The sequence below is a fragment of the Anoxybacillus sp. PDR2 genome (assembly GCF_009834045.1).
GTDB lineage: Bacteria > Bacillota > Bacilli > Bacillales > Anoxybacillaceae > Anoxybacteroides > Anoxybacteroides rupiense.
Genome location: NZ_CP047158.1, coordinates 3408186 through 3523528, shown reverse-complemented (window position 1 = coordinate 3523528; position 115343 = coordinate 3408186). Strand labels below are relative to the sequence as shown.

Annotated in this window: 106 protein-coding genes and 3 pseudogenes (2 of these 109 cut by a window edge); 87 read left to right on the top strand and 22 right to left on the bottom strand. The window is 42.1% G+C overall.

Annotated features, from left to right (window positions below):
* Positions 1-396, bottom strand: partial view of a LysR family transcriptional regulator gene (locus GRQ40_RS16985; protein WP_044744366.1) — the 5' end (the start) only. Its footprint begins 513 nt before the window's first position; the window shows 396 of its 909 coding nt (coding positions 1-396); the start codon lies at positions 394-396; its stop codon lies beyond the left edge, outside the window.
* Between the two features lie 142 nt (positions 397-538).
* Here GRQ40_RS16985 and GRQ40_RS16980 point away from each other — a divergent pair, with 142 nt between their 5' ends.
* The 8 genes from GRQ40_RS16980 to GRQ40_RS19095 all read left to right on the top strand — a co-directional run bounded on the left by GRQ40_RS16980 (position 539) and on the right by GRQ40_RS19095 (position 7810).
* On the top strand, positions 539-1429 hold the full coding sequence (locus GRQ40_RS16980) for an aspartyl/asparaginyl beta-hydroxylase domain-containing protein (protein ID WP_159720469.1): 891 nt from the start codon (positions 539-541) through the stop codon (positions 1427-1429).
* Between the two features lie 63 nt (positions 1430-1492).
* The gene (locus GRQ40_RS16975) at positions 1493-2404 is read left to right on the top strand and encodes a DMT family transporter (protein ID WP_159720468.1); all 912 of its coding nucleotides are present in this window, start codon (positions 1493-1495) and stop codon (positions 2402-2404) included.
* 546 nt (positions 2405-2950) lie between these two features.
* Entirely contained in the window at positions 2951-3646 is a 696-nt protein-coding gene (locus GRQ40_RS16970; protein ID WP_159720467.1) for a response regulator transcription factor, read from the top strand.
* A complete protein-coding gene (locus GRQ40_RS16965) occupies positions 3639-4643 on the top strand; it encodes a sensor histidine kinase (RefSeq protein ID WP_159720466.1) in 1005 nt (334 codons plus the stop codon). Before GRQ40_RS16970 ends, GRQ40_RS16965 begins: the two co-directional genes overlap by 8 nt.
* 92 nt (positions 4644-4735) lie before the next feature.
* Positions 4736-5497: an ABC transporter ATP-binding protein gene (locus tag GRQ40_RS16960; protein WP_080860040.1), complete on the top strand. Its 762-nt coding sequence runs from the start codon at positions 4736-4738 to the stop codon at positions 5495-5497.
* Entirely contained in the window at positions 5487-7421 is a 1935-nt protein-coding gene (locus GRQ40_RS16955; RefSeq protein ID WP_159720465.1) for an FtsX-like permease family protein, read from the top strand. Before GRQ40_RS16960 ends, GRQ40_RS16955 begins: the two co-directional genes overlap by 11 nt.
* 1 nt (position 7422) lies before the next feature.
* Entirely contained in the window at positions 7423-7593 is a 171-nt protein-coding gene (locus GRQ40_RS16950) for a hypothetical protein (RefSeq protein ID WP_159720464.1), read from the top strand.
* A 61-nt stretch (positions 7594-7654) separates the two neighbouring features.
* On the top strand, positions 7655-7810 hold the full coding sequence (locus GRQ40_RS19095; protein WP_369818729.1) for an antibiotic biosynthesis monooxygenase family protein: 156 nt from the start codon (positions 7655-7657) through the stop codon (positions 7808-7810).
* A 397-nt stretch (positions 7811-8207) separates the two neighbouring features.
* Here GRQ40_RS19095 and GRQ40_RS16940 read toward each other — a convergent pair whose 3' ends face one another.
* Positions 8208-8309 carry a transposase gene (locus GRQ40_RS16940; RefSeq protein ID WP_255357527.1) on the bottom strand — a complete coding sequence of 34 codons (102 nt, stop codon included), beginning with the start codon at positions 8307-8309 and terminating at the stop codon, positions 8208-8210.
* A 451-nt stretch (positions 8310-8760) separates the two neighbouring features.
* Here GRQ40_RS16940 and GRQ40_RS16935 point away from each other — a divergent pair, with 451 nt between their 5' ends.
* Complete coding sequence (locus GRQ40_RS16935) at positions 8761-8943, top strand: hypothetical protein (protein WP_159720463.1); 183 nt, start codon at positions 8761-8763, stop codon at positions 8941-8943.
* 503 nt (positions 8944-9446) lie between these two features.
* A complete protein-coding gene (locus GRQ40_RS16930; protein WP_044744359.1) occupies positions 9447-10436 on the top strand; it encodes a lipoate--protein ligase in 990 nt (329 codons plus the stop codon).
* A gap of 214 nt (positions 10437-10650) precedes the next feature.
* On the opposite strand, the gene GRQ40_RS16925 is transcribed toward GRQ40_RS16930, so the two are convergent.
* Entirely contained in the window at positions 10651-11013 is a 363-nt protein-coding gene (locus GRQ40_RS16925) for a DUF3221 domain-containing protein (protein WP_159720462.1), read from the bottom strand.
* Positions 11014-11297: 284 nt separating this feature from the next.
* Between GRQ40_RS16925 and GRQ40_RS16920 the strand changes: the two genes are divergently transcribed.
* On the top strand, positions 11298-11798 hold the full coding sequence (locus tag GRQ40_RS16920) for an LURP-one-related/scramblase family protein (RefSeq protein WP_159720461.1): 501 nt from the start codon (positions 11298-11300) through the stop codon (positions 11796-11798).
* A 467-nt stretch (positions 11799-12265) separates the two neighbouring features.
* Here the strand turns inward: GRQ40_RS16920 and GRQ40_RS16915 are convergent, their stop codons facing one another.
* Positions 12266-12616: a Fic family protein gene (locus tag GRQ40_RS16915; protein WP_236546360.1), complete on the bottom strand. Its 351-nt coding sequence runs from the start codon at positions 12614-12616 to the stop codon at positions 12266-12268.
* Positions 12617-12965: 349 nt separating this feature from the next.
* On the opposite strand from GRQ40_RS16915, the gene GRQ40_RS16910 reads away from it, so the two are divergent.
* The 6 genes from GRQ40_RS16910 to GRQ40_RS16885 all read left to right on the top strand — a co-directional run bounded on the left by GRQ40_RS16910 (position 12966) and on the right by GRQ40_RS16885 (position 20031).
* The gene (locus GRQ40_RS16910) at positions 12966-14366 is read left to right on the top strand and encodes a cytochrome ubiquinol oxidase subunit I (RefSeq protein ID WP_159720460.1); all 1401 of its coding nucleotides are present in this window, start codon (positions 12966-12968) and stop codon (positions 14364-14366) included.
* Positions 14363-15373 (top strand): cytochrome d ubiquinol oxidase subunit II, encoded by a 1011-nt coding sequence (gene cydB, locus GRQ40_RS16905; protein ID WP_159720458.1) that lies wholly within the window; start codon positions 14363-14365, stop codon positions 15371-15373. Before GRQ40_RS16910 ends, cydB begins: the two co-directional genes overlap by 4 nt.
* Positions 15373-17094 (top strand): thiol reductant ABC exporter subunit CydD, encoded by a 1722-nt coding sequence (gene cydD / locus GRQ40_RS16900; RefSeq protein WP_159720456.1) that lies wholly within the window; start codon positions 15373-15375, stop codon positions 17092-17094. The genes cydB and cydD overlap by 1 nt, the downstream gene beginning before the upstream one ends.
* Positions 17091-18815 (top strand): thiol reductant ABC exporter subunit CydC, encoded by a 1725-nt coding sequence (cydC, locus tag GRQ40_RS16895; RefSeq protein ID WP_159720454.1) that lies wholly within the window; start codon positions 17091-17093, stop codon positions 18813-18815. The genes cydD and cydC overlap by 4 nt, the downstream gene beginning before the upstream one ends.
* Before the next feature lie 337 nt (positions 18816-19152).
* Positions 19153-19404, top strand: coding sequence for a lipoprotein (locus GRQ40_RS16890; RefSeq protein ID WP_159720452.1), 252 nt, complete (start codon positions 19153-19155; stop codon positions 19402-19404).
* A gap of 330 nt (positions 19405-19734) precedes the next feature.
* The gene (locus GRQ40_RS16885) at positions 19735-20031 is read left to right on the top strand and encodes a hypothetical protein (protein WP_159720451.1); all 297 of its coding nucleotides are present in this window, start codon (positions 19735-19737) and stop codon (positions 20029-20031) included.
* Between the two features lie 235 nt (positions 20032-20266).
* Here the strand turns inward: GRQ40_RS16885 and GRQ40_RS16880 are convergent, their stop codons facing one another.
* From GRQ40_RS16880 to GRQ40_RS16860, 5 genes are all read right to left on the bottom strand, one after another.
* A complete protein-coding gene (locus GRQ40_RS16880; RefSeq protein ID WP_159720449.1) occupies positions 20267-20641 on the bottom strand; it encodes a DMT family transporter in 375 nt (124 codons plus the stop codon).
* A gap of 193 nt (positions 20642-20834) precedes the next feature.
* Positions 20835-21767, bottom strand: a complete 933-nt coding sequence (locus tag GRQ40_RS16875; protein WP_159720447.1) for a TauD/TfdA dioxygenase family protein — start codon at positions 21765-21767, stop codon at positions 20835-20837.
* A gap of 254 nt (positions 21768-22021) precedes the next feature.
* Positions 22022-22870 carry an ABC transporter ATP-binding protein gene (locus GRQ40_RS16870; protein WP_159720445.1) on the bottom strand — a complete coding sequence of 283 codons (849 nt, stop codon included), beginning with the start codon at positions 22868-22870 and terminating at the stop codon, positions 22022-22024.
* A gap of 18 nt (positions 22871-22888) precedes the next feature.
* Positions 22889-23938, bottom strand: coding sequence for a taurine ABC transporter substrate-binding protein (locus tag GRQ40_RS16865; protein ID WP_159720443.1), 1050 nt, complete (start codon positions 23936-23938; stop codon positions 22889-22891).
* Between the two features lie 95 nt (positions 23939-24033).
* Positions 24034-24831 carry an ABC transporter permease gene (locus GRQ40_RS16860; RefSeq protein ID WP_159720441.1) on the bottom strand — a complete coding sequence of 266 codons (798 nt, stop codon included), beginning with the start codon at positions 24829-24831 and terminating at the stop codon, positions 24034-24036.
* A gap of 410 nt (positions 24832-25241) precedes the next feature.
* On the opposite strand from GRQ40_RS16860, the gene GRQ40_RS16855 reads away from it, so the two are divergent.
* Positions 25242-26480, top strand: coding sequence for an MFS transporter (locus GRQ40_RS16855; RefSeq protein WP_159720440.1), 1239 nt, complete (start codon positions 25242-25244; stop codon positions 26478-26480).
* A gap of 201 nt (positions 26481-26681) precedes the next feature.
* Here GRQ40_RS16855 and GRQ40_RS16850 read toward each other — a convergent pair whose 3' ends face one another.
* Complete coding sequence (locus GRQ40_RS16850; RefSeq protein ID WP_159720439.1) at positions 26682-27278, bottom strand: class D sortase; 597 nt, start codon at positions 27276-27278, stop codon at positions 26682-26684.
* Position 27279: 1 nt separating this feature from the next.
* Positions 27280-28593 carry a processed acidic surface protein gene (locus tag GRQ40_RS16845; RefSeq protein ID WP_159720438.1) on the bottom strand — a complete coding sequence of 438 codons (1314 nt, stop codon included), beginning with the start codon at positions 28591-28593 and terminating at the stop codon, positions 27280-27282.
* A 754-nt stretch (positions 28594-29347) separates the two neighbouring features.
* On the opposite strand from GRQ40_RS16845, the gene GRQ40_RS16840 reads away from it, so the two are divergent.
* On the top strand, positions 29348-31279 hold the full coding sequence (locus tag GRQ40_RS16840) for an S-layer homology domain-containing protein (RefSeq protein WP_159720437.1): 1932 nt from the start codon (positions 29348-29350) through the stop codon (positions 31277-31279).
* 81 nt (positions 31280-31360) lie between these two features.
* Here GRQ40_RS16840 and GRQ40_RS16835 read toward each other — a convergent pair whose 3' ends face one another.
* On the bottom strand, positions 31361-32278 hold the full coding sequence (locus GRQ40_RS16835; RefSeq protein ID WP_044745031.1) for an S-layer homology domain-containing protein: 918 nt from the start codon (positions 32276-32278) through the stop codon (positions 31361-31363).
* 239 nt (positions 32279-32517) lie between these two features.
* Positions 32518-33459 (bottom strand): ABC transporter substrate-binding protein, encoded by a 942-nt coding sequence (locus GRQ40_RS16830; RefSeq protein WP_159720436.1) that lies wholly within the window; start codon positions 33457-33459, stop codon positions 32518-32520.
* 1343 nt (positions 33460-34802) lie between these two features.
* Between GRQ40_RS16830 and tnpA the strand changes: the two are divergent.
* Together tnpA and GRQ40_RS16820 are read left to right on the top strand one after the other, a co-directional pair.
* A pseudogene (gene tnpA, locus GRQ40_RS16825) lies at positions 34803-35192 on the top strand (IS200/IS605 family transposase); the annotation flags it as partial.
* Positions 35193-35204: 12 nt separating this feature from the next.
* Positions 35205-36314, top strand: coding sequence for an RNA-guided endonuclease InsQ/TnpB family protein (locus GRQ40_RS16820; protein WP_066145232.1), 1110 nt, complete (start codon positions 35205-35207; stop codon positions 36312-36314).
* An 83-nt stretch (positions 36315-36397) separates the two neighbouring features.
* Here the strand turns inward: GRQ40_RS16820 and GRQ40_RS16815 are convergent, their stop codons facing one another.
* A complete protein-coding gene (locus GRQ40_RS16815) occupies positions 36398-36964 on the bottom strand; it encodes an SH3 domain-containing protein (protein ID WP_159720435.1) in 567 nt (188 codons plus the stop codon).
* Positions 36965-37301: 337 nt separating this feature from the next.
* The gene (locus GRQ40_RS16810) at positions 37302-40256 is read right to left on the bottom strand and encodes an SH3 domain-containing protein (RefSeq protein WP_236546359.1); all 2955 of its coding nucleotides are present in this window, start codon (positions 40254-40256) and stop codon (positions 37302-37304) included.
* 588 nt (positions 40257-40844) lie between these two features.
* On the opposite strand from GRQ40_RS16810, the gene GRQ40_RS16805 reads away from it, so the two are divergent.
* The 8 genes from GRQ40_RS16805 (at position 40845) to GRQ40_RS16770 (ending at position 51043) form a co-directional block, all read left to right on the top strand.
* Positions 40845-43133 carry a S8 family peptidase gene (locus GRQ40_RS16805; RefSeq protein WP_236546358.1) on the top strand — a complete coding sequence of 763 codons (2289 nt, stop codon included), beginning with the start codon at positions 40845-40847 and terminating at the stop codon, positions 43131-43133.
* Positions 43134-43313: 180 nt separating this feature from the next.
* Complete coding sequence (locus GRQ40_RS16800) at positions 43314-44816, top strand: N-acetylmuramoyl-L-alanine amidase (RefSeq protein WP_236546357.1); 1503 nt, start codon at positions 43314-43316, stop codon at positions 44814-44816.
* A gap of 149 nt (positions 44817-44965) precedes the next feature.
* Positions 44966-46120 (top strand): polysaccharide pyruvyl transferase family protein, encoded by a 1155-nt coding sequence (locus tag GRQ40_RS16795; RefSeq protein ID WP_159720434.1) that lies wholly within the window; start codon positions 44966-44968, stop codon positions 46118-46120.
* Complete coding sequence (locus GRQ40_RS16790; RefSeq protein ID WP_236546356.1) at positions 46113-47225, top strand: glycosyltransferase; 1113 nt, start codon at positions 46113-46115, stop codon at positions 47223-47225. Before GRQ40_RS16795 ends, GRQ40_RS16790 begins: the two co-directional genes overlap by 8 nt.
* Positions 47218-47703 (top strand): PssD/Cps14F family polysaccharide biosynthesis glycosyltransferase, encoded by a 486-nt coding sequence (pssD, locus tag GRQ40_RS16785; protein WP_044745027.1) that lies wholly within the window; start codon positions 47218-47220, stop codon positions 47701-47703. Before GRQ40_RS16790 ends, pssD begins: the two co-directional genes overlap by 8 nt.
* Entirely contained in the window at positions 47700-48182 is a 483-nt protein-coding gene (gene pssE / locus GRQ40_RS16780; protein ID WP_159720433.1) for a PssE/Cps14G family polysaccharide biosynthesis glycosyltransferase, read from the top strand. The genes pssD and pssE overlap by 4 nt, the downstream gene beginning before the upstream one ends.
* 29 nt (positions 48183-48211) lie before the next feature.
* Positions 48212-49699 (top strand): murein biosynthesis integral membrane protein MurJ, encoded by a 1488-nt coding sequence (gene murJ, locus GRQ40_RS16775; RefSeq protein WP_159720432.1) that lies wholly within the window; start codon positions 48212-48214, stop codon positions 49697-49699.
* A gap of 276 nt (positions 49700-49975) precedes the next feature.
* A complete protein-coding gene (locus GRQ40_RS16770; protein WP_080860302.1) occupies positions 49976-51043 on the top strand; it encodes a glycosyltransferase family 4 protein in 1068 nt (355 codons plus the stop codon).
* A 43-nt stretch (positions 51044-51086) separates the two neighbouring features.
* On the opposite strand, the gene GRQ40_RS16765 is transcribed toward GRQ40_RS16770, so the two are convergent.
* Together GRQ40_RS16765 and GRQ40_RS16760 are read right to left on the bottom strand one after the other, a co-directional pair.
* Positions 51087-52136, bottom strand: coding sequence for an LCP family protein (locus GRQ40_RS16765; protein WP_159720431.1), 1050 nt, complete (start codon positions 52134-52136; stop codon positions 51087-51089).
* A gap of 44 nt (positions 52137-52180) precedes the next feature.
* On the bottom strand, positions 52181-52816 hold the full coding sequence (locus GRQ40_RS16760; protein ID WP_044745022.1) for a YigZ family protein: 636 nt from the start codon (positions 52814-52816) through the stop codon (positions 52181-52183).
* Positions 52817-53075: 259 nt separating this feature from the next.
* Between GRQ40_RS16760 and GRQ40_RS16755 the strand changes: the two genes are divergently transcribed.
* The 48 genes and pseudogenes from GRQ40_RS16755 (at position 53076) to GRQ40_RS16520 (ending at position 101114) form a co-directional block, all read left to right on the top strand.
* Entirely contained in the window at positions 53076-54254 is a 1179-nt protein-coding gene (locus GRQ40_RS16755; protein WP_159720430.1) for a sensor histidine kinase, read from the top strand.
* Positions 54251-54931, top strand: coding sequence for a response regulator (locus GRQ40_RS16750; RefSeq protein ID WP_044746297.1), 681 nt, complete (start codon positions 54251-54253; stop codon positions 54929-54931). The genes GRQ40_RS16755 and GRQ40_RS16750 overlap by 4 nt, the downstream gene beginning before the upstream one ends.
* 253 nt (positions 54932-55184) lie before the next feature.
* The gene (locus GRQ40_RS16745; protein WP_159720966.1) at positions 55185-56027 is read left to right on the top strand and encodes a DegV family protein; all 843 of its coding nucleotides are present in this window, start codon (positions 55185-55187) and stop codon (positions 56025-56027) included.
* Between the two features lie 62 nt (positions 56028-56089).
* Entirely contained in the window at positions 56090-56263 is a 174-nt protein-coding gene (locus GRQ40_RS16740) for a hypothetical protein (RefSeq protein WP_159720429.1), read from the top strand.
* A 156-nt stretch (positions 56264-56419) separates the two neighbouring features.
* Complete coding sequence (locus tag GRQ40_RS16735; RefSeq protein WP_159720428.1) at positions 56420-57922, top strand: ATP-dependent helicase ComFA; 1503 nt, start codon at positions 56420-56422, stop codon at positions 57920-57922.
* The gene (locus tag GRQ40_RS16730; RefSeq protein WP_159720427.1) at positions 57919-58635 is read left to right on the top strand and encodes a ComF family protein; all 717 of its coding nucleotides are present in this window, start codon (positions 57919-57921) and stop codon (positions 58633-58635) included. The genes GRQ40_RS16735 and GRQ40_RS16730 overlap by 4 nt, the downstream gene beginning before the upstream one ends.
* A gap of 255 nt (positions 58636-58890) precedes the next feature.
* Positions 58891-60687 (top strand): hypothetical protein, encoded by a 1797-nt coding sequence (locus tag GRQ40_RS16725; RefSeq protein ID WP_159720426.1) that lies wholly within the window; start codon positions 58891-58893, stop codon positions 60685-60687.
* Positions 60684-60941 carry a flagellar biosynthesis protein FlhB gene (locus GRQ40_RS16720; protein ID WP_044746293.1) on the top strand — a complete coding sequence of 86 codons (258 nt, stop codon included), beginning with the start codon at positions 60684-60686 and terminating at the stop codon, positions 60939-60941. The genes GRQ40_RS16725 and GRQ40_RS16720 overlap by 4 nt, the downstream gene beginning before the upstream one ends.
* A gap of 12 nt (positions 60942-60953) precedes the next feature.
* Entirely contained in the window at positions 60954-61394 is a 441-nt protein-coding gene (locus tag GRQ40_RS16715) for a YaaR family protein (RefSeq protein ID WP_159720964.1), read from the top strand.
* Positions 61395-61422: 28 nt separating this feature from the next.
* Positions 61423-61842, top strand: coding sequence for a TIGR03826 family flagellar region protein (locus tag GRQ40_RS16710; protein WP_159720962.1), 420 nt, complete (start codon positions 61423-61425; stop codon positions 61840-61842).
* Positions 61843-62081: 239 nt separating this feature from the next.
* Positions 62082-62351 (top strand): flagellar biosynthesis anti-sigma factor FlgM, encoded by a 270-nt coding sequence (gene flgM, locus GRQ40_RS16705; protein ID WP_044746292.1) that lies wholly within the window; start codon positions 62082-62084, stop codon positions 62349-62351.
* A gap of 54 nt (positions 62352-62405) precedes the next feature.
* A complete protein-coding gene (locus tag GRQ40_RS16700; protein ID WP_159720425.1) occupies positions 62406-62900 on the top strand; it encodes a flagellar protein FlgN in 495 nt (164 codons plus the stop codon).
* Between the two features lie 102 nt (positions 62901-63002).
* The gene (flgK, locus tag GRQ40_RS16695) at positions 63003-64607 is read left to right on the top strand and encodes a flagellar hook-associated protein FlgK (RefSeq protein ID WP_159720424.1); all 1605 of its coding nucleotides are present in this window, start codon (positions 63003-63005) and stop codon (positions 64605-64607) included.
* Between the two features lie 10 nt (positions 64608-64617).
* Entirely contained in the window at positions 64618-65532 is a 915-nt protein-coding gene (flgL, locus tag GRQ40_RS16690) for a flagellar hook-associated protein FlgL (protein WP_080860287.1), read from the top strand.
* Between the two features lie 46 nt (positions 65533-65578).
* Entirely contained in the window at positions 65579-66172 is a 594-nt protein-coding gene (locus GRQ40_RS16685; protein WP_159720423.1) for a DUF6470 family protein, read from the top strand.
* Positions 66173-66187: 15 nt separating this feature from the next.
* A complete protein-coding gene (gene fliW, locus GRQ40_RS16680) occupies positions 66188-66625 on the top strand; it encodes a flagellar assembly protein FliW (RefSeq protein ID WP_159720422.1) in 438 nt (145 codons plus the stop codon).
* Positions 66626-66638: 13 nt separating this feature from the next.
* A complete protein-coding gene (csrA, locus tag GRQ40_RS16675) occupies positions 66639-66887 on the top strand; it encodes a carbon storage regulator CsrA (RefSeq protein WP_080860281.1) in 249 nt (82 codons plus the stop codon).
* Complete coding sequence (locus GRQ40_RS16670; protein WP_080860279.1) at positions 66884-67069, top strand: hypothetical protein; 186 nt, start codon at positions 66884-66886, stop codon at positions 67067-67069. Before csrA ends, GRQ40_RS16670 begins: the two co-directional genes overlap by 4 nt.
* Before the next feature lie 146 nt (positions 67070-67215).
* Positions 67216-68025 (top strand): flagellin Hag, encoded by an 810-nt coding sequence (gene hag / locus GRQ40_RS16665; protein WP_080860277.1) that lies wholly within the window; start codon positions 67216-67218, stop codon positions 68023-68025.
* A 125-nt stretch (positions 68026-68150) separates the two neighbouring features.
* Positions 68151-70079, top strand: a complete 1929-nt coding sequence (locus GRQ40_RS16660; protein ID WP_236546354.1) for a glycosyltransferase — start codon at positions 68151-68153, stop codon at positions 70077-70079.
* A gap of 13 nt (positions 70080-70092) precedes the next feature.
* Positions 70093-71163, top strand: a pseudogene (locus GRQ40_RS19090) (glycosyltransferase); the annotation flags it as partial.
* Between the two features lie 998 nt (positions 71164-72161).
* On the top strand, positions 72162-74312 hold the full coding sequence (locus tag GRQ40_RS16650; protein ID WP_159720420.1) for a glycosyltransferase: 2151 nt from the start codon (positions 72162-72164) through the stop codon (positions 74310-74312).
* 27 nt (positions 74313-74339) lie between these two features.
* Complete coding sequence (locus tag GRQ40_RS16645; RefSeq protein ID WP_159720419.1) at positions 74340-74918, top strand: PglD-related sugar-binding protein; 579 nt, start codon at positions 74340-74342, stop codon at positions 74916-74918.
* Positions 74919-74923: 5 nt separating this feature from the next.
* Positions 74924-75619: a WbqC family protein gene (locus GRQ40_RS16640; protein WP_159720418.1), complete on the top strand. Its 696-nt coding sequence runs from the start codon at positions 74924-74926 to the stop codon at positions 75617-75619.
* Between the two features lie 221 nt (positions 75620-75840).
* A complete protein-coding gene (gene rffA, locus GRQ40_RS16635; RefSeq protein WP_159720417.1) occupies positions 75841-76974 on the top strand; it encodes a dTDP-4-amino-4,6-dideoxygalactose transaminase in 1134 nt (377 codons plus the stop codon).
* Positions 76975-76981: 7 nt separating this feature from the next.
* Positions 76982-77728: a sugar phosphate nucleotidyltransferase gene (locus tag GRQ40_RS16630; protein WP_159720416.1), complete on the top strand. Its 747-nt coding sequence runs from the start codon at positions 76982-76984 to the stop codon at positions 77726-77728.
* 12 nt (positions 77729-77740) lie between these two features.
* Positions 77741-78304: a dTDP-4-dehydrorhamnose 3,5-epimerase gene (gene rfbC / locus GRQ40_RS16625; RefSeq protein WP_159720415.1), complete on the top strand. Its 564-nt coding sequence runs from the start codon at positions 77741-77743 to the stop codon at positions 78302-78304.
* The gene (gene rfbB, locus GRQ40_RS16620; protein ID WP_159720414.1) at positions 78301-79314 is read left to right on the top strand and encodes a dTDP-glucose 4,6-dehydratase; all 1014 of its coding nucleotides are present in this window, start codon (positions 78301-78303) and stop codon (positions 79312-79314) included. Before rfbC ends, rfbB begins: the two co-directional genes overlap by 4 nt.
* A complete protein-coding gene (rfbD, locus tag GRQ40_RS16615) occupies positions 79311-80171 on the top strand; it encodes a dTDP-4-dehydrorhamnose reductase (RefSeq protein ID WP_159720413.1) in 861 nt (286 codons plus the stop codon). Before rfbB ends, rfbD begins: the two co-directional genes overlap by 4 nt.
* On the top strand, positions 80168-81241 hold the full coding sequence (locus GRQ40_RS16610; RefSeq protein WP_236546353.1) for a glycosyltransferase: 1074 nt from the start codon (positions 80168-80170) through the stop codon (positions 81239-81241). The genes rfbD and GRQ40_RS16610 overlap by 4 nt, the downstream gene beginning before the upstream one ends.
* 340 nt (positions 81242-81581) lie before the next feature.
* Positions 81582-81944, top strand: a complete 363-nt coding sequence (gene flaG / locus GRQ40_RS16605) for a flagellar protein FlaG (protein ID WP_159720412.1) — start codon at positions 81582-81584, stop codon at positions 81942-81944.
* Between the two features lie 17 nt (positions 81945-81961).
* Positions 81962-83437: a flagellar hook-associated protein 2 gene (locus GRQ40_RS16600; RefSeq protein ID WP_159720411.1), complete on the top strand. Its 1476-nt coding sequence runs from the start codon at positions 81962-81964 to the stop codon at positions 83435-83437.
* Positions 83438-83458: 21 nt separating this feature from the next.
* On the top strand, positions 83459-83860 hold the full coding sequence (fliS, locus tag GRQ40_RS16595) for a flagellar export chaperone FliS (protein ID WP_080860246.1): 402 nt from the start codon (positions 83459-83461) through the stop codon (positions 83858-83860).
* Positions 83860-84210, top strand: a complete 351-nt coding sequence (locus GRQ40_RS16590; RefSeq protein ID WP_080860244.1) for a flagellar protein FliT — start codon at positions 83860-83862, stop codon at positions 84208-84210. Before fliS ends, GRQ40_RS16590 begins: the two co-directional genes overlap by 1 nt.
* 10 nt (positions 84211-84220) lie before the next feature.
* Positions 84221-84610 (top strand): DUF8042 domain-containing protein, encoded by a 390-nt coding sequence (locus GRQ40_RS16585; RefSeq protein WP_159720410.1) that lies wholly within the window; start codon positions 84221-84223, stop codon positions 84608-84610.
* A gap of 357 nt (positions 84611-84967) precedes the next feature.
* Positions 84968-85522, top strand: coding sequence for a ribosome hibernation-promoting factor, HPF/YfiA family (gene hpf, locus GRQ40_RS16580; RefSeq protein WP_159720409.1), 555 nt, complete (start codon positions 84968-84970; stop codon positions 85520-85522).
* A 68-nt stretch (positions 85523-85590) separates the two neighbouring features.
* Positions 85591-86064, top strand: coding sequence for a hypothetical protein (locus GRQ40_RS16575; RefSeq protein WP_159720408.1), 474 nt, complete (start codon positions 85591-85593; stop codon positions 86062-86064).
* 140 nt (positions 86065-86204) lie between these two features.
* Positions 86205-88718: a preprotein translocase subunit SecA gene (gene secA, locus GRQ40_RS16570; protein ID WP_159720407.1), complete on the top strand. Its 2514-nt coding sequence runs from the start codon at positions 86205-86207 to the stop codon at positions 88716-88718.
* A gap of 90 nt (positions 88719-88808) precedes the next feature.
* Positions 88809-89913 (top strand): peptide chain release factor 2 gene (gene prfB, locus GRQ40_RS16565; protein ID WP_249218602.1). Its coding sequence is split into 2 segments (ribosomal slippage): positions 88809-88883 and positions 88885-89913, totalling 1104 coding nucleotides; the frame shifts between segments, so codons are not numbered across the junction.
* A gap of 325 nt (positions 89914-90238) precedes the next feature.
* A complete protein-coding gene (locus GRQ40_RS16560) occupies positions 90239-91108 on the top strand; it encodes a YitT family protein (RefSeq protein WP_304505686.1) in 870 nt (289 codons plus the stop codon).
* A gap of 60 nt (positions 91109-91168) precedes the next feature.
* A complete protein-coding gene (cccB, locus tag GRQ40_RS16555; RefSeq protein WP_159720406.1) occupies positions 91169-91498 on the top strand; it encodes a cytochrome c551 in 330 nt (109 codons plus the stop codon).
* 191 nt (positions 91499-91689) lie between these two features.
* Positions 91690-92376: a cell division ATP-binding protein FtsE gene (ftsE, locus tag GRQ40_RS16550; RefSeq protein ID WP_044746263.1), complete on the top strand. Its 687-nt coding sequence runs from the start codon at positions 91690-91692 to the stop codon at positions 92374-92376.
* The gene (gene ftsX, locus GRQ40_RS16545) at positions 92366-93259 is read left to right on the top strand and encodes a permease-like cell division protein FtsX (protein ID WP_159720405.1); all 894 of its coding nucleotides are present in this window, start codon (positions 92366-92368) and stop codon (positions 93257-93259) included. Before ftsE ends, ftsX begins: the two co-directional genes overlap by 11 nt.
* A 41-nt stretch (positions 93260-93300) precedes the next feature.
* Complete coding sequence (locus GRQ40_RS16540; RefSeq protein WP_159720404.1) at positions 93301-94590, top strand: murein hydrolase activator EnvC family protein; 1290 nt, start codon at positions 93301-93303, stop codon at positions 94588-94590.
* A 193-nt stretch (positions 94591-94783) separates the two neighbouring features.
* Positions 94784-95593 (top strand): TnsA endonuclease N-terminal domain-containing protein, encoded by an 810-nt coding sequence (locus GRQ40_RS16535; RefSeq protein WP_159720403.1) that lies wholly within the window; start codon positions 94784-94786, stop codon positions 95591-95593.
* Positions 95590-97695 carry a Mu transposase C-terminal domain-containing protein gene (locus GRQ40_RS16530; RefSeq protein ID WP_159720402.1) on the top strand — a complete coding sequence of 702 codons (2106 nt, stop codon included), beginning with the start codon at positions 95590-95592 and terminating at the stop codon, positions 97693-97695. Before GRQ40_RS16535 ends, GRQ40_RS16530 begins: the two co-directional genes overlap by 4 nt.
* Complete coding sequence (locus GRQ40_RS16525; RefSeq protein ID WP_159720401.1) at positions 97685-99256, top strand: ATP-binding protein; 1572 nt, start codon at positions 97685-97687, stop codon at positions 99254-99256. The genes GRQ40_RS16530 and GRQ40_RS16525 overlap by 11 nt, the downstream gene beginning before the upstream one ends.
* Positions 99222-101114, top strand: coding sequence for a TnsD family Tn7-like transposition protein (locus GRQ40_RS16520; RefSeq protein ID WP_159720400.1), 1893 nt, complete (start codon positions 99222-99224; stop codon positions 101112-101114). The genes GRQ40_RS16525 and GRQ40_RS16520 overlap by 35 nt, the downstream gene beginning before the upstream one ends.
* A gap of 245 nt (positions 101115-101359) precedes the next feature.
* On the opposite strand, the gene GRQ40_RS16515 is transcribed toward GRQ40_RS16520, so the two are convergent.
* Complete coding sequence (locus tag GRQ40_RS16515) at positions 101360-102400, bottom strand: YaaC family protein (protein WP_159720399.1); 1041 nt, start codon at positions 102398-102400, stop codon at positions 101360-101362.
* Positions 102401-102688: 288 nt separating this feature from the next.
* Here GRQ40_RS16515 and GRQ40_RS16510 point away from each other — a divergent pair, with 288 nt between their 5' ends.
* From GRQ40_RS16510 to arsC, 7 genes are all read left to right on the top strand, one after another.
* Positions 102689-103135, top strand: coding sequence for a MarR family winged helix-turn-helix transcriptional regulator (locus tag GRQ40_RS16510; protein WP_159720398.1), 447 nt, complete (start codon positions 102689-102691; stop codon positions 103133-103135).
* 81 nt (positions 103136-103216) lie between these two features.
* Positions 103217-104083 (top strand): permease, encoded by an 867-nt coding sequence (locus tag GRQ40_RS16505; RefSeq protein ID WP_159720397.1) that lies wholly within the window; start codon positions 103217-103219, stop codon positions 104081-104083.
* 13 nt (positions 104084-104096) lie between these two features.
* The gene (locus GRQ40_RS16500; protein WP_159720396.1) at positions 104097-104252 is read left to right on the top strand and encodes a hypothetical protein; all 156 of its coding nucleotides are present in this window, start codon (positions 104097-104099) and stop codon (positions 104250-104252) included.
* Between the two features lie 80 nt (positions 104253-104332).
* On the top strand, positions 104333-104824 hold the full coding sequence (locus tag GRQ40_RS16495) for a GNAT family N-acetyltransferase (protein WP_159720395.1): 492 nt from the start codon (positions 104333-104335) through the stop codon (positions 104822-104824).
* 744 nt (positions 104825-105568) lie between these two features.
* The gene (locus GRQ40_RS16490) at positions 105569-105916 is read left to right on the top strand and encodes an ArsR/SmtB family transcription factor (RefSeq protein WP_159720394.1); all 348 of its coding nucleotides are present in this window, start codon (positions 105569-105571) and stop codon (positions 105914-105916) included.
* A 27-nt stretch (positions 105917-105943) separates the two neighbouring features.
* A complete protein-coding gene (arsB, locus tag GRQ40_RS16485) occupies positions 105944-107005 on the top strand; it encodes an ACR3 family arsenite efflux transporter (RefSeq protein WP_159720393.1) in 1062 nt (353 codons plus the stop codon).
* 20 nt (positions 107006-107025) lie between these two features.
* Positions 107026-107448, top strand: a complete 423-nt coding sequence (gene arsC / locus GRQ40_RS16480) for an arsenate reductase (thioredoxin) (RefSeq protein ID WP_159720392.1) — start codon at positions 107026-107028, stop codon at positions 107446-107448.
* Positions 107449-107460: 12 nt separating this feature from the next.
* Here arsC and GRQ40_RS16475 read toward each other — a convergent pair.
* The 4 genes and pseudogenes from GRQ40_RS16475 to GRQ40_RS16460 form a co-directional block, all read right to left on the bottom strand.
* Positions 107461-109200 (bottom strand): annotated as a pseudogene (locus tag GRQ40_RS16475) (IS1182 family transposase); the annotation flags it as partial.
* Between the two features lie 184 nt (positions 109201-109384).
* Positions 109385-110554, bottom strand: coding sequence for an ISL3 family transposase (locus GRQ40_RS16470; RefSeq protein WP_159720391.1), 1170 nt, complete (start codon positions 110552-110554; stop codon positions 109385-109387).
* 185 nt (positions 110555-110739) lie between these two features.
* Positions 110740-111828, bottom strand: a complete 1089-nt coding sequence (locus GRQ40_RS16465; protein ID WP_090950961.1) for a copper resistance D family protein — start codon at positions 111826-111828, stop codon at positions 110740-110742.
* Positions 111825-112370, bottom strand: coding sequence for a copper resistance CopC family protein (locus tag GRQ40_RS16460; RefSeq protein WP_159720390.1), 546 nt, complete (start codon positions 112368-112370; stop codon positions 111825-111827). Before GRQ40_RS16460 ends, GRQ40_RS16465 begins: the two co-directional genes overlap by 4 nt.
* 162 nt (positions 112371-112532) lie before the next feature.
* Here GRQ40_RS16460 and GRQ40_RS16455 point away from each other — a divergent pair, with 162 nt between their 5' ends.
* The 3 genes from GRQ40_RS16455 to GRQ40_RS16445 form a co-directional block, all read left to right on the top strand.
* Positions 112533-113006, top strand: a complete 474-nt coding sequence (locus GRQ40_RS16455) for a PCYCGC domain-containing protein (RefSeq protein ID WP_159720389.1) — start codon at positions 112533-112535, stop codon at positions 113004-113006.
* A 134-nt stretch (positions 113007-113140) separates the two neighbouring features.
* A complete protein-coding gene (locus tag GRQ40_RS16450) occupies positions 113141-113461 on the top strand; it encodes an ArsR/SmtB family transcription factor (protein WP_159720388.1) in 321 nt (106 codons plus the stop codon).
* Positions 113462-113474: 13 nt separating this feature from the next.
* Positions 113475-115343: the 5' portion of a heavy metal translocating P-type ATPase gene (locus GRQ40_RS16445; protein WP_159720387.1), read on the top strand. Its footprint extends 678 nt past the window's final position; 1869 of the gene's 2547 nt are visible here — the first part of the coding sequence; its start codon is at positions 113475-113477; its stop codon lies beyond the right edge, outside the window.

Here is a 115343-nt window from a genome sequence, read left to right as displayed (position 1 = left end):
TCGCCAATTGATTGGGTCCAAATGTTGCAATTGAATTTCAATGCCTGGAAAGTCCTCTTTCAGCTCTTTTAAAAGCGGAGGTAATCTATAGATTAAAAGAGCTTCAGGTGCTGTAATCCTTAATTGACCTCTTATTTCCCCCTGCTCTCCTACAGCTTCTTTTAAATTTCCGAAAGCATTTAGTATCTGAATGGCATAGGGCAATAGCTTTTTACCTGCTTCCGTTAATAACACCTTTTTGCCTATCCTATCAAAAATGGGGGCCCCTAGTTCATCTTCTATTGCTTTTATATGAAAAGTTACAGTTGATTGGGAATAATTAAGAAGCTCTGCGGCTTTGGAAAAATTCCCTGTTTGGATAATGGCTTTAAAGGTATTCAGATGTCTAATTTCCATAAACCCTCACACCTCTTATTGAAAAATTCGATAATTATATTTTAAATAACTAAATTTACTAATTCATGAAAAATTTATAAAATTGTATTGGAAATTTGTTCTTTTAAAAATAGTATATCTTTTATTTGAAGGAGGAAGTACTATGGCTTCTTATATTTTAGGCAAGATTAATATTGATGATGAAAAATTAAAAAGAGATTTAGAAATTCACAATGAATTTCCTAAGATTGCTGAAGAGTATGACGAATTTGGTACAGGATTTTGGCAAAATTGCACCTTGTGGAGTTGGACTAGTGATGAATTAAATACAATGTATAAAGACTATGATTACCCAATTCAACAAACACGATATGGTAAGGCTCTAACATATATTGACGAATTAATTAGAGGAAATTTCACATTCAATAATCTGAAAATGGTTAGAACGAGAAACCTAATTGATGGTATGGTTATTCCGCATAAAGACTTTGTAGAATTAGAGAGATCAAAAGATCAATATTTTAGAGTTTTTATACCATTAGAAGATAATGAGTATGCTTTTCACTCAGATGAAGAAAATGTATTTCAAATGAAAAAAGGAGAAGTTTGGTTTTTAGATGCCGCGATTGTCCATGCTGCTATTAATTTTTCCAATAAGAGCAGAATTTTCCTATGTTTAGATTATGCTTTTCCCGGCCCCTTTAGTCCTAAGGATGTCTTTATAAATGATAGTGTATACAATCCAAATCTTGATCCAACAATTATTAAGAGAGAAGAGGTATCCAGTGATTTTAAGGAATCGCTTGTAACGTCTTTATCTAAAGTGATTTCTAAATACAACTTTAGGGATATTGTTTTTCTTCTTTCAAAAATTCACTTCTATAAGAATATATCCGTTTCAGACTGCTATGACTGGTTAGTAGAAATAACAGAAAAATCTGGTGATTCTTCTGTTTATAATAAGGCTATCAATTTGCGAAGATTTTTAGTTGAAGAACGTAAACTTGGTGAAAGATTTTCATTTAACTTCTCAGAATCTGAACAATTAGTCTGAAAAAGTAAAGAGCTTTGGATTTATTTCCAAAGCTCTTTATTTAAAAAATAAGAGGGATGAAAAATGAATGAATCATTCAAAATTTTAGTGAATGCACGAATGAAAAAATCTACAAAGGGTACAAGTTCGTTAGGGAAGAATGCTATCCCTTGGTTATTTGTTTTTATGTGGAGTAGTGGGGCAATTTTTGTAGAATTTGGTTTACATGATGCCGATCCATTTATTTTCCTTTTTTTCCGATTATTCATCTCATCACTTCTTTTTTGGATAACAATGTTTATATTACGAACTCCTTTACCAACAACTTCAACAGAGTGGCTATATATGATGTTTACTGGGTTATGCATGCAAGCAGGTTATCAAACATTTTACTTTTTAGCTTTGGATTACAAGGTTTCTCCTGGGCTTCTCACCATAATACTTGGTGCACAACCTATTCTTACTACATTTATTTCAAAAGAAAAAAGTAATATCACTCAATGGCTTGGGCTTTTTATTGGAATAATGGGTCTTGTTCTTGTAGTAATCGATCATACAGCGATCAACAGCTTTTCCAAGATAGGCTTGGTTAGTTCATTTCTTTCACTTATTTGTATTACAGGTGGAACCATATTACAAAAATCTATACAAGCTAATCAAATATCCAATATGGCTATCCAATATACATCTGGAACCATTTTTTTATCCATTTTATTGTACTTTTTTGATCAAAAAATTAATTGGACCCCTATGTTTGTATTCTCTCTATTTTGGATGGTGTTCGTTATTTCTGTCGGGGCAACCCTGTTGCTTTATCAGATGATAAAAAAGGGAAATCTCACAAATGTAACAAGCTTATTTTACTGTGTGCCACCTATAACAGTGATATTTGATTTTTTTGTATTCAAAAATAGTTTAACCATGTTGAGTATAAGTGGCATGCTTTTAATTGTGTTAGGAATGATTCTTGTTAACAGGAAGGGAAAGTGGTTGTAGCCCACTCGACCAGCCTAAATCAAGAAAATCTTTTTAGCAATCCACTGAGAAGTCTCCTACCTTTAAACGGGGTGAAGAGGGGGCATTGATTTCGGAGGCCAATCCATTTGTGAATGATCTAGATCCAACGAGAAGATGGAGCATAGGGCTTATTCAAAAGCGGCTTCTGCTTTTGTAGCGGCTATCCGTTCTATCTTCTCGTGGTATCGATATAAACAAGCTTGTCAGTCGACTAAAAAACGATAAAAAGGCTGGCTTCTATCGAAAAAATTCCTCTGTATGATAAGGGGGGTTTCATTCGGCACTTTATGTGAAGAGTTCTCACAGAACCTTGATTTGATCCTGTCATCAGTTTCCCCTCCTTCTTTCAATAAGAGTGATTTGATGATCGGCTTTAGCAATCGCTCACTCCATACGAAACCCATTTCATGTCCATTGAAAAATCAGGTATAATAAGAACAAATGTGATGAATCCGGCAGATCATCCAATGAATAGGAAACATGGTGCTGGAATGTCGAAGATCGGCGGAAAAGCGTGGTGAAAACATGTTTAAAATTTTGCTTATTGAAGACGATCTCACCCTCTTTCAAGAAATAAAAGAACGGTTGACGCAATGGTCATACGAGGTGCGGGGCATTCGCGATTTTGGAAAAGTGATGGAGGAATGTTCCGCTTTTAAACCGGATTTAGTCATCATTGATATTCAGCTGCCCAAATTTGATGGGTTTCACTGGTGCCGCATGATCCGTTCCCATTCGAATGTGCCGATTTTGTTTTTATCGTCACGGGACCATCCGACCGATATGGTGATGTCGATGCGGCTTGGGGCGGATGATTTTATCCAAAAGCCGTTTCATTTTGATGTGCTGATTGCGAAAATACAAGCGATCCTTCGCAGAGTATATAATTATAGCACCGATCAAATGAAGTTGAAAACGTGGTGCGGCGCGACGATCGACTATGAAAAGAATACCGTTACCAACGATCAAGGCACGATGGAATTAACTAAAAATGAAATATTGATCCTTAAACATTTGCTTCATAAGAAAAACAAAATTGTCACCCGGACCGAATTGATTAAGCAGCTATGGGAAGACGAGCGTTTTGTCAGCGACAATACATTAACGGTGAATGTCAACCGTTTGCGGAAAAAGCTGGATGAACTTGGCTTGGGCCGCTTGATTGAAACGAAAGTCGGACAGGGCTATATGGCAAAGGAAGAGGCCGCTATCGATGATTAAAAAATATATCATGGAAAGAAAAAGCTGGATCTTTTTCTTTTTATTTATGCAGCTATTTATCCTTTTTGTCTCTTATCTTGATGCCGCGATCTCATTGCAGTCTGCCTTTTATATAGTCTTTTTATTGACGATCATGTTGATCCTTTTTGTGATCGTCCGCTATAAAAAAGAAACCAAGTTTTATAAAAGCTTAGAAGAATGGGAAAGCGATCTTGACCTCTCAAACGTTCTCCATGCCGAAAGCCCTTTTGAAAAAATGGTGGAATCCACGCTCGTCAACCAAACGAACTTGCTGAAGCAGGCCGCTTGGGAGAATCGGGTCTCCTTAGAAGAGGAGAAGGATGAGCTGCTATCATGGATCCATGAAGTAAAAACCCCGCTGACGGCGATGCATTTAATCATTGAACGGGTAGAGGAGGAGAAAATCAAATCGCAGCTGTCATACGAGTGGCTGCGCATTCATATGCTGCTTGACCAGCAGCTCCATCAGAAGCGGATTCTTTTTATGGAAAACGATTTATACATCGAGCATGTCGAGCTGGAACCGCTTATTTTTAAAGAGATTAAAGCGCTGCAATCATGGTGTATGCAAAAAGGAATCGGCTTTGACATCGAGCTGGAGGTTTCTTCCGTTCTGAGCGATGCGAAATGGCTTTCTTTTATCATTCGGCAAATCTTAACCAACGCCGTGAAATACAGCGAATCATCCGATATCGTCATCAAAAGCTCGATGCAGAAGGGCCATGTCCAATTAGAAATTCGGGATTTTGGCCGCGGCATTGATCCGAAAGATTTGCCGCGCATTTTCGATAAAGGCTTCACATCGACGACGGCGCATCAAGATCAAGCGGCCACGGGCATGGGGTTATATTTGGCGAAAAAAGCCGCCGAACCATTGCTCATCGATATCGACGTCCAATCGCAGCTCCATGAGGGGACGACTTTCACGATCACGTTCCCGGAAAAAAATGAATTTGTCCGCATCACAGGCATGTGACAAAATTGTCACATGCTTTTTCGATTTGTTCGGCCAATCGAAGGAAAAAAACAACCAGGTGGATTAACATAGAAAACGAGGAGGGAAGCAACATGATCATTTTAGAAGCATCCAACATTTACAAAAGCTATGGAAATAAATTTAATAAACAAGAGGTGTTAAAAGGACTCGATATTCGCGTAGAAAAAGGGGAATTTCTCAGCATTATGGGACCTTCGGGCTCCGGAAAAACAACGCTGCTCAATGTTCTTTCTTCCATTGATCGGGTCAGTCAAGGAATGATTAAAATTGAAGGCAAAGATATTGTCGGCATGAAGGAAAAACAGCTGGCGGAATTCCGCAAAAACCATTTAGGATTCATTTTTCAGGAATACAACTTGCTGGATACCTTGACCGTAAAGGAAAATGTTCTACTGCCTCTATCGATTACGAAAACGCCCAAAAAAGAGGCGGAGCAAAAATTTGCTGAACTGGCGACAGAGCTGGGCATTTATGAGATCAAAGATAAATATCCAAACGAAATTTCCGGCGGGCAAAAGCAGCGCACTTCAGCGGCGCGGGCCTTTATTCATGAACCGAGCATTATTTTTGCCGATGAACCGACAGGCGCTCTCGATTCCAAATCGGCATCCGATTTGTTAAATAAGCTGCAGCGTTTAAATCGGAAGCGAAAAGCCACGATTGTGATGGTCACTCATGATCCGGTCGCCGCCAGCTTCTCAAGCAGGGTCATTTTTATCAAAGACGGCCAGGTGTATACGCAATTAAACAAAGGAAATGAAACGCGGCAAGCCTTCTTTCACGACATTATGAAAACCCAAGGCGTGTTAGGCGGGGTGCAGCATGAGCATTAATCAAATCATCTTCCGCAGCTTGAGAAAAAACTTGAAAAATTACTATTTGTACGTGTTTGCTTTAATTTTTGCCGTTGCGCTTTATTTCTCTTTTGTGACATTGCAATATGATCCGGCCTTGAATGAGATGAAAGGAACGGTAAAAGGAGCCGCTGCCATTCGGGCCGCTTCCGTGCTGCTTATTGCCATTGTCGGTGTTTTTCTCTTCTATGCTAATGCCATTTTCATCAAGCGGCGGAGCAAAGAAATCGGTTTATTTCAGTTAATCGGCATGACGAAGGGAAAAATTTCCCGCATGTTGACGGCTGAAAACTTTATCCTTTATTACAGTTCTCTCATCATTGGCATTTTTATTGGATTTGCCAGTTCCAAGCTTTTGCTGATGATTTTGTTTAAAGTGACGAATATCGAAGCCATCGCCACTTTGTCTTTTTCCGAAAAAGCGTTGGTGCAAACGCTGGTTGTGTTTAGTGTGATTTATCTGTTCATTATGCTGATGAACCGCTGGTTTATCCAAAAGCAGACCATTTTGTCTTTATTTCGCGTAACATCCACGACAGAAGTAAAAAAAGTATCGGTTTTGGAAATGCTCATCGGAATTTTTGGTCTCGCATTGATACTGACAGGCTATTATGTGTCATCCAAATTATTTGACGGCGATTTTGCCACGATCAATGAGCTTTTCCTAGCGATGGCCTTTATATTAGGATCTGTCATTATCGGCACCTACTTCTTTTTCAAGGGAACGGTCAGCTTTCTTTTTTATCTCCTTCGCAAAAGAAGAGGAGGATACTTAAATATTGGCGAAGTATTGTCGCTTTCGTCTTTAATGTTCCGCATGAAATCCAATGCTTTGCTGCTGACGATTATTACAACGGTGTCCGCCCTTGCCATTGGGCTGCTGTCCTTAAGTTATATTTCCTACTATTCAGCAGGACAGACGGCGCGAAATACCGTGGCTGCCGATTTTTCTTTTATGAATCAAGAAGATGCCAAACGCTTCACGGAGGCTCTCAAGGAGAAAGGCATTCCGTATAAAGAAAAAGTGATCGACGTGATTCAGGTGAAGGCGGATCTCACCTCCATTCTCGAGAATGTGGATTCGAGCATCTTAAATGTGGATCTAGCAGCCATGCCGGTGCCGGTCATTCGCGACAGCGATGTGGAAACGATCGATTTGCCGCCGGATCAAACGCTGTTTACCGGTTATCAAGATTATCTCGCTCAATTTATGCCGTTTAAAAAATCGGGACAGATCCAGTTAAAAGGAAAGCACGAAGGGATCAAGCTGCGTTATTTGGGACTGGAAAAAACCTATTATATTTCTTATCGTTTCACATACGGCTTTCCGACGGCCATTGTGGATAAAACGATTTTCGAACGGCTAAAAAAGGACATCGATCCGAAAATCCAAAAGGAGTCCACGGTTTATATCGGAATTCATATTTCCGATGAAGAAAAAGTAGAAAAAGCGGACGACATGTTTCAAACGATGAATTTCCATGCTCCAGCCGATTCCCGGCTCGCCATCATCAGCAACCAGAAGTATCAATTTGGGCTGATCATGTTTATTGTCGCCTTTTTAGGATTAACCTTCCTGATCACATCAGGCTGCATTCTTTATTTTAAACAAATGGATGAAGGTCAAGACGAGCAACCGAATTATACGATTTTGAGAAAGCTTGGTTTTACGCAAGGCGATTTGCTTTTGGGCATTCAAGGAAAGCAGTTATTCAACTTTGGCATTCCTTTAATCTTGGGATTGTCCCACAGCTATTTCGCCGTCCGCTCCGGCTGGTTCTTTTTTGGCACCGAGCTTTGGATGCCGATGCTGACCGTCATGCTCGTCTATACGGCGTTATACTCGATTTTCGGCATCCTGTCCGTTCTTTATTATAAAAAGATCATTAAAGAAGCGTTGTAAGATGAACAAACAGGCGTTCGCCATCTTCGGAGGGCCAACGCCTGTTGTTGGTTTTCGGATCATCTTTTCGAAAGAGGTGAACGAACGAATTGAAAAAATCCCTCATCAACCCATTATAGCTGTTGGAGACAGCAAAGGCCCTCGGAAGGATGAGACAACGGCGGAATCGTGAACGTCTGCGACTGTGCGATTTCTGCTCATGCAATAAAGGAATAAAAGGAGTGAGTAAAAAGATGTTTATTCAAATAAGACGAATCACAGTGGCAGAAGGATATACAGAACAGGTTGTGAACCAATTCAGCCAGCCGGGAATGATTGAACAGCAAGAAGGATTGGTAGATTTGAAAATATTAGTGAAAAAAGGCGGCGAGGTGATGCTGGTTGCCTAGGAGTCAGAGGAGCATTGGAAAATGTGAGAGAAAAGCGATGCCCATATTGCCGCACATCAAGCAAGCAGAAATCAGCCCAAACCGGATTTTATCCTCCATATGGAAGTCAGTCACTACGAAGTAAAATCCATCAGAAAAAGGGGCGTAACAGTGATGGATCCTCTATGGTCTTATAAAGCTCAGCTTTTATAGGGCTTTTTTGTTTTGGGCGCATAAACATAATCCAATATGGCCTAAAAATGGGCTATGTATTGGAGTGGAAAGGCTGTCATTTTTTTAAGAGTTTTTAGGAATAAATATACTATTTGAGTTAAATGTGGTTCATCACCAAAAGATGTGCTTGCGTCTACCATTGAATTGCGGTAGACGTTTCTAACCGAATACACAATGCCAATCGTTAGATATTTCTGTATCCATACCCCTGACGTTTGAGCCACTTGATTTTGTTATTCATCCCTTCCGTTCTTCCATTCGAATAAGGCAACAAAATACACGAAATGATTTCTTCTCAAAAAATCCCGATTTTTTGGGCATCGCCATGCATCCATTGCTTCTTTTTTCGAGCCATTCTTGTCGTGCGTTGCAAGCAGATCAGACATAAAAAACATGGTTCGGGAAGAGAAAGTTCAAACATCCAGCGTTCTCTTTCGTTTCGCTCATTTTAAATCGAAAAATCTGGTCAATCGATGAGTTCTTTGATGAACGGAGAACACATGCAAATTTTCCTCCAATGGTTTGGACCTGCTTACCATACAGGAACATTCGCTTTTTAGTACCATCTATTTTCTTCACACACGCCTCCCCAAAAATATCAAGCGAAATTCGAGGTGATTAATCCAAATTTTATATATTATAAGATGTAAAATATGTGGATTTTTTGATTATTAAAATCAATAGTTTTTAGGCATCGGCACTGTCCTTGAATCAAATACGTGAGAGGGGAAGAGAAGGTGAAGGGAGCGAAGAAATACATGATTATGTTCATTTTAATTTTGCTTATAAACGTAATTACGGTCATCATGTTATATTTTCAAAACGAGCAATTAACAGAAAACCAGAGAGAGTTAAAAGAGTTACAGGTTCAATTGAAGGATGTAAATGATGGTGTGAAGCAACTGTTAGAACAACAGTAGGGGAGTGGAACGGGTGCCTGTCACTTGTCGAAAAGGTAAAGTAAAAAGCACCATATCAATGGCGATTTCGTATATAAGTTTTACTTCCTATTTGTTAGTTGGATATTTGGGAGATATGATCAATATACGTTTTATTTATCTTGCTTTATCCATTATTATTATCTTAGGTGGAACGTTCTCAATGATTTCTATTTATTTACTAAAAATATATAATAGGCAGAACTTAAACATGACGATCAAGTAGTGGTATCGTGTTGTACGATATGGCCAGAAACCGGGGTTTGTCCAAGAATGGTCATCCCCGTAAGCCCGTCATATCCCTTTAGCATAAGGATCACCATCGTGTGAGCAGGGCCTATTCTGCCCCATGTTTCACATCATCCGCCGAGAAGCCTTCCACCTCTAAACGGAGCAGAGGAGGGGAGTGTTGTCGAAGAAATTTTTTGTCCCCTGAAAAGCTAGGGAACCTTGATATCACCATATTTCTAGAGGGAGGATGTCCCATGTTATTTATAGATAATAAAGGAATCACAGATCCAACCGTTAACTTGGCTATTGAAGAATACGCTTTAAAACATTTAGATATTAATGAAACGTATTTATTATTCTACATAAACGAGCCGTCGATCATTATTGGCAAAAATCAAAATACGATTGAAGAAATTAATACGGAGTATGTGGAGAAAAACAACATTAAAGTGGTTAGAAGACTTTCAGGTGGCGGAGCGGTTTATCATGATTTCGGAAATTTGAACTTTAGTTTTATTACCAAAGATGATGGAGAAAGTTTTCATAACTTCAGAAAATTTACGGAACCGGTGATCCGCGCTTTAAAAAAGCTTGGGGTCAATGCTGAACTCAGTGGCCGTAACGATATTGTCGTAGATGGAAGGAAAATTTCCGGAAATGCGCAATTTTCGACGAGAGGACGAATGTTTAGCCACGGAACATTAATGCTTCATTCAGAGATTGACCATGTGGTATCTGCACTCAAAGTGAAAAAAGAGAAAATCGAATCGAAAGGAATTAAATCCATTCGAAGCCGTGTGGCCAACATTTCTGAATTTCTTGATCAAAAAATAACGATGGATGAGTTTAAAACATTATTGCTGCAATATATTTTTGAGGGGAAAGAGCCAATTCCCGAATATCAGTTGACAGAAAAAGATTGGGAAGAAATTCATCGCCTTTCGGAGAGAAGATACAAAAATTGGGATTGGAACTATGGGAAATCGCCGAAATTTAATTTGCAGCATTCACAAAGATTCCCGATTGGCTCCATTGATGTTCGTCTTGAAGTGAATAAAGGAATGATTGAAAACTGCAAAATTTATGGAGACTTCTTTGGTGTTGGGGATGTCAAAGAGATTGAAGAACGATTAACAGGAATAAAATATGAAAAAGCTGAAATTGAAAAAGCGCTCAATGGGATAGATGTTAAACATTATTTTGGCAACATATCATTGGAGGATTTTTTACAAATTGTATATTGATTTGCTGTTTAAGGGGCTGGCCAAAAAGTGGACAGCCCCGCTGATAAGGTAGAGCGTGGGATGTTCGTAATGATCCTTTAGCAAACTATGCCCAAAACCGCAAAGCAGAAGTATAAGTATGACTGATAAAAGTACAGCCCTCCATTTCTTTTTCAAAATGGCTCTCCCTCCGTTGCAACAAGCGGCTATCATCCCTTGATTCCTTTACAATAGTTCACTTGTCTATCACCTGAATCTTTTCTGCCCCAACCTGCAAAATTTTCGACTCTTTTACAGGCGGGGCATACCAAACTCTAATTTTTTGACCAACATTTATCTTCTGATAATCTTTCTCATGAACATAAAATAAAAAACTATCGTGATGAGCTGCATATGTCAATATTTCGTCCTCAGACATACGGCGTATATCTTCTTTTGTCATATCTTGAATAACCAATAGCCTTTTACCGTTATGCTCTTTCTTTAGCGCTACATACCCCTCAAATAAAACAAAATCAGACCGTTTTCTTCCTGTTTCCTCATTATAACAAGAAATGAATAATAATGGTATGAAAAAACAAATAATTAATTTTTTCACAGTTACCTCCTAACCAAGAACGAAGGTGTCATTTTGTATGTTTGTGAACCTTTTTAGCCGGGAATCATTGGCTACAGTGCTGGTAGAAATCAAACTGCTTCTATTTTATAATAAAAATTTTATATGATTAAAGATGATTCTGTGAAATATGGAAATGTTGTAAAATAAAAGTATGTTTCTCTTTGTTTTTGAACTTACAATGAGTATGAAATGAGCCGAAGACAGCGTTTGGACCATGTTCTTGATGAAGGCAATAGCGAATGGTCTATTTGGGGGGATGGATAATGAAACGACTTTTTATCAAGCAGAAGCTATTTAGTATGGGTGAAAAATTTACAGTCAAAGATCATACGGAAAAAGATGTTTATTACGTGGAAGGCAGTTTTATGAAGATTCCTAAAACGTTTTCAATCCGGAATGCAAGTGGAGAAGAAGTGGCTCTTATTACGAAAAAAACGTTCAGTTTTTTACCGAAGTTTTTGGTAGAGGTGAATGGGCAAGAAGTCTTAATGATCAGAAAAGATTTTTCTATTTTGAAACCGCGCTATACGATTGATGCAGCCAATATTGAAGTTCGTGGTAATTGGTGGGAAATGGACTTTCAAGTTTTGCGGCAGGGGAAGGTTGTCGGCTATGTTAGTAAGAAGTGGTTCACTTGGGGGGATCGTTACGAAGTTCAAATATTGGATGAAGAGATGGAAAAGATCATCGTCGCCATTGTCATTGCTATTGATTGTGTAAAAGCTGACCAAGCTAATGCTTCCACCATTCATACTAGTTCGTAATAAGGAAAGCCTGCTATGTGGGAACGGGGTGCCAGTCACTTATCGAAAATCATTTAGAACCCCTCCAGCTGCTTAAAATATGGCTGGAGGGGGGGATAGGAGGGGACTGTTGCGTAGAAAGAACTTGAACTCAATGCAACATCAGTCAAATCGGAATTTTTCTACCTGATCAAAATGAATCATAGGGCTGACTCATCATCTTAAAATATTTTTAACAACTGGTAGATCCGCTGCCCTCGTTGTTTACAACGAAGCGGCTTTGTTTTTTGATATGTCTGAAGTGTGATGGTGTTTTTCGTTAGGCTGAAATCGCCTGCGCCTTTTCCTGCAAATAATCGACGAATGCAGGCCCTGTCCCTTTCCTCTCGTTTTTATTTATTCTTCTATTCCTAAAGCCTGGAGGTAATGTGTCAAACTTTCCTCTGCACATTTGGTCACCAGTTCGGTAAAAGGCTCCAATTTCCCTTCTACACTTGCTTTTTTAACGCTTCATAATACTTTAAGCGATGTTCAGGGCTTGCCTTAATAATCGCAGGAGGGTATCCATGGTGCATGAGTATAAAGTTCATCATCAAACGTGCGGTTCGTCCGTTCCCATCCGCAAAAGGATGGATATAGACAAGCCGAAAGTGAAGCTCTGCAGCTAATGGGACGGGATGAAGCGCGGTCTTATTTTGTTCATACCAAGAAAATAAATGATTCATTTCCTCTTGGACATTTAAAAAATGAACAGGGTGATGAACGCTTCCTGAGATGCCTACATGATGTGTTTCGTGTTTCCCTGCATTTTCATTGTCAATATTTTTTAATTCATTCATTTTTACATGCCTTTCACCTCTTGATAGGAATCGCAATGGCGAATATGGTGATATACCGCTTTAATTCTACTTTATGTTGATTGAGTAAAATATTAAAGTATATTTTGCATTTTAATAGTTAACATCAAAAAACAGAGGGTGAATGCCCTGTCACTTGTCGAGAGTGGAAAAAAGATGGGCAACGAAATATTTGTTCACTATGTCACAAATTCTCTACATATTTGTCACAAATCAGTCAACGTCCTTTAACAAAAGGCACATCGTTTTTCATTACAATAGTATGTGAAAGGTTGAACAATATTTTCACCGTATGATTAGGGGTAACATGCATCGAGGAGGGAAAGCTACGATGTCTGAACTGTTTTTAGCTCGGCTTCAATTTGGCGCAACCACGATTTTTCACTTTTTGTTTGTTCCGCTATCCATCGGTTTAGCTTTTATGGTTGCACTGATGGAAACATTTTATGTGGTGAAAAATCAAGAGATTTATAAGAAAATGGCGAAGTTTTGGGGGCATTTGTTTTTGATTAATTTCGCGGTTGGGGTGGTAACGGGAATTATTCAAGAGTTTCAGTTTGGAATGAACTGGTCAGAGTATTCGCGCTTTGTTGGGGATGTGTTCGGCGCTCCTTTGGCCATTGAAGGGCTGCTCGCTTTCTTTATGGAGTCGACGTTTATCGGTTTATGGATTTTTGGTTGGGGGCGTCTATCCAAGAAAATCCATTTATTGTGCATTTGGCTTGTTTCCATTGGAACGATGCTTTCGGCTCTTTGGATTTTGGCCGCAAACTCGTTTATGCAGGAACCTGTTGGCATCGTCATTCGGAATGGACGAGCTGAAATGAACGATTTCTTTGCTTTATTACGAAATCCACAATTATTAGTGGAATATCCGCACGTGATTTTTGGATCATTGACGACAGGCGCTTTCTTCATTGGCGGCGTGAGCGCGTATAAATTATTGAAGCGGCAAGAAGTAGAGTTTTTCCAGAAGTCGTTTCAAATGGCGATGGTCGTTGCTTTGATTTCCGGACTCGGCGTGGCGTTTAGTGGACATGCCCAAGCGCAGCATTTAATGGAATCCCAGCCAATGAAAATGGCCGCAAGCGAAGGGCTGTGGCAGGACAGCGGCGATCCGGCTGCTTGGACGATTTTTGCCCTTATTGATGTGGAAAACCAAAAAAATAGCTTGGAGCTATCGATTCCGTATGCGTTAAGCTATCTTGCTTATGAGAAGTTTGAAGGCAAGGTGCCGGGAATGCTCACCTTGCAAAAGGAATATGAAGCAAAATACGGACCGGGCAACTATATTCCGCCGGTGAAAACGACGTTTTGGAGCTTCCGCATCATGGCGGGCGCAGGGCTGTTGATGATTGTGATGGCCGCGTTCGGCTTATGGTGGAATTTCCGGGAGACGCTAATGAAAAAATCAGCCTTTTTAAAGATCATGGTGGCCTTGATTGCCTTTCCATTTATCGCGAATACGGCGGGCTGGATTATGACAGAAATTGGCCGTCAGCCATGGACCGTTTTTGGATTGATGACGACAGCTCAATCGATTTCGCCAAATGTGTCTGTCGGCTCATTATTGTTCTCGTTCATTGCCTTTACCACGATTTATCTTATTTTGGCCATCGTGCTCATTTATCTGTTTGTGCGAGAAATTAAAAAAGGAGCCGGGCATCATGATGAACAGAAGGAAAGCGATCTTTCCGTGGATCCTTTTGAAAAGGAGGCCGTTCAAGGATGACGTTAAATGAATTATGGTTTATTTTAGTTGCTGTCTTATTTATCGGATTCTTTTTTCTGGAAGGCTTCGACTTTGGTGTGGGAATGGCTGGACGGTTTCTTGGAAAAAATGATGTCGAACGACGCATCATGATCAATACGATCGGGCCATTCTGGGATGCCAATGAAGTGTGGCTTTTAACAGGGGGAGGAGCGATTTTTGCCGCGTTCCCTCATTGGTATGCGACGATGTTTAGCGGCTATTATATTCCGTTTGTCTTTGTCCTGCTTGCGTTGATTGGCCGCGGAGTCGCCTTTGAATTCAGAGGAAAGGTCGATCATCCAAGCTGGAAACAAACGTGGGATTGGATTATTTTCTTTGGAAGCATTCTCCCACCGTTCCTCTTTGGCGTCTTATTTTCCAGCATATTAAGAGGAATGCCGATCGATCAATCGATGACCCTACACGCGGAGTTTTCCGATTATGTGAATATTTATACGGTAACGGGCGGCGTCGCGGTCACGCTTTTATGCTTCTTGCACGGACTGCTCTTTCTGACTCTCAAAACAGTGGGAGACTTACAAATGCGCGCCCGCAAGCTTGCCCAAAAAATGGTCTATGCCGTTCTTGCGGCGCTTGTGGCTTTTGTTGGCCTCTCTTATACAGAGACAGATTTATTCACGTACCGCGGCGAGGTGACCGTGCCGCTCGTAGCCCTTGTTGTTGTCTCATATGGATTGGTCATCCTATTTTCCAAAAAAGGCCGCGATGGCTGGACCTTTGCGATGAGCGGTCTTGGGATTGCTTTAACCGTCGGAGCGATCTTTGCCGGATTGTTCCCGCGCGTCATGATCAGCTCGATTTCAAGCGCCTATGATTTAACCATTTATAATGCTGCTTCCGGCGCTTATTCGTTAAAGGTGATGACGATTGTCGCGGTCACGCTGCTGCCGTTTGTTCTTGGCTATCAAATATGGAGCTATTATGTGTTTCGTAAGCGTGTAGATGGGAAGGACATGGTCTATTAATGAAAAAAGAACTGCTTGCCTTTGAGGGAATGAAACGAATCCTCGCGCTGCTTTTTGGTTTCACGGTGGTTCAAGGAGTGTCCATCATTCTGCAGGCCAAATGGCTCGCGGAGATGGTCACTCATTTGTTTCAGCAAAAGGCGTTCCATGAGGTATATGAAACGCTATTCTTATTTATTGGCGCTTTTCTTATGCGGCATTTCTTGCAGCATGTGAAGCAAAAAATGGTGTACGAGTACTCTGTAAAGCTTGGCGCCCATCTCCGAAAAGAGGTGCTTGATGCGCTGTTTCATTTAGGGCCAAAGGTAGCCAGACGGCTTGGAACAGGGAACGCCGTCACCTTGCTGCAAGAAGGAGTTTCGCAATTTAAACAGTATCTCTCTCTTTTTCTGCCGAAAATGGTGAATATGGCGATCATTCCTGCGATGGTCTGGCTTTATGTCCTGCTTCTGGACCGGACATCGGCCGTCATCTTAATGGTGACGCTGCCATTATTGGTCATTTTTATGATTTTGCTTGGTTTAGCCGCCAAGAAAAAGGCCGATAAGCAGTGGAAGGTATACCGGGTGCTCGCCAACCACTTTGTTGATTCGCTGCGGGGATTGGAAACATTAAAATATTTAGGACGCAGCCAAGCGCATACCCAAAATATTCAAAGCGTCAGCGAACGGTACCGAAAGGCGACGATGGGAACGTTAAAAATCGCTTTTCTGTCATCGTTTGCGCTCGATTTTTTTACGATGCTCTCGGTGGCGACGGTGGCCGTGTTTTTAGGACTTCGCTTAGTTGACGGGGAGATGACCCTCTGGCCTGCTTTAACCATTCTTATTTTAGCGCCGGAATACTTTCTGCCCGTTCGGGAAATTGGAGCAGATTATCACGCGACGTTAAACGGACAGGAAGCGGGAAGAAAGCTGAAGGAAATCGTGGACTTGCCTCGGTTTAGAGAAGAAGGGACCTGCAAGCTGGAGCGCTGGAATCATCAACAGGAGCTTCAATTGAACGGGATTACGGTTCGTCATGAAGAGGGCGGTCCACCGTCATTAAAAGGTGTGACGCTCTCTGTAAAAGGATTTCAAAAGATTGGCATCGTTGGTGAAAGCGGTGCGGGAAAGTCGACATTGATTGATGTAATGGGGGGATTTGTCCAGGCGCAGGAGGGGACGATTCAGATCGGCGGACAGAAAATGACGCATTTGCAAAAAAAGGACTGGCAAAGCCAGCTTCTTTATATTCCGCAGCACCCGTATATTTTTCACGATACGCTATGGAACAATGTGACCTTTTATCAGCCCCATGCGACGGCAGAAGAAGTGCGGACGGCGGTGGAGAAGGCTGGATTGGGCGAGCTTGTGCAAAGGATTCCGAACGGTCTCCATGAAAAGATTGGCGAGGGAGGCCGGGCGTTAAGCGGAGGGGAAGCGCAGCGAGTGGCTTTAGCCAGAGCTTTTTTAGGAAAGCGCCCCATTTTACTGCTTGATGAACCGACCGCCCATTTGGATGTGGAGACGGAATTGGATATCAAGGAAAAAATGCTGGAGCTGTTTTGCGGCAAGCTGGTGTTTTTGGCTACCCACCGCCTCCATTGGATGCCCCATATGGATCATATTTATTTTTTGAAGGACGGGGAAATTGTTGAAGAAGGAACGCATCAGCAATTAATGGAACGAAAAGGGCATTATTATCAAATGGCCAAGGCGCATTGGGGGGATCAGGCGTGAAAACGAAGGATTGGTTGCTCCCTTATTTGAAAGAGAATAAACGGATGCTGGGATTTGTCATTTTTTTCGGGGTGCTTACGATTTTTTCAGCCGCTTTATTAATGTTTACATCGGGATTTTTAATTTCCAAAGCAGCGACGCGCCCTGAAAATTTATTAATGATTTATGTGCCGATTGTAGCGGTTCGGACTTTTGGGATTACAAGAGCGGTTTCGCGTTATATAGAGCGATTAGTCGGCCATGATGTCGTGCTCCGTATTGTGACAAAGATGCGGCTGCGCGTGTACCAGCTCGTGGAGCCGAACGTGCTATCTTCGTTTGCGAAAAAGAAAACCGGGGAAGTGCTGGGGATTTTGGCGGAAGATATTGAACGGCTGCAAGATCTTTATTTAAAAACGATTTTTCCTATGCTTGCGACTCTTTTGATGTATGGGCTATCCATCGCGGCGCTTGGCTGGTTTTCATGGCCTTTTGCTCTCTTGATGGCCTTTTACGCTGGTGTTTTGTTGCTTCTTTTTCCGCTTGTCTCGCTTCTTGTGACGAAGGCAAAGGTGCAAGCGATGAAAGCGGGGCGCCATCGGCTATATGAACGACTGACCGATGCGGTGATGGGAATCAGCGACTGGCAGTTTAGCGGCCGCCAACATGATTTTATTCAAGAATATGAACGCGAGGAAGAAGCCCTCTCTCAAGATGAGCGGCAGCGCATGCGTTTTGTGAGATGGCGCAACACGGCGGCTCAAGGGGTGATCGCTTTGATGGTGGTGTCCATGCTGCGTTGGACGGCGGAACAAACGGCGCAGGGCGAATTGGCACCGGTGATGATCGCCGCTTTTGTCCTTGTGATTTTTCCGCTTACTGAGGCGTTTGTGCCAATATCCGATGCGCTGAGCGAGATTCCGGCTTATCAGGACTCGTTTGGGCGCCTGTCCCGTCTTGCCAAAGATCAAAAGGAACCAAAACTTTCGCTTCATCAGGATATCCCACGGATCGCTGCGGGTGGCGGGGTCACGCTCGAATTGCGCCATGTTTCGTTTCATTATGACCATACGGAGCAGACGTTAGACGATATTTCCTTTACGATTAGACCAGGGGAAAAGCTGGCGCTGCTTGGACCGAGTGGAGCGGGGAAATCGACCATCCTGAAGCTTATTGAAGGAGCGGTGTCGCCAACGGCTGGCCAGGTGGTGTTGAATGGCGTTCCTACAACCAGCTTGGGCGTTGATATCGCCAAATGGGTGGCGGTGTTAAATCAAAAGCCGCATCTATTTGATACGACCATCCGAAATAATATTCGATTAGGAAGGGAAGACGCAACGGACGAAGAGATTGTTTGGGCAGCTAAGCAGGTGAAATTGCATGATTATATTCAATCTCTCCCACTGGGATATGACACGCCGCTGCTGGAAACGGGGGTCCGTTTTTCAGGAGGGCAAAGGCAGCGGATCGCTCTTGCGAGAATTCTTTTGCAAGACGCGCCCATCGTCGTTTTAGACGAGCCGACCATCGGATTGGATCCGATGACGGAGAAAGAACTGATGCTGACCATATTTGAGGTGTTAAAAGACAAATCGGTTTTATGGATCACGCACCATCTCGCCTTTGTTCATATGGTGGATGCTGTGTTGTTTTTGGATCGTGGGAAGCTTCAGCTGCACGGCACGCACGAGCAATTATTAAAGACAAGCGAACGCTACAAGCGGCTGTATGCGATGAGATAGCTGGTGCCTCACTTCTCTAGATGCCGGAATCAGGAGTTGCAGTCCCTTTTTTGTGCTTGAGCTTGAACAAGGAGAGCAGTCCCCTTTATAGCGGCGAGCTCTTCTTTTTATTTGCGCTAACCGCTAATCGAACCGAAACATCTGAACTTTGCGGCAGAAAAAGGAGTTTATTCCATATGCCTGCTTTCTTGAACGATGAATAATCCTGAAGGATTGACAGTCCATATTTACCAAATTATACTACGTTTAGATGATTGATATGGAATTCCGATGATGGTTGAGAGGGTTTGTTCCGGCTTAGCTGTCTTGCATATCGCAGATCTATTAGGGGAACGAGATGAAAAAATGGTTCATTTTTATCACAAGCCTGCTTTTATTATCGGCCTGCAGTCAACCACCTCATTTTGACTCACCGATTTATTCTGGAGAAGCATTAACCATCGGCATCGTTGGAGAGCCACCGAACGTTCGCGAAAAAAGCATTTCCTTTATTCCCTTGTCGATGGAGGATGTGTTAAAGAAAAATTTTCAAAATGTTGATGCTGTATTGATTCATAAACGCTATGTGAACTACTCACCACTTAGCTAAAGCTTGAAGTGGGAGCTTCTCAGTTCCACGACGAAAGCCGCCTTTCGTCTCCCTGAGCGTGACTTCGGGTCGTTCCAACCCTAGATGTCCGACAATTCGGAGTTCTTTTGTACCTTGGATATTTTACGCATGGAAGGATCAGCTTGGTTTTCGCATTTTATTTTCTCCATGCAACCTCCTATATCCAGTTATGAAAGAACGACATAGGTTTATTTTACCACAGGGTCAGACAATTGAACAGGCAAAGCCTGTCCTTGTCCGAAGTCGATTCATCTCCCACTTTCATCAAGCTTCGCAAGATTTAGAAGTGGGAGACTTCTCGACTGAAGAATGTTAAAAGAAGCGGCCAAGCCGCCGTATGCTGACATTTATTTGCAATCTCCTGTTCCGTTTGTATTTATTGAATCAGAGAAAGTGTATTTGGCGTTTGTCGATCGTGAATTAAGCTATGAAAAGGCTCATCAAATGAAATCGGGCGATTACTTTATCGGCTTCTATAAAGACACCTATTTTGGTGTAGGACTTTACAATCATATAAAAAATGAGAAAATGATCCAAGATGGCTATTCAAGGCTGTTTGCGCTGCTGGAGCGCGCCAAACATACCGGAAAGATCATCGTCCAATAACTATTGGATCAAAGGGGATTTCTGCAATCTCGTGAAAATTCTCTCACGTTCTTGAGATCATTTGAGAATAGAAGCCGCTCCTTGGAGAGGGCCTCCTCCAAGGAGCTTGTTTGGGTAGGGACGAAAGTGAATAGAAAAACGCCGAACCTAATTCGATGGGGAATGAAAACGGCATGGGCATCATTGAGACATGGCGTTCTCTTTTAGCAGCGAAAAAAATGGGAAACAGCTCGTGTTATTGTTCACCATTTTTTTCTATAGGCACGTATGATGAAGCGGCTTCAGTTCCATGCGCTTCCCCGCTCATATTGAGCATCACGACTCCGATGATAATGAGAAGGATGGCTAAGAGCTTGAATAAAGAAAAAGACTCTTTGAAGAATAGGATTCCGATTGCAGCGATAATGGCTGTGCCAAGTCCAGACCAAATGGCATAAGCGATGCTGACATCAATCTTTTTGAGCGCCAGCGTTACGAAAGTCAGGCTGGTTCCGTAAAAAACAAACATGAAAATAGAAGGGATCAGTTTGGCAAATCCTTGCGACATTTTCATTGAAGTAGTACCCATTACTTCCGAGACGATTCCTAATAATAGAAAAAACCAGCTCATAAACTCTCCTTCTTTCTTTAAAGTAATGACGAAATAAAATCATACAAGCGTTTTCCATCAGACAAAGTATGTATAGGGATCATTCGTGGAAATATTATACAATAAAAAAGGTCGATAAGAAACCGCTGAATAACGGTAACTTTCATAAATAAAACGAATGGAACCAAAATGGATTCCATTCGTTTTATTTATTTTAAAATGGCCGATCGCCAACGATGGCTACGCGCTCCGCTTTGCGAGGATGCGGGTAATAATCGGAAACAGCGTAATGCTGAGTGGCGCGATTATCCCAGAAGGCGATCGAGTCTTTTTCCCAGTGGAAGCGTACTTGATACTCGGGAACGTGAGCTTGGCGGAATAAATATTGAAGCAGCTGCTCGCTTTCTTCTGGTTCCAGCCCGACGATCTGCGTTGTAAAGGAAGGATTGACAAACAATGTTTTCCGGCCTGTTTCCGGATGAGTGCGGACGACCGGATGTTCAACAGGCGGAAATTCTTGATGTTTTATCGCTAATTCCTCTGGCGTCAGCAAATGGCTAAATGCAGGAGTGAAATCATGAATCGCCGTAAGGCCATCAATACGTTCCTTTATTTCATCAGGCAGATTGTCGTATGCGGCGGCCATATCGGCCCACAGCGTGTCACCGCCAATCGGCGGAGCTTCAATAAGCCTTAATACGGCCGCTTTAGCCGGATTGATTCGGAAAGTCACATCTGCGTGCCAAATGTTTTCATATCCTCCTTGCTTATGATTTCTCGCAAAGCGAACCACTTCCTTCGATTGACCTTTTTCGACAGGATAGAACGGGTGAACTTCCAATTCGCCCCATAGCCGGGCAAAGGCTTGCTGTTGTTCGCTTGTGATGTTTTGATTGCGAAAGAAGAGAACCTTCCATTCCAAGAGGGCGCGGTTAAGTTCTGCCTGCAGCTCCGGTGTAACAGGGGTTCTTAAATCGATACCGCTGATTTCCGCGCCTATGATCGGACTTAACGGTTTGACTTCAAACAGTGTATAGGGCTGTTCTTCTACACCTTCAGGGAGACGGCGTAAAATACGCGGACCTACATGATCATCACGATTTTCAAATTTCAATGGACGGGGATAACGAGTATTTACATTAGACATTCAATATGCTCCTTTCAAATATTGATCTATGACTCTGAACATAAAGCAATCATAAAGCCTGCCGGAAACATGAATCAGATGGAACGAATCATCTTGGAAAAAGGGCGGTCGGAGGCCAATCTGTGAACTCGACTTTTTCATGTGAATGCACAATGAGAATGAGCTTATTCATAGTACTTAGGGCGGTTTGTCGTGTGAGTGTCCGACCGTCCAAAAGCTATACGAGATTAAGAGAATGGTCGAAAGCTTTTACTTTATCTCGACCAGCCCAACCTTGGACTGTTCACTTCTTTATTTCTAATTGCAGAAATTAAATAAGATCGCAGATCATGAAATTCCTTCAAATGCTTGAGTTCTTGAATAGGCTGGCGGTATGACGATAGCGGGTTTTGCAAATCGACTACCATTCTTCCGGGATTGGCGTGCATGACTAAAATTCTTCTGCCCAGCAAAAGGGCTTCCTCTACATCATGAGTAATGAAAAAGATGCATTTTTTGGTTTTTTGCCAAAGCTCAAGTAGATGAGCTTGCATATTTTCCCGTGTTAAAGCATCCAGTGCGCTAAACGGTTCATCCATTAAAATGGCCTGCGGATCGGTAGCTAGTGTTCTAGCGATCGCTGCCCGCTGCTTCATGCCTCCAGAGAGCTGATGAGGCAGCAGATGAGCGGAAGACTCTAATCCTACCAGATTCAAATAATCGGAAACGAGTTTTTTTCGTTCGGATTTTTCCACTCCTTTCATCTTTAAACCAAACTCAATATTTTTGGCGATGGTCATCCATGGAAACAAGTTGTGGTGTTGAAAGACAACCCCTACTTTGGCGCTTGGACCGGTGTGGGGTTGGTTGTCAATCATTACTTCGCCGGCGGTTGGTTTCTGAAATCCTGCCAATATATTTAATAATGAAGATTTGCCACAGCCTGATGGGCCCAGCAGGCACACAAAATCGTCGACATCCAGTTGAAGATTGATATCATCCAATATGGGCGTATCGTGATGTTCTTGCGAATAAGCTAAACGAATATTTTTTAACTCGATCAATGTCGGATTGCGGTTATGGGCCATTGACGAATGTGCGGTCGTTGGCGCACTAGTCTGCATAACATCCCTCTCCATTCTTTATTGGTAAAGCTCGCTTAATAATGCTTTTTGATAAACGTCAAGACTAGGAGAAGATGGTATGTTTTTCTGTTTAGCCATAAAATCTCCCGTGTCTTTTAATATTTTGGCTAATTTTCCTGGTTGATTTGGTTCACCAAAAAAGTCTTTTTGCTGTGAAGCGTCCAGCCAAATAATTTGCTTCATGGTTTTTAAGCTTTCATCAGGGGACAATCCCAGTTCCTTCGAAAGTACTTGAGCAGCCTGCTCCGGCTGGCTGTGATAATAATGTACCGCTTCATCTAGAACAGAAATATAACCTTTTACAATGTCAGGGTATTTTTGGGCGAACTCTTTATTGACAATTCCAAATTCTCCGGTTACCACGCCTTTTTGTGCTAGGTCATTGGAGGTGATTATTACGCGTCCGCCTTCATTGATAAGCTTTGTCTGTGTCGGCTGCCAAATATAAGCGCCGTCGATATCCCCACGTTGCCAAGCAGCGTAAATATCAGGCGGCTGCATATCAAGCAAGGTGATTCGCTCTTTTTTCGGATCAATGCTTGCTTCTTTTAAGGCTCCGAGCAAGCTAAAGTGAGAGGTGGAACTAAATGTAGTCGCAATTTTCTTTCCTTTTAAGTCATGCAATGATTGGATGCCAGAAGATTCTTTGACCACGAGCGCTTCACTTTCACCGATCATATCGTGAAGATAATACACTTTATAAGGCAGCTTGTTAGCGATGCCGATAGATCCCGGAGGGGTGCCGACAAGACCGAAATCAATGCTCCCGCTTGCCATGGCATTATTTACATCCCGGCCGGAATCAAATTTGATCCACCGAATTTGAATGTGGGGATATTTTTTTTCAAGCAGCCCTAATGCTTTGGCTAAAAGCTCCCCGTTTGGCGACACTTGGTATCCTAGCTTGATTTCCTTAGGCTCATGGCTTGATGCCGTGTTTTGGGCAGCTGTTGTCGCGGTGTCTTGCTTGGAGCAGCCGATGATGGCGCTTGTTAGCATGAGCAGAAAAATTAGCAATAACGCACTTGACTTCCATTGAAGCTTCATTTTTTCCCTCCATCCGTTGCTTATGATTGATCATTATTCGTTTCACTATTCTGTCTTTTTGTGTGAAATCAAAGTTTATCAGCGATGATGATCGCTTAAGAGTCTTGTTTCCCCACCCAAGAGAATTGCAAGTGCTGGTACAATCGGATGAGGCTATCCATAAGAATAGCGATTCCTCCCATTAGAATGATTCCGACAAAGACGATGTCGCTCCGCAAATATTTGCTAGCATCTAATACCATCCACCCGATGCCTGAAGTAGCGGCCACCATTTCAGCCGCGACCAGCGTAGCATATGTAACCCCAATGGCGGTGCGCAAACCGGTTATGATGTCTGGCAAGCAGGATGGCAAGATGATATATAAAAGGACTTTCGGTTTGGTAGCTCCTAAAGATCGTGCTGCGTTGATTCGATCTTGCGGCACCCTCTGCACACTGGCCACCGCTGCAAGAAACAGAGGAGCAAAGGCGCTTAAGAATAGCAGGGCTACTTTTGATCGATCATCAATTCCTAGCCATAAAACAAGCAAAGCATAATAAGCCAACGGCGGGAGCGGTCTGTAAAATTCGATGATGGGATCAAAAAATGCAAGGACGTATTTGGAAATCCCGCAGAAAATCCCTAACGGTACAGCTGTGAACAAGGCTAGGATTAAAGCGATAAAAAGCCGGTATAAGCTATCGAGTATATGAGAGCTTAACGAAATGCCTTTATATCCGTCTCTTAGTAATTCTAAAAACGTTTGCCATACAGATTGAGGGGATGGAAGAAATACAGGATCGACCCATTTGAAATGGGTGCTGACTGTCCAAATCATAAGTATGAAGGCGACGCTGATGAAAGAAACCCCTCTAGCAAGCACATGCTTCTTATATGTAGATCTTGGTCCCATTGGTCATCTCCCTTCTTTAAAATTTAACGTTCCTTTCGTTCAAGGAAGCAATAAAATTGTAAATTCCTATATGATTACCTGGAAATATGGTAGCAAGTGGTTTTTGCTTTGTCAATATTTTTTTGCGTTAAATTAAAGAAGGAACATGTTGCTCATTTTTAAAATTGGGAAATACGCAGCAAATTTTGCGTAGAAATAAAATGTGAACCTAATATAAAATACAACTTAAAGATGAGAATGGATTTTTTTCATTTGCAACGATCAAGATGACTGCCAGTGCGACAGCTTTTGATCCCCCAAGCTGTTGTGGGTTGGCATGATGATAAAGGAGCAAGGGTATATGGCAAGTCGTCCAATTTAAATATTCTCCCACGTTTTCTATCATTACTAAGAAAAATGGGGGATCTTATTTGAAAATAGAACGGCATTTTCTAGTGCTGATGCTGGGCCAATCATTGGCCAATATTGGTGATGTGCTTTATATTATCGGTGTGATGACGACGATTTACCGCATGACGGGATCAGCTGTGGCGGCGTCTTTCATTCCGCTGACCATTACGCTGGCGATGTTTATCTCCAGCGCTCTCTTGCCGCTGTTTATCGGCGTCAGTTCTTTAACGAACCTATTGGCCGGTTCGCAAATCGGCAAAACCGCGGTTTTGTTGGGACTCGGTGCTGTTGTTGCAAAATATGCAGACGCGGATCATGTTTATGTAATCTTCGCCATGATCAGTGTGATTGCTCTTCTTGATGGATGCGCGAATCCGCTTGGGAAGGCGCTAATTCCCCATTATGTGGAAGAAGAGCGGCTAATTCAGGCGAATGGGCTGACGGAAACGGTGACACTGCTCATTCAAATTGGCGCTTGGTTTTTTGGCAGCCTGCTATTAGCTGTATTTCAACCAAGCGGGCTGATTTGGCTTGCCGCTGCGTTGTTTACATTAGCAAGCCTGCTGTTTTGCTTATTAAAAAAGGTCAAACAGCACGAAAGGGAGCGAGGATCACGGTGGCAGCAGCTGACGCAAGGCTGGCAAACGATTGCTGCGATACCAGCATTAAGAACGATTGCGGTCATGGAAGGTTTAGAAACGGTTTCTAGCTCTGTTTGGATCGCTGCCATATTAATGGTGTACGTACAAGAGATGTTAAACGTGCAGGAAATATGGTGGGGGTATCTAAACAGCGCTTCCTTGATTGGCCTGATGCTCGGCAGCTTATTATGCGTAAAATTTCCTTTATGGGTGGACCGGCGACGGGCAGCGTTGATGGCATGGAGTTCGCTTGTGTCTGGCATGGCGACGATTGGGATAGGGATGACGCGAATTCCAGTGCTGGCGCTTATTTTATCGGCTGTCATTGGCTGCTTTAGCCAATTGAAGCAAATTCCACAACAAACACTGATTCAAACGAGTGTTCCAAAGGAACAATTGGCTGCTGTCTATACTTCAATTGGAACAATATCCACCGCTATATTTGGAATTTCCTCTTTGATTATGGGATGGCTTTCCGATACGTTCGGTGCCTCCATCGTGTTTGTTTTTTCAGGGCTATTGCTTTTGCCGGTCAGCGTCATCGCTTATGCGAAGTCATCATTATGGAGGAAGACGCAGCGGCAGGACGGACGAAGAGGCGACATGGAAAAGGAATAGGGAGTTGCCATGCGCTTGAAATAGGAGTGGATCGCATAGCAGACCGCGTTGTTTCGTGCGACCCTTCATTTAGCGCAAGCAAGAAAAAACCGGAGCAGCTGTTTCCACATGCGGAATGGCCGCTCCGGTTTTACATAGGCTAACGAAGAATAAAGCCGTTGTTTTTCCATGCGGATCGTGCTTTGTTTGTTGGCGGAACCCTCATGTTTTTTCTGTTTTCACAAGATTGGCAACAAGTACATACCGTTTTGGAGCCGCTCCAATATAGTGAAACGGATAGCACGTGGAAACGGTCAACGTAGCTTTTGGTTTTGGCACAATGACGGTCCGGTCATTGGCGTCGACAATCCGCACTTTGCGGACTTTATAAGTAAACTCACCAGCTTCGGTTTTGACAATGAGGAGATCTCCTTTTCCCACGTCACCAAGCCTGCGAAAGACGGTGTCGCGATGGCCAGCGAGCACACAGTTGTCTGGCTCACCGGGAAGGACGCTTCCAGCGTAATGGCCGACGCCCTTCTCAAGCTCGTCTTCGTTCGTGCCGTGATAGATCGGCAATGCGGCGTTTAGCTTGGGAATGAGAAGCTCCCCCATTTGCTCTCCAGTTTTTGGAGGATGACGGTAGACGACATGTGCGGCTTTGGCCGATACAGCTGGTTTTGCGTCTGCTGTTTTGGTTGGGATCGGTTTAGAGGCATGAATGCCTTTTTCCCATTTGTATCCATAGAATAAGATCAACAAAAGACCAGCCGCCATCAGGATGATACCGAAAAAGCGGGTGATGGTTCGTTTTCGCATTTTATTTGCTGTCTGCTCCTTTTCGAGTTCGGAATAAAAAGGCTCCAATGGCCACAAGAGCAACGCCAGCTAGCATGTTTGCCGCATAAGGAGCAGCCGTTTTTGGCAGCTTGGCTCCTGTTTCCGTTCTCTTGACTGGTTTTGGTTTAAGTTGTTTTTGGATTTGTACCACTTTTCCGCCTTGTTTCACATCATTTCCGACTTCTTCAAATAGATCGGAATTGAACATATCGGCTGTCAACACAAAATCAGCAAGCATTTCTCCTTGCTTGTTGTAAATTTCGATGAGAAGGTCATAGCCATTGGTCGATTCAAGAGTCAGCAATGATGATAAGCTTAATGGTTTTTTCTCGCCAGCTTTTGTTAGGTAAAATTGAACATCCAGCTCAAACAGGTCAAGCATGTCATGAAGAACATCGGCAATTTCCGCTAATTGAGCAGGAGACAATTCGGTTGCGCTTGTAAAATCGTACGCGCCAATGGCGGCTAAGCGTTCTCCGATTGCCTCCATTTTGCTTGCGAATTGTGGATCTTCAAGATTTAACGATCCAAAATGATTGTACAATTTTTCCAATTCGTCATTTGTCAGACCAAGCTCATCCAAGTCAGGCATTAGATAATCCACGACAGCCATTGCCAGCTCTTCGACAGTCGTATAATGGCTTAATGAATCACCGTGAGCGGCTAAAAGCTTCTCCAGCTGCTGCTTCGTTAAACCAAGCTCTTTTAAAAATTCATTTAACGCTTCTTCAGTAAGCGGAGTGAGGCTTTGATAATAGTCTACGGCATCTGCTAAATCCCCAATGGAGCTGTAATCTTCTAAAGATTCTCCATGGTTTTTTAACAGTGCCAGCAATTGCTCTTTTGTCATATGGCGTTCTTGCAAAAATTGGTTTAATGTTTCATCTGTAATTGGAGTCGAATAGTCATGGAAAAATTCGACATAATCAGCCAGCTCGTTGTAAAATTTAAACACATCGGTGATTGGTTGATTTGGTTCGAGTTCACCATTGTCAATCAGCATTTGTTTAAGTTCGTCTTCGGTCATTCCGTATTCGTTCAGCAATTGCGCCAAGTTCTCTTCTGTCAGCGCATCACCGAGCTCAGCGCGGAGTTCGTCGACGCTGTCAAAATCATCAAGCGTATAATCGTAAGAGTCTGCTAAGTATTCCTCCAATTCTTCGACTGTCATGCCGATTTCATTCAAATAGCTTTGCAGCTCTGGATCGCGGGAATCCATGGCAAAAGCAGAAACAGGACATGCCGCGATGGCGAGCGATGTAGCCAAAGCGAAAGGAATGAATTTTTTTCTCATGTGTAAGTAACCCCCTATGTTGTTGTAATGATTACGTGATAAGTATAAACGAACGCAAAATGTTCCGAAATCTAAAAAAATGTAACATTAATGTAATTAAATTGAAATTATGTATAACTAATCATTTTGAAGGAAGTCGACGTGAATAAAAATAGCGCAACGGTGCTTGCCAGATGGTGATGCAGATAGAAAATCGCGATCAACAAGATGCTTTCATCAATTTGAAGAATAGCCGTCATGGGGAAGAAGGCTGTGAAATCATCCTGTATGAATATCACGTACACACCGAAAGTCGGCGGGAGAGGTTCATCTGCGCGAGAAAGACAGCACAAGAACATATGTTACCATAGTGGGGATGATGAATCAATAAGAAATGGTGGGAATGCTCTGTTTTCAGGTTTTTTGACTTCGGCTTGTTGCTTTCCGAAGACGGTTCGTTCCATCCACAAGCTGCCCCCTATCATTTTTCACAAGTGTTGATGATTATTATTTTACTAAAAATATGGAATGATTGAGCTAGACACCAAGCAATGTCAATGGGCTTTTATTAGATCATCAACACACCTGATCATTTTTTGTGAAAATGAACAAATCCTTCCTTTTTCCTTTGTGGGGAATGTTTTTCTTAATAGCTGGGACATATTGATTCATATGTTTTCACTCCTATCATGAAATTGGTATGATTCGTTAAGTTTTGACAAATTTGGACGATATAAATAAATGTAAGAGAGTGTTGAAGAGGGAGGGGAATAGAATGAATAAAGGTTTGCGGCATGTTGTTTTTGTATGGTTGGCTGTCTTGATCTATATGGGATTTTGGCAGGCTGGACACGTGCACGCGGAGGAAAACGTGCGCGTCGGCCTCGTTGTTTCACAGCTCAGCGAAAGCTATGCTTTCATTGAAAGGGCGGGCGGTTATTCCAACGGGACTTATATTCAGCCAAAGCTGATCGGCTCGTCGATTAAAAATAAACGAATCAAAGCCCAGTTATTGCTTGAAGGATTAGGATATCAGGTGGAACGCGTCCATGATGCGCAGTTAAGCGATCCAAAGCAACTGGCGACATTTGATGTGCTGTTTTTCCCGAATACCGTCATGATGTCAAGACAGCAACGTCAAGCAGTGAAGGAATATATCAAAAATGGCGGCGGAGCGATTTTTGCGTTTGCCATGGCGAGGAATGACAGCGCACGTTATCCGTATAAAGAGACAGATTTGGATGTAACTCCGGTGATTTACGAGACGAAAACATGGATTTGGGAATGGGACAATTTGAGCGAGGTCTTTCAATCCGCCTTTGTGAACGATGTAGCCCTTGGCAACTTTACGATCAAAGCGGCAGGAAGCCACCCCATTGTCACAAATACGTTAAAACGATTAGGAAAGACAAGCCTGCTTCTTGAAAATCGCCGCTTCGGCAAGTACCAGCCGACATGGGTTGAAATCATAAAGCCTTATTCTAATAATAGCTATGCTACCCCCATTTTGCAGTATGAGACGATCGGTTATTCCTCTGTGCCCGAGCATACACCTCCTAAGACAGGAGCGGCTTATGCGATTGAATACGGAAAAGGGAAAGCGGTTTGGTTTGGATTTCAGCTATTGGATTATATAACGGTCGATGAGCGTCTATCTCATGAGTGGGAGGAAAAGAATCCTGCTGGACGGCTGGAGGTCAAAGGGAAAGCATGGGATGATTTGAATGGCGGTGAAGATTTAAAAACGTTGGTCAATGAGAGTGTTCGCTGGGCAGCGCAGCCATTAGCTGTATCGCACCCAATCGACCGTAAAGTAGCGATGACATTAACCGATGTCCGGGCCTATCCGCGTCAGAGCGATTATGTTGTATATGGCACAATGAAAGCCAAGAACAACGGAAATGTGATTTCGCGCGGGACGATGCGAATCGAGCTAACCGATCCTTCAGGAAAAGTGAAGGCATCTTATGAAAAGTATGTAGTGGGTCTTGTACCAAAAGGAGATAGCTATCCAGAAAAATTTGCGCTCACACTTCCGAAAAATATCCCTGTAGGGAACTATAAGTTAACGGCTTTCTATCGCGCAGGCAGAAATGCTCAAAGCGGAGTAAAAACGGTCGGCTATACGACCATGATTTCAATTAAAGATCATAAAAAGAGCGCCTCGATCCTTCCTATGGCTCCATTTAAAGATGTGCCGACGCGTTATTGGGCAAAGGCGGACATTGAGAATTTAGTAAGCTTAGGAGGCATTACAGGATATAAGGATGGAACATTTAAACCGGAAGCGCCTGTTAGCCGTCTACAAGCCGCTGCCATGATTGTCCGTTCGCTTGGATTAAGCACAAAAAATCGGCCGAATCCGCAACTGCAAGATGTCAAACCGGGACAATACGGGTATGAAATCATTGCAACTGTTATCGATGAGGGGATTTTTAGCGGCTCCAACGGGCGTTTTCATCCGGAAGCTCCTTTAACGAGAGAGCAGATGGCGAAAATTTTAGTGAATGCGTATCATCTGACCGGAGAAGATGACGTTCGCTTTCAAGATATTGACTCGACGCAATGGTCAAGGCCGTACATCGCCACATTGTTAGCGAATCAAGTGACCAAGGCTAGCGGACTTTTTCGTCCATATGAACGAACGACCCGTGCGCAGTTTGCGGCCTTTGTCAATCGTTCATTGCAGGCGGTCGACAAAGGATAAAATCGTTGGCGAGAAGGCGGCGAAAGCCTTTTGCTTCTGACGATAAAAGAGCGCCCTTGAAGGCGCTCTTTTATCGTTCGGTTATTTTTTTGTAATAGTGGTTTGAGCGTATAGAGTGATATTAGTTAAATTTGTTGCTGGATCCAACGTATCATAGAAATTGGCAGATGGGAAGTTGAGCTCGAGCTGTTTCGACTGTTTCGCATTTAAGTAAACTTCGTTTGACTCGAATTCAAACAATCCGCTAGCAATCCATTCGCCATTGCTGGTTACCAATACAAGCGAATCGTTGACTTCAACAGGATAAGAGAAGTTGTTTTTCGCTTCCACTGTAAGAGTTAAGCTACCATCTTCTTCGAAATGATAGCTGACGGCTTTTAACAATACGGCCTGCTTAAATGAGTCATCTAGTACTCTTGCCATGAATGCGGAAAACTGTGAACGCTTCAAAGGTGCATTCGGACGGTACGTATTATCGGAATATCCTGTTGTAATGTTGTTATCAACAAGGCAAGAAACATAATCGTACAACCAGCTTTCGACATCAACATCGTCAAATTCTGAGCCGAAGGCATAATCTAAATGATAGGCTTCAGCAAGGATTTTTGCCATTTGTCCTCTTGTTAGCGTGTCCCAAGGCTTGAAATAGCCGTTGCTTCCTGTCATGATGCCTTCGTCTGCAAGTGTTGCTGCATACTCATATCCGTAATCGCCTGGTTTAAGATCTTTGAAATTAGGATTTGGGCGGTTTTTTGTATCGAGCCCTAATGCTTTCACTAACATTTCAGCAGCTTGCATGCGTTTAATGGAGTCCTCCGGAAGGAATTTTCCATTTTTCCCGTTGATAATTTTTTTGCTGGCTAAATAGTTGATTTCATTATAGGCCCAGTAGCTGGAATTGACATCGGAAAATGAACCAGCTGCGGATGTGAGATTTGCCGGCAACACGAATGCCGCGGCTAGACAAAATAACAATGCGCGAAGAAATAAACGTTTCATTTTGACCCCCTGTGTAATCTTTAGATATATTTGTCGAATTTCATTATAAAGAGAAGCTGAGAGTTTGAAAAGAGTAAGAATTTATTGGAAAATAAATAGGAATGTTCATAGATTGCGATTTTTCATGCCCATTCATCGATTTATTCCAGAAAATACATAAAGACTTTGAACGTGCCATAAAGGATGTTCCCAAGACTGTTTCCAAAATTGGTCTGCATAAATCGTGTGAAAACATTCTATTATTTGCTGAGCATCGGTACAGCGGATTTTAGGAAATTCGTTTTGCTCCACGCTGTGCCGCCTTGTGCCAGCGGATCCACCACGTTGACGAACACTTTCTTATTTTTCACCGCTTTGATATTTTGCCAAATCGGATTTTTTTGCAGCTGCTTCAAGGCATCCGTCTTATTTTTGTTTTCGTCTGTCGAGAATTGAACAAAGATATAATCCGGGTTCATGGCGCTGAATTTCTCAAGAGACATCACTTCCTGAGATTTCGCCTTTTTAATCTCGCTCGGCACCGTCAATCCTAAATCTCTATACAGCGTAGGGTTGAAAAACACATCCTTATTATAAATCATAATGTTGCCATTTCTAATTCGGATCGCCACCACTTTTTTCCCTTTCAGCTTCGTGCCTAACTTTTTCTTAGCCGTTGCCAGTTGAGTTTTGTAGCTTTTGATAATGTTCTCCGCCTGTTGTTTCTTTCCCGTTAATGTAGCGAGCAGCCGTAAATTGGCTTCCCAATCTGTCGAAATATGGGAGACGGGAATGGTAGTAGAAATCTTTTGCAATTTGTTCAGTACATCTTTCGGGAATTTGGTAGAGGCTAAAATGACATCTGGTTTTAACTTGACGATGGCCTCCATGTTTGGCTGGGTTTTTTCACCAATGGATACCGTAGAACCGGTAATTTTTTTGAACATACTTGGAAATTTACCGCCAACCGTGATGCCCCCAGTCGGCTTCACGTCTAGCACAAGGGCATCTTCCATCGTTTCCATGCTTCCGGTGATCACGATTCTTTTCGCTGGCACAGGAACGGTATACGTCTTTCCAAGATATTTAATTTTGGTCGTCTTGCTGGTCGCTGCCGCCGCTGGCGATTGCACTCCGCCAATGGCTAAGAGCGCGATAAGTAGAGCAATAAAGCTACGATAAAGCCACTTCCGTTTTTTCATAAATGAGCCCCCCTGTTTTATAATGATAATGATTATCATTAATAATTATAAGTGGGTCTTTTCGCTCATCCATAGACAGGATCCAGAAGTTATTTTGGACAAACTCCATAAAACAGCGGCAACGTTACCTTTTTTGTCCTCGTCACCTTGGATGGATGTATGCGTAACAGGATGGTTGGTATGGAAGTTTTTATAGGACTTTTTGCATATTTTTCATATATAAGTGCTTAATGATTGCGGTATTGGAGCCATTGGCGAATGAGCTAGATCGAATAAGAAGATGGAACATAGGGCCGGCTCAAAAAGCAGAATTTGATTTTTTCGATGATTGGAGGCAAATCACGGGCTTGCCTCGGCCACATCTAAGCGCCGCCATACTTGCCTATTCAACTAAAGAGTCATTTCACTCCCCTATATAAGTTGAAACGTGTTGCAACACGTATAAGTACATAAAATAGTATTGATTCGTTTAATCCCAAGGGATGAACACTCACATGATTTTCATAAAATATGTAACATCATCCATCGAAAAGTCTCCACCTCTAAATGGAGTGGAGGAGGATTTGTTCCCTAAGAGCGGTTGATGATCAGTTCTTTGCTTTGTCCGACTGAAGAAGGATTCTAAAGAAGCAATGTAGAACCTATCATGTATGTAATAACATGGACAATAAAGAATAAATTTCTATTGTTATCGGATTATTGGAACAACAAAATGATTGGATTTGGCGAGCGCGCAAGCAAGACCTATGGAGCAAAGGTCTCTGCCTTGCCCCATGATGGATCGAGAGAAAGCCTTGTGATAAGCGGCTATAGCGGCAAAATGAGGTACAGTGAGTAAGAGTAATATTGATAAAAATGAGGAATAATGTTCATATGCAGGAAAGGTTATGGCGTTTTAGAAAAAATTACGACATAATTCGACAAAATATTCTTTTTTCAGTAAAATATCTAGACAAAATTCGACAAAATTTTTATAATGTAATTACGGTAAGATTTTGGTGGGTAAACCATTGATGAGGCTACCAACTGAAGTTCATGGTTACCCAACAGCTTTTCGCCAGGCGAGTATGCCTGGTCTTTTTTTATTTTTATGAATCAACGCTGACTGAATAATGATGATTTTTGTCGAAAGAAAGATGTTGACTTATATTATAGATTTATGATAAAGAGATCCGTTGCCTACCACATTTTTAACATCTTTCCGAAAGAAGTCTCCCACTTCTAAACGAAGTGAAAGTGGGAGATGAATTTCGGTTAGGCGTAGCCTAAAGTGGTCTCTTTTTTTGTGTGTTATGATATAATTAGTTTTAGAAAAATGAAAGGCCGTTGTATCAATGAAATGAGACAATAATAACCATTCAGTGTTCCTGTTGTATTATCATCTTGTTCTGGTTGTAAAATATCGCAGAAAAGTGATTGATGATACCATATCTGACTATGCAAAAGATATGTTTGTGAGATTGGGTAAAAATTACGATATTTCCTTGGTCGAATGGAATCACGATATGGACCATGTGCATATTTTGTTCAAAGCACATCCAAATAGTGAATGATCAAAGTTCATCAATACCTATAAAAGTGCAAGTTCTCGACTGATCAAAAAGCATTTTCCGAAAGTGAAGAGAAAACGGTGGAAAGAATATTTTGGGTCAAGAAGCTTTTGCCTGCTTACAACGGGTGGTGCGCCCATTGAAGTAATAAAAAAATATATAGAAAATCAAGGTATGAAGTGATGTGGTGTCGATATGGCAAACAAAGCCTATCAGTTCCGTCTATACCCAACAAAAGAACAAGAACAACTGCTCGCCAAAACTTTCGGTTGTGTCCGTTTCGTGTATAACAAAATGCTTGAAGAACGCATACAAATTTTTGAAAAGTTCAAGGACGATAAAGAATCCTTGAAACAGCAAAAATTTCCGACCCCTACCAAGTACAAAAAGGAGTTTCCTTGGCTAAAAGAAGTGGATAGCCTTGCGCTGGCAAATGCCCAATTGAATTTGCAGAAGGCGTTTCAAAACTTCTTTTCTGGCCGCGCTGGATTTCCAAAGTTCAAAAACCGCAAGGCGAAACAGTCGTACACCACAAATGTGGTGAATGGCAACATGAAGCTTTCAGATGGCTATATCAAGCTGCCCAAACTGAAATGGATCAAGCTCAAGCAACATCGGGAGATTCCTGCCCACCATATCATCAAGGCTTGTACGATCACGAAAACAAAAACAGGAAAATACTATATTTCTATTCTCACAGAGTACGAACATCAACCTGCACCAAAAGAAGTACAAACGGTTGTTGGGCTTGACTTTTCCATGAATATGCTGTATGTCGATAGCGAGGGTAAGAGAGCCAATTATCCTCGATTCTATCGCAAAGCATTGGAAAAATTAGCGAAAGAACAGCGTAAATGGTCTCGTAAAAAGGAAGGCTCTAATCGTTGGCATAAACAGCGTCTGAAAGCAGCGAAGTTGCATGAGAAAATTGCCAATCAGCGCAAGGACTTTCTGCATAAGGAATCGCACAAATTAGCGAAACGGTATGATTGCGTGGTGATTGAAGACCTCAACATGAAAGCAATGTCCCAAGCCCTCCATTTCGGTCAAAGCGTTCATGATAACGGCTGGGGCATGTTTATCACTTTCCTTCGGTACAAATTGGAAGAACAGGGGAAGAAGCTGATCAAAATCGACAAATGGTTTCCATCATCAAAAACTTGTTCGTGCTGCGGTAAAGTTAGGAAGTCTCTATCGCTTTCTGAGCGTACATTCCGCTGTGAATGTGGATTCGAGAGCGACAGGGACGTCAATGCGGCCATCAATATCAAACATGAGGGCATGAAACGATTAGCGATAGTCTAACTTGTCCTCGAACCGTGGGGCACACGGGGATCGCTCGGTCAACTTCTCATCATGAGATGGGATTACCCGAGAAGCCCCCACCTCTAAGCGAAGCGTAGGTGGTGGGAGTATGTCACGATATGATGATAGACAATAATAGGCACCGCAGTGGCTAATCCGGCTACCTGTTTTTTATGAATATAGGCGGTAGTGCCGGCAAACATGATTTGATACCAATCTCCATGGGTTGCGGTCACTTGAACAGGCGTATTTTTATAAAGGACGCCGATCGGCTGGCCGAAGCGGGGGGCTTGATAGACCCAGATGTTTTCTTTTGGACGAACCGTTTGAATCGCTTTTGGTGATGCGAGCGGTGAAAGAGTAAACGAACGATTCAGCTCTTTCACTCGCTGTTGATAAATATAGTATGGCTTGCCGCCAATTTCAGTCACATACCAATTTTTGTTGTATTGTATCGCATAAAAAGGCTGATTTTTATACAATTTCCCGGCTGGTTCAAGCCGACCGTGAACTTTACGACAAAAAAACGTACGATCGTCTGTCGCTTCGATCTTTTTCTCAAAATGCTGCGGAATCCAGCGGGCGGCTGCGACTACTATAGCAAGAAGGGCCATACAGATCGCTGCCACTATATAAGATATTCGCTTCATAGAAATCTTCTACCTCCACTTATGTGTAGCGCCATAGGAATGGGGACTCCTCCCATTTTCCTGACGCGAATGTGTTGACAAACCTCGAAATCACGTCGCTTCCAGGGTTATCGAGCGACTTTTCAATCCGTGAAAAACAGCTACATCTTGCCTGCTTTCCCCCTCCACTTTGCTTAGAGGAGAGGAATTATGAGATGCTCCTTCCCAATAAATGAAGGAGAACAGCTTCATTCAGAAAACAGGAGCGGTCTCTGCTTGCAGTTTTAGAAGCAGCAGAAAAAGCCAGTGGAGAAAATCGGCACGATTTTCTCCACTGGTTTCATTTTGGATTTCTTCTTTATTTGCTTGACTGGTATACAGGGATATCGAAAATTAATGTATAGTTATCGATCAAATCATACAAGCGGCTAATATTGGACACTTGCTTGACGGCCCAGCCGATATCGGTTGCATATTGATGGGTTCCCGGATTGGCTGGATTCCATCTCATTTTATACAGCGTGTCTTGTTTATAGGTTGGATTGCTGATATATTGGCTGGCGATGTATTGAGCGCCCCCAATAATAGCAGCTTCTGGAGTAAACCAGCCCTGTTTATAGGCGTATTCAGCCCCGCATGTATTCGGACAACTGTCATAAGCGCCAATGCCGTACATATTATAGACCGTTTTTGGAGTGACAGGCTTGCCGTCGACTTTATCGACTAAGATGCCATTCGCCAAAGCGGAAGTTCCGTTCCCTGTTTCCAATAAAGAGTGTGAGATGAGATAAATTTCATTGATATGGTACTGTTCCGCTGCATCGACAAATGCTTGGCCTTTGCCTGATAAGATGCCCTTGTTGGCTAAAATTTTGTTGTTAATATCGCTGACAGGAACACCGGCTGTTTCTGATAATACAAGAAACTGAAAATACTCCTTGCTGTCGCGACTAAAGCGGCTTGGATCGAGGTAAGAAAGCACATCCGCTTGTTTGGCATTTTTCCAAGGGCCAAAGTCGATTTCGTACCAATCGCCCACCTTCGCTTTAATGTTAACGACAGCTCCTTGCTTTAATGTTCCCACAATCCAGTAAGTTTCTCCGGCTCCTTCCCGTACGTTCAAGGTAGTGGCGGTAACCGTTCCTTTTGTTGGGAACGTTGTGGCGTTTTGTACTTGAACATAGGCGGAGTGGACATATGATTTTTGGTTTCTGTACAAATCGGTTTGCGGATTTTTCGTCATCTGAATAGCCAGCATCTCATCAAGCGTTAAGTTATACTGTGTGTAACGCAAAATTGGGCCGACTTGAATGTCATTTTTTAAAACATATCCAATTCGCCCTGACAGATCAATGACGACAGCGTCTGTTTCATCACGAATGATCGGATAGCTTTGCCCCTGCTTAAGGATGGCAAAGCGGACGAGGCTGCCGGTTGATTTGTCATACACAGGCACATCAGCGAGCGTGAAGAACGTTTGGTTTAGCGGCTGAAGTCCTTGGTTTTCATTTTTTACATTGATTTGGAATGGAGGTCTTGTCGACTCTTTCCAAACATATCCGAATTTTTGCCCGTATTTAATCTTATGCCAATTGCCTCCGTCGCTCACCCGCGGAAAGACTTGTCCCTTTTCCAAGTAAGCAACCGGCACGAGCGCTCCTGTACTGTTATCATAGACAGTCACGCGATCTTCGATCACTTCGAAATAACGGTCGGTCGTTTTGAACGGAAGCTTGACGCTGCTTTTATGGACATATCCAGCTCGTCCTGACACATCAACCATGTACCAATTGCCGCTGTCCTTCAAAATCGGATATTTCACGCCTTTTTGAATGGTCGCAAATTTCACAAGACTTCCTGACGAATTGTCATATACAGCTGTATCCGCGATGGTCGTAAAATATTGCGAAGTCGGCGCTAACGAATTTAAGTTTTTGATACTTGCGCTTGTAGCAGGCTCTGTGGATTGCTTTAACACATATCCATAGCCGCTACCATACTTGATCTGATGCCAGTTTGCGCCGTAATCTTTCACTCTTGGAAACACTTGTCCTTTTTCAAGCGTGCCCACCTGTACGAGCTGCCCAGTGCTATTGTCATAGACTGGTAGAGGGCCATTCACGACTAAGAAGTAGCGGTCGCTGCTTTTAAAATCGACATGCACGAGACTTTTATGGATATAAGCGATTCTTCCGGAAATTGAAATTTCATACCAATTGCCGTAGTCTCGAATAATCGGATAGGACAGCCCCTTCTGGATCGTAGCGATTTGAATCAGTGAGCCAGTGGAATTGTCATAGACTGGGGCATCGGCTGTTGTCGTGAAAGTGCTTGCGCCGCCCGTCTGTGTGCTAGTTTTTAAGTTTGCGGAGCTGACGGGAATGGTGCTGCTTTTTAATACATAAGCGGTTTTAGAACCGAATTGGATTTCATGCCAGTTCGCGCCGTAATCCTTTATTCTTGGAAACACTTGCCCCTTCTCCAAGGTGCCAACTTGAACGAGCTTACCCGTGCTGTTGTCGTAGACAGGCAATTTGTCGACTGTGACTTGGAAGTATTTGATGCTGGCAGTAAACGCCGTTGTTTGTACAGCGGCCGTTGCTACAGATGCACGCGGTTGACTTGTTTGTCCAGACTCTGCCGGCTGGCTTGCTGGTGTTGTTTCTGTTGGCTGGCTTGAAGGAGCTTCGTTTAAGTTGCTTGAACTTTCCGAATCTGTTGAATCGGTTGAGTTTGCCGGATCTGTTGATGTCGTGGAATCAGCTTCGGATGGCTGATGATCGCTTGGCTGCTCCGTTTTTGTAATCGAAGCGGTTTTTTGAATATAAGCTAGTTGGCTTCCGATCACGACTTGAAAGGCTTCGTCCGTTTCTTGGAAGATGGGATAGGTGTCGCCTGGAAGTAAATATCCAATCACTTCTCCGTTTTGCGAATAAACGGCCGATTTCTCCTGAATTTGCACATACGAGTCATTAGTGTTATCAGAATCGTATGAGTAGTCATCAGGCGACGGAGGGTCGATGCGTTGTGTATGCACTACATCGACATAAGCTAATTCCTTTCCCCACTGAAAATAAACGTGTTCTCCTTCTATCTTGGCAACTTTGACAATCGCTCCTTTGGCTAACTCGCCTATAGGCGGAGTGTCTTCACTTTCCTTTACAGCTGTTCCGTCTTGCACGACCTGTATGTATGGAGCGGGTAGTTCAGAACTATCTGTCGCTGCCGACGCATAAATAGAAGGTGAAGCATAGGAAATAAGCAGCAATAACACAGCAACTACACTATAAAGTTTTTTGAATTTCACAAACATCTCAATCCCCCAGTAAAATTATGTAAGATTTATAGTGATACAAAACAAATTATATCATTTTTCCCAATAAAATGACATAGTTCGATGGGGCTATCTCACGATAATTGGAATTTAATAGATAAAAAGTTACCAAAATTCCCTAGTATGATCCTACATTTACATCTTCTTGAGATTTGCGCTGATATCATAGTGAAGAATGTTTGTCGACCATCTGGGGACATGTGTTTAGAGTTCTTTGGAAAATATATGGAATTGGTTGTAGAACGGTTTTCATATACGCTATAATGAGGGGACAAATGGTGTTTTTACGTATGGAGCAGAGCATGTTTGCCAGAACGTGTAGACAACAAAGTAACGAGTGATAGAAAAATAGACGATTCAAGCTAGGTAACGAAAATCATAATTTCTTCATAAGGATGTTTATGAAGGGGATGGAATTTGCATTATAGGAGAAAAAAACGCGGTGAGCGGCTGCTTTTGTTCGAGATTTACTTGCAGAAGAGAGGCGTCTTCCATAAACCAAAAAGGAAGGGATCACTCATGGAGAATGGGCGATCCCTTATTGATCATATGAGGACGGTGAACAGTGTGAACAGAAAACTCATCCTTGGTTTTTTTGCTGTTATTCTTTTTTTTGTTTTCAATAGGTCCTATGCTCACGGCCAAGCGTTATCAGAGTGGCTGATTTATTTTCGTACGCAAGACGACTATTTGCAATTTCTTCAGACGTATCAAAGCCGAGTGGAAGATACCGGAAGCTCTTTTGTGGTCAAAGCGCGTTTTAGCAGCGATGAAATCAAAGCAGTTGAACAATTGCCTATCGTATCAAGGGTAGAGCCTAACTACCAGAAAACGCTGGCTGAAACAACGGCTTTTAATGATCCCTTCTTTTTTCAACAATGGGGACTGCGAACGGTAGGTGCAGAGGTGATTGCGCCGTCACGAGACGGGCAAAACCTTTTAGATGGTCGGGAAGTCATTGTGCAGAATCAATCATTTACATATGAGGAGCAGCCGTTATCAGCTTCAAGCTTTTCTTTTTTATTGAATGGCATGAAATTATCGCGGTTATCGCTGGAAATGGATCACGTGGAGGGAAACTGGCGGCTTGAGGTGAAAGATGGGCAAGGCAATGAGCTGGCAGCGAATGAAGGGAATACGGCTCAACTGGACGTGCTGCTGCCCCAAAATCGTACGTACGATACGATCCATATTTTGATTCAAACGAATGGCTGGTCCAAGCAGCCGATCGTGAAGAAGGCGGTCGCTGTTAACCATGTGACGGTCGCGGTGATTGATACAGGCGTTTCGGTTCACGAAGATTTTTGCGGAAATGTTCTTTATAGCTTAGGAAAAGATTATGTGGATGGAGACGGGATGGCGGTAGATGAGAACGGACATGGGACTCATGTGGCTGGAATTATTGCTGCTTGCCCGAACAACGGAAAAGGAATCGTTGGTGCAGCCGGGTCCGCTCCTGTTGATATTCTTCCTTTAAAAGTGCTCGATGCGCAAGGGACTGGCGGAGATTTTGAAATTGCCCAAGCGGCGAATGATGCGGTTGCTATGGGAGCCAATGTGATTAATTTTAGTTTAGCGGGGAAAGGGAAGACGCTTGTTTTAGAGCAAGCGATTTCTCAGGCACTTTTGAACGGCATCCCTGTTGTCGCTGCCGCGGGTAATTGGGGAACATCGCTGCAGGATATTTATCCTGCCTCCTATCCAGGCGTGATAACGGTTGCGGCTATTGATGAAAAAGGCGGCGTATTGCCTTATTCGGATTACGGATGGGAAGTGGATGTCAGTGCACCTGGGGCCAATATTATCAGTACCTTTCTAAATGATACCTATAAATCTTTAAGCGGCACTTCTATGGCAACGCCATTTGTTACAAGCGAGGTAGCTATGCTGAAAGCGGAGCATCCAGAGCTGGATGTGATCCAGATTCGTAAGATGCTCTCGGAAACAGCCTTAGATATAGGGGAAAAAGGCTACGATATCCATTCTGGATATGGAACCATTCAGATCGCTAAGGCGCTGCAGGCTTCGCCGAAAGCGGCACTAGATTGGCTCATCATCAAAAATGGACAGCAACTGAATTTCTCCCAGCCACAGCTTCTTGGCGTATCGAATGGGCTCGTCGGGAAAAATGTATATATTTGGTTGGACGATCAGTTGATTTTAAAGAAAAAGGCTGATCGCACATGGATTTCAGTGACGCTGCCGGATATTCGCTCAGGAAGGAACGAAAAAACGTTAAAGGTGATCGCGGTGGATGACACAGGTACGATTTTAGCAACTGACGAACGGTTGATAAAAACGGCGAATTCGTCTTCGGCATCGTTTTCGGATGTGCCTGCTTCATTTTGGGCTTATCAAGAAATTCAGCGAGCCTACCAACAAAAGCTTATTAACGGTTTTACAGACGGCATGTTTCGGCCAAACCAGTCGCTATCAAGACGTCATGCAGTGATGATGATGAACAGGTTGTTTCATTGGCCGCTTCATCATATTCAGCCGCCATTTGCCGATGTGCCGATCGATTTGGCAGGAGCGCTTTCGATTTATGCTGCATACGACCAGCAAGTAGTAACGGGCTATAGCAATGGAAGCTTTGCTCCTGAAAAGCTTGTGACGAGAGCGCAAATGGCGGTTATGCTGGCGCGTGCATTAAAGCTGAGCGAGCATCCATTTAGCGGGCCACCTTATCCTTTTAAAGACCTCTCTGATCCGGGTCATTTTGCTTATGATGCCGTTCAACAACTGGCGGACAAAGACATTATTTCTAAGCAAGACTATTTTCGTCCTAATGAATATTTAACTCGCGCCCAATTTGCTGCATTGCTGATAAGGGCCTCTGATTATCTACAAAAATAGAAGAATCCTATCGATTCTTCTATTATTTATTTTTCGACATTTTTGCGTCATTTATTGTCAAATGAGGGTTGAAGTTTTGGACATAGTTTCATAGAATGAAACATAGAGTGGAAAAATATAGCTGTCACATTCAGTTTGAGATGGAATATAACACCAAAAATCAGGAAGGAGAGGGATTCATTGCGTTTTTTGTTAATGGCTCTGGCGTTCATTGTTATGTCGCTGCCTTTTGCGGCAAATGCTTATGCAGCTGAGCAAAACGACGAGTTATTAAAAATTGAAGATTTTAATCAGGCTCCCCCCGATCAGACAGCTGCTCACGCTGCTTCGTTTGCAATTGCTTCCTCAGGCGCGGTTTTTTCCGATGTACCTGAAGGCTATTGGGCAAAAGAGGAAATTGAATTTTTGTATCAGCGTTCGATCATTCAAGGATATCAGCAAGGCAGCCAATTGCAGTTTCGTCCGTTGGATTCTTTGACGAGGGCGCAAGCGGCCAAAATGCTGATGCTCGCGATTGGTGAAAAAGAACCAACTACCATTCAAGTCAAGTTTAAAGATGTTCCATCAAGCCATTGGGCGGCTCGCTGGATTAGCCTTGCGGCGCAAAAAGGCATTTTCACAGGATACGACGACGGCTCCTTTCACCCTAATGATAAATTGAAACGGTCGCAAATGAGCAAAGTGCTCGCTCTTACTTTTTCACTTTCTAATCCTCCGGCCAATGCGAAAAACCCATTTACTGATGTTAGCTCAAGCTACTGGGCTTATTCCTATATAACGAAGCTTTATTACAATGGAATTTCCAATGGAAGCGGAAATAAATTTATGCCGGAATCCTATATTTCCAGAGATCAGTTTTCTGCCTTTTTGGCGCGGGCGATGAGCGATCAGTTTCGTTTGCCGGTGAGCAGCGCGGATGAAGGTACGGTCATCGCGAAAGGAAAAGTCACCGCCCAAACGTTAAATGTTCGTTCATCTGGATCGACGAACGCTTCGGTTGTAGGCCAGCTCAGCAACGGAACCATTGTCAATGTTTATAGTATTCAAGGCTATTGGGCGAAAATTTCATATGGAAACTTGCGCGGCTATGTACATAAATCATACTTAAAATTGCAGAATGTAAGCGGCAGCGTGTTGGCTGGGCGGATTATTACAGTGGATGCGGGACACGGCGGAACAGACCCGGGAACGATCGGAAATGGCGCCAAAGAAAAAGACATCGTTCTATCTGTTGCGAAAAAGCTGAAGCAGAAGTTGGAAGCGGCGGGTGCCAAGGTCATCATGACAAGAGAGAGCGATACGTATCCGACATTGGAAGAACGGGTCAATATCGCTAAGCAAAATTACGCGGAGCTGTTTATCAGCATCCATGTAAACTCTGCAAGCCCGTCAGCAAAAGGAACGGAAACGTACTATGATACTTCGACGAATCCGAACGGATATGAAAGCTATTTATTAGCGAAGGAAGTTCAGGCGCAAATTGTGGCTAATGCGAATATGGTGGACCGCAAAGTCAAGGATGAAGCCTTTTATGTCATCCGTAACAATACCGTCCCTAGCATTCTTGTTGAATTAGGGTTTATTTCGAATACCGAAGACGTCAAAAAACTCACTTCCGACCAATTTCAGAATATTTTCGCTGAATCCATTTATAATGGAATTGTGCAGTACTATAAAAAATAAGACAAATGGGGGCTTTCGATGATTAGCCCCCATTGTTTTTTGCTAGATGAAAAATTGATATAATGGAATCGTGATAAAGGCTTTTACCTATGAGTGAACGATAGTATAATGTAAAAGTTGAATAAATAATAAGTTAAAGGTGCTTTGTTATGAAAATAGGGATTATTGGTAATTACGGACATCATAATAATGGCGACGAAGCAATTTTGATGGGGATTCTCAAGCAATTGACGGAAGAATTGGCGATCAGCAAAACGGATATCGTCATTTTTAGCCATAATCCTGAAAATACAGAGGAACGGTATGGAGTCCGAGCCATTCCGCTTCTTTCGCGAAAAAAAAGCCTTCTGCTTACCATTTTAACTACCCTTAAGGCTAATTATTTGCGGATGAAGGAACTGGATGTGCTGATCATTGGCGGCGGCGGTTTATTAATGGATTTATATAAACGAGATGCACCGTTGTATGCAACGCTCGGCATGCTAGGCCATTACGCCGGATGCAAGGTCGTGATTTATGGAGTAGGCGCAGGGCCGATCCGTACAAAGGCAGGTGCTTTTTTTATTAAACAGCTGCTGAAAAAGGCCCAGCAAATTTCTGTCAGAGATGAGAGCTCAAGGAAACTGCTTCAATCGCTCCAAGTAAAAAAAGAGATTGAGGTCATTGGCGATCCAGCTCTATTTTTAGCACGTTCATCGAAAAAAATGCAGCGAGATTCGGTTCGCCAAATTGCTGTGACAGCTGTTCCGTACTACAGCTCCCAATATTGGCCGACGACAGATGAACAGAAGTATCAGCAATATATTTCAGGCATGGCGCAAAATTTAGATGAACTCATTCGTCAAAAAGGGGTTCATATTACATTTTTTTCGACAAAATATCCCCAGGATGTGCAAGTAACAAAAGACATTGCCTCTTTCATGCAATATCGCGATAAGGTCGTCATTATCGATCAAAATTTATATCCGAGTGAGATTTTATCGCTTTGTGAGTCGCATGATCTCGTGATTGGGACAAGGCTGCACTCTCTTATTTTAGGAATCGCTGCGAAAACTCCGGTGATTGGTATCGGGTATCACCCGAAGGTCCAGCATTTTCTGACCGCTATTCAGCAGCTTGATCGCTATATTGCGATCGAGAAATTATCACAAGATGATCAGTTGATGCTGCAAATGGTCAATGAAATCGAAAAGAATTGGGCGGAAGTCCAGCAGCGTATCGAGATGATATCTGAGAATATGAAAAACGAGGCCGAGAAGGGAATACAACTGTTACAGAGGATAATAGGTGAGAAGCATGTCTAATCGAAAAGTATTAGTGCTCAGCAATATGTATCCGACTGAAAAGGCAAAAGCTTTTGGGATTTTTGTAAAAAATCAAGTCGTCGCTTTACAAAAGGCGGGATTGGATGTTGATGTCATTGCTGTCACCAATCCAAGTATGAAAAAACAAGCGGTTCTGATCAAATATCTGGTTTGGCTGTTGAAAGTGCTGATTCATGCGGTGGTTCGCGGAAGACGGTATGATGTCGTTCATGTCCATTATGTTTTTCCGACAGGCATATTAGGCCTTTTATATAGAAAGCTTTGGAAAACGAGATTCATTGTGACGGCGCATGGCGGCGATATTGAACGAATGGCGCATAAAAGTAAGAGAATTTGGCAATGGACAAAATATATTCTTCAGGAAGCTGATCACGTGATTGCGGTAGGACCGAAGCTTTATGAAGAGATTTATGAGCAATTTGGCGTGGCGAAAGAGAAAATTTCGATTATTAATATGGGAGTCAATCGCCAAGTGTTTCAGCCGATGAACAAACAAGAGGCGCGCAAGCTGTGCGGAATAGCCGACGATGTGATTCCTGTTTTATATGTCGGCAACATGATTGAGCAAAAAGGGCTGCTTGAGCTTGTTGATGCATTTGCTATGCTGAAACAGGAGTATCCGAACGCCAATCTCTATATGATTGGCCAGAAAAAAGATGGAGCGTTTTATCAACGGCTTTTGCAGCGAATGGAACAAAGCGGTGCGCAGGATATTCACATGCTGGATGCGATGAATCAATTAGAGCTAGCCATATGGATGTCGGCGGCTGAAGTGTTTGTGCTGCCTTCCCATTTGGAAGGATTCGGGCTTGTTGCTTTAGAAGCGATGTCTTGCCATACGCCGGTCGTCGGTAGCGATGTCGGCGGACTTTCTTATTTATTGAGCGGCGGCGCCGGTATATTGGTCGAGCCCCGTAACAAGGAATCATTATATGAAGGAATAAAAACGGTGCTTAGCGATGCGAAAATGAGGGAACAATTAATTCAAAAAGGTGAGCTTCGCGCTCAAGAAAACGATGGAAAGCGAATCGTTGAACGAGTGATTCAACTTTATTCACCTCCGGAGGGAGTACGGGATGCGTAGAAAAAACAAAGACAGAAAAAAGGTGCTATTTATTGCTTCCCTTGGAGGGCATTTAACGCAATTGTTGCAATTAAAGCCTCTTTTTTCTGCGTACGATTATCATATTGTAACGGAAAAATCGGTCATCACGAAAGAATTGAGCAAACAGTATAAGATTTCTTTTTTAATGTATGGAGCAAGGAATTATCCGTTCCGATATATTTTTAAATTTTCCTATAATGTCATCATGTCTTTGTATTATTTTCTTCGCGAAAAGCCGGATGTTGTGGTGACAACAGGCGCTCATACGGCCGTGCCCATGTGTTATATTGCTAAGTTGTTTGGCAAAAAAGTCATTTTTATCGAGAGCTTTGCGAAAACCACGACTCCGACGATTTCAGGAAAATTGGTGTATCCAATTGCTGATTTATTCATTGTGCAGTGGGAAACAATGAAAAAACATTACCCGAAAGCGGTTTATGGAGGTTCGATCTATTGATTTTTGTTGTGTTGGGAACTCATGAGCTGCCTTTTACGAGGCTGTTGCGGGAAGTAGAAAAGCAAATTATCTCTGGAAATATTAAAGAAGAAGTGATTGTGCAGCAAGGGCATACGCCTTACGAATCGCCACATATGAACATGATGACATTTACAAGCTATGAGGAAATGGAACGGCTGTATCGGGAAGCGAGCATGATTATTACTCATGGAGGAACAGGATCCATTACGACAGGGGCAAAAATGGGCAAGAAAATGATTGCTGCCCCTCGTCTCATGAAATATGGAGAGCACAACGATGACCATCAGCTAGAAATTGTGCAGCAGTTTGAAAAGACGGGACACATTTTAGCGTGGTATGAAAATGAAGATTTCAGCGAAGTGCTGAAAAAAGCCAAGCAGTTTGAACCTGTTCCGTTTGTCAGTGGAAATGATGAAATTATCTCTATTATTCGTTCATTTATTGATAAGCATGCATAAATGAAAGCAGAGATTCGGCAGGTGAGGTTGTGAGTACAAAACGTTTTTTTCAATTGATTGGAGTAGTCACCATTGTCAATGTGCTTTCGCGTTTTTTAGGTTTTGTTCGAGAAGCCGTCATCGGTTATCAATTTGGCACGTCATCGCTTGCCGATAGCGTCATTTTAGCCTATACCATTCCTAATTTTGTCTACTCCGTGCTGGGAGGGGCTGTAGCGACTGCTTATATTAGCGTATATAGCAAAATGGATCATGACATCCATAAGCAGCGGTTTCACGATGTCATTTTCACGTATTTGCTCCTGTTTTGCGTTGGATTAACAGGCTTGTTTATGATTTTATCAAAGCAGGTGGTCCAACTCTTTTTTAATGGGCTCCATCCGTCTGAAGTGGCGATGACATCGAAATTGTTTTTCATGATGGCTCCCGCAACCCTTTTTCTTGTTTTTTCGATGTGGTTTTCCGGCATTTTGAATGTGCGCGGCCAATTTTATAGCGCCTCGTTTGCCACATTGGCCAACAATGCTTTTTTTATTTTCATCGCCGTCCTCCTTTATCCGGCCATCGGCGTATATGCTTATGGATGGGGAGCGCCGGTCAGCGCTGCGATCATGGTGGCTGTGCTCGTTTATTATATGCATAAGAGCGGCGTGTTCTGTTTCCGTCTTCGTTTTCATGTTTCGGAAAAGGAATATGTGCTTCGCATGCTTAAGATCGCTATGCCTGTTTTATTGGGCGGAGCGACTCTGCAATTTTATTTTTTTATCCAGCGCATGTTTGCTTCGCGACTGGATGACGGGTATGTCGCTGCGCTGAACTATGCCTCGAAGCTTGTTCAGCTTCCGCAAATGATTTTAATGACAGCGGCGACGACGGTGATCTATCCGCTGCTCGCTAAAAAGACGGCTGAACAGGATTATGAAGGAATTTCACAAATCTTTTTCAAAGGTCTGCGTTTGCTCATCATGTTTATTGTGCCTGTTTCTGTCTTTGTTTATGTATATGCCGAACCGATTGTAAAAATCATTTTTGAGTACGGATCGTTTACGGCGCAGTCGACGTCTATGACGGCGGAGATGCTGAAAATCTTTGTGATCGGCATGTTTGCCCATGCAGCGAATCTGTTTGTCACGCGCTTTTTTTATGCGATGGAGAAATCGTTCGCGCCAGTCGCCACAGGGATCGTGGCTGTTTTTGGCGTCAATATTGCGATCATTTCCTTTTTTATTGACCAATATGGAGCGTCCTCCATCGCCTGGGGAACGACGATTAGCGCTTTATTCCAATTCTTTTCCTTGCTCGTTCTTGGCACGCGTCAGTTAAAGCTGCGAATGGATACAGGAGCGCTATGGGGAAAATTGCTCCTGTCTCTTTTCATCGTGACGGTCGTCGTTTGGCTGAGCCGCTTATGGATTCATACCGACTATGATTTACTTGATTTATGTCTTGCGGGCTGCTTATTTGCCGTGACTGCCTATGCTCTTTTTCGAACCGCGGGCTTGCTTTCGCGAGGATAAGGCTTTTTTTAAAAAACCTTCAGCTTGTCGACTTTGTCGACAAGCTGATTTTTTTTTGCGTTATCTGTCGATTCTTGGGATTTAAATGATATATAATGGGGTTATACTCGCGAACATCCGCGAAGTCACTAGATTTTAAGAAATTTTTTGTTTATGTCATAGATTGAATATGCTATAATCGACGCTGTGGGCTTTTGTACTGAGAAATTTGGCAATGAACGGTTTTGGTTTGAATGTGACATTAATGGTTATCCTAGGACATAGGGGAGGGTTCCCATGTTATATCTATACTTAACGATGCTTATATGCTTTGCGTTATCCGTTATTTTTACTCCATTCGTGAAAAAATTGGCTTTTCTTGTAGGAGCCACAGATAAACCGAATCAACGAAAAGTGCACCAAAAAATTATGCCGCGTTTAGGAGGGCTGGCGATTTATGTCAGCGCCATGATTGGATATTTGATTTTACGGCCTTGGAACGAAGATTCGCTTTATATTTTATTAGGAAGTCTGATCATTGTGGCCGTTGGGATCTTGGATGATATCTACGAGCTGCCGGCTAAAGTGAAGTTTTTAGGCCAATTCGTTGCCGCCTTTATCGTGGTTGTCATTGCCGGTGTACAAGTGACCTTTATTAATTTGCCATTCGGCGGGCAATTGCATTTTGGAATGTTAAGCATACCGATTTCGATTTTATGGATTGTGGGAATTACGAATGCGATCAACCTTATTGACGGGCTAGATGGCTTGGCTGCCGGTGTCTCAGCGATTGCTTTAATCACGATTTCTGGAATGGCGTTGATTATGGGAGACTGGTTCGTCACTTCGATGGGATTGATTATTTTAGCGAGCACCTTGGGATTTTTGCTGTACAATTTTCATCCGGCAAAGATCTTTATGGGAGATACAGGGGCGCTCTTTTTAGGATATATGATTTCCGTATTGTCACTGTTAGGCTTTAAAAACGTTACGTTTATCTCGTTTGTCGTGCCGGTGTTAATTCTCGGTGTGCCGATTTCGGATACATTTTTTGCTATCATTCGCCGCATTGTGAAAAAGCAGCCGCTTTCGGCTCCTGATAAATCTCATTTGCATCACTGTCTGCTCCGGCTCGGATACAGCCATCGGGAGACCGTGCTGATTATTTACGGCATGAGCGCCGTTTTTGGGCTGCTGGCGATCATTTTATCGCAGGCCGCTGTTTGGGTGTCGATGATTATATTGGTTGTCGTACTGCTTGCCCTTGAGATTATTGCGGAGAAGATCGGTTTAGTGGATGCGAATTATCGCCCCATTTTGAAAATCATGCGCGTGATTCGCTACGCGAATGGAAAACAAAATTAAAAAAACCGCCTTGCTTTTATGCAAGGCGGTTTTTTGCGTTTGTTTATGGTTGTCCGTCGTCATCAGCGTGATCTGTTTGGCTGTTGGCTTCTGAATCGCTGTTGTCCGTAGAAGTAGTAGTATCCAGCCCTTGCAAATGATTTTTCAGCTCTTGAGAGATCTCTTCGACAGACTGTTCGTCGAGCTTATAATAGTAAACTCCGTCAATGTAATCATCGGTTCCTTTTAAGTGAAGGGATTCAATATTAAGCTTTCCTCCGCTGCTTGTCGCATAATAAATCAGCGATTTCATTTCATCAAACGTTAAGTTCGTTTTCATATTGTCTCCGATCGCTTCTAACAGATCATCATATTTGGTAATCGAACGGACGCTGCTTGCTTTTTTTATAATGGCTTTTAAAATTTCTTGCTGGCGCTTTCCGCGCTCGATATCGTTATCAAGCTTTCTTGTTCTCGCAAGAGCCAGCGCTTGCTCGCCATTTAATGTTTGCCATCCTTTTTTCAGAACAATCGCATTATGATGGTCTTCGGAGTCTTTTTCTTTAAGATTATATGGCACTTCTACTTCAATTCCACCTAAGGCGTCCACCACGTCCATAAAAGCATAGAAGTTCATTTTGACATAGTAGTCAATTTGAATATCAAACAGCTGCTCAACGGTTTCAATGGTTCCTTTTACACCGCCAAAGGCATGGGCGTGGGTGATTTTATCCCGTCTTTCCTCTGACGGAATATATACATACGAGTCACGCGGAATACTTACTAATTTGACAGATTTCTTTTTGGCATCGAATGTCGCTAGCATTAACGCATCTGAGCGTGTATCGCTTTTGAAGTTTCGCGAACGGCTGTCATCAATGCCGATAAACAAGATGGAGAAATTATCAATTTTCAGATTTGGGCGATCTTGGTCTCGGCCTTTGATCTCCTCATACGATTTATTGATCACAGATTCCGCCTTATGCATAAGGAATGAAGCGTAGCAAGTAGCTCCCAGCACAAGCAGCAAAATAGGCGTCAATATCCATAATAATATGCGCTTTCTGCGCTTTTTCTTTTTTTGCTTTTTACGATAGGTTCGTTTATTGGTCATTGATTGTTCTCCTCTTCTTTTTTCTAAGAGTGGTGAAAGGGAGGCTAAGAAATGGTCGTTTCCATATAGGTGACTTCCCCTTCTTGAATGTCCGCCCTTGCATTGGTTAAATCGGTGAGCCATTCGCAAAACGGCTGCTTGTTGTTTTCTTCGACAAATACCTCGATTTCGACATGATCTAGATAGTGAATGGCTTTCACATCATAAATGGAGGAGCGAAGGGCATTCTCCACTTTGCCAAGCCAATTGTAATCGATCGCAACATGCATAATGCGCATGAGGCGGCGTTCAACAATTTCCGCTGCTTTCAGCCCTTCGGATACCGCTTTGCTGTAAGCGCGGACGAGACCGCCGGCTCCAAGCTTAATGCCGCCAAAATAGCGAGTTACAACGACAACGGTGTCCTTTAGTCCTTTTTTCTTAAGCACTTCGAGCATCGGAACCCCAGCCGTGCCGCTCGGTTCACCGTCATCATTCGCTTTTTGGATGTGGTCATGCTCGCCGATTAAATAAGCAGAGCAGTTATGCGTCGCATCCCAATGCTTTTTTTTGATCGTTTGAATGAACTGAGTCGCTTCCTCTTCCGTTGTTGCCCGATTGGCATAACAAATGAATCGCGATTTTTCGATCACGATTTCACTTTCTCCATATCCTTTTACGGTATAATATTTATGCAGCAATGATGAAACACCTCACGATCATGCGGCACGCTGTTGCATATGTTTTTATTACCAATTCAATTTTTGGCGATAAGTTGCGTGAAACATGCTATACTTAAAAAAACAAGTATATGCCGTCGCCTACCGGTCGGGAACAGGTAGCGAAAAAGCATCTTTTTCTATTATAAATCGACAGCTTTTTTCCTTCAAATAAAACTTTTCGTTAGAAAAATTTGTATGATCTCTTGATACTTTTTTGTATAAGCACGGAGGATTTCGTATGTCTTTGCCAAAAAAATTAAATGCGAAGGAATTAGATAAAATTGTCGAAAAAATGGTAAAAACGGTTCATCATAGCAAAGATGAAATTTTTCAGATCGGCGAACGTTCGCGCCATGAGTACGAGCACTTGATCAAGGAGCTAGAGGAAACAAAAACGCAAGTCAGCCTGATTATCGATCAAGCAGATCGACTGGAGGTGCAGGCGCGTCTGGCCAGACAGCGCTTATCAGAGGTGAACCGCCATTTTTCACGCTATTCCGAAATGGAAATCCGCGAGGCTTATGAAATCGCGCACGAGCTGCAAATGAAGCTGACGATGATTCGCGAGCAAGAAAGGCAGCTGCGGCTGCGGCGCGATGAATTGGAACGGCGTTTAGCCGCGCTAAAAGAAACCATTGAACGCGCCGATCATTTAATTGGACAAATCACCGTTGTCCTGAATTATTTGAACAGCGACTTTCGCCAAGTGGGCGAGTTTATAGAAGGGGCCAAACAAAAACAGGAGTTCGGTTTAAGGATTATCGAAGCTCAAGAAGAGGAACGCCGCCGCTTATCGCGAGAGATTCACGACGGTCCTGCCCAAATGCTCGCCCATGTGATGATGCGCTCGGATTTAATGGAGCGGATTATTCGACAACGCAGTGTCGATGAAGCGGTTCAAGAATTGCGGGATTTTAAAAAAATGGTACGTTCTGCACTTTACGAAGTGAGAAGAATTATTTATGATTTAAGACCAATGGCGCTTGATGATCTGGGCTTAATACCTACCCTCCGTAAATATTTGCAAAATGTTGAGGAGTATAACCAGCAAACGAAAATTTCTTTTGTACATATTGGGGAGGAAAAACGATTGCCTGCCCATTTTGAGGTGGCGATTTTTCGCCTTGTCCAAGAATCGGTGCAAAACGCACTGAAGCATGCGGAGGCATCTGAGATTCAAGTGAAGGTAGAAATGAAGCAGCAGTATCTTTTCCTAATGATTAAAGATAATGGAAAAGGATTTGATGTGAAGAAAAAGAAGGAAAATTCCTTTGGATTGATTGGGATGAAGGAACGAGTAGAATTATTGGAAGGAACGATGAATATCCGTTCACAAATGGGTGTGGGAACAACCGTGTTTATTCAAATTCCGCTGTTAGAAACGACACAAACAAGAAGGGAGAGGATCGATCAATGAAAACACGCATCGTTATTATTGATGACCATCAATTATTTCGCGAAGGAGTCAAGCGGATTTTAGAATTCGAAGGACAATTTGAGGTAGTAGCTGAGGGAGCGGATGGCAGTGATGCGCTCGAGTTGGTGCAAAAGCATCAGCCGGATATCGTGATTATGGATATTAACATGCCGAATACGAATGGAGTGGAAGCGACGCGGCAGCTGGTGGAAACGTACCCTGACACAAAGGTGGTGGTCCTTTCCATTCACGATGATGAAAATTATGTGATGCATGCGCTGAAAACAGGCGCAACAGGCTATTTATTAAAGGATATGGATGCGGATACATTGATAGAAGCGGTCAAGGTCGTAGCAGAAGGCGGATCTTATTTACATCCGCGCGTGACGCATAATTTAATTCAAGAATACCGCCGCCTCGCCGCAGGAACGAGCCAGAAGGTCGAAAAAACATCGCGCGAGGTATGTCTGCCGCTGCATTTGTTAACGCGCCGGGAGTGTGAGGTGCTGCAGCTTCTTGCGGACGGCAAAAGCAACCGCGGCATTGGCGAGGCGTTGTTTATAAGTGAAAAAACGGTGAAAAATCATGTCAGCAATATTCTTCAAAAACTAAATGTAAATGACCGTACACAAGCGGTTGTTGTGGCGATCAAAAACGGATGGGTGGAGGTCCGCTGAGCGCCAAGGCTGTCGAGAATTCGGCAGCCTTTTTTTGTAATGAAATCCATCCTTTTTTCCGCTACAATGGAGGTAAGGAAGACGGGCTGATCATCCACATGCAGACCGTTTCCATTCGCTCATGCCGATGGGGACAAACTGAAAGAACAGGCTAGTCAAATGAGAAAGGTCCTGCATGAGCGAATTGGTGCAGCGTATCCGCTGTGACGATGGATCAGCAAAGGCCATAATCAAAATAAGGAAGGTATGAATGATGAGGACAGCGATTGTCACGGATAGTACGGCATATATTCCGAAAGACGTGCGCGAAGCATTGCACATTTATATGATTCCATTAAGCGTTTCCTTTGGCAATGAAGCCTATCGGGAAGAAGTGGATATTCATGCGGAGCCATTTTTCGAAGAAGTGAGGCAGCATAAACATTTGCCGACAACATCGCAGCCGTCGATCGGCGCATTTGTTGAGCTGTTTGAAACGCTGGCCAAGCAATATGACGCGGTGGTGAGCATTCATTTATCAAGCGGCATAAGCGGTACGTATCAAGGGGCGTTAACGGCAGCAGGCATGGTAGAAGGCCTTCAGGTGTACGCGTATGACTCGGAGATCAGCTGCATGGCACAAGGCTTTTATGCGATAGAGGCCGCTGAAATGGCGCTGGCGGGCAAGCATCCCCAAGAGATTATTGCCCGCCTGGACGAAATCAAAACCTCGTTGCGCGCGTATTTTATGGTGGATGACTTAATCCATTTGCAGCGCGGCGGACGGCTGAGCAGTGCCCAAGCGTTTATCGGCAGCCTTTTACAGGTGAAACCGCTGCTTCATTTTCAAAACAAAGTCATTGTACCGTTTGAAAAAATCCGTACGCGCAAAAAAGCGATTAAGCGGATCGAGGAGCTGTTCGCCGAGGATGCCAAGCTCGGAGTGCCCCTGAAAGCGGCGATTATCCATGCGAACCGCTTGGAGGAAGCGGAGGCGTGGAAGCAGGAGCTGGCGCCAACCTATCCGAATGTGGAATTTTTGATCAGCTATTTCGGCCCGGTCATTGGGACGCATCTGGGCGAAGGCGCGCTCGGGCTCACTTGGTATCGCCCATAAAGAGCTTCATCATCATGGAACGGGACATCAAGTCCCTTATCTAAACGGATGGGACCGTCCACATGCCAATCGCCAAGCCGTCGATCGGCGGCATCAGCGGGAAACCGAAAAAGCATCAATGCTGCCGAAGCAAGCAGTACGGACCGCTTCAGAATGTTGATAAACGCTTTCATCTTGCATCATCGGCTCATGAACGTTTGGGTTCGGTTCGCGTCTTTACTCGGCTGCGTTCCTGATCTGCTAAGCGTTTTGATGCAACCGACGCAATCCATAAAGGCTGTTAAAATGGTTGAAGCCAAAGTCTACTGTGGGCTTTGTCTTCAACCGAAAACCGTCAGTTCCGCTTTTTTCTTTAGGCAACGATTCGCCAAAATGAATCATGGAGGGATAAGATGCGTTTTGTGTTTGAACAGGGCAAATGGCTTCCAGAAGCGCTGGCAAAGGAAAAGCATAAAGACCGCCGGCCGATTAGCCGTCTGCCCGATCTCCCTTCTTGCGAGAAAAACCCCGAATTTCCCTTTTCTCCTACTCTTCTTGCCTTTCTTGAAGGCAGACAGCTTCTCATAGATGATCTCCCTTTTTCACTGGAACAGATTCAGGCCCATTATGAAAATGGTTATTTGCGTTATCAAAAAGGCATTACTCAAACCGAGCGCGGCGGTTATCGCTGTGAACGATGCGGAAATGAGCGCGCCCATCTTTTTGCCTCCTTTCACTGCGCCCGCTGTGAAGAGAGCTGTACGTATTGCCGGCAATGCTTGATGATGGGAAGGGTGAGCGAATGTACTCCGCTTGTCGTTTCTTGTGTGAGCCCAAAGCGAATCGCTTATGACCGTCCGCTTGTTTGGAGCGGCAAACTTTCCCATGCCCAGCAAGCGGCGGCGGAAGCGGTCAAACAAGCCATAGACCGCCATGATGAATTAACGGTCTGGGCTGTTTGTGGGGCGGGGAAGACAGAAGTGCTTTTTCCCGGCATCGCCCATGCCCTAGAGCGCGGCAGACGCGTCTGCATCGCTACCCCCAGAATGGATGTCGTATTAGAACTGGCTCCGCGCTTCAAGCAGGCGTTTCCAACGGTTCCCATCATTGCTTTATATGGCGGAAGCGAGGATCGTTTCAAACAGGCCCCGCTTGTCATGGCGACCACGCATCAGCTGCTTCGTTTTTATCGCGCGTTTGATGTCATGATCATCGACGAAGTCGATGCTTTTCCTTACTCTGTGGAGCCGATGCTGCAATATGCAGCTGCCAAAGCCCGCTGTGAACCGTCCGCTTTGATTTATTTAACAGCGACTCCCCATCCAGCATGGCAACGGGAAATTCAAAAGAACAAGCGAATGGCGGCGACGATTCCGGCGCGCTATCACGGCTATCCTCTCCCGGTCCCTGCTTTTGAATGGTGCGGACATTGGCGAAAGCAAGTGCAAAAAGGAAGGCTCCCCCGCAATGTGCTGGCCTGGGCAAATGAGAGAATCCAAGGAGGGAGACCAGCTCTGCTATTTGTTCCGCATATTGCCCTGCTGCAGCAGGTTGTGCAAATACTTAAGCGGCTGGATGCGCGGATCGCGGGGGTCCACGCCGAGGATAGCGCCCGTAAGGAAAAAGTGCACGCTTTTCGCCAAGGAGCGATTCCGCTTCTCGTCACGACGACGATTTTAGAACGCGGCGTGACGATTCCTCGCCTCGATGTGGCGGTATTAGGAGCCGAGGATGACCTATTTACAGAGGGCGCGCTTGTCCAAATTGCCGGAAGGGTGGGACGAAGCGCCCTGCATCCAAACGGAGACGTCCGCTTTTTTCATTACGGAAAAACAAAAGCGATGGTCGCCGCGAAACGGCAGATCGTTCGCATGAACCGTCTGGCTCAAGAAAGGGGGCTGTTAAAGAGTCCATGAGCGAACATTGTTTGTTGTGCCATCGGCGTTATGCGCAGCGAATGAGTTGGAGACATTTGTTGATGTTGAAACAGACAGATGTGCTTTGCCATGAATGCCGCCGCTCTTTTGCTCTTATTGCTGGCGATCTATGCGAATGCTGCGGTCGTCCATTTGACCGCGTTGACGAATCGTATCGGCAAGGGGAATTATGTGCCGATTGCGTCCGCTGGAAGCATGACAACGCATGGCGCGGTGTGTTAACGAAAAATCGATCTGTATACGTGTACGATGCTTTTATGAAAGAGGTGATTGCCCGCTGGAAGTTTCGTGGGGATTATGCGCTCGTTGAAGCGTTTCGCACTGATATGTGCCGTGAATTTTTCTGCCACTTTCCGCGCGATTCACTCCTCGTCCCGATCCCGCTAAGTTCCGCACGTTTATACGAAAGAGGCTTTAATCAGGCAAAAGCGCTTGCCGAATTGCTCGGCTGTCCGATTTTAGACGCATTAGAACGATTCGATTCCGCAAAGCAGTCAAAAAAATCAAGGCATGAGCGGCTTGAAACGGATCGTGTTTTTCACTTGCGTTCGGATGTATCGCTGCCCGCCGGTGCTTCATTTGTGCTGATCGATGATATTTATACGACAGGAACGACGGTCCGCCATGCGGCTCGAATGCTGCGGGAAGCCGGCGCTGCCGCCGTTTCCTCTTTTACCCTCGCGAGGTCGTAATTTGATTGGATTGGCTCATAAACATTCATCGTGATTTGCCGATATAAAAAGTAGCAAAAACATGAGTGTTGATGATTCGCTTTTGTATAAAAATCCTATTGCTTTGATAAGTACAATAAATGGATTGCCGCGTTGCTGCACAAGACCGCTGCTCTTTCATGGTTGGCGTTTTGCGCACGAAGAGGCGCGTTTTTATGGAATAAGACTGTTCATCAACATGCTTGAGCATAGATCAGAGAGCGGAGTGTGAAAACCATGCAAATTTATCATGATTGGATGGTGCAGACATCCATCGCTTCCCAAGATGGAACGGCCCCGCTCAAAGAAGGGGATACCGTTTTTGTGGCCATCAAGGAAAAAGTCAGCGCAAATGAGGCGATTGTGACGATCAAAGGACAGGATCGCTATGTCCGCTTTCAAGGGGACATCCCGGACAAGGAAAAGCTCGTTGTCCAAATCACGGGAATGGATCGTGATGTTCTTGAAGTTAAAGCGGTTTCGCCCTCGGCAGCCGCTCAAGCGATGGCCGGAAATTCGTTGGCTCCAATCGAACAGCTGCTAAGAAATCAAGGCTTGTTTCTGACCCAGGCAGAGCGGGCGGCTCTCAAAAGCTTCTTGGAAAAAACAAAAGGAACGATGGCTGAAAAGCTGGAAACGATTCAAGCTCTCGCCAGCAAAAAGCTTCCGTTGACGTCCCTTCATATGCAAGCGGTTCATGAAACGCTGCACGGAGAGCCGCTAGGTGATCTGTTGATGGAGCTCATGGAGGAGACGGCGGAGTCACCAGCAGTGAAAGAGACAAGCCCGGAGCCTCCAAGTGACCAGAAAAACGGAACGGCTGCCGAAAACACATCAAGCTGGATCGGAAATGAAACCGATTCAGGCACCAATATGGAAACGGTTCAATGGACGTACGGCCATGAGGAATGGTTCAGCGGAATCACGCCGCAAGCAAAGGAGCTTGTCGTGCGAACCGTCACGGAAAAAATGGCGCAAGCAACGGGCGAGTTTCAAAGCTGGCAGCGGGAGATCGGCCAAAAGCTGGAGCAAACAGCGTCCATATTGACCGCCCGTTCGACTCAGGTCCGTTCGCAAGCAAGGATGTCGATCGAAGCGGCTGTTTATACGCTTGATCGCATGATTTTGCGCGGAGAATGCATGATGTTTGCCGATATGGGAACGGAAAAACAGCTTCTTCAGGCAAGCGCAAAGCTGGCAGAAGCGAAGCAATTGATTTCAGCTGGAAAATGGAGCGATGCCGCATCCATCGTTCAGGAGGTAAGGCAGACGGTCTCCTCTCTCCGTTTTCAACCAGCGGATGTCAAGATTCAGCGCTTTATCTCGGAGATGCAGGCCTCTCCATCTGCTTCCGTGTCTAATCAGCCGCTCGCTGGGCAAATAGGACGGCTGCTTCCGGCAGCAGCGGATGACTTTTCCGCACGAGGGATATTTGAGCAGCTGCGCTTATTGGGGATGCATCATGAAAAAGAAATCGCACAGGCCGTGATGGCCCCAACCGGACCGCTGCCAAGCAAAAATATGAAGTCCCTGCTCCTCAGCGCCGGAGAGGGGGGGTACGGCACAGCTTCGCAGGCAGAGCGGGCGGTCTTAAATCTGACAGGCCAGCAGCTATTGAGCCGGTTTGAGGCAAAAAGCCACACGCAAACCATGGTATATCAGCTCCCACTGATGATGCGAGATCAAATGGAAACCGTTCACGTCTATTTGAATTCGCGCAATGAGGACGGAAAGTTAGATTGGCAAAATTGCAGCTTATATTTTTTATTGGATACGGAACAATACGGAAAAATCGGATTGCTGCTGCAAGCTGCCGAACGCAACTTAGCGATTACGGTCAAAACCGATCATGAGCAAGTGGAAAGCGCGCTCAAGCCGCTCATGGAAGCAGCTAAGGAGCATTTAAATGAAATCGGCTACCATGTAACGAAAATGACCTTTGCGAAAATGACGGAGCCAGCGGTTTCTTCCTCTTTACAAACTCCGTCCGCAAGTGAGAAACTTCAAGAGAAAGGTTATGATATAACGGTATGAAGCATCCATATGAAACATATGCTTCGGCATTAAGCCGCTACGAAGAAGAAGCCGAGCGTCTATTGGAAACTCTTGAGCCAAGCGGAAAAATGGGAAAAGAAATGATCGAGCACGCTGAAAAGCAAGGTATTCCCATTCAAAAAGATGCCACTCTTGTCGAGCATTTAGCCGACCCGCAGCAGCGTGTTCCTTCCCAGCTTTATGCGGTGATCGGAGAAATTTTGCGCGTCATAAAGAACATAGAACAGAAATAGAGGCGATGTATGGTGGAAGTCCAAAAAGTGACAAAGCCGAATATGATCAAGACAACTCAGCCAAAGGAAACGGTTCCTTCTGCCTCCGTATCCTTTGCTGAGGTGATGGCCAAAAAGCAGGATGATTTCGTATATGGGCGATTCCAGCAGCTTGTCCAGCAAATTGCCGACCAAGGAAAAGTATTGGCTGAATCGCATTCAGTTGAGGATTTGCGGAAATACAAAAAGCTAGTCAAAACCTTATTGGACGATGCAGTCAAGCATGGCTTGCAGCTGTCCGAACAGCGCAGCTTCAGCTGGAATGGGCGCCAGCGCTTATATAAGCTCGTGAAAGAGGTGGATCAAAAGCTACTCGACTTAACGAATCAAATATTGCAAAATGAAAAGGATGGGATGGGGATTTTACGCGCCATTGGCGAAATTCAAGGGCTAATTATCAATATTTACACGTAAATGAGCGAAGGATTGGGGGATGGCGACAGTGAATCTAGAAAATTGCCCGAATTGCGGCCGATTATTTGTCAAAAATCAGTTTCGTGATATTTGCGACCGATGCTATCGAGAGGAAGAAAAAGAGTTTACGAAGGTGTATAACTATATGCGAAAGCGGGAAAACCGCATGGCGACACTGTCGGAGGTAGTGGAAGCAACCGGTGTGTCCGAACGCCTGATTATTAAATTTATTAAATCGGGACGGCTCCAGCTCGCCAACTTTCCGAATTTAGGCTACCCTTGCAGCCGCTGCGGCACGATCATTCGCGAAGGCAAGCTTTGTGTTTCGTGTAAACAAGACCTCAGCCAGCAAGTGGAGCAGCTGCAAAAAGAAGAAACAAAAAAGAAAGAGAGCAGCCGGCCGACGACCGTATATTATACAAAAAAAGACGATCCAAAAGACTTCTAAATCTAGCCGCTTTTATCTAGAGAAAATCCTGTTAAGCGGACGGAGCCGATTTGGTAGCTTCAAAGCGACAGGTGCGGTTTGGTTATTGTTCAAGCCGCCCTGTAAGAGCATGAAGTTTTTTGTCTTTTCTTTGTTTGGCGGATAAGGAACTTCTCAGGCCATCTATTAAAACATTGAGAATCGTTGCCGATAATATAAGTAAGAAGCAACGAATCGGACGAAGAAAAGGAGGGTTGTCCGTGCGCATCAACCAGAACAATATCTCGTCACCGGGAGTTCATTCCTATAGACATTATGCGAACCAAGAGATTCAGAACGGTAAGACCGGCAAAAAGCGGGATCAAGTCGAGATTTCCGCAGAAGCGAAGGAATTACAGCAGCATCCCCAATGGCAGATCGAACGGGAAAATAAGGTGCGTCAGTTGAAAGAACAGGTACAGTCCGGCACCTATAAAATCGATGCCCATGCGGTGGCTAAAAGCATCTATGACTACTATGCCCGATCATGAGGCGCAGAGCCCAACAACGAACGGAAAGCGGAGTTTCAGGAGAGGAGGGGTTTCATGTCTGCCGCGCCGCTGATTCATTTATTAGAAGAGTATGTGGAGTTGCATAAGCATTTGCTGCATTCAGCCCACAAAAAAACAGACGTGTTAAAAAAAGGAGATATGGAAGCCCTAAAGACGATCATCCAGGATGAACAGAAACATATTTTTTTGATCAGCCAATTGGAAAAAAAGCGAAGCGATGTGATTGCCGCGCTTTTTCCTCGCTCCAGCACAGCGGAGGAGCCGCCGACATTGGCCGCTTGCATCGAGAGGGCCGCTGAACCGGAGCGGAGCGAGCTAAAGAAACGGCAGGAAGAGCTATCAAAGGCCGTTCGAGAGCTGAAGGAAGCGAATGAGCTCAACCAGCAGCTCGTCCAGCAATCGCTGCAATTTGTTCATATGACCTTGGATTTGCTTTTGCCGCAAACGCCCGAAATCAACTACCAGAATCCCCATTCTGCTGCTTCGGGATACGAAGGCGGACGTTCGTTGTTTGACTCAAAAGCATAAGCGGATCAGATTTCGCGTTTCTCAAGCGCTTGGCTGATTCGAATCTCAAGTATAGCCCCCGCAAAGCTTCGGAGCGGGGCTTCAAGGAGTGGAGAAAAGACAATGGGTTCAACCTTTCAAGGATTGGAAATCGCCAAACGCGGCATGTCGACGCAGCAAATGGCGTTATACGTCACAGGAAATAATATTGCCAATGCCAACACGCCAGGCTATTCGCGCCAACGCGTCAATTTTACCGAAACGGAGCCGTATCCGCCAGCCTCGATGAACCGCCCGCAAATTCCCGGACAGATGGGGACCGGGGTCGAAGCCGGCTCGATCCAGCGCGTGCGGGAAGGTTTTTTAGATATGCAATACCGCAATGAAAATAATAAGCTGGGCTACTGGGAGGCAAGAGCGGATGCCACGGCTAAAATGCAGGATATTATGAATGAGCCTTCCGATAATGGCCTGTCGAAAACAATGGATGAATTTTGGCAATCATTGCAGGATTTAAGCACAAATCCGGAAAATGAGGGGGCGCGTTCCGTCGTGCGCCAGCGCGGATTGGCGGTCGTGGAAACCTTTCATTATTTGTACGATTCATTGTCGCAAATTCAGCAGGATTTTGGCAGCCAAATCGGCGTGACGATTACACAAATCAACTCGCTGACAAAGCAAATCAGCGATATTAACAAGCAAATCAGCGAAATTGAGCCGCACGGCTATTTGCCAAATGATTTATATGACCAACGGGATCGTCTTGTGGACGAGCTTTCCAAGCTGGTGAACGTTCAGGTTGAAAAGGTGGCCAACGGTGGCAATTCCCTTAAGATCGCCGAGGGAACGTACAATATTTATTTGACAGACAGCAGCGGCAGCCCGATTTTGGACGGCAGCGGCAATAAAATTTACTTAGTTCAAGGCAGCGCCACCCATACGCTTTCACTGCCAGGTGGACAAGATCTTGATGGTGACGGAGTGAGCGAAACGCCCAATGGCCCAGTCGCTCAATTTCAAGTAGGAAGCGCCTCGATTTCAGCTACAGCGTTTTCGTCCGGAAAGCTGTTAGGATTGGTGGAATCGTTCGGCTACGAAGATTCCTCTGGGGGTACAAAAGGCATTTATCCAGAAATGATCGCACATTTGAATGATTTAGCTTACACCTTTGGAACGATTTTTAATGAAGTTCATAAAAAGGGCTATGGACTGGATGGTACAACAACGGGAGTGGAATTTTTCAGCGGATTGACCTCTACTGATGCGGCGAAACAGATTACGTTGTCATCGGATATTGATAACCTTTCAAATATTGCGGCATCAATGGACAAAACATCGGGGAACGGAAGCAACGCCATCAATTTGGCGAATGTCGGAAAAATGCTGTTGTCCTCTAGCTCCATCAGCCTAGTCGGCACAACCGACACATTAGATTTAGCAGGTCTTAGCCTTCCGTTGAAATCAGGGACAATTAAATCAAATTATGAAGGCTGGATCGGCAAGCTGGGCGTTGATGGACAGCAAGCCGAGCGAATGAAAAATAACAGCGACACTTTATTGCAATCGGTCGAAGGGAATCGTCAGTCGGTAAGCTCGGTTTCGCTTGATGAGGAAATGACAAATATGATTAAGTTCCAGCACGCGTATAACGCGGCTGCCCGGCAAATAACAGCCATTGATGAGATGCTTGATAAAATCATCAACGGCATGGGCATTGTAGGAAGGTAGGTGAACAGGGATGCGCGTAACCCAAGGAATGCTTGCTGCGAATATGTTGCGGAATTTAAGCGCCAGCTATGCGCAGCTTGGCAAATATCAGGACCAATTGGCGACGGGCAAAAAAATTAACCGTCCATCTGACGATCCGGTCGTGGCGATGAAAGGCATGGCTTATCGAACCAATTTGACGGAAGTTCAGCAATTTAAACGCAATTTTTCAGAGGCCTACAATTGGATTGAAAACTCCGATGATGCGCTCGATAAAGCAACTCAAGCATTGCAGCGCATTCGCGAGCTTGTGGTGCAGGCAAGCAATGACACATACGAGACAACACAGCGTGAATCGATCTCTCAAGAGGTGGAGCAGCTGACCGAACATCTTGTCTCGATCGCCAATACACAGGTGGGAGATAAATATATTTTTAATGGAACCGATACATTAAAGCAGCCGGTCGATTTGACGCAAACACCGCCAATCGTCTCTACGAATGCGAATCCAATCAATATTGAGCTATCGAAAGGAATTTATGTACCTGTCAATGTCGATCCGACGAAGGTGTTTGGTTATGATAGCAGTGCCACCACCGCTAATGGCAACGGCTTATTCAGCGATTTGCAGTTTTTAAGCGCTGATCTGAAGGATGCGATGAAATCAGGAGCCGATATTAGTCAATATTTAAACTATCTGGATAAACATATTAATAATTTGTTGAGTGCCCGTGCGGAATTAGGCGCGCGCATGAATCGAATCGAATTGATGGAAGAGCGCGTGGACCAGCAGGAGGTTGTGGCCAATCGGATTTTGTCAGACAATGAAGATGCCGATATTGAACGGGTGATTACGGATTTAAAAATGCAAGAAACCGTGCATCGCGCGGCGCTTGGTGTCGGCTCTCGCATTATTCAGCCAACGCTTCTTGACTTTTTACGTTAAGCTATCTGGCGAAGCCAAGATGGCTTTTCTTTTAGGAGGGAAAAAGATGCAGCTGCCGCAAATTCGTTTACAATCGACAGTTGCGAGAATTTCCATCGCAACGACACCGCCTGTGCAAGAAATCGAACAGCCGCCGGCAGAGCTTGAAATTAGACAGCCGCCGGCGCAACTTCAAATCGAAACCACCCCGGGAAAGCTGACGATTGATCAAACGAAAGCATGGGAGGATATGGACTTAAAGCATATTTTTCGCCGCATTGAAGAATTTGCGGAACAAGGCTATCAAGATTGGCTCGCGGGAATGGCCCGCCTGTCTGAACAAGGAGATGAGCTGATGCGCATTGAAGATGGCGGCAATCCCATCGCGGATCAGGCAAAGGAAAACAGCGAGCCTCCGATGTATGAGTTTAACATCGGCTGGATTCCATCTCTTTTTAGTGTCAAAACCAATTATGAACCGGCGAAGGTTCATATTGATGTGCAAGCTCGGCGTCCGATGATTCAAGCCAGACCCAATCCGCCGCTTCTTCGCTATACGCCGGGAAAAGTGGAGATTGATTTAGCGCAGCGGCCGACGCTGAAAATAGATGTGGTCAACTTAAAACTAGCGAATGCCAACCAATTTGAAACTTCCATTTAAAAAAGGTGAGAAGCCATGAAAATCGAAACAAAATACCACGGTGAATATGAATTGCAACAGCAGCAGATCATTCATTTTGCACAAGGGATTCCCGGCTTTTCTGAAGAAAAACGATTTGTTTTGCTACCGCTTGAAGATACGCCGTTTGTCATTTTACAGTCGGTCGCCACGCCCGCGCTTGGGTTTGCGATGATTGATCCCTTTCTCTATTTTCCAGATTATGATTTTGAACTTGACGATGCCTCGATCGAGCAGCTTGAATTGTCCTCGGCGAAGGAAGTCGCGGTTTATGTCATTTTGACCGTCGCCGACCCATTTGACCAAACTACGGCGAATTTGCAGGCACCGATTGTGTTAAACCAACAAAAGCGGTTCGGCAAGCAAGTCATTTTAACGAATACGCCGTATCAAACGAAGCATCGCCTATTTCCAGAAAAGACTGCGGCGAAATAAGGAGGCGAGACAGATGCTGGTACTTACACGCAAACTAAAGGAAGCGATCCAAATCGGCGATGATATTGAAATCACCATTCTTTCCATTAACGGCGACCAAGTTAAGCTTGGCATCAGCGCGCCCAAGCAGGTCGAAATCCATCGAAAGGAAGTCTATCTCGCCATCCAAGACGAAAATCAGCAAGCAACACTCGCCTCAAAAGCATCATTGGATGAGCTTTATCAGCAATTAAAGCATTTGAAAGGGGGGAAACAATCATGAGCTTGGGCATTGGCGGAGTGCCGGTTCAAGGAGTCATCGCCCGCGTAGTCGAGGACAACAAACAAATCGCGGAACAGGTGCTCAATGAAATCATCAATAAGCATAAAGAAGATCCGGCGCATGTCATTAAAGAAATTCAGCAGCCTTCGCCATTTTCACAATTTCTCGACATAAAAATATAATTTTTTACAAGCAAACTATTAAACTTTGCAAACGTTAGACCGATATTAAAAGTGGAAGCAGGGAAGAAAGGCGGCCGACTTTCTATCTATCTGCAAAAAAATGTTCCACATGGATGTGGAAACCAACATTCAAGGAGGAAAAGAATATGAGAATTAACCACAACATTGCGGCGTTAAACACATACCGCCAATTAACGGCTGGCACAAGCGCAGCTGCTAAAAACATGGAAAAATTATCTTCTGGTCTTCGCATCAACCGTGCAGGCGATGACGCTGCAGGCTTGGCGATCTCTGAAAAAATGCGCGGACAAATTCGCGGATTAGATATGGCTGCGAAAAACTCGCAAGACGCAATTTCTTTAATTCAAACAGCGGAAGGCGCATTAAACGAAACTCATGCGATTCTTCAACGCATGCGTGAGTTGGCAGTTCAAGGTGGTAACGATACAAACACAACTGCGGACCGCAACAACATTCAAGACGAGTTAAATCAATTGTTATCTGAAATTGACCGTATTTCTAACACAACACAGTTCAACACTAAAAACTTGTTAGACGGCTCATTTACTGGAACATTCCAAGTAGGCGCTAATGATGGACAAATTATTACACTATCAGTTAACTCAATGAGCACAGGCGCTCTTGCTGTTGCTGGTATTTCAGTTGGTTCTAACGCATTAGCGAGCCAAGCGATCGCATCTATCGACAACGCGATTAGCAAAGTATCTCAAGAGCGTTCTAAACTTGGTGCGTATCAAAACCGTTTAGAGCATACTATTAACAACTTGTCGACTTCGTCTGAAAACTTGACTGCTGCAGAATCTCGCATCCGCGATGTCGATATGGCGAAGGAAATGATGGAATTCACTAAGAATAATATCTTGACACAAGCATCACAAGCAATGCTTGCTCAAGCGAACCAACAGCCGCAAGGCGTTCTTCAATTACTTCGCTAATATAGTTGAGTCCCTCTTCTTAATTCAAGGAGAGGGACGTTTAAAAAAGTATCGTGTCCTTTCCAAACAAGAAAGAACGGCACGATATTTTTTTAAGCGAGTTTATTTTTAAAAGGATGTGTACCATGAGGCCATTATTATCTTTATGCATGATTGTCAAAAATGAAGAAAAGGTGTTGCAGCGCTGCCTTGATTCTGTCTATGGGATTGTAGATGAAATTATTATTGTTGACACTGGATCAACGGACTCTACAAAAAAAATAGCTTTAAATTATGTTGAAAAAATATATGAATTTGAGTGGACGAATAGTTTTGCAGATGCCCGAAATTATGCACAAAAACAAGCTAATGGAGAATGGATTTTAGTTCTTGATGCAGATGAGTATGTGGATAGAGAGAACTTAAAACAAGTAGTAGAAGAGCTAAAAAATGCAAGAGAAACTGTTGATGGTTATGATGTAACTATCTATAATTTCATGGGTTCATATGGAGAAAGAGTTCTTCAGCACAGAAGCACGAGAATATATCGGAATCGCTCTCATATCTTCTATTATCGCTCTATTCATGAGCAATTAAAGAAAAATGGAAGTGAAGCATTGACCACAGAATCCCTTCCTTTTATTGTTTATCATTCTGGATACATGACTCAAACAGTGAAAGCAAAGAATAAAAATGAACGGAATACAGAGTTAATTGAAAAAGAGCTACAATCTTCTAACAGCAAAGGATTTGATTATTTCAATTTGGCGAATGAGTATCTTTCGAAAGCTGAAGTAGAAAAAGCATTGCAATATTATTTAGAAGCTTATAGGCTAAAGCCAGACTTTAGATTTAGCTGGGTCTCAATTTGTGTTGTTCAAATTATTCTATGTTTAAAATACTTAGAGCGGTTTGCTGATGCGCTACATGTAATTAGTGATGCTGAGAATATCTACAGCGAAACGCCTGATTTTAAATATTTAAGAGGCGAAATTTACTATTTACAGCGCCGACATGATGATGCCTTAACCGTTTTAACTGAATTAGTTAATAACAAACACAAATATTCGAAATCTATTAAAAGTATTGAATATCTAGAGTATGATCCTCACGTTTTACTAGGACATATTCATAAACATAAACAAAATTTTCAAGAAGCCGTCCATCATTATACAAGCGCCTTATCTGTCAACAATAAGAGCTATGAAGCGCTATTTCATTTGTTAAGCTTATTGGCCAAATTTCATTCTGAACATGAGATTATTCATTTTCTAGAAAAAAGAAGCTGGTTTACAAATGAGCGCGATATATTACTGCTATTAAGAGTTGTTTTCACTATCAGAATGACAGGCACTGCTGAATATTATGTTTCAATGTTAGAAGAGGGAACTACTAAAAAGGGCTTTGAGATTAAACTCAAGATTTTAAAAGAAGAATATAAAGCAGCGATTGCAGAATTGTTGAATAGTTCCTTATCCTCACTTAAAGTGTATATCCAAAATGGCTCTTTAGATTTATATGATGTTTTAGTTGCATCGATGAGTATTGGCAAGCTAGATATCATTCGATTGTTAATTAATATTGTGGGGGAAGAAAAGGAAAAAGAATTTTTACGATTCATCCTTAAAGAAACAGACGATATTCCGGAGCAAAATTTCTATCTGAATATGATTGAACGGACGATTCAGCTTCAAAAATATGATCTATTTGAAGAGTTAATCAAATTACGGGATCAATTTGACAATCGAATTAATCTTTCTCTTGGACACTTGCTTCATCGCTATGAATTTATTGAAGTGGCTCTTGGCTTTTATCAGAGTATTGAAGACTTTAATGATTTGGATGCAGATGCTTTTGTTAACATCATCGAAGGTTTAGCGATGCGAGAACAATTTGCAGAAGCAATCCAGTATGGACTGTTAGGAATGAATCTTGGTCATCACGATTTCCGCTTATATAAATATGTGTTGGAACTAATGAAATTGAATGAGATGAATGAAGAACGGAGACGTATACTGGAAAGTGCCAAACAAATCTACCCTGATAGCAAATGGTTAATGGAACAGGGCAATTAAGAGGGAGACTTATATGAAAACTAGTATTATCATTCTCACTCATAATCAATTGAATTACACAAAACAGTGTATAGAAAGTATTATTAAATATACAAAAGAAGGAAGTTACGACATTATTATTGTTGACAACCATTCTACTGATGGTACGGTGGAGTGGTTAAAAGAACAAAATAACTTAAAAGTAATCTTTAATAATAAAAATCTGGGCTTTCCAAAAGGATGTAATCAAGGAATTGAAATAGCAACAGGGGACAATATTCTTCTTTTAAACAACGATACGGTTGTAACTGAAAATTGGCTTGAGAATTTGTTGGCATGTTTATATAGCTCTGATGATATAGGTGCAGTTGGACCGGTGACCAACTCGGCGACATATTATTCAACAATTCCGGTGGACTATACATCGATTGATGAAATGCATCGGTTTGCCGCGAGCTATAATGTTTCTGATCATAGTAAATGGGAAGAGCGGTTAAAATTAATTGGTTTTTGCATGCTGATTAAAAGAAAAGCGATTAATGAAATTGGTTTACTCGATGAGCGATTTACGCCAGGGAATTTCGAGGATGACGATTACTCGGTCCGCTTACGCAAAGCAGGATACCGTTTGATGCTATGCAAAGATACGTTTATTCACCATTACGGCAGTGTATCGTGGAAAAAGGATGTTAATGCCTATTCTCGCATTTTGACTGAAAATGAGAAGAAGTTTAAGGAGAAGTGGGGCACAGATTCGAATTCATATCGAGTGGATTGTGAAATGGTGGAATGCATAAAGGCGCGTAAAGACGAAGCACTTCGTGTGCTTCATATTGGCGCTGGATCGGGAGGCACTTTGTTGAAAGTGAAAAATGAGTATCCACTTGCCCAATTATATGGTGTCGAGAAAAATCCATTTTCAATTGAAGAGGCAAGCAGATTCGCGATCATGACTGACAGCTTTGAGCATCATGACATCATTGGCCGGGAGTTTGATGCCATTTTATTAAGCGGCGACACTTTTTCCCTAGACAAAAGGCTGCTTCAATTTATTGTAAGGCATCTCAAGGAGAATGGAACGTTTATTGCGAAGCTTCCTAATATCGGCCATTGCTTAGTGATACAGGATTTCTTGGGCGGCGGTAACCCTGTTGCAGATCGTAATATGTACAGTTTTTCACAAATTGACTGTCTGTTAAAAGAGGCGGGATTCCGAACCTCTATCTCTGGACTAAAGCCTTTTATTAGCGACAGCCAGCAGCACTTTATTAATCAGTTAGCGACTATATATGGAGATAGTGTTCGCCCGATGTTGGAGTCGAGCTACTTTTTAGTGGCGGCGCAGTTTGAAAATCGTCAACTCTTACCCTTACTAGATGAACTTATGTCTGGGAAAAACGTATGGGCAGAATTGCAGAATTATTTTCCAGAACAAATTATTGCAGCGATTAAAGAAAATAATCACAATTCAGTGGATATATTGAATCGGTTGGCAATTGAAAACTTTGCAGTTGGACATCATGAACATGTGCTACCTTACTTGCGCGCTGCTTTTGAAATGGAACCAGATCATGCGGATACTCTTTATAATTTAGCGTTTGTGCTGAATTCGTATGGGGAGAAGGAATTGGCTAACCGATATTTGTCGTTCATTAAAAATCCGGATTACGAGGTCCAAAAGTTGTTTGAGGAAATTAATGAAAAACCGCTAAAAAACATTCAAACGCTTACATTTTTGTTGCGTCGATTGGAGTTCGAGGTTGATTTAGAAGAAACGAAACAAGCGATTGTGCAGAAATTAATGGAAAATGAAATTGATGAAACAATTATAAAAGAAGTATTGAACACAAGCATCATCGACAAAGTTAAAGTGCTCCAGTCCCTTGCCATTATTTGTTTTGAGCACGGACTGCACGAACATGTTTTGCCTTATTTGCACGCTGCTTACGACCTTGATCCAACGAATGGAGATACTCTTTACAATTTAGGTTATGTACTGCTTTATTATGGGGAATACGAATTGGCAGAAAGATTCTTACAGCAAATTCAACAGCCTGATGCACAAGTAATCGAATTGCTCAAGGCTGCAAGAGGAGAGTCTTCATGATGAATGATAAAAAAATCGCGTTCATTTACTGTGTCAATAACCGTGATTTATATGAAGAATCGGTACGCTATGTAAAATCACTACATGTACCAGACGGTTATGAAATTGAATTTATTGCGATTGAAGGGGCACAAAGCATTACTTCAGGATATAACCAAGCGATGAAGCAGACGGATGCGAAGTATAAAGTGTATTTGCATCAGGATGTGTTTATTGTTAACAAAAGTTTCATTTATGATATTTTATCTTTATTTGAACGATACCCTAAGTTAGGACTTTTAGGAGTAGCAGGTTCAAAATATATTCCAAGTAGTGGGGTATGGTGGGAAACAGATTTAAAATATGGAAAAGTCTACGACAGCATTTCTAATATTTTGAAGCTCAATCAATTTAACGAAGTTAGAGAGGATTATGAAAGTGTTGAAGCTGTGGATGGTTTGATAATTATTACGCAGTATGATCTTCCATGGAGAGACGATTTATTTAAAGGATGGCATTTTTATGATGTTTCGCAATGTAGAGAGTTCATTAATGCCGGTTACGAAGTAGGGATCCCGAAACAGGAACTTCCGTGGTGTGTACACGATTGTGGAATATGTGATGTAGGACCGTCTTTTCAAGAGGCTAGATGGCAATTTTTAAGTGAATATTTTCCGAAATTTAACGGATTTAAAAATACTATTGAGTTTAACAGAAGTAGATTTGATGTCTTTTATCAAGCATTTAAAAATACTAAAGTTGATGATATTTCATCTATCAACAGAAAAATTATTCAGGCTAAAATGGCTGCAACGATAGCTTGGTATGCTCATCCTGGTTTTTATGTATCACCTGAATTAGAGAATGGATTGTTGGAGATTGCTAAAAAGACTGTGGATTTAAAACCCAAGGAAAAAATAGAGCTACCGATGGGAAATAAAGGCTATAAAAAAATTCTACATGTAATGACAGCAGCTTATAGAACAGGGGGACACACTAGGGCTGTTGAACGTTGGATTTTAAACAGACTCGACAAAAATGAACATCATTCAGTTATTATATTGGAACAAGATGCTCCTGATATTCCTAATATGTTATATGAAGTTAGTGAGACTTCGGGTGGAAAATGTATAGTATTAAATGATAATTTGAGTTATTTAGAAAAAGTTCTAATGCTCCGTGATATTTCGTTAAGTTGGGCTGATCTTGTAGTACTCCATACTCATCCAGATGATCCTATTCCTTCTATTGCGTACGGGATTAATTATGGTCCCCCAATTGTGTTGTATAATCATGCTGATCATGCGTTTTGGTTAGGGGCAAATATTTCAGATTTGGTTATTGATGGTAGAGGGATAGGTTTTCAGATTTCTAAAGAACGGAGATTGGCTCGAGGTTCTCATCTCATTCCTTTGCCATTAGTAGCTTCGAGACAATTTGAGAACAAGAACGAGATTCGGAGAAAATTTAATATCCCAGATGAAATGGTAATTTTACTTACTATAGCTGACTCTTATAAATTTACTCCTTACACTGGTTTAAATTATTTTGAAACGCTGTCCAAAATACTAAAAAAATCCCGTAATGTATTACTAATTATTATTGGCATGGATGAAAAACATCCTTTGGCTCAAAAAGCCAAAAGTTTAATGAATCATAATATTTGTTTTCTTGGAACATTCTCTAATATAGAAGATTTTTATAAATTAGCAGATATATATATTGAAAGTTTCCCAATTGGCTCTCCAACAGCTGCATTAGATGCTGCTATGAGAGGAATTCCTGTTGTACACTCTCTAAATAATTCATCTCCATTATTCACCGTAGAAATATTTGGTGAAACGGATAAGGGGTTTGCTAATGAAAATGAATATATAAATTACGTTGTAGAGCTTATTAATTCAAAAGATGAAAGATGTTTATTAGGAGAAATACAACGAAAAGCTGTTTTGAAAAAACATATTGGGGAAATGTGGAATAAAAGGGTAGATAGCTTATTCAGTGTAGTTCCTAATCGTCATTCGGTTAAACTATTAAATACTACTAAAAATATAAATCAAATAGAGAGTCATGATGTGGTTTGGTCGAGGGTACAATTTTTAAGTAACTATTCAGAAGTGTTAAATATTAAATTAAATTCCTTGCAGAGGAAAATGTTATCGTATTAACATTTGTTAAAAGTGAGTTGATTTAATATGCACAAAGTGATAGTGTACGGCTCTAAAGAGTTCGCGAAGCTCATAAAGCAGCTGGTCATAAATTGTGGGCATGAGTTTGTTGGATTTATTGATGATTTAGAACCGCATAAAGATGAAGTATTAGGATCTTTTGAGGATGTAAGGAAGAAGTATTCCACTAGTGAGTATTGTATAGTATATGGTATTGGTTACAATAGTCTTTCTGCTCGATGGAATATTTATAATAAGGTCCTGTCTTATGGTTATGAAACGATTAATCTAATTCACCCAACTGCTATTATTGATAAAACAAGTATTATGGGAAAAGGACTTATTGTAATGGCAGGAGTAATAGTTGATACAAACGTCAAATTAGGTGACTTAGTAGTCCTTTGGCCTGGAACTGTTGTAAGTCATGATAGTGAGATAGAGAGTAATTGTTTTTTGTCACCTAATAGTACAATATGTGGATTTACCAAAATAGGTAGTAGTAGCTTTATCGGAGCTGGGGCTACAGTAGTTAATAATACACATGTGCCGCCAAATAGTTTTATAAAAGCAGGAAGTGTTTTTTATGTTACTCATAAGGTGGATTAGTTAGTATGAAAAAAATAGCAATTATTCAATCAAATTATATTCCTTGGAAAGGCTATTTCGATATCATAAATGATTCCGATATCTTTATTTTTTTAGATGATGTACAGTATACTAATCGCGATTGGAGAAATAGAAATAAAATAAAAACAATTCACGGATTGAAATGGTTAACAATTCCAGTAGGTAGTGATACTAATCGTCTAATTTGTGATGTAAGTATCGAAAGCTCTCGTTGGCAAAAGGAGCATTGGGAAACGATAAAATATTGCTATAGTAAAGCTAAATATTTCAATTTGTATAAGGATTTCTTTGAAGATTTATATTGTTCTAGGGTTTGGACTAACTTATCTGAATTAAACCAATATATTATCACGCATATATCAAAAGATATTTTAGGTATCAATACGAAATTTTTTAACAGTAAAGATTTAAATTGTAAAGGAAAAAAACAGGAGAAACTCATTAATTTGATAAAAAAAGTAGAAGGAAATTTATATATTTCAGGTCCTTCCGCGCAAAACTATATTGATGATTTAATGTTCGTAAAAAACCAAATACAACTTGTTTATAAAGACTACTTTGGATATCCAGAATACGAACAGTTTTATCCACCTTTTGAGCATGGAGTAACGATTTTAGATCTAATCTTCCACACAGGACCAGATGCACCATACTATATTTGGGGATGGAGAAAAAAGTAATATTTCAAAAATCATCCTTTGTATGAAATAAAATGTTAAAAAACTTATCACTATACATGAAGAAATAAGGAATAGAAGCTATCTCTTGGGGTTATCAATATATAATGAAAAAACGAAATTATTATGTATTTTTTTGTTGATAATAACAAATGAATGAGTTATTTAATTAGGTTAGAGCTTATCTATTTTCATAGAAAGTATAAAAACAGGTGAGTTAGATTATGATACCTTTTAATGTACCACCAATAACAGGAAATGAGATTTATTATATTGAAAAATCTTTAAGAACCCAGAAATTAAGCGGTGGAGGACCATTCACAAAGAAATGTGAAGAGTGGTTTGAAAGAAATTTTAAATGTAAAAAAACACTACTTGTTCCCTCTTGTACACATGCATTGGAAATGGCAGCTATGTTAATTGATGTAAAAGAGGGCGATGAAATTATTATGCCTTCTTATACTTTCGTATCAACAGCAAATGCTTTTGTAATTAGAGGTGCGAAGATAGTCTTTGTAGATATACGCCCAGATACAATGAATATAGATGAGAATCGGATAGAGAGCGCTATTACCGAGAAAACTAAAGCTATTGTAGTGGTTCATTACGCAGGAGTAGCTTGTGAGATGGATCAGATAATGAAAATAGCCTCGAAATACAATCTTTATGTAATTGAAGATGCCGCCCAAGGAGTTATGAGTACTTATAAAGGAAGGGCACTCGGGACAATAGGGCACATAGGGTGTTATAGCTTTCACGAAACCAAAAATTATACGTGCGGAGAAGGGGGAGCTATTTTAATAAATGATCCTGCAATGATTGAACGGGCTGAAATTATTAGAGAAAAAGGCACTGATAGATCAAAGTTTTTCAGGGGGCAAATCGATAAGTATACATGGATTGACATCGGTTCATCCTACTTACTAAATGATATTAGCGCCGCATTTTTATATGCTCAGTTAGAAAAAGCACAGGAAATTAACCAAGACCGTTTGACTACTTGGAATTTATATTACGCTAATTTGAAGGGTCTGCAAGAAGAAGGATGTATTGAGCTTCCCTATGTTCCTGAAGAATGTAAGCATAATGGTCACCTATTTTATATCAAAACTGCATGTCTAAAGGAACAAGAAGATTTAATTAAATACTTAAAAGATAACGGCATTATGGCTGTTTTTCACTATGTACCTTTGCATAGTTCAAAGGCGGGAACTCAATATGGGAGGTTTAGTGGGATAGATTTATATACTACTTCGCATAGCGAAAGACTGATAAGATTGCCTCTTTATTATCAAATGAGTCCAAGGCATGTGACATATATATGTGATGTGATAAAAACATTTTATGAGAAAAGGTGATCAACTAATGAAAGGCATCATTCTCGCCGGTGGGACAGGCTCCCGCCTTTATCCGTTAACGAAAGTAACCAATAAACATTTGCTTCCAGTCGGTAAATATCCAATGATTTATCACGCTATTTACAAGTTAAAAGAGGCGGATATTCGCGATATTTTAATTGTAACTGGGCGCGAGCATATGGGAGATGTCGTGAATCTTTTAGGAAGCGGTTCGGAATTCGATGTCCAACTGACGTATAAAGTACAGGATCAGGCGGGAGGAATTGCACAGGCATTGGGGCTGTGCGAGGCGTTTGTCGGCAATGATTTAATGACGGTCATTTTAGGGGACAATGTTTTTTCTGATAGCATCACTTCCTATGTAAAGAATTTCATAGAGCAAGGAGCGGGAGCAAAAATTTTAATTAAGCAAGTCGAGGATCCTGAACGATTTGGGGTGCCGGAATTAGAAGGAAACCGAATCAAGAGCATTGAAGAAAAGCCGAAACAGCCGAAAAGCCGTTATGCGGTAACGGGAATTTATATGTACGATGCAAAAGTATTTGACATTATTAAAACATTAAAGCCATCAGCACGAGGGGAATTGGAAATTACTGACGTAAATAACGCCTACATTGAGAGAAATGAGTTAACGTATGACGTTTTGGATGGATGGTGGACGGACGCGGGGACGCATACATCTTATTTGCGGGCTAATGAACTGGCGAAAGATGTGGATTTCGGCAGCTGGTTTAATAAGAACATGAAATACTGAAGGATGAAAGGTATGAAAATTATCGAAACCACATTTGACAGTGCTTTTATCTTGGAACCAACCGTATATGGAGACGTGCGAGGCTTTTTTATGGAAAGCTACAATGAGAAAACGTTTCGCGAATTAGGCTTTGACTTGCGATTCGTGCAAGATAATCATTCTCTTTCTGTTAAAGCGGGAACGATTCGTGGATTGCATTATCAGTTGAATCCCCGAGCTCAAACCAAACTCGTCCGTGTTACGCGCGGCGCTATTTACGATGTGATCGTCGATATCCGCCGCGGTTCTCCGACGTTTGGAAAATGGCAAGGTTTCATTTTAAGTGCCGATAATAAAAGGCAGTTGTTAGTTCCTAAAGGATTTGCGCACGGCTTTTGTACTCTAGTTGATCATACAGAAGTTCAATACAAAGTGGATGCCTATTATTCTCCAGAGCATGACAGAGGCATTTTATGGAATGATCCTTCTTTAGGGATTGATTGGCCAATGCCGACTCCTGTTCTTTCCGAAAAGGATGCCAACCATCCATTATTGGTCGATGCAGAGATTAATTTTACGTGGGAGAGAATTGTATGAATATTTTGGTGACCGGTGGAGCTGGCTTTATCGGTAGCAATTTTGTGCGTTATATGTTAGAGAAATATCCTAAATACAAAATTGTGAACTATGATCTGTTAACATATGCAGGAAATCTAGAAAATTTGCAAGATGTTCAAAAAAACGGGCAATATGTTTTCGTCAAAGGTGATATTGGCAATTATCAGCTCGTTGATTATGTTGTGGGCACTCATCAGATCGATGTAATTGTTAATTTTGCGGCCGAGTCGCATGTAGACCGCAGCATTTCTGATCCAGGAATTTTTGTAAAAACAAATGTACTTGGAACACAGGTGTTATTAGATGTAGCCAAAACCCATGGTATTAAAAAATATGTGCAAATTTCAACTGATGAAGTATATGGGAGTTTAGGAGAAACAGGATATTTTACAGAAGAAACGCCGCTGGCGCCAAACAGCCCATATTCGGCAAGCAAAGCAGGTGCCGATTTGCTTGTGAGGGCGTATCACGAAACATATGGATTAAATGTCAATATAACGCGCTGTTCTAACAATTATGGGCCGTATCATTTTCCTGAAAAGCTGATTCCGTTAATGATTACTAATGCCTTGGAAGGCAAAGAGCTCCCGATTTACGGTGATGGTCAAAATGTTCGTGATTGGCTCCATGTGAAAGATCATTGCACAGCGATTGATTTGGTGATTCATAAAGGGATTCCTGGGGAAGTATATAATATTGGCGGACATAATGAGCGTACCAATAATGAAATCGTGCACCTCATTGTTGAAAAACTAGGGGTTTCTAAATCATTGATTAAGTATGTGCCAGATCGCCTAGGACATGATCGCCGTTATGCGATTGATCCAGCGAAAATTACAGAGGAACTCGGTTGGACGCCGCAGTACGAGTTTGACAAAGGCATTGAAGAAACGATTCAATGGTATATTCATCATCCAGATTGGTGGAAACGCGTCAAATCAGGCGAGTATATGGATTATTACAAGAAGCAGTACGGTGAAACCAAATGAATAAGGATAAAATATTAATAACAGGAGCACATGGACAGCTTGGGGTTGAACTAGTCACACTGCTAGAAAGTGCGGAATGTCAAGTATACGGCTACGGACGAAATGAAATGGATATTACCGATTTTGAGCAAGTAAACGATATTATCGATCGTGTTCGTCCTACTGTAATTATCCATGCGGCTGCCTATACAAGGGTAGACGACGCCGAGTCTGAAATCGACCAAGCTTTTCTAGTAAATGCATACGGAACAAGAAACGTTGCGGTGGCAGCACAAAAGGTAGATGCCAAGCTTGTTTATATAAGCACGGATTACGTATTTGATGGAAACAGCCATGCACCTTATAACGAGTTTGTTGCGCCAAGTCCAATCAATGTATATGGAAAAAGTAAATGGGCTGGTGAACGATTTGTAGCGGATTTACACTCAAAGTTTTTTATTGTGAGAACGTCATGGGTTTACGGAAAACATGGAAATAACTTTGTAAAAACGATGCTGAAACTCGGACAGAAACAAAAAGAGCTATTCGTTGTGGATGACCAAATCGGTTGCCCCACTTATGCTGTTGATTTAGCGGCGCAAATTTTTCAGCTGATTCAAACTGAAAAGTATGGAATCTATCATGTTTCAAACTCGGGATCTTGTTCTTGGTATGAGTTCGCGAAGGCGATTTTTGAAGAAACTGGCTTGATAGTAAGGCTAGAGCGATGTAAGACAAAAGATTATCCAAGGCCTGCCGCGCGCCCTTTGTATTCCGTATTAGAGCATATGGCTTTAAGGCTTAACGGTTTTAAGGAGCTAAGGCACTGGCGAGAAGCATTGAAAGAATTTATTGGGCTATATGAGGTGGAATCTTGACGACACTCGCATTGGTCATGATTGTCAAAAATGAAGAACGTCACTTAGGACGGTGTCTGCAAAGTGTTAAAGATATAGTGGATGAAATTATTATTGTGGACACAGGATCTACGGATCGAACGAAAGACATTGCTTCTTCTTTTGGAGCGAAAATATTTGATTTTAAATGGATCGATGATTTTTCGGCGGCCCGCAATTATGCGCTCGAACAATCTACAAGTGATTGGAATTTAGTACTGGATGCAGATGAATATGTGATAAATCAATGTGAAAGCACTATACGTCGATTTTTAGAAAAAGATGAAAAGAAAATTGGACGAATTCGGCGTATTGATGAGTTTATCCAAAATGGCGAGAAACGGTATGCGCAGTCCTATCTATCTCGATTGTTGCCGAAAGGCGTAAAATATGTTGGACGGGTGCATGAACAGATAGAGACAGATTTACCGAGAGAGGACCTTGACATAGAAGTGTATCATGATGGATATATTGCTACGGATAAAACAGATCGAAATTTAAATTTGTTGTTGCTGGAATTGGAAAAAGATCCATTTAACGATTATGTTTTATATCAAATAGGGAAGCAGTATAAGCTAAAACAACAGCTGCGACAGGCAGAGCGATATTTTGAAAAAAGCTATCAGCTTGTTCCGTTATATTCATGGTATCGTCATAACCTAGTTGTCGATTACTTGTATACCGTCAGAGGGAATCAATCGTTTGAGAAGGGCATAAAGCTTATTGAAACGGAACAAAATAGCTTAGCCGATTCTCCGGATTTTCATTTTGCCTGCGGTTTATTTTATATGGATTTGATTTTTAGCGACGTGAATCAATATATTCACTTGTTTCCGCTTATCGAGCAATCTTTTCTTCGATGTTTAGCGATAGGCGATACGGCGAAATATGATAGTGTGAAAGGAACAGGAAGCTTTTTAGCCTTATATAATCTCGGGGTTTTTCATGAAGCGCTTGGAAATGTGAATAAAGCTATTTCTTTTTATCAAAAAGCGGCTGATCTGCAATATGGACAAGCGATCAAAAGATTAGAGATGCTCAATCGCCAATGAAAAAAATAGAGCTTCGCGTGTGCGAGCTCTATTTTTATGGAATTAGAACGTATTATTCATTCGCTACATGATAAATATTGTTGGCGTTAAACATGCTCACAGCTTTGTGTGATTTTCTCATCGTTCCTAAGTTCATTGGAAAAGAGATCTAGCAGAGTTTTACATAAGCTTGAATTACTAAAATTCGCTTTATAACAGCCAACATAAAGGAATAGATGACGAAATTTATAGTATTATTCTCTTTTTTTTTGAATGGGTTTTTTCTATTTTTTCTTCACACTCCTTCATCTGTAGCCGATATAAAAAATAGGAAGCGTTTAGAGACAAAGGAGCGGGCGATATGGCGATTGAGCGTATTTTTTCCCAATCTTCTTTTTCATTGGAGAATGTAAAAAATCAGCAGGCTTTTCACATGGCTGAACGGCAGCCGACAGAGGAGCCGATTATAGCCGAGACGCCGCAGGATTCGCAGGAATGGTCGAAGGATCGGCTTTCCGATATTGTGAAAAGCATGAACACTTTTTTGCAGCCGAGCCAGACATCGTTGCGGTTTGAGCTTCATGATGAGCTAAAGGAATATTATGTGCAAGTTGTGGATGAGCGGACGAAGGAGGTCATCCGTGAAATTCCGCCGAAAAAGCTGTTAGATATGTATGCGGCGATGATGGAATTTGTCGGGCTTGTCGTGGATAAGAAAATTTAAGGAGGGAGCGTGCGGCGATGAGTACCATGCGGATAAGCGGTCTTGCCAGCGGCATGGATATCGATCAAATGGTGAAGGATTTGATGAAGGCGGAGCGCATGCCGCTTGACAAGCTGACGCAGAAGAAGCAGACGCTTGAATGGCAGCGCGATGATTATCGATCGATGAATGCGCTGCTGCAAGATTTAGATAATTATATTTTTAGTAATTTGACATTGCAAAGCAGCATGCTGAAAAAGAAAGTGACAAGCTCCAACGACAGTGTAGTCACTGCCACGGCCAGCGCTTCGGCCGCGAATGTCAGCATGAACATCAATGTCGCGAAAATAGCGACTTCCGCTACGTGGATTTCCACTGGAACGGAAAATTTCGCCCAAGGGGCGAGAACGCTTAGCTTAAATGTCACCAATGGCGATGGAAGCACGAAAGCGGTGACGCTTTCCATTGACGCTTCTGACACTCTTGATACCGTTTTGGCCAAGCTTAATAATCACAACGATTTAGGAATTACCGCGTTCTATGATTCAGTACAGGATAAAGTCGTCATCACGAAAAAAGATACGGGAGCGGCTGCGAGCTTAGTGCTCAATGACGCGGATACGGCTGCGTTTTTTCAACAGCTTGGCTTTAGCGATGCGGTGGCCGGGGCGGAGCTGACCGGAAAAACGGCGGGTCAGGATGCCCAATTTACGATTAACGGCTTGACGACGACAAGACCATCGAATACGTTTACGCTGGGCAATGTGACCTATACGCTAAAAGCGGCCGGTTCCGCCACGATTGCGACAGCCAACGATACAGATGCGATTTTTAATGCGATTAAAGGCTTTGTTGATAAATATAACGATACGATCAGCAAAATCAATGCGAAGCTGTCGGAACAGCGCTATCGTGATTATTTGCCGCTGACCGATGAGCAAAAGGAAGCGATGACGGAAAAGCAGGTCGAGCTGTGGGAAGAAAAAGCGAAAAGCGGCTTGCTTCGCGGCGATACGATTTTATCGAGCGGTTTAAATCAAATGCGGATCGGTGTCTATAGCAAAGTCAATGATCCGGCGATCAATCCTGATTATGATACACTTTCGGAGATCGGGATTACGACATCGACAAACTACCTGGAAAACGGAAAGCTGGTTCTTGATGAAACGAAGCTTCGCGCCGCAATTGAAAAGGATCCGAATTCTATTTATCAATTGTTTAATGCCAACGGTTCCACCTTTGATACAAAGGGGATTGCCCGCCGATTGCGCGATACGATCCAAGATACGATTGGCAAAATTGAGCAAAAAGCAGGAAAAACGTTGTGGACAAACGATCAATTTTCGATTGGCCGCAACTTAGATGATCTGAATAAACAAATTGCTGCGTTTAATGATCGGCTGCAGCAAATCGAAGACCGCTATTATCGCCAATTTACGGCGATGGAGGAAGCGATCAATCGGGCCAATCAGCAAAGTGCCTATTTAATGAATGCTTTTGGGGGATCGCAATAATTTTTAGGGGAGTGTTTTAACATGGCAACGAATAACCCATATCAATCGTACCAAACGAATGCCGTACAAACAGCATCGCCTGGCGAGCTCACGTTGATGTTATACAACGGCTGCTTGAAGTTCATTCAGCTTGCGCGCCGCGCGATGGAAGAAGGCCATACGGCAGAGCGCCATACCAATTTATTAAAAGCGCAAAAGATCATTCAAGAGCTGATGGTGACGCTCAATATGGACTACGACGTCGCGAAATCGATGATGACGATGTATGACTACCTTTACCGCCGCCTAGTGGAAGCGAATATTAAAAATGATCGCGCCATTCTTGATGAAGTGGAAGGCTATGTGACGGAATTCCGCGATACGTGGAAGCAAGTGATTCAATTGAATCGCCAGCGCCAATATGCGCAGGGTGGGCACGTGTAGTGAGCATTGTTGTGGAATTGTTTCAGGTTACGAAACAGCTATATGATCTATTAGATGAGCCCATTCCAAAGGAAGCGCGCGATGAAACGATTGATATGATTCGACATTTGCTTGGGAGAAGGGATGAACTGATCGAGCAGCTACAACCGCCATATAGCGATGAGGAACAGGAGTTGGGCATGGAAATCGTGATGCTCAATGAAACAATCGACCAAAGGCTTCATGGGCTGAAGCAACAAATTTACCAAGATTTAAAGGCGATGAAGCAAAAGAAGATGGCGAATCAAAATTATTTGAATCCTTATCAATCCCTTTCGGTTGATGGGATGTTTTACGATAAAAAAAGGTAGGTCTTTCTAGATGATGCATTTAACTCCTGAACAATTGGCCGTTGTCCGGCAATATGCAGCATTGCTTGATACGATGGAAGAAGGATTTGCTTATGTGGTGGAGAGCTTTCACCATTACGAACGCACACAAGGCGACGCGGTGCTAGCCGATCTTTTTACCGCGCTTGGCCGCATTCATGATGTCAACGAGCGGCTGCTCTCCCGCTTTTTTGCGGAGAATGCCGCCATCATGGCGGAGATCCGCCGGTTTTCCGCTGTTGCGGACGAGGCATGGAAGCTGGATGGAAAGCTGCAGGATGCCAATGGGAAGCAGCAGCTTGTCGAGACGTGCTTAGCTCCTGCGTTTGAAGCGTGGAAAGCCAGCATGCTGACGCATTTGCGCCCATATGTGGAGCAATAATCGCTGCTTCTGCTACGTAAAACCATCGAAGGAACGGTGGCGAAAGCGATCAGTGCGGAGTCCCGTTCTGTGATGTCAGTATGCCTTTTGGCAAGCAGGCCGCAGAAAAGATGAATCCATCTGTACAAAACCGTTCTCTAGCTGAGTGGAGGGCGGTTTTTTATTTGCATGGAATCAGAGTTCGCTTGATTTCAAACAAGGCGGGCATAAAGGGGCGAGAATAAGAGTAAATATTACCATAATATCCATTTGATTTTTCACAAAATTTTCAAAAAATATTCGACGTTTGAAGAAGGATTTTGTAGGGGATTGTAGAACTATACACATAACCCTTTATTAAAGGAGGCTTTTGCACATATGAAGTACAACATTCGCGGTGAGAATCTGGAAGTTACGCAAGCCTTAAAAGACTACGCTGAGAAAAAGCTCGGCAAATTGGAACGCTATTTTGACGCAACGGAAGAAGTGATAGTCAATGTGAACTTAAAAGTATATAACGATAAACAAGCGAAAGTAGAGGTGACGATCCCGATGCCGCAACTGGTGCTGCGCGCAGAGGAGCGGCATGAGGATATGTATGCGGCGCTTGATTTGGTGACAGACAAATTGGAGCGGCAGATTCGGAAGCACAAGACGAAAGTGAACCGAAAATGGCGCGAAAAAGAAGCGAAGCATGTGTTTGCCGGCAACGATGTTCCGGTGGCAGCTGAACCAGCAGAGGAAGAGGAATGGGATTTTGAGCTCGTGCGCACCAAACGGTTTAGCTTGAAGCCGATGGACAGCGAGGAAGCGATTTTGCAAATGAATATGCTCGGCCATAGCTTTTTCGTCTTTACCAACGCGGAGACGAACCGCACCAACATTGTCTACCGCCGCAAAGACGGAAGATACGGTTTAATTGAAGCGAATTAATCTTCATCCCCTGCCTTTTGAAGGCGGGGGATGTTATAATGTATTAGGAGGAAGGAGGTGAGTAAAAGATGGAAGAGATGTTAAAGCAAATTTTGCTTAAATTGGATAAGATGGAAGCAAATGCGGAACAATTTCAAGAAGAAGTTCGCCAGCGATTGGATCAAGTGGACAAGCGTTTTGCGCAAATGGATGAGCGGTTTGTCCAAATCGACGAACGCTTCTCCCAAATCGATGAACGCTTCGCCAATCTGGAAGCTCGTTTAGACCATCTGGAGAGTGAGATGGCAGAAGTGAAAGAGCGCCTCGGTCACCTTGAAAGCGACATGGTTGAGGTGAAACAACGGCTCGAGCAGGTCGAAGGAGAGGTAGGCGAGGTAAAAGAAGCGGTATTACGTCTAGAAGCTCAAGTCGCTGGCGATGTGTATGCGCTGTTGAAAAACATCCATAAGAAAATCGAGGAAAAAGGGTTTGAAATCTATGCGCTCAACAAACGGCTGTTGCATGTCGAAGGAGCGATTGAACAAATCCAATCGCAAACGTAACGGGCGGTTCCAGCTAGAAGGCTGGCTTTTCTTTTTTCCCCTCCTCTCTTCTCCATCGATCCCCGCGTTTGAGTTGTCACCTATTCCTGTAAATGATATCATGTAAATTAGTGATTCTATCTGAATAAGGGGCGTTATATATGCTAGGAGTATTAAAAAAGGTGTTTGATTCAAATAAACGCCAGATTCAACGCTTGGAAAAAATTGCAGAGCAGGTGGATGCGCTCAGTGCCGATATGGCCAAGCTTTCTGATGAAGAGCTGCGCCGAAAAACGGAGCAGTTTAAAGCGCGCTACCAGCAAGGCGAGTCGCTTGATGATTTGTTGGTCGAAGCTTTTGCGGTTGTGCGTGAGGGAGCGAAGCGCGTCCTTGGGCTCTATCCATATAAAGTGCAAATTATGGGCGGTGTTGTGCTTCATGAGGGCAATATCGCCGAGATGAAAACAGGGGAAGGGAAAACGCTGACGGCCACGATGCCGGTCTATTTGAACGCGTTGACAGGAAAAGGCGTTCATGTCGTGACGGTCAACGAATATTTGGCCAGCCGTGACGCGACGGAAATGGGCCGTCTGTATGAGTTTTTAGGCTTAACGGTCGGTTTGAATTTGACAGGCTTGTCACGCGAGGAGAAGCAGGCCGCGTACCAAGCGGATATTACGTATGGAACGAACAATGAATTCGGCTTTGATTATTTGCGCGATAACATGGTGCTCTACAAGGAGCATATGGTGCAGCGTCCGCTTCATTTTGCTGTGATTGACGAGGTCGACTCGATTTTAATCGATGAGGCGCGAACGCCGCTTATTATCTCTGGTACCGCGCAAAAGTCGACGAAGCTGTACATTCAGGCGAACGCGTTTGTTCGTACGCTCAAGCGGGATACGGACTACACGTATGATGAAAAAACAAAAAGCGTGCAGCTGACAGAAGAAGGGATTACGAAAGCGGAGCGCGCGTTTGGCATCGATAACTTATTTGACTTAAAGCATGTGACGCTGAACCATCACATTAATCAGGCGTTAAAAGCGCATGTGACGATGCAGCGCGATGTCGATTATGTCGTGGAAGAAGGAAAGGTCGTCATCGTTGATCCGTTCACAGGTCGTTTAATGAGAGGCCGGCGTTATAGCGATGGCTTGCATCAAGCGATCGAAGCGAAGGAAGGTCTGGAGATTCAAAACGAATCGATGACGTTGGCGACGATTACGTTCCAAAACTATTTCCGCATGTATGAAAAATTAGCGGGAATGACAGGAACAGCGAAGACAGAGGAAGAAGAATTCCGCAACATTTACAATATGCAGGTGGTTGTCATTCCAACCAATAAACCGGTCATTCGCGAAGATCGCCCGGATTTAATTTATAAAACGATGGAAGGCAAATTCCGCGCGGTCGTCGAGGATATTGCCGAGCGCCATGCGAAGGGGCAGCCGGTGCTTGTCGGTACGGTTGCGATCGAGACCTCTGAGCTGATTTCAAGCATGCTGAAGAAACGAGGCATTCCGCATAATGTGCTGAACGCGAAAAACCATGCAAAAGAGGCGGAGATTATTGCGCAAGCTGGACAAAAAGGCGCGGTGACGATCGCCACGAACATGGCAGGGCGCGGAACGGACATTAAGCTTGGCGAAGGGGTGACCGATCTTGGCGGATTGGCGGTCATCGGTACGGAACGGCACGAAAGCCGCCGGATTGATAACCAGCTGCGCGGACGTTCAGGACGTCAAGGAGATCCTGGAGTATCGCAATTTTACTTGTCATTGGAAGACGAGTTGATGCGCCGCTTCGGCTCGGAAAATTTAATGGCGATGATGGATCGCTTCGGCATGGACGATTCCCAGCCGATTCAAAGTAAAATGGTGACAAGAGCGGTTGAGTCGGCGCAGAAACGCGTGGAGGGCAATAACTTTGACGCGCGGAAGCAGCTGTTGCAATATGATGATGTATTGCGCGAGCAGCGGGAAATTATTTACCGCCAGCGCTTTGAGGTGCTGGATTCCGAAAATCTGCGCAGCATTGTTGAAAAGATGATCCAATCGGTCATTGAACGAGTGGTGACGACGCATGCGCCAAGTGAAGAGCTTCCGGAAGATTGGGATTTGAAAGGCATTCTGGATTACGTCCATGCCAATCTGCTTCCAGAGGGAGATGTGGCCGTCAGCGATTTGCGCGGCAAAGAACCGGAAGAAATGATCGAAGTGATTTGGCAAAAGGTCAAAGCGCGCTATGATGAAAAAGAACAGCAAATCGATCCGGAGCAAATGCGCGAATTTGAGCGCGTGATCGTGCTTCGCGCGGTCGATATGAAGTGGATGGATCATATTGATGCGATGGAGCAATTGCGACAAGGCATTCATCTGCGGGCATATGGACAAATCGATCCGCTTCGCGAATATCAAATGGAAGGCTATGCGATGTTTGACGCCATGATTGCTTCCATTGAAGAAGAAGTGGCAAAATATATCATGAAAGCGGAAATCCACAGCAACCTTGAGCGCCAAGAAGTGGCGAAGGGAGAAGCCGTTCATCCAAAAGAAGATGAAGGGGAAGTGAAGCGCAAGCCGGTTCGCAAAGCGGTGGACATTGGCCGCAATGATCCGTGCATTTGCGGAAGCGGCAAGAAATATAAAAACTGCTGCGGGAAAAACGCGTAAATCAAAGTGAGGGGGGCAGCCTCTCGCTTTGATTTTGCCCTGTAACAGATAGGAAATATAGCGAGTAAACTAGTAATGAGGTGAACAGCGATGATTGATTTAGTGGAAGTAAAGCAAGACTTGGAGAAAATGGCTAAGCGATTAGCGGATATTAGGGGGTCTCTTTGACCTCGAGGTGAAGGAGGCGCGCATTCGCGAATTGGAGGAGCAAATGGCTGCGCCCAATTTCTGGGATGATCAAAAGGAAGCGCAGACGGTGATTAGCGAGGCGAATGCACTGAAGGATCTCGTCGGCGCCTTTCATCAACTAGAAGAGCGGTTTGAAAATTTAGAGCTGACCTATGAGCTTGTCAAAGAAGAGCCGGATGAAGATTTGCAGCAGGAGCTTGTTGCCGAAGCGAAAAAGCTGACAAAGGATTTTAGCGAATTTGAGCTGCAGCTGTTGCTGAATGAGCCGTATGATAAAAACAATGCCATTTTGGAGCTTCATCCGGGCGCGGGCGGAACGGAGTCGCAAGACTGGGGCTCTATGCTGCTTCGCATGTATACAAGATGGGCAGAGAAAAAAGGTTTTAAAGTAGAAACGCTGGATTATTTACCTGGCGAGGAAGCTGGAATTAAAAGCGTCACTCTGTTAATTAAAGGACATAACGCTTACGGCTATTTAAAGGCGGAAAAAGGCGTGCACCGTTTAGTGCGCATTTCCCCATTTGACGCTTCGGGCCGCCGCCACACATCGTTTGTGTCCTGCGAGGTGATGCCGGAGTTTAACGACGATATTGAAATTGAGATTCGTTCGGAAGACATTAAGGTCGACACGTACCGTTCAAGCGGCGCCGGCGGCCAGCATGTCAATACGACCGACTCGGCTGTGCGCATCACCCACATTCCGACAGGGCTTGTAGTGACGTGCCAATCCGAGCGTTCGCAAATTAAAAACCGCGAAAAAGCGATGAATATGCTCAAGGCGAAGCTATATCAAAAGAAATTAGAGGAGCAGCAGGCGGAGCTGGCGGAGATTCGCGGCGAGCAAAAAGAAATCGGCTGGGGCAGTCAAATTCGTTCTTATGTGTTCCATCCTTATTCGCTTGTGAAAGACCACCGTACGAATACAGAGGTAGGAAACGTACAAGCGGTGATGGACGGCGAAATTGATGTGTTTATTGACGCATACTTGCGTGCCAAGCTGAAATAAAAACGAGGCTTGAAGAGGAGAGACCATCCTTCTTCAAGCCTTTTTGCGCTTGGATTTGGATAGCGGACCAGATCGCGGTTGCTTACGGTTGACAACGGCGAATGACTGATCTTCAAGCTGGAGAAATGGCGAATCTTTCTGAGGCCGATTGCTTCATCTTCAAGCCGTATTTTCGATAGATTGGTTTTTATTGCGCAAACTATAAGGAAGCGATGCGAAGATTTCCTGTGATCTGAATCATTCTTTAATCCTTTATTGCGTTATTGGGCTGTCATTTACGAACGAAAATAGGCGTGCTATACTCTCATGGGGGGTTTTGAAGATGATGAAACAAGCAAAACGAATCGGTCAACCATTGCATCCTGCTGTTGCCATGATCGGTGAATATGTATACATTCTTATCGGTTCAGCGATCGTTGCGATCGCGTTTAATCTGTTTTTGCTGCCAAATCGCGTGGCTTCTGGAGGTGTCAGCGGCATTAGCACCATTTTGCATGCGACGTTTGGCTGGCAGCCTGCTTATGTGCAATGGGCGTTTAACATCCCGCTATTTATTGCCGGGGTTGTGTTTTTAGGACGGCAATTTGGCGTGAAAACGCTCGTGGGAACGGTCTTTTTGCCGCTCGTTGTCTATTTGACGAAAGATGTCGAACCGGCCACTCACGATCCGTTGCTTGGCTCTCTATTTGGGGGCATTGGTGTCGGTGTCGGTTTGGGATTGGTGTTTCGTGGCAAAGCGTCGACAGGCGGGACCGATTTAGCCGCGCAAATTATTCATAAATTTACAGGTCTTTCCCTCGGCACATGCGTTATTCTGATCGACGGCTTGATTGTGTTGACAGCCGCCATTGTCTTTGATATTGAACGCGCGTTATATGCAATGATTGGTTTATTTGTTACAAGCAAAACGATTGATATCGTCCAAATCGGCTTTGGCTATTCAAAAATGGCGATGATTATCACGAATAAAGAAGAGGAAGTGCGGGCGGCTATTCTACATAAAATTAACCGCGGAGTGACGAAAATGTCCGGGTACGGCGGATATACAGAGCATGAGCGCCCTATTCTTATGTGCGTTGTTGAACAAACAGAATTCACGAAATTGAAACAATTAGTGAAAGCCATTGATCCATCAGCGTTTGTCGTCATTATGGACGCGACGGAAGTGCTTGGCGAAGGATTCAAACGTGCGTAAGCGGCTGGAAAATCGGTTATAATAAGGCTGTCTGCAATTTGTTAGAGGGGGAGTTCGTCAATGAAAAAGAAATTAACCGTCTTATTGCTGGGCATGTCGTTCATGTTAGCTGCTTGTGGCGGGGGAAACGAAGCAACAGATAACAAAGATACGAAGAACCAAGGATCCACCGCATCAGCCGCAGAGGAGATTTTTAAACAAAACTGTGCAAGCTGTCATGGCGCTAACTTAGAAGGAGCAGTGGGGCCTAATTTACAAAAAGTGGGCAGCAAATATTCTCAAGATGAAATTAAGCAAATTATCGAAAAAGGTCGAGGCGGCATGCCTGGTGGCATTATTCAAGGAGACGATGCCGACAAAGTGGCCGAATGGCTCGCATCAAAAAAATAAAAAGAAAAGCAATCCGGCAGGCCTGCCGGATTGCTTTTTATTTTAAACGTCACGGTTTTGAAACATAAATGTAAACAAAAAAGGAAGATGGTCGTGTTATAATAGGTTTTGTGGAATTTTGTATAAATAGCGCGAGACCGCTCGAATAGTGGCATCATGGGCGATGACTTTATAAAAATAAGGTGATTGAAATGATTGAAATGAAAGATGTATATAAGACCTATCCAAACGGCGTCATTGCGCTAAATGGAATTAATGTACGCATTAAGCAGGGGGAGTTTGTTTATGTGGTTGGTCCGAGCGGTGCTGGAAAGTCGACATTTATTAAAATGATGTACCGCGAGGAAAAGCCGACAAGCGGTTCGATTATGATTAACGGCGTCAACCTTGCTCATTTGAAGGACAACAAAGTGCCGATTTTGCGGCGGAATATTGGCGTGGTATTCCAGGACTTTAAATTGCTCCCTAAGCTAACGGTATATGAGAATGTAGCGTTTGCTTTGGAAGTAATTGAAGAATCGCCGAGACTGATTAAAAAGAAAGTAATGGAAGTGTTGGATTTGGTCGGCTTAAAGCATAAAGCGCGGTTTTATCCCGATGAGCTTTCTGGCGGCGAGCAGCAGCGCGTGTCCATTGCGCGTTCGATTGTCAATTCGCCAAAGATTGTGATTGCGGACGAGCCGACAGGAAATTTGGACCCTGACAATTCTTGGGGAATTATGGAGATTTTCGAGACGATTAATGATCGTGGCACGACGATTGTGATGGCTACGCATAACCGTGAAATTGTCAATACGATTAAAAAGCGTGTCATTGCGATTGAAAGTGGAAAAATTGTCCGCGATGAGGCGAGGGGAGAGTATGGCTATGAGGTTTAATACCCTTCGGCGTCACATGCGGGAAAGCTTTAAAAGCATCGGACGCAACGGCTGGATGACGTTTGCCTCCATTAGTGCCGTCACGGTTACGCTTTTGCTTGTTGGCGTGTTTCTTGTCATCATGTTTAACATGAACCATTTTGCCAGCAAGATTGAAAATGATGTCGAGATTCGCGTCTATATCGATTTGACGGCGACAGAGCAAGATAAGCAGGCGTTAAAGGCGCAAATTGAGGCGGTTCCAGAGGTAAAAGAGGTGGAGTATTCCTCCAAAGAGCAGGAGTTGAAAAATCTTATTAAGAGCTTTGGTGAGGAGGGTTCGTCGTTTCGTTTGTTCGAACAAGATAACCCGCTGAGCGATGTTTATGTCGTGAAGGCGAAACAGCCGGAAGATACGATGAAAGCAGCAAAGAAAATTGAAACATTTAAGTCTGTACATAAAGTGAAGTACGGGCAAGGTCAAGTGGAGAAATTGTTTAAAACTCTTGGCATTGCGAGAAATATTGGTTTAGGCTTAATTATCGGTTTGCTCTTTACGGCGATGTTTTTAATCTCCAATACGATTAAAATTACCATTTTTGCGCGTCGCCGCGAAATTGAGATTATGAGATTAGTAGGAGCTACGAACGGATTTATTCGCTGGCCTTTTTTCCTTGAAGGGCTATGGCTCGGTGTAATGGGAGCGATTATTCCGATCGCACTGATTTCGCTTGTCTACTACAACATTTATGAGTTTGCTAATCCGAAATTAACGGTTCCGTTTTTGCAGCTCCTTCCGTTCCATCCGTTTATGTGGAAGGTTAGCGTCGTTCTGCTCGTGCTGGGCGGATGTATTGGCGTGTGGGGAAGCATGATGTCTGTTCGCAGATTTTTAAAAGCTTAGTAGATCTTAGTAGATCATAGAGGAGAAAGGGGAACGAAGTCGTGAAGCAAAAGGTGCTTTCATTAGCAGCAGCGGCCGTCATTGGCGCATCCAGTTTTTCTCCGTACTTAGTCGGTGCGGTAAGCAATCAGGAGATTCAACAAAAGCGCAATGCGATTAACAATATTCAATCCAAGCAATCGTCGATTCAAAACCAGATGAGCCAAGCCGATCAGGATATTACTCGCTTGCAATCCCAGCAGGAGAAGCTGGCGGCAGAAATCAAAAAGCTTGATATGGCCGTATCAGAAACAAGCGGAAAAATTCGCGATCTATCTGCCACGATCGAAGATACGAAACAAGATATTCAAGTTTTACAGAGGGAAATTGCAGAGGTGAAGGAGCGTATCGAAAAGCGGAATGAGCTGTTAAAGGAACGCGTCCGTTCTTTACAGCAAAGCGGCGGATTGGTCAGCTATCTTGATGTGCTGCTAGGGGCGCAAAGCTTTGGCGATTTTATCGATCGCATTAGCGCGGTAACAACCATCTTTGAAGCGGACAAGCAAATTATCGCAGAGCAGGAAGCGGATAAAAAGCTGAAGGAAGACAAAGAAAATGAGTTGACGACTAAGCTTGCGTCGCTGCAAAGTGATTTGCAGCAGCTTCAGCAGCTCAAACAACAGCTGAGCCAGCAAATTAAGGAGAAAGACCAATTGATGGCACAGCTTGAGAAGCAAGAGCAAGATGTTCATGAGAAAAAATTGGCGCTTGCGGAAGAGCAAGAGGTGCTGAAAAAGCAAGAAGCAGCGATGAAGGCACAGCTTCAGCAGCTGTTGATCCAACAGCAGCAACAAGCCGCAAAAGCAAAAGCAACTGCGTCAAAAACATCTAGTTCTTCAGGCCCGTCCTATGTTTCGGGCGGAGGAAGCGCAGGGGTGCCGGCTGTGACAAGCGGAGCGTTCATGAGACCGGCCAATGGCCCAGTTACGTCCGGCTTTGGAATGCGCGGCAGCGAGTTTCATGCTGGTATCGATATTGGCAAACGTGCGGCTGAAGTGCCTGTTGTGGCAGCAGCAGACGGATATGTATTTCGTTCCTATTATTCACAAAGCTACGGAAACGTTATATTTATTACGCATGTCATTAACGGACAAGTGTATACGACCGTATACGCTCACTTAGAATCCCGTTTGGCTCATGAAGGACAAACGGTCAAAAAGGGCCAAATCATCGGGTATATGGGGAACACCGGCTGGTCAGAAGGAGCGCATCTTCATTTCGAATTGCACCGCGGTCCGTGGAATGCAGCGAAATCTAATGCTGTGAACCCGTTAAATTATATTAATTTCTAAATTGTAGAGATACAAAAAAAGTTTTAAAATACAAAAATAGTCTTAAAATACAAAAATACTTTTAAAAACGAGTTACAAAAAAAGTTTTAAAAAACGGAATAAAAATTAGATATTATGTATAAAAATACACAACTTGTCTAGACTGTAGTTGAAGCAAGTTGTGTATTTTTTATTAGGGGGGAGGATTTTATTTATGGCAAGGTTTCAGTACCATTGGACTTTTGAAAGAATTGATAAGTATATCAAGGAAGGGCGTGGTCAAGGAGAGTTTGAAAATTACAAACCTTGGTTAACCGTTAGAGATGTGCCGTCGAATGGTCGAGTCGCACGGGAAATGGGGACAAAGGTAAAGAGAGAATATCATTTCTTATCGGATTTGGAGCGATATTTTTTTTACATACTAGAGTGGCAAGATTCCGTTGTTGATATTAGAGAACAATACCCCATTTTAGAGATGGAAAAAACGGTTGAAATCGCAGAGCTATTGGGTTTTGCACATCCGAAAGACCCAAAGACCAAAATCAATATTGTGATGACCAGTGATTTCATGATCACTTATAAAAATGATCAGGGCGATGTTTGTTATGCTGCGCGCTCAATAAAGTCATTTAAAGATCTTTTAAAAAAACGAACATTAGAAAAATTACTGATTGAGAAATATTATTATGATCAGCTCGGTATTGATTGGGGAGTCGTAACGGACAAAGAAATAAACAAAGATTTTGCGGTGAATCTTCAGGATTTGCGTCAGTATCAATTGTTTCCTTTTGGTGTAGACGAAGGTGTTCTAGATGTCTTAAGGCACAAAATAAGCAGGGTGAACCCTAGAGAAAAGGTCATTCATACTTTAAAAAAGCTAAGTGAAGACATAGGAATCGATGAGGTGACTCTTTTAAATGCTCTAAAAAGTCTCATTAGTAATAAAATCATCTCTGTCAATCTAACGAAGCGCTTGAACTTTAATAAAAGTTGGAACTCTTTATTGAATGGAGGAACAAAATGATTACGGTCAATTCAGTCTATCTAAATCTCATCACAAACGAAAAATTCAGAATATTATGGATAAATCCTAGCAATACTTATGCTTATGTGATTGATTTAAGGTCTAATGCCAAAATGCCTTATGAAATGTTAATTGAGGATGTACTTAAGGGGATATTGCGTAAAGAAATTACCCGTATCGACGAGGAGAACATCATCTTAAGTGACCGTAAGCTATTGGCAAACAATCGGGCATGGGAAATTATTGCACCTTTGGTGAATCAAGAACCAGATATCTATCTGAAAACAGAGAGGTATCGGCTTATAGAACGTATCATGAGCGAATTTAGTGTATCAGATGTCACCATTTATACCTACCTCAAAAAGTATTGGCAAGGCGGAATGACTCCTTTAGCCTTGGTGGATCAAAGAATTTTGTCAGGAGGAAAAGGGAAAGAGAAACAGCAACACCAAAAAAGAATGGGGAGACCAAGCACTAACAATCGTTCCATTGTCATCACTAATGAGGTAAAGCAGCAGATTAAGAAGGTATTAAATGATTTCTATTTCAAAGATGAAAGCGCAACGCTTAAATTTGCATATGATATGATGATTTACTTGTATTACTCAGAACAAGTCACCAATGATCAAGGCGTCCAAACAATAAAAGTAAAAGACCAAATTCCGACTATGAGGCAGTTTCATTATTGGGCCAGAAAATTATTTAATCCAACACAAAAAATCGTGAAGAAGAAAGGAGAGAAGAACTATCAGAGAAATCATAGAGGAACCGAAGGTTCAGCTGTGTATGAAGCTATGGCACCGGGAACGCGTTTCGAAATAGATTCAACAATAGGAGATATTTATTTGGTCAGCAGCTATAGACGTGACAAGATTATTGGACGACCGACCATTTATATGGTGGTAGATGTGTTTAGTCGTATGATTACAGGATTTTATGTAGGCTTAGAGAGTCAGTCATCATGGTTCGGAGCTATGCAAGCCTTAATTCATACAGCTAAAGATAAGGTAGAGCTTTGCCAGCAGTACGGCATCGAAATTTCAGAAGAGCAGTGGCCATCCAAATATTTACCAAGAGCCATTCTTGCAGATAAAGGGGAGTTTATTGGATATAACTCCGATGTATTAACACAGAACTTTAAAATTAGGGTGGAAAATACTTCGTCATATCGTGCCGATATGAAAGGAACGGTAGAAAAAGTATTAGATCTCATACCGAAATTTATCAAACCTTTTGCTCCTGGTTATATTAAGCCTGATTTTCAAGAACGAGGAGGAAAAGACTATCGGTTAGAAGCGAAGTTGACTATACAGGAATTTACTTCGCTACTTATTCATTGCATTCTACATTACAACAATAGTCATTGTAATCAATATCCTCTCACTAAGGCAATGATTGAAGACCAAGTCATTCCTACTCCGTTGAATATATGGAGTTGGGGCATCCGTCAAAATCCTAGTCATTTAATGAGCTATTCAACTGAGCAAGTGTACTTCAGATTGCTGCCACGAAGTAAAGCGACTGTTACGCAACATGGCATTAAATTTAAAGGGGCGCTATACACATGTGAAGTCGCTTCAAGTGAAAACTGGTTTTCTGTGGCACGTAATCAAGGTTCATGGAAAGTAGACATTAGCTACGATCCACGCGATACGGAACATATTTATATACACCATGAAAACCAATTTATCCAAGCGTCTTTGCTTCCTCATCAAGAAACCTACCGCCATACGACGTTTGAAGATATTGACTTCCTCAATCAAGTATTATCCGAACAAAAAAACAAAGCTCAGGCAGAACAAATCAATAAAAATGTGAACACGATCCATATCATTAAGCAAACAACGGATGAATTTATAAAAAAAGCAGACAGTGAGTCTTTTGAGACACCGAAAAGCTCGAAGAGTGAACAAATAAGAAACATAAAAGGGAATAGACGTTACGAACGGGAGATCGAAAGACAACAAAATCGACTGGATACAAAAAAAGAGCAGCCAGAGCCAGCCAAAGGAATGGGGCAGTTGTCTAATAGCTTTAAAAGAAAATCAATTATTGAACTAGGTTTAAATGAAATAAGAAAGGGCGATGAATATGAAGCCTAAATTGGATGGGGATTTCGTACTTGAGGATTACCAAAACAATCCTTTCATCGAATGTTTGCCCCCCATTAGAAGCTATGGTCAAGTTTATAATTCTTTACTAAAGGATTGCGTGTTCTCTGAAAAAGAACGTGCTTTTCCTCCTGAAATGAAGTTTCATTTATTGCAGCGATTAAATCAGTTTTTTCAACCCCTAGGGCAGACCTTGGATTTAAATAATCGTATCTCCATTCTCATGAGAATGGGTTATGTAGAGCGCAACCCGTTAGATAAAACCGAATACTCGAGACTATTTAATAAAACGATTGATCAAGGTGCCGTGTTTTCCTACTCCCATAGTTTCTCTCTCTTAGGCATACCGGGGATGGGGAAAAGTAGAAGTATTGAGCTGATATTGTCTTATTATCCAAGGGTCATTTTTCATCCTTCACCCATTAATCGATATCAAATCCCTTGGCTTAAAATCAACTGTCCACATGATGGCTCTCTAAAAACGTTATGCCTTATGTTTTTTAAAGAAATCGACGATTTGTTAGGGACTGATTATTTAAAAAAATTCGGCTCAGCGCGATTTTCTACGAGTGCCATGGTTATGAATATGGCCCATTTAGCTAAAATTCATGCGATTGGTATTCTGGTGATTGATGAAATTCAACATTTAATATCTAGCCGTGGATCGGGAAACGAGCAAATGATGAATTTTTTTGTTACTTTAACGAACTCTGTGGGGATTCCTATTCTTCTTGTCGGTACCATGAAGGCCAGATCTGTACTGCAAAAGGATTTCCGTCAAGCTAGGAGGAGTTGTGGGATTGGCGATATCGTTTGGGAGAATTTTAAGACGGAAGACGACGATTGGAATCTTTTTATTGAGTCGTTATGGAAAAATCAATTGACTTTAAACGTTTCGAAATTAACCAAAAGGCATTTACATGTCATTTACAACGAAACACAAGGAGTTATTGATATTGTTTTGAAATTATTCTTTTTATCACAGTTGAGAGCGATCGAAGTGGGGGCAGAAGAGATTACGCCTGAATTAATGCAGCAGGTCGCTAATGAAGATTTAAAAATGATTAAGCCAATGATTCATGCATTAAGAACGCAAAATAAAAAAGAGCTATTACAGTTTGATGATATTGTGCCTCTTAACTTTGATTTAAAAATTGAAAAGACACGCATTGAGGTTGAAAATGAAGAGCAAAAAGTCAAGAAAATGAAACGTAGCACTTTATATCAGGATGCATATAATTTGTTAAAACAAATGAACATTTCATCTAACAAATTAGATATCATTCTCAGGAGAGTGCTAGAAGATCATAAAGGTAAGGATTTGGTGGATATTATAAAACGGGTTTTAGACGAATTAGAGCCAAATAATCAAAAATCCACGCTGTTTAAGAATGAGATAATGGAAAATGTGTTGCGGAAAATCGAACAAGGAGTTAGGGAAGAAGACATTCATCATTATTTAGTAAAGGTAGGATTTATTAAGAAAGTGGAAATGGGCAATGAAAGGGGAGAGGGGATTGATAACGATCTTTCCACAAGTGGTAAATGGTGAAACCATTTATTCTGTTGTTTCTAAATATCATCACATGAGTGGAAATGATTCCATGGTTCGGACAAGCTCAGAGATTTTTAATAAATATTATGCAGCTGCTCATGGCTACAATATTGATATGCCTCTAGGGCTATCAACACTACATGAGGCAACCAAAAAATTTAATATCAAATCGTCAATGGAAGAATGGGTATATGACCACACTAGCTTTAATTATTTCACGTTTTTTGGTAATACCGAACAATCTCAAAAAATGATGGATAGTATGCTCTATACGGATCGATCAGGAGTTATATTGTCTAGTGGTAAAGGCGCTTCAAGGATTAAAGATTTTATTTATCTTCGGTTTTGTCACGAGTGTCTTCAGCAAGCGTTATCTGAAAAAGGACTTGGCTTTTGGAAATTACATCATCAACTGCCGGGGGTCTATTACTGCGTAGAGCATCAACAAGAAACGGATGATAGCACCATCGTAAGAAATCCTGACACATTTGAAATTCCGAATCAGGATAACTGTAAAAAAACGAATGTATATACCCCTACAAATATCAATCGAAAGGCGTTAATTCGCTTGGCCAAGTTAACACAAAAAATATTGGATACGAATGAAAAAGATGATGAGTTTTTTGAGTATAGACCACAAATCTATACTGGTTTACTTAAACATGCCGGATACGGTAGTTATCATTCCTCCGTTTTAACTAAACCCTTTTTAAGTGATATAGTGGACTACTACGGCGATGAAACGTTGGAACTGTTTTGGAAGCATCATCGATTTCGGATTCATCGAGTAAAGGATTTGTGGAAAACTCAAAAAACTCGGCAGCATCCTTTACTACATCTGATCCTTATTAATTTTTTATATGAAGTGTTTCAACTTGATGACTCTTATTCGTTACAGGATTTATTTGCACAAGGGAAGTCGCTTTATAACAAGGATGTATATAACATTAATGTGGCTAAGAAAAAGTTTGTCTGTCTCAATCGACTTTGTTCTGTATATCAAATGAACCAATGTTGTCATGTAACTCATCAAATTCAGCAAAAAATCACGTTTTACTATGTTCAATGCACGAAATGTGGGTTCACGTATCGCAAAAAAGGAATTCCCTCACACACAGAATTGTATACATGGGATGTTGTAGTTGAAGCAGGCAGCTTATTGAGGGAACACATTTCTAATCTACACAAAGAAGGTCTGTCGACTTATAAAATTGCGCAAATATTGAAGATATCACCATCAGTCGTCACTCGAGTATTAGAAAATAAGAAGGTAACGAAGAAAAAAAGTCAGTGGTTAAAATACGATCAAGAGAAGGATCGAAAGCAATGGCTAGAATTGTTACAAACCTATCCAGACGATACAAAATCACAATTATCCAAAAGAAATACAGCTTTATTTAAGAGGCTGCACCGCCATGACCGGGAGTGGCTCGACAGGTTAAATTATAAAGAAACCGAGAGAGTTCCTATAAGAGAATTTGTTGATTGGGAACAGCGAGATGAAGAATATTTAAAAGAAGTCATACAGAGTTATCATCGCCTTTTGGAGAAAATACCTCCAGTTCGTATTACACGTCATACTTTATTCAAGGAAGCAAAACTGAAATGGTATCAGAAATATCAGAGAAAACTCCCGAGAACTTTGGAATACATTCAGAGTATCGCAGAAAGCATGGACCAGTTTGCGATTCGAAAAGCAGAATTTATTATTGAAGAGCAGAAGAAGCTCCCATTGGCTGAGCGATTTAAGCCGAAAATCATGACCCACAAAGTAGGATATTTTAATAAAATCTCGCCCGAGGCAAAGAAAATAATAAGGAAAAAACTGGATGATTATTATGCAGAATATATTTAGGTACGTGGTTCTGAGCACAAAAATGATGATTTTATACCTAAATTGAATTTTTTGGATAAAAAGCCGATTTCCTATTGTTCACGAACAAAAAAGTCATTTAAAATCCAAACCACAACACGCATAACACCGTTCGATTTTCGAACGGTGTTAAAAATATAGTTGTTTAATTTTTGAATTAAATACCTCAATGTTTCAGAAAACAGTAACAAAATTGTAAATTAAACAACTTTTTTATCACTCAACAACTATAACAAATCTTTCCTCGTAACTATACCAGGAGACATAAATTCTTCACCAGTTATTTCGGAAGCAATGTGATCTATAAACTGGTAAGGCGCATTTTTGATAAATTCTGAAAGCAACCAGTTATGTTGGCTACCAAGATGTTTTGATAAAACTACTGGTTCATATCTTGATAACTCACTTAATCTATGCATTCCTGCGAAGGTTAGGCTCATTGGATTTCGTGGAATAACTCCATCAATCCCTTCACGTTTGATATACCATAATCTTGACATTCCAGCTATATAATGAATTTGCTTTCGGATTTTACGATGGAAAGTAACCAATTTATTCAACTTGTTTGGATCGTCTTTTCTCCACCGGAATCTTTGTTTAGTCCTTACTACAAAAGCATTCTGGAAATTTGGATCTTTTTCAAAATTTTTCGCTATTTTTTTTAATGTATGACCATTAGCGTACTTAGGATCTATTTCTGCCGAAAACCAACTTTCTGACGACCCATTCTTTTTTGCAAAAAATGCCTTCCTAATAGGGATGAACAACTCTTTTGTAGATGTATAAGTAAGGCAATACGCCCTATGAATAAAAGGTAAATTATATAAAACATCTCTTAATACATAAGTCTCACGAGTATTTACCGGTTCATCTAAATACTTGCACAAAGCAGGTAAAATACCTCCAGTATGAATTTGAATGTATTCATTACTTAAGGACACTTTACTATTTTTACTCCACCCACCTACACCATGATAATCAGAAAATGGGACATTTTTAACTATTAGTAAAGTTTTAGCAGCATTCAAAAAACAATAGTATGTGGTTAATGGTGAAGACGTTAGAGGAAGCATGGTTGATGCTTCATAAAATTGTCTAGATTGTTGCCAATAAAATAATGCTTCATCATTATGATTATTCCTCTTTAACCACATCTCCACATATTCCCATGGGTCATTAACCAATACCGTTTTCCCTTCAAAATTTGGGTTTTTAATAGCTTTATGTAAGGTTAAGTTTTTGCCTTTATAACTAATTATCTTAACCATTGTCCACCCCACTATTATCTAGACGCTCTAAATTAAAAAACACATGTTTGGATTTATTTCTATTTTACTCCATGGCGTTTGTTTTTTTAAACAACTTTTTTGTAACTCAACATACGTGTCTATTGAAGGCTCGCAGTTTATCTTGCACAGTATGAGTAAGATTGGCTAACGGAATAAATTGAACCTAAAAACTGTCGAAAAAATGTCGAAAAAAATAGGCAGTTTTTTCTTATGTTTTTATTTGTAAAATGCAAATAATATGGTATGATGCCATTAAGAGGTGAGAAGATGGAAAATGTTCGCGAACTATTCCAAGTCACGGCTAAACGATTTGGGCTTTTAAACAAAAATTGTTGCTCAGTAGGTGGAATCGAGATTTCTCTTGTTCAAAGCCACATTTTATACGAAATTGATCGCTTAAAAGAACCGTCCATGCAGCAAGTGGCTGATTCCCTCGCTATGGACATTACGACGTTTAGTCGTCAAATTCAAACGCTTGTTAAGATGAATTTAGTCAAGAAAACACCATATCCCGAAGATCGACGTATATATATTTTATCGTTGACGACAGAAGGAAAGTACGTGGCTACGAGAATTGATACAGAGATGAATCAGTATTTAAATGAAGTATTTTCGCATATGAGCGAGTTTGAAAAAGAAACAGTTCTACGCTCCATTAAGCTATTAAACGAATGTATGGCAAAATCAAGTGTATGTTGTAAACCGTTATTTTAAGGCAAGTGTATAAAGGCTTGCCTATTCGTTAAATTAATAGTTGCACTTTGCAAACAAAATCAAAATAAGGAGAGAGTATAAATGAGCATAATGATTCTTCAAGACTTTCTCTATATTGCGCTAGAATTAACTCTTTTGTTTGTTGCTATTTCGTTCGTCATTAACTTTTTCGAAGGATATATTCCTTATTATAAAATGCAAAGTTTGTTAACAAAGCATCATCCATTATTGGGGGCATTGGTTGCTGTTGCTTTTGCCTTTGTTACACCATTTTGCTCATGTTCTACGATCCCGGTTGTCGTATCGCTTCTAAATCAGAAAGTCCGTTTCGGTATTGTGATGATTTTTCTATTTGCTTCACCTGTGCTTGACCCCACCATATTGACACTCATGGCTGCGACACTCGGAGTAAAAGTAGCGATTTCTTATTCCATTATCACAACCATTTTAACCATACTAATTGGGTTTGCTCTTGAAAAACTCGGATTTGAAAATCATGTTAAGCAAGTAATGATAACAGGAGAAGTAGAGATCGGAAAGAAACGAAACATGAAAGAAGCTTTACAGGAGACCTTTCACTTAATGAAAACGGTTTATCCATATTTGCTTTTAGGTGCAGGCATTGGAGCCATTATTCATGGCGCTGTACCGACAGAATGGATTTCAACCTATATGGGGGGTGATAAGTGGTGGCTTGTTCCACTTGCAGCAATCATCGGAATCCCTTTGTACATCCGTCTTTCTACGATGATTCCCATTTCGCAAATGTTGATTGCAAAGGGCATGGCGTTGGGACCTGTCATGGCACTGATGATTAGCTCAGCAGGTGCAAGCTTACCGGAGATAACATTATTACACAGTATCTTTAGAAAGAAGCTAGTCTTTGCGTTTGTAGGTTCTGTCATGACAATGGCGACGTTATCAGGATTTTTATTCTATATCATTTAAGGAGGAACTTCAAATGAACATGTTGAAAATTATATTTGGCAATTCAAAAGAAAAGCAAGGTTGCTGCGATATTCAAATTGTTGAAGTAAAAGAAAGCCAAGATGTTGCAGACAAAGCGACTCTTGAAAGTGAATGCTGTCCATCTACATCTAATCGTGAGTGTTGTTAATTTTACATTGAAAAGATAGAAAAGGCATTAGGGAGATTCCTAGTGCCTTTTCTGTATGAAAATAAGGAGGGATTTTTAATATGAACATTCGTAGCTTTCGTAAAGAGGACTGGTTGCAAGTGAAGGAAATTTACGAGCAAGGAATTGCGACAGGACAAGCAACGTTTGAAACGACAGCACCATCATTCGAAAAATGGGAATCGACCATTGCCGCAAATTTATGTTTAGTCGCTGAAGACGAAGAAGGCATTCAAGGCTGGTGTAAGATAAGTAAAGTATCGGATCGCTGCGTGTATGAAGGGGTGGGGGAGGTGAGTGTGTATGTTCGAGATGTGAGTCGAGGAAAAGGAGTGGGAAAACAACTTTTACAAGTCATGATCAGAGAATCAGAGCAAAAAGGATTTTGGACATTAACTGCTGGGATTTTCCCTGAAAACATACCTAGTTTACGTTTACATCAAAGTGTTGGATTTCGTGAAGTCGGTATTCGACAACGTATTGGAAAGTTAAATGGTGTATGGCGTGATGTTGTATTGCTTGAACGTCGCAGTCAAATTGTAGGTATAGATTGAGAACTACTTTTAGATTATGTAATTGCTTTGTATATATAAAAAAGTGACAGAATTATTCTTGGATTCAATTAGCGAATCAAGAATAATTCTGTCAAAAAAATTGGATCTAAGTTACACTCGTGTTATTTAGCCAAAAGAAATTCTATCTCAAATAAAAATTAAATTATGGATACTCATGTGCAGTATTTTATCAATATATAATTATGTCAATTAAATGACGGAAATATATATCGATAAATATAAAAACAATATAAGTTTATGTCCAAGATACATAAACCATATAGAATTTTGTCATTAATCCATATACAATTCTGTCAATGTACACTTCTGTTTCGAATGAGGTGAAGAGAGGTTTGTCAGAAAATTACGGTTACAACAGGTTACATAACACGGCATTATATGAACTATGAAAGAAGGCAAGCAAATGACTTATATACAAATAGAGAAGGAGATAAGGCAAGTTTACTTCCATCTTTCACACTTTCGTTTGAATTGTAAAGATTATGTTAAAGTCGTTTTTTTCTCTTGTTTTATATAAGTATGTGGTTATATACTTATTGAAGAGAAGAGTAAGTATGGTTATACTACAATATCCATGTCGTGGATATGAAAGATGTGACATCATTTATTTAGTGTAAGATGAACAAAATTGAAAATAAAGGGATTTAGGAGTATCACCTTTCATTTTTGCTCATATATATAAGTAAATAGCTATATAATCATACAAGAATAGGAGGTGTTCCCATGCAAAAAACAGTAGTGGAAATAGAAAAAGCATCACACGTTTTAAAGTTACTTGGTGATAAAACACGTTTAACGATCATGGCAATTTTAAAACAACGTGAGTGTTGTGTATGTGAGCTTCTTGAGGTGTTTGACGTGAGTCAGCCGTCTATTAGTCAGCATCTTCGCAAGTTAAAAGATGCAGGATTAGTAAAAGAGGATAGGAGGGGGCAGTGGATTTATTATTCCCTCAATCCACGAAATGAGTTCTATGATTTCATCCAAGATATTCTGCAACATATTCCAGATCAAACAGAGAATATTCGTAAGATTGAGGAGACCAACCCTACGCTCCGTTGCGGTTGTTAACCTACTAATTAAATTGGGAGTGAGACAATGAGTAATACGGGGAAAAAACGTCTATCGTTCTTGGATCGATACCTAACGCTTTGGATTTTCCTTGCTATGGCAGCGGGAATTGGCTTAGGATTCGTCTTTCCGGGCTTTGTAGACGGAATGAACAGTTTGCAGGTAGGAACCACATCGATTCCACTTGCAATTGGTTTAATTTTAATGATGTATCCTCCGTTAGCAAAAGTTCGCTACGAGGAGATGGGACGCGTCTTTAAAAATGTGAAAGTATTAGTGTTATCGCTCGTACAAAACTGGATTATTGGACCGATTCTTATGTTTGTGTTGGCGATCGTATTCTTGCCGGATAAACCGGAATACATGGTCGGACTCATCATGATTGGGCTGGCACGTTGTATTGCTATGGTGATTGTCTGGAATGATTTAGCGAATGGAGATAGAGAGTACGCAGCTGGACTTGTGGCGTTTAACTCTGTATTCCAAATGCTATTTTTCTCTGTTTATGCGTATGTGTTTGTGACGATCATTCCAGAATGGTTAGGACTAGAAGGTGCTGTCGTTAATATTACAATGATTGAAGTCGCTAAGTCGGTGTTCATTTACTTAGGAATTCCGTTTCTTGGCGGAATGTTGACGCGCTTTGTGTTAGTGAAAGCAAAGGGAAGACAATGGTATGAAAAAGTATTCATTCCAAAAATCAGCCCGATTACATTGATTTCTTTATTGTTTACGATTATCGTCATGTTCTCTTTAAAAGGAGACGTTATCGTAAGCTTGCCGTTGGATGTAGTGAGAGTTGCAATTCCGTTGTTAATTTATTTTGTGTTGATGTTCTTCGTTTCCTTCTTCTTAGGGAAGAAAATTGGAGCGAGCTACCCTGTAACCACAACACTTGCCTTTACAGCTGGCAGTAATAACTTTGAGTTAGCGATTGCCGTAGCTGTTGGCGTGTTTGGGATCCATTCTGGTGCAGCATTTGCAGCTGTCATTGGACCACTTGTGGAAGTGCCTGTCATGATTGCATTGGTCAACGTGGCATTATGGTTTCAACGAAAATACTTTAAAACAGAATCAGTATCATACTAACAACAAAGGTGGAATGAAACATGAAAAACAAAAAGATCATTTACTTCTTATGCACAGGTAACTCTTGCCGTAGCCAAATGGCAGAAGGATGGGCCAAAAAATATCTTGGCGACGAGTGGGAAGTTTATAGCGCCGGTATCGAAGCTCACGGATTAAATCCAAACGCAGTAAAAGTCATGAAAGAAGTAGGGATTGACATTTCCAACCAAACATCTGATGTCATTGATCCTGAAATTTTAAACAAAGCTGATTTGGTAGTAACATTATGCGGTCATGCAGCAGACCATTGCCCGGTAACACCACCACACGTGAAACGCGTACACTGGGGATTTGATGATCCTGCAAAGGCAGAGGGAACAGAAGAAGAAAAATGGGCTGTATTCCAACGTGTTCGCGATGAAATCGGCACGCGTATCAAAAAATTTGCTGAAACAGGCGAATAAGATTGAAATGACGGGGCTGTCTGATAAGTCCCTAAAATGAAACAAGTGGAGAAAAACGAGCCGTTTTTCTCCACTTGCTTTTGTATTTTTTCGATTTTTCTTCGAAAGTAGCTGGCGGATGCCTGCTACTTTCAGTATGTTGTGGGCTAACGCCACAATCCCAAACTCGACATGTACCTTGTCGAGGCCCCGCAAAGAAAATCTGCGGAACGACCGATTGCCCTTGATGTGACCGAACACACTTTCTACTTCGACTTTGCGCCGAGCGTAGATGGCGGCTTTCTCTTCACATTCAAGGGCTGTTTTTGCCTTCGCTTTCATTTCTTCGAAGACGGTATTCCAGTGAACTTGACGATTGCCCTTCGCCTTCGTGCATTTCGCTTTTAATGGGCAATCTGTACAATCTTCACATTCGTATATTTTGAAGCTTTGTTCATAACCAGATGGATTCTTTTGGTTTTGATATTTTTTAAATGTTACTTTCCTTCCATTCGGGCAAATAAAACCATCATCTTGCTCACAATAGGTCCAGTTTTTCGCGTTTTGGATATCCTTTTTGTATTTGCGTGTCTGTTCTCGTACATAGGATCCATAAGGAATGAGAAAATCCAATCGAGGCTCTTTCTCATCACCAATCGCATATACATAGTTTTCTTCACTGCCATATCCTGCATCCGCGATGACTGTTTTGGGCATCGGTAAAGAAGTAGCCGCCAGTTTCTCCAAATGTGGGATCAAACAACGCGTGTCTGTAGGTCGTTGGTGAATCGTATAAAACAAGATAAACTGATTCTCTGTCCCTATTTGCACGTTATACCCTGGCTTGAGCTGACCGTTTTTCATATGATCTTCTTTCATGCGCATGAAGGTTGCGTCTTTGTCTGTTTTGGAATAACTGTTACGGTCGCCAAAGATTTCGTTCTGTTCCTTGTATGTAGCTAGTCGTGGTAAGAAATTTTCCCGAATCAGCTTTAAAGGTTTTTTCCATTTCCTGCATTCTTGGCCCTTTTCCTTACGAATCTTTGTCTCTGGTTCCTTTTCTATTTCCTCTGTTAGCGTTTCAACTTTTTCTTCTATCTCCTTAGCGACTGTCTCTAAATGATGTTCGGTGATCTCTTCACGTTGTTCGGTTTCCTTTTCTCCCGTTCCAGCTTCTAATGGTGTCAATTCATGAATGTACTCAAGTGTTTCTTGAATTTTTTCTTTTAATGTTGCTTCCCATTTCTCTGTTGATTTTTTCCACACGAAAGAATACTTATTGGCGTTGGCTTCCATCTTGGTGCCATCCAAAAAGTAGTTTTCCATTGTGATGTACTTTTCTTCAATCAATTTTAGAATCATGGCTTCAAATAACTCATCCATCAAGGCTTTCATCCGTTCTCCGCGGAACTCATTGATCGTGCGGAAATCGGGTTGTTGCATCGCAGCTAACCATATGGCAGGAAGATTTTCTTTTATTAGTTTTTCGATTCCACGGCAGGAATAAACCTTTTGGGAATAACTATACAGAATGATTTTCAGCATCATTTTGGGATGATAGGAACTTCTGCCACCACCTTTATAATGAGAAAACAATAGCTCATCTGGTACAGATTCCACCATTTCGTCCACTACTCGTGCGACGTGATGTTCTGGTATAAGGGCTTCAATATCAAAAATCACTTGAGTTTGACGATTGTCATAGGGTTTAAAAGTAGGGGCTAATGGTCTTTTAGAGGGCTTTTTTTCCTCTGTCTCTGGAAAAAGTGTCATTTGCGTGTTATAATTTTCAGTAGTAATCATTTGATTGCTCATAAAAATCGTCCTTTCTGGAATGTTGTGCTGGTACCTTCATTTTACAGGATAGGACGATTTTTTTGTGTACTTTTTTAAAAAATGAGGCTCTATGTCAATTGTTGGGGTACACTTATCGAAGTGCCCCTTTTTTTGTAGTTGACTAGATGAGTGAACATAAAGCTTTATTTCTTAGTCTCTTAAAGTTCCGAATGCCATATGACATTCGTTTGATGACTTTAATCTTGTGGTTTATTCCCTCAATAAATCCATTCGTGTAAGGGAAGAGAAAGGAATTTAAGATCTCCTTTTCCCAGTTTTTGAATGTTCTTTTCATGTATTGATATTCTTCGAGTCCCGATTCCTCTATGACCTTATAGAGGTGCTCAAGGTTTCTTTTGGCGTTTGTTTTGTCACTTTCCTTCAGCCACTTATGGAAGGTCTCTTTTACGATATAGGCCTTCTTTAAGTCAGGGGCCAGTGAAAAGAAATAGTTCAGCTGTTCCATTTCATCTGCATTCAAATGGGCATGTGGCTTATGAAGCAGATAACGCAACTTCTTCATGGATTTACGATCCTTCTCTTGAAAGTTTTTCTGGACTCTCTTCCTTACCCGTTCCAATGCCCAGACATTATGCCGAACATAATGGAATCGATCGACCACCAGAATCGGTTTATCAAAACTTTTCAAAGCGAGCGTCTTGTAGGGCTGCCACATATCCATGACCACCATCTGTATTTTCTCCCTTGGAAGTGTACGGAAGTATTCCTTTAGGGTGGATAGATTCCTGTTAGGAATGATATCGTAAACCCTTCGGTTTACAGGATCGCCAATGATACATTGGTACTTGCCCGTTTCAGAAGTCCCTTTAAATTCATCAATGGCCAGAACTTTCGGGAGGGCCTTATTGTCATAGGAATAGTACTTGTCAAAGAGCCGAATGACGGTGGAATGCCCAAGTCCTGTTTCCTTGGCAACCTGCTTAAAGTTATACTCCCTCACTTTAACCAAAAGAGCTTGGAGGAGTCGTTTCGTATGGCGTTGGTAACGCTCTAGAAAAGAATAGGGTTCGTAGAACCGTTTTCCACAGGACTTACATCTGTATCGGCGCTTTCTCAAGATGAGAAAACAATATTTTTCAAAGACCTTTACATCACGAATCTTTTGAATTCGATAATCATGGACAGAGGAAGTTTCCTTCTGACAGCAGGGGCATTTTTGAACTTTTACAGGCGTTTGAATATGGATTTCAAAGTGAGTGATTTGATCCTCTACATGAGTGATTTCAACATCTTCTAACCCAAGCAGTTTTGTGATAAAATGAGAATGCATTTACGAAATCTCCTTTTTGATGTAGTCGCCAACTATCATTTTAAAGGGAGATCTTCGTAAGTGCTTTTATTTTGCCTGAAAAGTCTCTTAACCCCAACATTTAGTATAGAACCAAAAATGAAAAAAATGAGAGGGGCTTCAAAAAGTCAGTTACCCTGACTTTTTGGACAGCCCCCTTTTTATAACTAGACAACTCCAATCATTAACGATACATATGCACATATTACAAACAGGACTCCACAAACACCGGACAAAAAAACGTTGTCTTTTCTTCTGAACAAAACAACCAATGCTATTAAGAACAATATAGCAGTGATAGCTGACGCAATGCTTAAAGCGTTGACTCCGAAATGAATGGATATATCTTGTTCAATTTTCCCATTGTAAAAAGCCTCAAACAACCAGGACGGTTTCTCAAATTTTATAATGGCTGCAATATTTTCAGGAGTGCTTTGTTGTCCCATCACTGCCATAGATGTAAAAACAAGCAAAGCCATAACACTTTCCGCTCTTACCCATGGAATCGGATTAAAGTTTGGATTTATGTTTATCTTTCTTCTCACAAGTACACCATTAATCAATGCAAAAGTCAGTAGCGGAATAATAAATAAATGTTTAATAAGCAAAGCTTGTCCGTACGAAACGATCCACGAATTCACATAATCAGGAACTAACAAATTCATTAAGAAGAAGCCTGCACTCATCGTTGTGATTACACATATAAAAGCAATTGGACTAAACCATTTCAAGAATTTCAGCCAATTATCGCTGTTTTTTGAGAACCACCCGACAACAAACAATACCCCAATCCAGACGGTTACAGATAGAAAATGGATTGCGTGAGGGATAAAGCCTTTTAATTCATAACTTGCCGTACAATGACTTGCCCAACCAAAAGCCAATATTAAAGCAAAAGTCAAAAAGGCTCCCATATGTTCAAGGATTGGGTCATTCGTCATTTTCTTCAAAATGCGCACAAGCAATAAAATAAGACATAAAAACAAAGTAACTAACCAAGCGTGTCCAATATTGAAATCCATTAATATGCCTTTAAAAATGGTCCAAAAACTCACATTATAATCTTTTGCAAAGATGAGTGTAACCCTTAAAACTGGTGAAAAGGATAATAAAGCTATTCCAATAATACAGAGATTAATTAACCAATTAGGAACAGCAACCGTTGGACGTTTATCGGCTGGAACAAACGCTAGCAATTGATTTCCGACCACAATACAAAAGCAAACATACAGTAAAAGTTCAGATAGATAAATCATTTTCCTCTCCTCAATAGCAACGTAGTCATAATAAGCAGAACAACCAACGAAGCTCCGATGAACAAGTACATCATAAAATTATTTTTATCATTGTTCGTAGAATCAGGTTTGTTTGGCTTCATTTCTTGTTTATTATCTTTTGATGCTGGGGTTTTCTCGGCTGTTTCAGTTGGTGTAAGTTTCTTTTCTTCGGGTGCATTTACGGTAAATGTGAAACTGCGTTCTATGATATGTCCATCTTCCCCGACAATCTTCCAGTTAACCATATATTCTCCATTCGGTAATGGTTTCTTAAAAGTTCCCTTTAATACTTTGTCTTCAACTGCAATATGATCGACCTTTACCTTTTGTCCTTTCTTATCTAAAAGGGTAAATGTGCTGAGATTTTCAATTGGCGTATTAAATTCCAAAACAATTTCTGTTAAAGGTTTTGTTACTGTTTCTTTATCGCTTGGCGTTGAACTTTCAAGACCCGTATGGGCTAATGCTGTTGTTGGCAACAACACCAACAAACAAGCAAATAAAATGAGTCTTTTTAACATTTTGTTCCATCCTTTCTTTATTTATCAAGTCATATTATAACTGACTAATATGTTGATTTAATTTTATAAATCGACAATATTTTGAACAATTGATTATTACGCTAAATATGTCTACCCCTTATGATATATTAGTCATATCTAATGTTATAAGAGGTGACAAGGATGAAATATAAGGGAATTATTGTTTTACTTATACTCACTTTGATCATTTCGGCTTGCAGTTCCCATAAAGAACAATCACATCAAGAGCATTCTTCCAATGGAGATTTGCAAGAAAAAACTGCTTCTGCTGATGTTTTACCGACCTTTTTAAAAGGTCAAAGTGAAGAGATTCGCTTGGTATATCAAGCTGCAGGCAAATCAACAGAGTTGTTACAATGGATTCCTTGTTATTGCGGTTGTGGCGAGAGTGCTGGACATAAAAGTAGTATGAATTGCTTTGTCAAAAAAATCAATGAAGATGGTTCCGTTGTCTGGGATGATCACGGTACTCGTTGTGGAGTTTGCTTACAAATCGCAGCTGAATCCATTAAAATGAAACAAGAAGGCAAATCTATAAAGGAAATTCGCCATTACATTGATGAAAAGTACAAAGAAGGTTACGCAAAACCAACGAAAACTCCAATGCCTTTATAATAAACAAACCTCACTTTTCCGAAAACGAAAGGTGAGGTTTTCATTTTGCCTATTTGACCAATGTATTAGAAAATGCTAATATGAACATAGATAATCACATTAGTGAATACTGATATGAAATGGAGATGAAATAAATGGAACAAAATTATTTAGACGTAAAAGCTAAATTTATTCGAGGTTTTTCTGATAAAACTAGACTTCAAATATTGGAATGCATTAAGAATGGGGAAAAAACGGTATCCCAAATCGTTGAAGAGCTTCAAGGTAATCAGTCGAATATTTCACAACACTTAGCTTGTTTAAAGGGCTGCGGAATTATTGTGGGGCGACAAGAAGGCAAATTTGTTTATTATTCTCTACGGAATGAAAAGATTAAAGAAATGCTTGAACTGTTTGACGAAGTGTTAAATCAAGTACAAACGGAAATCGCCCGATGCACTAGCCATTTATATTAAGAAGGTGATGATAATGCCCGACAAAGAACAAAGAAATACTTGTTGTAATGGTGATAACTGCAAAGAAACTCAAAAACCAAAATTGAAAACAGAATTGAATTTGATTCAAATAAGCTCTACTCCAGAATCAAAAGCGTCCTGCCAAGACGATTGTTGTTCTACTTCAGCACCAAAAGTGTCCTGCCAAGATGATTGTTGTTCTGCAGAATCCAAGCCCAAAGGTGACGAATCTGATTTATCCGAAGTCACAGGTCACAAGTTGGAGTTCCGAGTTCACGGAATGGATTGCCCTGCTTGTGCGTTGACCATTGAGAAAAGCATTGGACAACTGGAACACATTAAGAACGTCAGCGTCAATTACAGCACCGGTAAAATGCAAGTTGTAGCTGAAAATCGGTCAGTGTTAGAAAAATTGCCGGCGGAGATGAAGAAGCTGGGTTATACATTGGAGTCAATTGAACAAAAAGGGAATGTACGTACTTATACTATTGAAGGAATGGATTGTAGTTCCTGTGCCTTAACAATTGAAAATCATTTAAAACAGCATCCTTCTGTAAGAAGTGTCAGCGTTAATTTTTCCACGGGAAAAATGCAGATTGAACACGACAATTCTGTTGAAGAAATCATGAAAGAGGTTGAGAAAGCTGGTTATAAAGCCTCTCTCGTTTCCAATAGACGAGCCAAAACAGATATGCCAACAACACAATCAAGTAACAATCTTCTTGTACTATCAGGGTTCTTTTTATTATTTGGTTTTCTTGGTTCTCTAAACGATATGTCTACTTTTGTTGTAAATGTTCTATATGCTTTATCCATATTGATCGGTGGATATAAGCCAGCTAAAAGTGCTTATTACGCCATAAAAAGTCGTTCCTTAGATATGAATGTATTGATGACAGCTGCAGTGATTGGGGCTGCTATAATCGGTGAATGGCTTGAAGGGGCTACCGTAGTTTGGCTGTTCGCATTGGGGAATGCTTTACAAACTAAATCCATTGAAAAGACTAGAAACTCCATTCGCAGTTTGCTTGATTTAGCACCACCTGAAGCGTGGGTAAAACAAGGTCAGGACTTAGTTAGAAAACCTGTAGAAGAAGTAGCTATTGGAGATATCATTGTTGTCAAACCAGGTGACAAAATTCCATTAGACGGTGAAGTTGTCCAAGGCGAATCAAGCGTTAACCAAGCACCCATTACAGGTGAGTCCATACCAGTTGATAAGCAAATTGGCGATACGGTATATGCAGGAACAATTAACGAACACGGCTCCTTAGAAATCAAAGTCACGAAGCTTGTTGAAGATACGACCATTTCGAAAATCATTCATTTAGTGGAAGAAGCACAAGAAAAGAAAGCTCCTACCCAAGCATTCGTTGATAAATTTGCACAAATTTATACACCTATTGTCTTTGCATTAGCATTGGCGGTCATGATTTTTTCTCCTCTACTTGGCTTTGGAACTTGGGGAGATTGGTTTTATAGAGGGTTAGAACTATTGGTTGTCGCTTGTCCTTGTGCGTTAGTTATTTCTACGCCTGTGGCAATCGTTTCGGCAATCGGAAATGCCGCCAAAAACGGTGTTCTGATTAAAGGCGGAACCTTCTTAGAGACAGCTGGTTCCATTAATGCGATTGCGTTTGATAAGACAGGTACTTTAACCGAAGGTAAGCCAAAAGTATCACAAGTAATACCGATCAATACGACTGAAACGGATTTGTTATCGATTGCTCGCACCTTAGAGGAATACTCCACTCACCCCATTGCATTGGCTGTTGTTAATTACGCAAAAGAAAAAAATATTCCTTCTCGAAATGGGGAATTATTTAAGAGCATTGTCGGTAAGGGTGTTCAAGCAACGATTGAAGGTATGGAATACTTTGCA

Bases quoted from the DNA above. Each gene is read 5' to 3' on its own strand.
- GRQ40_RS16980 (WP_159720469.1), top strand. From the start codon at position 539: ATGGCTTCTTATATTTTAGGCAAGATTAATATTGATGATGAAAAATTA.
- GRQ40_RS16975 (WP_159720468.1), top strand. From the start codon at position 1,493: ATGAATGAATCATTCAAAATTTTAGTGAATGCACGAATGAAAAAATCT.
- GRQ40_RS16970 (WP_159720467.1), top strand. From the start codon at position 2,951: ATGTTTAAAATTTTGCTTATTGAAGACGATCTCACCCTCTTTCAAGAA.
- GRQ40_RS16965 (WP_159720466.1), top strand. From the start codon at position 3,639: ATGATTAAAAAATATATCATGGAAAGAAAAAGCTGGATCTTTTTCTTT.
- GRQ40_RS16960 (WP_080860040.1), top strand. From the start codon at position 4,736: ATGATCATTTTAGAAGCATCCAACATTTACAAAAGCTATGGAAATAAA.
- GRQ40_RS16955 (WP_159720465.1), top strand. From the start codon at position 5,487: ATGAGCATTAATCAAATCATCTTCCGCAGCTTGAGAAAAAACTTGAAA.
- GRQ40_RS16950 (WP_159720464.1), top strand. From the start codon at position 7,423: ATGAACAAACAGGCGTTCGCCATCTTCGGAGGGCCAACGCCTGTTGTT.
- GRQ40_RS19095 (WP_369818729.1), top strand. From the start codon at position 7,655: ATGTTTATTCAAATAAGACGAATCACAGTGGCAGAAGGATATACAGAA.
- GRQ40_RS16930 (WP_044744359.1), top strand. From the start codon at position 9,447: ATGTTATTTATAGATAATAAAGGAATCACAGATCCAACCGTTAACTTG.
- GRQ40_RS16920 (WP_159720461.1), top strand. From the start codon at position 11,298: ATGAAACGACTTTTTATCAAGCAGAAGCTATTTAGTATGGGTGAAAAA.
- GRQ40_RS16915 (WP_236546360.1), bottom strand. From the start codon at position 12,616: ATGAATGAATTAAAAAATATTGACAATGAAAATGCAGGGAAACACGAA.
- GRQ40_RS16910 (WP_159720460.1), top strand. From the start codon at position 12,966: ATGTCTGAACTGTTTTTAGCTCGGCTTCAATTTGGCGCAACCACGATT.
- cydB (WP_159720458.1), top strand. From the start codon at position 14,363: ATGACGTTAAATGAATTATGGTTTATTTTAGTTGCTGTCTTATTTATC.
- cydD (WP_159720456.1), top strand. From the start codon at position 15,373: ATGAAAAAAGAACTGCTTGCCTTTGAGGGAATGAAACGAATCCTCGCG.
- GRQ40_RS16890 (WP_159720452.1), top strand. From the start codon at position 19,153: ATGAAAAAATGGTTCATTTTTATCACAAGCCTGCTTTTATTATCGGCC.
- GRQ40_RS16885 (WP_159720451.1), top strand. From the start codon at position 19,735: ATGTTAAAAGAAGCGGCCAAGCCGCCGTATGCTGACATTTATTTGCAA.
- GRQ40_RS16880 (WP_159720449.1), bottom strand. From the start codon at position 20,641: ATGAGCTGGTTTTTTCTATTATTAGGAATCGTCTCGGAAGTAATGGGT.
- GRQ40_RS16875 (WP_159720447.1), bottom strand. From the start codon at position 21,767: ATGTCTAATGTAAATACTCGTTATCCCCGTCCATTGAAATTTGAAAAT.
- GRQ40_RS16870 (WP_159720445.1), bottom strand. From the start codon at position 22,870: ATGCAGACTAGTGCGCCAACGACCGCACATTCGTCAATGGCCCATAAC.
- GRQ40_RS16865 (WP_159720443.1), bottom strand. From the start codon at position 23,938: ATGAAGCTTCAATGGAAGTCAAGTGCGTTATTGCTAATTTTTCTGCTC.
- GRQ40_RS16860 (WP_159720441.1), bottom strand. From the start codon at position 24,831: ATGGGACCAAGATCTACATATAAGAAGCATGTGCTTGCTAGAGGGGTT.
- GRQ40_RS16850 (WP_159720439.1), bottom strand. From the start codon at position 27,278: ATGCGAAAACGAACCATCACCCGCTTTTTCGGTATCATCCTGATGGCG.
- GRQ40_RS16845 (WP_159720438.1), bottom strand. From the start codon at position 28,593: ATGAGAAAAAAATTCATTCCTTTCGCTTTGGCTACATCGCTCGCCATC.
- GRQ40_RS16840 (WP_159720437.1), top strand. From the start codon at position 29,348: ATGAATAAAGGTTTGCGGCATGTTGTTTTTGTATGGTTGGCTGTCTTG.
- GRQ40_RS16835 (WP_044745031.1), bottom strand. From the start codon at position 32,278: ATGAAACGTTTATTTCTTCGCGCATTGTTATTTTGTCTAGCCGCGGCA.
- GRQ40_RS16830 (WP_159720436.1), bottom strand. From the start codon at position 33,459: ATGAAAAAACGGAAGTGGCTTTATCGTAGCTTTATTGCTCTACTTATC.
- GRQ40_RS16820 (WP_066145232.1), top strand. From the start codon at position 35,205: ATGGCAAACAAAGCCTATCAGTTCCGTCTATACCCAACAAAAGAACAA.
- GRQ40_RS16815 (WP_159720435.1), bottom strand. From the start codon at position 36,964: ATGAAGCGAATATCTTATATAGTGGCAGCGATCTGTATGGCCCTTCTT.
- GRQ40_RS16810 (WP_236546359.1), bottom strand. From the start codon at position 40,256: ATGTTTGTGAAATTCAAAAAACTTTATAGTGTAGTTGCTGTGTTATTG.
- GRQ40_RS16795 (WP_159720434.1), top strand. From the start codon at position 44,966: ATGAAAATAGGGATTATTGGTAATTACGGACATCATAATAATGGCGAC.
- GRQ40_RS16790 (WP_236546356.1), top strand. From the start codon at position 46,113: ATGTCTAATCGAAAAGTATTAGTGCTCAGCAATATGTATCCGACTGAA.
- pssD (WP_044745027.1), top strand. From the start codon at position 47,218: ATGCGTAGAAAAAACAAAGACAGAAAAAAGGTGCTATTTATTGCTTCC.
- GRQ40_RS16770 (WP_080860302.1), top strand. From the start codon at position 49,976: ATGTTATATCTATACTTAACGATGCTTATATGCTTTGCGTTATCCGTT.
- GRQ40_RS16765 (WP_159720431.1), bottom strand. From the start codon at position 52,136: ATGACCAATAAACGAACCTATCGTAAAAAGCAAAAAAAGAAAAAGCGC.
- GRQ40_RS16755 (WP_159720430.1), top strand. From the start codon at position 53,076: ATGTCTTTGCCAAAAAAATTAAATGCGAAGGAATTAGATAAAATTGTC.
- GRQ40_RS16750 (WP_044746297.1), top strand. From the start codon at position 54,251: ATGAAAACACGCATCGTTATTATTGATGACCATCAATTATTTCGCGAA.
- GRQ40_RS16745 (WP_159720966.1), top strand. From the start codon at position 55,185: ATGAGGACAGCGATTGTCACGGATAGTACGGCATATATTCCGAAAGAC.
- GRQ40_RS16740 (WP_159720429.1), top strand. From the start codon at position 56,090: ATGCCAATCGCCAAGCCGTCGATCGGCGGCATCAGCGGGAAACCGAAA.
- GRQ40_RS16735 (WP_159720428.1), top strand. From the start codon at position 56,420: ATGCGTTTTGTGTTTGAACAGGGCAAATGGCTTCCAGAAGCGCTGGCA.
- GRQ40_RS16730 (WP_159720427.1), top strand. From the start codon at position 57,919: ATGAGCGAACATTGTTTGTTGTGCCATCGGCGTTATGCGCAGCGAATG.
- GRQ40_RS16725 (WP_159720426.1), top strand. From the start codon at position 58,891: ATGCAAATTTATCATGATTGGATGGTGCAGACATCCATCGCTTCCCAA.
- GRQ40_RS16720 (WP_044746293.1), top strand. From the start codon at position 60,684: ATGAAGCATCCATATGAAACATATGCTTCGGCATTAAGCCGCTACGAA.
- GRQ40_RS16700 (WP_159720425.1), top strand. From the start codon at position 62,406: ATGTCTGCCGCGCCGCTGATTCATTTATTAGAAGAGTATGTGGAGTTG.
- flgK (WP_159720424.1), top strand. From the start codon at position 63,003: ATGGGTTCAACCTTTCAAGGATTGGAAATCGCCAAACGCGGCATGTCG.
- flgL (WP_080860287.1), top strand. From the start codon at position 64,618: ATGCGCGTAACCCAAGGAATGCTTGCTGCGAATATGTTGCGGAATTTA.
- GRQ40_RS16685 (WP_159720423.1), top strand. From the start codon at position 65,579: ATGCAGCTGCCGCAAATTCGTTTACAATCGACAGTTGCGAGAATTTCC.
- fliW (WP_159720422.1), top strand. From the start codon at position 66,188: ATGAAAATCGAAACAAAATACCACGGTGAATATGAATTGCAACAGCAG.
- csrA (WP_080860281.1), top strand. From the start codon at position 66,639: ATGCTGGTACTTACACGCAAACTAAAGGAAGCGATCCAAATCGGCGAT.
- GRQ40_RS16670 (WP_080860279.1), top strand. From the start codon at position 66,884: ATGAGCTTGGGCATTGGCGGAGTGCCGGTTCAAGGAGTCATCGCCCGC.
- hag (WP_080860277.1), top strand. From the start codon at position 67,216: ATGAGAATTAACCACAACATTGCGGCGTTAAACACATACCGCCAATTA.
- GRQ40_RS16660 (WP_236546354.1), top strand. From the start codon at position 68,151: ATGAGGCCATTATTATCTTTATGCATGATTGTCAAAAATGAAGAAAAG.
- GRQ40_RS16650 (WP_159720420.1), top strand. From the start codon at position 72,162: ATGATGAATGATAAAAAAATCGCGTTCATTTACTGTGTCAATAACCGT.
- GRQ40_RS16645 (WP_159720419.1), top strand. From the start codon at position 74,340: ATGCACAAAGTGATAGTGTACGGCTCTAAAGAGTTCGCGAAGCTCATA.
- GRQ40_RS16640 (WP_159720418.1), top strand. From the start codon at position 74,924: ATGAAAAAAATAGCAATTATTCAATCAAATTATATTCCTTGGAAAGGC.
- rffA (WP_159720417.1), top strand. From the start codon at position 75,841: ATGATACCTTTTAATGTACCACCAATAACAGGAAATGAGATTTATTAT.
- GRQ40_RS16630 (WP_159720416.1), top strand. From the start codon at position 76,982: ATGAAAGGCATCATTCTCGCCGGTGGGACAGGCTCCCGCCTTTATCCG.
- rfbC (WP_159720415.1), top strand. From the start codon at position 77,741: ATGAAAATTATCGAAACCACATTTGACAGTGCTTTTATCTTGGAACCA.
- rfbB (WP_159720414.1), top strand. From the start codon at position 78,301: ATGAATATTTTGGTGACCGGTGGAGCTGGCTTTATCGGTAGCAATTTT.
- rfbD (WP_159720413.1), top strand. From the start codon at position 79,311: ATGAATAAGGATAAAATATTAATAACAGGAGCACATGGACAGCTTGGG.
- flaG (WP_159720412.1), top strand. From the start codon at position 81,582: ATGGCGATTGAGCGTATTTTTTCCCAATCTTCTTTTTCATTGGAGAAT.
- GRQ40_RS16600 (WP_159720411.1), top strand. From the start codon at position 81,962: ATGAGTACCATGCGGATAAGCGGTCTTGCCAGCGGCATGGATATCGAT.
- fliS (WP_080860246.1), top strand. From the start codon at position 83,459: ATGGCAACGAATAACCCATATCAATCGTACCAAACGAATGCCGTACAA.
- GRQ40_RS16585 (WP_159720410.1), top strand. From the start codon at position 84,221: ATGATGCATTTAACTCCTGAACAATTGGCCGTTGTCCGGCAATATGCA.
- hpf (WP_159720409.1), top strand. From the start codon at position 84,968: ATGAAGTACAACATTCGCGGTGAGAATCTGGAAGTTACGCAAGCCTTA.
- GRQ40_RS16575 (WP_159720408.1), top strand. From the start codon at position 85,591: ATGGAAGAGATGTTAAAGCAAATTTTGCTTAAATTGGATAAGATGGAA.
- secA (WP_159720407.1), top strand. From the start codon at position 86,205: ATGCTAGGAGTATTAAAAAAGGTGTTTGATTCAAATAAACGCCAGATT.
- GRQ40_RS16560 (WP_304505686.1), top strand. From the start codon at position 90,239: ATGAAACAAGCAAAACGAATCGGTCAACCATTGCATCCTGCTGTTGCC.
- cccB (WP_159720406.1), top strand. From the start codon at position 91,169: ATGAAAAAGAAATTAACCGTCTTATTGCTGGGCATGTCGTTCATGTTA.
- ftsE (WP_044746263.1), top strand. From the start codon at position 91,690: ATGATTGAAATGAAAGATGTATATAAGACCTATCCAAACGGCGTCATT.
- ftsX (WP_159720405.1), top strand. From the start codon at position 92,366: ATGAGGTTTAATACCCTTCGGCGTCACATGCGGGAAAGCTTTAAAAGC.
- GRQ40_RS16535 (WP_159720403.1), top strand. From the start codon at position 94,784: ATGGCAAGGTTTCAGTACCATTGGACTTTTGAAAGAATTGATAAGTAT.
- GRQ40_RS16530 (WP_159720402.1), top strand. From the start codon at position 95,590: ATGATTACGGTCAATTCAGTCTATCTAAATCTCATCACAAACGAAAAA.
- GRQ40_RS16525 (WP_159720401.1), top strand. From the start codon at position 97,685: ATGAAGCCTAAATTGGATGGGGATTTCGTACTTGAGGATTACCAAAAC.
- GRQ40_RS16515 (WP_159720399.1), bottom strand. From the start codon at position 102,400: ATGGTTAAGATAATTAGTTATAAAGGCAAAAACTTAACCTTACATAAA.
- GRQ40_RS16510 (WP_159720398.1), top strand. From the start codon at position 102,689: ATGGAAAATGTTCGCGAACTATTCCAAGTCACGGCTAAACGATTTGGG.
- GRQ40_RS16505 (WP_159720397.1), top strand. From the start codon at position 103,217: ATGAGCATAATGATTCTTCAAGACTTTCTCTATATTGCGCTAGAATTA.
- GRQ40_RS16500 (WP_159720396.1), top strand. From the start codon at position 104,097: ATGAACATGTTGAAAATTATATTTGGCAATTCAAAAGAAAAGCAAGGT.
- GRQ40_RS16495 (WP_159720395.1), top strand. From the start codon at position 104,333: ATGAACATTCGTAGCTTTCGTAAAGAGGACTGGTTGCAAGTGAAGGAA.
- GRQ40_RS16490 (WP_159720394.1), top strand. From the start codon at position 105,569: ATGCAAAAAACAGTAGTGGAAATAGAAAAAGCATCACACGTTTTAAAG.
- arsB (WP_159720393.1), top strand. From the start codon at position 105,944: ATGAGTAATACGGGGAAAAAACGTCTATCGTTCTTGGATCGATACCTA.
- arsC (WP_159720392.1), top strand. From the start codon at position 107,026: ATGAAAAACAAAAAGATCATTTACTTCTTATGCACAGGTAACTCTTGC.
- GRQ40_RS16470 (WP_159720391.1), bottom strand. From the start codon at position 110,554: ATGCATTCTCATTTTATCACAAAACTGCTTGGGTTAGAAGATGTTGAA.
- GRQ40_RS16465 (WP_090950961.1), bottom strand. From the start codon at position 111,828: ATGATTTATCTATCTGAACTTTTACTGTATGTTTGCTTTTGTATTGTG.
- GRQ40_RS16460 (WP_159720390.1), bottom strand. From the start codon at position 112,370: ATGTTAAAAAGACTCATTTTATTTGCTTGTTTGTTGGTGTTGTTGCCA.
- GRQ40_RS16455 (WP_159720389.1), top strand. From the start codon at position 112,533: ATGAAATATAAGGGAATTATTGTTTTACTTATACTCACTTTGATCATT.
- GRQ40_RS16450 (WP_159720388.1), top strand. From the start codon at position 113,141: ATGGAACAAAATTATTTAGACGTAAAAGCTAAATTTATTCGAGGTTTT.